Annotated in this window: 104 protein-coding genes (1 of these 104 running past the window's edge); 63 read left to right on the top strand and 41 right to left on the bottom strand. The window is 65.0% G+C overall.

Going from position 1 to position 115343, the window contains the following annotated elements; all coding sequences use genetic code 11:
• Positions 1-885 precede the first annotated feature (885 nt).
• The 3 genes from groES to ACUCV3_RS09195 all read left to right on the top strand — a co-directional run bounded on the left by groES (position 886) and on the right by ACUCV3_RS09195 (position 5106).
• Complete coding sequence (gene groES, locus ACUCV3_RS09185) at positions 886-1173, top strand: co-chaperone GroES (RefSeq protein WP_004211301.1); 288 nt, start codon at positions 886-888, stop codon at positions 1171-1173.
• 56 nt (positions 1174-1229) lie between these two features.
• Positions 1230-2873 carry a chaperonin GroEL gene (gene groL, locus ACUCV3_RS09190; RefSeq protein WP_004211302.1) on the top strand — a complete coding sequence of 548 codons (1644 nt, stop codon included), beginning with the start codon at positions 1230-1232 and terminating at the stop codon, positions 2871-2873.
• A 241-nt stretch (positions 2874-3114) separates the two neighbouring features.
• A complete protein-coding gene (locus ACUCV3_RS09195) occupies positions 3115-5106 on the top strand; it encodes a putative bifunctional diguanylate cyclase/phosphodiesterase (protein ID WP_037517799.1) in 1992 nt (663 codons plus the stop codon).
• Positions 5107-5109: 3 nt separating this feature from the next.
• On the opposite strand, the gene ACUCV3_RS09200 is transcribed toward ACUCV3_RS09195, so the two are convergent.
• A complete protein-coding gene (locus ACUCV3_RS09200) occupies positions 5110-6045 on the bottom strand; it encodes a crotonase/enoyl-CoA hydratase family protein (protein ID WP_048939437.1) in 936 nt (311 codons plus the stop codon).
• A gap of 235 nt (positions 6046-6280) precedes the next feature.
• On the opposite strand from ACUCV3_RS09200, the gene ACUCV3_RS09205 reads away from it, so the two are divergent.
• A complete protein-coding gene (locus ACUCV3_RS09205) occupies positions 6281-6463 on the top strand; it encodes a hypothetical protein (protein ID WP_004211308.1) in 183 nt (60 codons plus the stop codon).
• 59 nt (positions 6464-6522) lie between these two features.
• On the top strand, positions 6523-7653 hold the full coding sequence (gene tgt / locus ACUCV3_RS09210; protein ID WP_048939436.1) for a tRNA guanosine(34) transglycosylase Tgt: 1131 nt from the start codon (positions 6523-6525) through the stop codon (positions 7651-7653).
• 7 nt (positions 7654-7660) lie between these two features.
• Here the strand turns inward: tgt and ACUCV3_RS09215 are convergent, their stop codons facing one another.
• On the bottom strand, positions 7661-9214 hold the full coding sequence (locus ACUCV3_RS09215; RefSeq protein ID WP_037517808.1) for a sensor histidine kinase: 1554 nt from the start codon (positions 9212-9214) through the stop codon (positions 7661-7663).
• Positions 9215-9273: 59 nt separating this feature from the next.
• Positions 9274-9468, bottom strand: a complete 195-nt coding sequence (locus tag ACUCV3_RS09220; RefSeq protein WP_037511289.1) for a NepR family anti-sigma factor — start codon at positions 9466-9468, stop codon at positions 9274-9276.
• A gap of 332 nt (positions 9469-9800) precedes the next feature.
• On the opposite strand from ACUCV3_RS09220, the gene ACUCV3_RS09225 reads away from it, so the two are divergent.
• The 8 genes from ACUCV3_RS09225 (at position 9801) to ACUCV3_RS09260 (ending at position 19057) form a co-directional block, all read left to right on the top strand.
• Positions 9801-10595: a response regulator gene (locus tag ACUCV3_RS09225; protein WP_004211315.1), complete on the top strand. Its 795-nt coding sequence runs from the start codon at positions 9801-9803 to the stop codon at positions 10593-10595.
• Between the two features lie 92 nt (positions 10596-10687).
• Complete coding sequence (locus ACUCV3_RS09230) at positions 10688-10819, top strand: hypothetical protein (RefSeq protein ID WP_004211316.1); 132 nt, start codon at positions 10688-10690, stop codon at positions 10817-10819.
• Between the two features lie 82 nt (positions 10820-10901).
• Positions 10902-11648 carry a sigma-70 family RNA polymerase sigma factor gene (locus ACUCV3_RS09235; protein WP_251007695.1) on the top strand — a complete coding sequence of 249 codons (747 nt, stop codon included), beginning with the start codon at positions 10902-10904 and terminating at the stop codon, positions 11646-11648.
• Between the two features lie 82 nt (positions 11649-11730).
• Complete coding sequence (locus ACUCV3_RS09240) at positions 11731-11988, top strand: hypothetical protein (RefSeq protein ID WP_004211319.1); 258 nt, start codon at positions 11731-11733, stop codon at positions 11986-11988.
• 205 nt (positions 11989-12193) lie between these two features.
• Positions 12194-13582: a TIGR03013 family XrtA/PEP-CTERM system glycosyltransferase gene (locus tag ACUCV3_RS09245; protein WP_004211321.1), complete on the top strand. Its 1389-nt coding sequence runs from the start codon at positions 12194-12196 to the stop codon at positions 13580-13582.
• Between the two features lie 10 nt (positions 13583-13592).
• Positions 13593-15674, top strand: a complete 2082-nt coding sequence (gene prsK, locus ACUCV3_RS09250; protein WP_122928208.1) for an XrtA/PEP-CTERM system histidine kinase PrsK — start codon at positions 13593-13595, stop codon at positions 15672-15674.
• Positions 15674-17038, top strand: a complete 1365-nt coding sequence (gene prsR, locus ACUCV3_RS09255; RefSeq protein WP_004211323.1) for a PEP-CTERM-box response regulator transcription factor — start codon at positions 15674-15676, stop codon at positions 17036-17038. Before prsK ends, prsR begins: the two co-directional genes overlap by 1 nt.
• Before the next feature lie 3 nt (positions 17039-17041).
• Complete coding sequence (locus ACUCV3_RS09260) at positions 17042-19057, top strand: tetratricopeptide repeat protein (protein WP_122928207.1); 2016 nt, start codon at positions 17042-17044, stop codon at positions 19055-19057.
• Positions 19058-19087: 30 nt separating this feature from the next.
• Here ACUCV3_RS09260 and ACUCV3_RS09265 read toward each other — a convergent pair whose 3' ends face one another.
• Both ACUCV3_RS09265 and ACUCV3_RS09270 read right to left on the bottom strand, forming a co-directional pair.
• Positions 19088-19432: a GntR family transcriptional regulator gene (locus ACUCV3_RS09265; protein ID WP_004211328.1), complete on the bottom strand. Its 345-nt coding sequence runs from the start codon at positions 19430-19432 to the stop codon at positions 19088-19090.
• 73 nt (positions 19433-19505) lie between these two features.
• Positions 19506-20084: a nitroreductase family protein gene (locus tag ACUCV3_RS09270; protein WP_048939433.1), complete on the bottom strand. Its 579-nt coding sequence runs from the start codon at positions 20082-20084 to the stop codon at positions 19506-19508.
• Positions 20085-20260: 176 nt separating this feature from the next.
• Here ACUCV3_RS09270 and ACUCV3_RS09275 point away from each other — a divergent pair, with 176 nt between their 5' ends.
• The 4 genes from ACUCV3_RS09275 to ACUCV3_RS09290 all read left to right on the top strand — a co-directional run bounded on the left by ACUCV3_RS09275 (position 20261) and on the right by ACUCV3_RS09290 (position 24825).
• Positions 20261-21790 (top strand): peptide MFS transporter, encoded by a 1530-nt coding sequence (locus tag ACUCV3_RS09275; RefSeq protein ID WP_048939432.1) that lies wholly within the window; start codon positions 20261-20263, stop codon positions 21788-21790.
• Positions 21787-23190: an amidohydrolase gene (locus ACUCV3_RS09280; RefSeq protein WP_048939431.1), complete on the top strand. Its 1404-nt coding sequence runs from the start codon at positions 21787-21789 to the stop codon at positions 23188-23190. The genes ACUCV3_RS09275 and ACUCV3_RS09280 overlap by 4 nt, the downstream gene beginning before the upstream one ends.
• A complete protein-coding gene (locus ACUCV3_RS09285; RefSeq protein ID WP_048939430.1) occupies positions 23187-24500 on the top strand; it encodes an amidohydrolase family protein in 1314 nt (437 codons plus the stop codon). The genes ACUCV3_RS09280 and ACUCV3_RS09285 overlap by 4 nt, the downstream gene beginning before the upstream one ends.
• Before the next feature lie 127 nt (positions 24501-24627).
• Positions 24628-24825, top strand: coding sequence for a hypothetical protein (locus ACUCV3_RS09290; protein WP_004211334.1), 198 nt, complete (start codon positions 24628-24630; stop codon positions 24823-24825).
• A 250-nt stretch (positions 24826-25075) separates the two neighbouring features.
• On the opposite strand, the gene ACUCV3_RS09295 is transcribed toward ACUCV3_RS09290, so the two are convergent.
• Both ACUCV3_RS09295 and ACUCV3_RS09300 read right to left on the bottom strand, forming a co-directional pair.
• A complete protein-coding gene (locus tag ACUCV3_RS09295) occupies positions 25076-25612 on the bottom strand; it encodes a CAP domain-containing protein (protein WP_234415741.1) in 537 nt (178 codons plus the stop codon).
• A 38-nt stretch (positions 25613-25650) separates the two neighbouring features.
• Positions 25651-26655 carry a hypothetical protein gene (locus tag ACUCV3_RS09300; RefSeq protein WP_159078586.1) on the bottom strand — a complete coding sequence of 335 codons (1005 nt, stop codon included), beginning with the start codon at positions 26653-26655 and terminating at the stop codon, positions 25651-25653.
• A gap of 97 nt (positions 26656-26752) precedes the next feature.
• On the opposite strand from ACUCV3_RS09300, the gene ACUCV3_RS09305 reads away from it, so the two are divergent.
• Positions 26753-27091, top strand: coding sequence for a hypothetical protein (locus ACUCV3_RS09305; protein WP_137405288.1), 339 nt, complete (start codon positions 26753-26755; stop codon positions 27089-27091).
• A gap of 31 nt (positions 27092-27122) precedes the next feature.
• Here ACUCV3_RS09305 and ACUCV3_RS09310 read toward each other — a convergent pair whose 3' ends face one another.
• Positions 27123-27620, bottom strand: coding sequence for an SH3 domain-containing protein (locus ACUCV3_RS09310; protein WP_004211336.1), 498 nt, complete (start codon positions 27618-27620; stop codon positions 27123-27125).
• Between the two features lie 102 nt (positions 27621-27722).
• On the opposite strand from ACUCV3_RS09310, the gene ACUCV3_RS09315 reads away from it, so the two are divergent.
• From ACUCV3_RS09315 to ACUCV3_RS09350, 8 genes are all read left to right on the top strand, one after another.
• Positions 27723-28721 (top strand): 2-hydroxyacid dehydrogenase, encoded by a 999-nt coding sequence (locus tag ACUCV3_RS09315; protein WP_010337376.1) that lies wholly within the window; start codon positions 27723-27725, stop codon positions 28719-28721.
• A 71-nt stretch (positions 28722-28792) separates the two neighbouring features.
• Positions 28793-28978: a DUF1328 domain-containing protein gene (locus ACUCV3_RS09320; RefSeq protein WP_004211340.1), complete on the top strand. Its 186-nt coding sequence runs from the start codon at positions 28793-28795 to the stop codon at positions 28976-28978.
• 5 nt (positions 28979-28983) lie between these two features.
• Positions 28984-29187 carry a DUF5818 domain-containing protein gene (locus tag ACUCV3_RS09325; RefSeq protein WP_482240584.1) on the top strand — a complete coding sequence of 68 codons (204 nt, stop codon included), beginning with the start codon at positions 28984-28986 and terminating at the stop codon, positions 29185-29187.
• Positions 29188-29241: 54 nt separating this feature from the next.
• Positions 29242-30996 carry a DUF885 domain-containing protein gene (locus ACUCV3_RS09330; protein WP_482240585.1) on the top strand — a complete coding sequence of 585 codons (1755 nt, stop codon included), beginning with the start codon at positions 29242-29244 and terminating at the stop codon, positions 30994-30996.
• 306 nt (positions 30997-31302) lie between these two features.
• Positions 31303-33972: an aconitate hydratase AcnA gene (gene acnA / locus ACUCV3_RS09335; RefSeq protein WP_048939073.1), complete on the top strand. Its 2670-nt coding sequence runs from the start codon at positions 31303-31305 to the stop codon at positions 33970-33972.
• 79 nt (positions 33973-34051) lie between these two features.
• Entirely contained in the window at positions 34052-34309 is a 258-nt protein-coding gene (locus tag ACUCV3_RS09340; RefSeq protein WP_037515777.1) for a CBU_0592 family membrane protein, read from the top strand.
• Positions 34306-34977, top strand: a complete 672-nt coding sequence (locus ACUCV3_RS09345; RefSeq protein WP_048939074.1) for a cyclase family protein — start codon at positions 34306-34308, stop codon at positions 34975-34977. Before ACUCV3_RS09340 ends, ACUCV3_RS09345 begins: the two co-directional genes overlap by 4 nt.
• A gap of 123 nt (positions 34978-35100) precedes the next feature.
• On the top strand, positions 35101-35835 hold the full coding sequence (locus tag ACUCV3_RS09350; RefSeq protein WP_048939075.1) for a Bax inhibitor-1/YccA family protein: 735 nt from the start codon (positions 35101-35103) through the stop codon (positions 35833-35835).
• Positions 35836-35914: 79 nt separating this feature from the next.
• Here ACUCV3_RS09350 and ACUCV3_RS09355 read toward each other — a convergent pair whose 3' ends face one another.
• The 4 genes from ACUCV3_RS09355 to ACUCV3_RS09370 all read right to left on the bottom strand — a co-directional run bounded on the left by ACUCV3_RS09355 (position 35915) and on the right by ACUCV3_RS09370 (position 40766).
• On the bottom strand, positions 35915-36544 hold the full coding sequence (locus ACUCV3_RS09355) for a glutathione S-transferase family protein (RefSeq protein ID WP_048939096.1): 630 nt from the start codon (positions 36542-36544) through the stop codon (positions 35915-35917).
• A 62-nt stretch (positions 36545-36606) separates the two neighbouring features.
• A complete protein-coding gene (locus tag ACUCV3_RS09360) occupies positions 36607-38670 on the bottom strand; it encodes a prolyl oligopeptidase family serine peptidase (RefSeq protein ID WP_482240586.1) in 2064 nt (687 codons plus the stop codon).
• Positions 38671-38779: 109 nt separating this feature from the next.
• Positions 38780-40018, bottom strand: a complete 1239-nt coding sequence (locus ACUCV3_RS09365; RefSeq protein WP_122928203.1) for a hypothetical protein — start codon at positions 40016-40018, stop codon at positions 38780-38782.
• A gap of 88 nt (positions 40019-40106) precedes the next feature.
• Positions 40107-40766, bottom strand: coding sequence for an esterase/lipase family protein (locus ACUCV3_RS09370; protein ID WP_170978360.1), 660 nt, complete (start codon positions 40764-40766; stop codon positions 40107-40109).
• Between the two features lie 445 nt (positions 40767-41211).
• On the opposite strand from ACUCV3_RS09370, the gene ACUCV3_RS09375 reads away from it, so the two are divergent.
• Entirely contained in the window at positions 41212-41640 is a 429-nt protein-coding gene (locus ACUCV3_RS09375) for a DUF4279 domain-containing protein (RefSeq protein ID WP_199909698.1), read from the top strand.
• Between the two features lie 359 nt (positions 41641-41999).
• Here ACUCV3_RS09375 and clpA read toward each other — a convergent pair whose 3' ends face one another.
• Together clpA and ACUCV3_RS09385 are read right to left on the bottom strand one after the other, a co-directional pair.
• The gene (gene clpA, locus ACUCV3_RS09380; protein WP_048939078.1) at positions 42000-44321 is read right to left on the bottom strand and encodes an ATP-dependent Clp protease ATP-binding subunit ClpA; all 2322 of its coding nucleotides are present in this window, start codon (positions 44319-44321) and stop codon (positions 42000-42002) included.
• Between the two features lie 156 nt (positions 44322-44477).
• Entirely contained in the window at positions 44478-44675 is a 198-nt protein-coding gene (locus ACUCV3_RS09385; RefSeq protein ID WP_004211362.1) for a DUF1192 domain-containing protein, read from the bottom strand.
• Between the two features lie 102 nt (positions 44676-44777).
• On the opposite strand from ACUCV3_RS09385, the gene ACUCV3_RS09390 reads away from it, so the two are divergent.
• From ACUCV3_RS09390 to ACUCV3_RS09425, 8 genes are all read left to right on the top strand, one after another.
• Complete coding sequence (locus ACUCV3_RS09390; protein ID WP_048939079.1) at positions 44778-45785, top strand: NAD(P)H-quinone oxidoreductase; 1008 nt, start codon at positions 44778-44780, stop codon at positions 45783-45785.
• 10 nt (positions 45786-45795) lie between these two features.
• The gene (locus ACUCV3_RS09395) at positions 45796-46527 is read left to right on the top strand and encodes a hypothetical protein (protein WP_137405287.1); all 732 of its coding nucleotides are present in this window, start codon (positions 45796-45798) and stop codon (positions 46525-46527) included.
• Between the two features lie 85 nt (positions 46528-46612).
• Positions 46613-47476: a UDP-2,3-diacylglucosamine diphosphatase gene (locus ACUCV3_RS09400; protein ID WP_048939081.1), complete on the top strand. Its 864-nt coding sequence runs from the start codon at positions 46613-46615 to the stop codon at positions 47474-47476.
• 14 nt (positions 47477-47490) lie between these two features.
• Positions 47491-48519, top strand: coding sequence for a glycosyltransferase family 4 protein (locus ACUCV3_RS09405; protein ID WP_278377140.1), 1029 nt, complete (start codon positions 47491-47493; stop codon positions 48517-48519).
• 115 nt (positions 48520-48634) lie between these two features.
• Positions 48635-49318 carry a DUF1013 domain-containing protein gene (locus ACUCV3_RS09410; RefSeq protein ID WP_010337928.1) on the top strand — a complete coding sequence of 228 codons (684 nt, stop codon included), beginning with the start codon at positions 48635-48637 and terminating at the stop codon, positions 49316-49318.
• A 148-nt stretch (positions 49319-49466) separates the two neighbouring features.
• Positions 49467-51188: a long-chain-fatty-acid--CoA ligase gene (locus ACUCV3_RS09415; protein WP_048939083.1), complete on the top strand. Its 1722-nt coding sequence runs from the start codon at positions 49467-49469 to the stop codon at positions 51186-51188.
• Positions 51189-51233: 45 nt separating this feature from the next.
• Positions 51234-51767, top strand: a complete 534-nt coding sequence (gene msrA, locus ACUCV3_RS09420; RefSeq protein ID WP_004211369.1) for a peptide-methionine (S)-S-oxide reductase MsrA — start codon at positions 51234-51236, stop codon at positions 51765-51767.
• Between the two features lie 114 nt (positions 51768-51881).
• Entirely contained in the window at positions 51882-52148 is a 267-nt protein-coding gene (locus tag ACUCV3_RS09425) for a hypothetical protein (RefSeq protein ID WP_004211370.1), read from the top strand.
• Between the two features lie 14 nt (positions 52149-52162).
• Here ACUCV3_RS09425 and ACUCV3_RS09430 read toward each other — a convergent pair whose 3' ends face one another.
• The gene (locus ACUCV3_RS09430; RefSeq protein ID WP_029547760.1) at positions 52163-53119 is read right to left on the bottom strand and encodes an L-threonylcarbamoyladenylate synthase; all 957 of its coding nucleotides are present in this window, start codon (positions 53117-53119) and stop codon (positions 52163-52165) included.
• Between the two features lie 110 nt (positions 53120-53229).
• Between ACUCV3_RS09430 and ACUCV3_RS09435 the strand changes: the two genes are divergently transcribed.
• Positions 53230-54045 carry an ATP-binding protein gene (locus tag ACUCV3_RS09435; RefSeq protein WP_048939084.1) on the top strand — a complete coding sequence of 272 codons (816 nt, stop codon included), beginning with the start codon at positions 53230-53232 and terminating at the stop codon, positions 54043-54045.
• A gap of 3 nt (positions 54046-54048) precedes the next feature.
• On the opposite strand, the gene ACUCV3_RS09440 is transcribed toward ACUCV3_RS09435, so the two are convergent.
• The 3 genes from ACUCV3_RS09440 to ACUCV3_RS09450 form a co-directional block, all read right to left on the bottom strand.
• Positions 54049-54387: a hypothetical protein gene (locus tag ACUCV3_RS09440; protein ID WP_230588606.1), complete on the bottom strand. Its 339-nt coding sequence runs from the start codon at positions 54385-54387 to the stop codon at positions 54049-54051.
• Between the two features lie 128 nt (positions 54388-54515).
• Positions 54516-55844, bottom strand: a complete 1329-nt coding sequence (locus ACUCV3_RS09445; protein ID WP_122928201.1) for a PQQ-dependent sugar dehydrogenase — start codon at positions 55842-55844, stop codon at positions 54516-54518.
• A gap of 61 nt (positions 55845-55905) precedes the next feature.
• On the bottom strand, positions 55906-56076 hold the full coding sequence (locus tag ACUCV3_RS09450) for a hypothetical protein (RefSeq protein WP_010337933.1): 171 nt from the start codon (positions 56074-56076) through the stop codon (positions 55906-55908).
• A gap of 231 nt (positions 56077-56307) precedes the next feature.
• On the opposite strand from ACUCV3_RS09450, the gene ACUCV3_RS09455 reads away from it, so the two are divergent.
• Positions 56308-56511 (top strand): hypothetical protein, encoded by a 204-nt coding sequence (locus ACUCV3_RS09455; RefSeq protein ID WP_004211380.1) that lies wholly within the window; start codon positions 56308-56310, stop codon positions 56509-56511.
• Positions 56512-56583: 72 nt separating this feature from the next.
• Here the strand turns inward: ACUCV3_RS09455 and argC are convergent, their stop codons facing one another.
• The 4 genes from argC to ACUCV3_RS09475 form a co-directional block, all read right to left on the bottom strand.
• On the bottom strand, positions 56584-57528 hold the full coding sequence (gene argC / locus ACUCV3_RS09460) for an N-acetyl-gamma-glutamyl-phosphate reductase (RefSeq protein ID WP_048939086.1): 945 nt from the start codon (positions 57526-57528) through the stop codon (positions 56584-56586).
• Positions 57525-58433 (bottom strand): C40 family peptidase, encoded by a 909-nt coding sequence (locus ACUCV3_RS09465; protein ID WP_048939087.1) that lies wholly within the window; start codon positions 58431-58433, stop codon positions 57525-57527. The genes argC and ACUCV3_RS09465 overlap by 4 nt, the downstream gene beginning before the upstream one ends.
• The gene (locus ACUCV3_RS09470; RefSeq protein ID WP_004211384.1) at positions 58393-58800 is read right to left on the bottom strand and encodes a MarR family transcriptional regulator; all 408 of its coding nucleotides are present in this window, start codon (positions 58798-58800) and stop codon (positions 58393-58395) included. Before ACUCV3_RS09470 ends, ACUCV3_RS09465 begins: the two co-directional genes overlap by 41 nt.
• Positions 58801-58862: 62 nt before the next feature.
• Positions 58863-60260 (bottom strand): leucyl aminopeptidase family protein, encoded by a 1398-nt coding sequence (locus ACUCV3_RS09475; RefSeq protein ID WP_048939088.1) that lies wholly within the window; start codon positions 60258-60260, stop codon positions 58863-58865.
• Positions 60261-60415: 155 nt separating this feature from the next.
• Here ACUCV3_RS09475 and ACUCV3_RS09480 point away from each other — a divergent pair, with 155 nt between their 5' ends.
• Positions 60416-60616, top strand: a complete 201-nt coding sequence (locus tag ACUCV3_RS09480) for a hypothetical protein (RefSeq protein WP_004211387.1) — start codon at positions 60416-60418, stop codon at positions 60614-60616.
• A complete protein-coding gene (locus ACUCV3_RS09485; RefSeq protein ID WP_048939089.1) occupies positions 60616-61458 on the top strand; it encodes a DUF4163 domain-containing protein in 843 nt (280 codons plus the stop codon). The genes ACUCV3_RS09480 and ACUCV3_RS09485 overlap by 1 nt, the downstream gene beginning before the upstream one ends.
• Before the next feature lie 18 nt (positions 61459-61476).
• Here the strand turns inward: ACUCV3_RS09485 and rimO are convergent, their stop codons facing one another.
• The 6 genes from rimO to serS all read right to left on the bottom strand — a co-directional run bounded on the left by rimO (position 61477) and on the right by serS (position 70199).
• Positions 61477-62859 carry a 30S ribosomal protein S12 methylthiotransferase RimO gene (gene rimO, locus ACUCV3_RS09490; protein ID WP_170978359.1) on the bottom strand — a complete coding sequence of 461 codons (1383 nt, stop codon included), beginning with the start codon at positions 62857-62859 and terminating at the stop codon, positions 61477-61479.
• 94 nt (positions 62860-62953) lie between these two features.
• A complete protein-coding gene (locus tag ACUCV3_RS09495; RefSeq protein ID WP_048939090.1) occupies positions 62954-65779 on the bottom strand; it encodes a TonB-dependent receptor domain-containing protein in 2826 nt (941 codons plus the stop codon).
• 155 nt (positions 65780-65934) lie between these two features.
• Complete coding sequence (locus ACUCV3_RS09500) at positions 65935-66993, bottom strand: potassium channel family protein (protein ID WP_048939091.1); 1059 nt, start codon at positions 66991-66993, stop codon at positions 65935-65937.
• Positions 66990-68120: a peptidoglycan DD-metalloendopeptidase family protein gene (locus ACUCV3_RS09505; RefSeq protein ID WP_375282813.1), complete on the bottom strand. Its 1131-nt coding sequence runs from the start codon at positions 68118-68120 to the stop codon at positions 66990-66992. The genes ACUCV3_RS09500 and ACUCV3_RS09505 overlap by 4 nt, the downstream gene beginning before the upstream one ends.
• Before the next feature lie 23 nt (positions 68121-68143).
• Positions 68144-68908: a 5'/3'-nucleotidase SurE gene (surE, locus tag ACUCV3_RS09510; protein WP_004211396.1), complete on the bottom strand. Its 765-nt coding sequence runs from the start codon at positions 68906-68908 to the stop codon at positions 68144-68146.
• Between the two features lie 13 nt (positions 68909-68921).
• Positions 68922-70199 (bottom strand): serine--tRNA ligase, encoded by a 1278-nt coding sequence (serS, locus tag ACUCV3_RS09515; protein WP_048939092.1) that lies wholly within the window; start codon positions 70197-70199, stop codon positions 68922-68924.
• Between the two features lie 88 nt (positions 70200-70287).
• Between serS and ACUCV3_RS09520 the strand changes: the two genes are divergently transcribed.
• Entirely contained in the window at positions 70288-70728 is a 441-nt protein-coding gene (locus ACUCV3_RS09520; protein WP_164488888.1) for a host attachment family protein, read from the top strand.
• Positions 70729-70924: 196 nt separating this feature from the next.
• Here the strand turns inward: ACUCV3_RS09520 and ACUCV3_RS09525 are convergent, their stop codons facing one another.
• Positions 70925-71059, bottom strand: coding sequence for a hypothetical protein (locus ACUCV3_RS09525; RefSeq protein ID WP_017501572.1), 135 nt, complete (start codon positions 71057-71059; stop codon positions 70925-70927).
• Positions 71060-71108: 49 nt separating this feature from the next.
• On the opposite strand from ACUCV3_RS09525, the gene ACUCV3_RS09530 reads away from it, so the two are divergent.
• The 3 genes from ACUCV3_RS09530 to ACUCV3_RS09540 all read left to right on the top strand — a co-directional run bounded on the left by ACUCV3_RS09530 (position 71109) and on the right by ACUCV3_RS09540 (position 73138).
• Positions 71109-71708, top strand: a complete 600-nt coding sequence (locus tag ACUCV3_RS09530; RefSeq protein ID WP_234415744.1) for a hypothetical protein — start codon at positions 71109-71111, stop codon at positions 71706-71708.
• 520 nt (positions 71709-72228) lie between these two features.
• Positions 72229-72693, top strand: coding sequence for an RNA polymerase-binding protein DksA (dksA, locus tag ACUCV3_RS09535; protein ID WP_004211401.1), 465 nt, complete (start codon positions 72229-72231; stop codon positions 72691-72693).
• A gap of 76 nt (positions 72694-72769) precedes the next feature.
• Complete coding sequence (locus ACUCV3_RS09540) at positions 72770-73138, top strand: PilZ domain-containing protein (protein WP_048939094.1); 369 nt, start codon at positions 72770-72772, stop codon at positions 73136-73138.
• Positions 73139-73431: 293 nt separating this feature from the next.
• Here the strand turns inward: ACUCV3_RS09540 and ACUCV3_RS09545 are convergent, their stop codons facing one another.
• Positions 73432-73590, bottom strand: a complete 159-nt coding sequence (locus tag ACUCV3_RS09545; RefSeq protein WP_010337949.1) for a YdcH family protein — start codon at positions 73588-73590, stop codon at positions 73432-73434.
• Positions 73591-73776: 186 nt separating this feature from the next.
• Here ACUCV3_RS09545 and ACUCV3_RS09550 point away from each other — a divergent pair, with 186 nt between their 5' ends.
• The 8 genes from ACUCV3_RS09550 to ACUCV3_RS09585 all read left to right on the top strand — a co-directional run bounded on the left by ACUCV3_RS09550 (position 73777) and on the right by ACUCV3_RS09585 (position 84957).
• Positions 73777-73956, top strand: a complete 180-nt coding sequence (locus ACUCV3_RS09550; protein ID WP_037492086.1) for a YdcH family protein — start codon at positions 73777-73779, stop codon at positions 73954-73956.
• Positions 73957-74076: 120 nt separating this feature from the next.
• Complete coding sequence (locus ACUCV3_RS09555; RefSeq protein WP_010337951.1) at positions 74077-74547, top strand: DUF1465 family protein; 471 nt, start codon at positions 74077-74079, stop codon at positions 74545-74547.
• 128 nt (positions 74548-74675) lie between these two features.
• Positions 74676-76694, top strand: coding sequence for an autotransporter assembly complex protein TamA (locus ACUCV3_RS09560; RefSeq protein ID WP_048939095.1), 2019 nt, complete (start codon positions 74676-74678; stop codon positions 76692-76694).
• Complete coding sequence (locus ACUCV3_RS09565; protein ID WP_482240587.1) at positions 76694-80899, top strand: translocation/assembly module TamB domain-containing protein; 4206 nt, start codon at positions 76694-76696, stop codon at positions 80897-80899. Before ACUCV3_RS09560 ends, ACUCV3_RS09565 begins: the two co-directional genes overlap by 1 nt.
• Position 80900: 1 nt before the next feature.
• On the top strand, positions 80901-82295 hold the full coding sequence (locus ACUCV3_RS09570; protein ID WP_048937372.1) for an L-serine ammonia-lyase: 1395 nt from the start codon (positions 80901-80903) through the stop codon (positions 82293-82295).
• A 177-nt stretch (positions 82296-82472) separates the two neighbouring features.
• A complete protein-coding gene (locus tag ACUCV3_RS09575) occupies positions 82473-83126 on the top strand; it encodes an outer membrane protein (RefSeq protein ID WP_004211411.1) in 654 nt (217 codons plus the stop codon).
• A gap of 95 nt (positions 83127-83221) precedes the next feature.
• Positions 83222-83650 carry an acyl-CoA thioesterase gene (locus ACUCV3_RS09580; RefSeq protein ID WP_048937371.1) on the top strand — a complete coding sequence of 143 codons (429 nt, stop codon included), beginning with the start codon at positions 83222-83224 and terminating at the stop codon, positions 83648-83650.
• Positions 83651-83856: 206 nt separating this feature from the next.
• The gene (locus tag ACUCV3_RS09585) at positions 83857-84957 is read left to right on the top strand and encodes a glycoside hydrolase family 43 protein (RefSeq protein WP_234415745.1); all 1101 of its coding nucleotides are present in this window, start codon (positions 83857-83859) and stop codon (positions 84955-84957) included.
• Between the two features lie 57 nt (positions 84958-85014).
• Here the strand turns inward: ACUCV3_RS09585 and pyrF are convergent, their stop codons facing one another.
• The 7 genes from pyrF to ACUCV3_RS09620 all read right to left on the bottom strand — a co-directional run bounded on the left by pyrF (position 85015) and on the right by ACUCV3_RS09620 (position 91169).
• The gene (gene pyrF, locus ACUCV3_RS09590; protein WP_010337957.1) at positions 85015-85689 is read right to left on the bottom strand and encodes an orotidine-5'-phosphate decarboxylase; all 675 of its coding nucleotides are present in this window, start codon (positions 85687-85689) and stop codon (positions 85015-85017) included.
• A complete protein-coding gene (locus tag ACUCV3_RS09595) occupies positions 85686-86024 on the bottom strand; it encodes a lipopolysaccharide assembly protein LapA domain-containing protein (protein WP_048937369.1) in 339 nt (112 codons plus the stop codon). The genes pyrF and ACUCV3_RS09595 overlap by 4 nt, the downstream gene beginning before the upstream one ends.
• Positions 86025-86092: 68 nt before the next feature.
• Positions 86093-86950, bottom strand: a complete 858-nt coding sequence (locus ACUCV3_RS09600) for an aldose 1-epimerase (RefSeq protein WP_337442143.1) — start codon at positions 86948-86950, stop codon at positions 86093-86095.
• On the bottom strand, positions 86947-88359 hold the full coding sequence (locus tag ACUCV3_RS09605) for a sugar porter family MFS transporter (protein ID WP_017501562.1): 1413 nt from the start codon (positions 88357-88359) through the stop codon (positions 86947-86949). The genes ACUCV3_RS09600 and ACUCV3_RS09605 overlap by 4 nt, the downstream gene beginning before the upstream one ends.
• A 29-nt stretch (positions 88360-88388) precedes the next feature.
• Positions 88389-89264, bottom strand: coding sequence for an SMP-30/gluconolactonase/LRE family protein (locus ACUCV3_RS09610; protein ID WP_048937367.1), 876 nt, complete (start codon positions 89262-89264; stop codon positions 88389-88391).
• A 1-nt stretch (position 89265) separates the two neighbouring features.
• A complete protein-coding gene (xylB, locus tag ACUCV3_RS09615) occupies positions 89266-90024 on the bottom strand; it encodes a D-xylose 1-dehydrogenase (protein ID WP_048937366.1) in 759 nt (252 codons plus the stop codon).
• Complete coding sequence (locus ACUCV3_RS09620) at positions 90021-91169, bottom strand: fumarylacetoacetate hydrolase family protein (protein ID WP_010337963.1); 1149 nt, start codon at positions 91167-91169, stop codon at positions 90021-90023. Before ACUCV3_RS09620 ends, xylB begins: the two co-directional genes overlap by 4 nt.
• Positions 91170-91392: 223 nt before the next feature.
• On the opposite strand from ACUCV3_RS09620, the gene ACUCV3_RS09625 reads away from it, so the two are divergent.
• The gene (locus ACUCV3_RS09625; protein WP_004211421.1) at positions 91393-91578 is read left to right on the top strand and encodes a hypothetical protein; all 186 of its coding nucleotides are present in this window, start codon (positions 91393-91395) and stop codon (positions 91576-91578) included.
• Positions 91579-91715: 137 nt separating this feature from the next.
• On the opposite strand, the gene ACUCV3_RS09630 is transcribed toward ACUCV3_RS09625, so the two are convergent.
• Complete coding sequence (locus ACUCV3_RS09630) at positions 91716-92129, bottom strand: EF-hand domain-containing protein (protein ID WP_278377148.1); 414 nt, start codon at positions 92127-92129, stop codon at positions 91716-91718.
• 287 nt (positions 92130-92416) lie between these two features.
• Between ACUCV3_RS09630 and purB the strand changes: the two genes are divergently transcribed.
• Positions 92417-93733, top strand: a complete 1317-nt coding sequence (purB, locus tag ACUCV3_RS09635) for an adenylosuccinate lyase (protein WP_048937364.1) — start codon at positions 92417-92419, stop codon at positions 93731-93733.
• Positions 93734-94356: 623 nt separating this feature from the next.
• Positions 94357-94680, top strand: a complete 324-nt coding sequence (locus ACUCV3_RS09640; RefSeq protein WP_137405452.1) for a hypothetical protein — start codon at positions 94357-94359, stop codon at positions 94678-94680.
• Positions 94681-94901: 221 nt separating this feature from the next.
• Here the strand turns inward: ACUCV3_RS09640 and ACUCV3_RS09645 are convergent, their stop codons facing one another.
• The gene (locus ACUCV3_RS09645; RefSeq protein ID WP_048937363.1) at positions 94902-95975 is read right to left on the bottom strand and encodes a LacI family DNA-binding transcriptional regulator; all 1074 of its coding nucleotides are present in this window, start codon (positions 95973-95975) and stop codon (positions 94902-94904) included.
• A 74-nt stretch (positions 95976-96049) separates the two neighbouring features.
• Positions 96050-98194: an alpha-glucuronidase family glycosyl hydrolase gene (locus ACUCV3_RS09650; protein ID WP_048937362.1), complete on the bottom strand. Its 2145-nt coding sequence runs from the start codon at positions 98192-98194 to the stop codon at positions 96050-96052.
• Positions 98195-98395: 201 nt separating this feature from the next.
• On the opposite strand from ACUCV3_RS09650, the gene ACUCV3_RS09655 reads away from it, so the two are divergent.
• From ACUCV3_RS09655 to ACUCV3_RS09695, 9 genes are all read left to right on the top strand, one after another.
• Positions 98396-100720, top strand: a complete 2325-nt coding sequence (locus ACUCV3_RS09655) for a glycoside hydrolase family 3 N-terminal domain-containing protein (protein WP_234415756.1) — start codon at positions 98396-98398, stop codon at positions 100718-100720.
• Positions 100721-100723: 3 nt separating this feature from the next.
• The gene (locus ACUCV3_RS09660; RefSeq protein ID WP_048937360.1) at positions 100724-103102 is read left to right on the top strand and encodes a glycoside hydrolase family 3 N-terminal domain-containing protein; all 2379 of its coding nucleotides are present in this window, start codon (positions 100724-100726) and stop codon (positions 103100-103102) included.
• An 86-nt stretch (positions 103103-103188) separates the two neighbouring features.
• Positions 103189-104400, top strand: a complete 1212-nt coding sequence (gene manD / locus ACUCV3_RS09665; protein WP_004211435.1) for a D-mannonate dehydratase ManD — start codon at positions 103189-103191, stop codon at positions 104398-104400.
• Positions 104401-104538: 138 nt separating this feature from the next.
• Positions 104539-105813 carry an MFS transporter gene (locus tag ACUCV3_RS09670; protein ID WP_048937359.1) on the top strand — a complete coding sequence of 425 codons (1275 nt, stop codon included), beginning with the start codon at positions 104539-104541 and terminating at the stop codon, positions 105811-105813.
• Positions 105814-105817: 4 nt separating this feature from the next.
• A complete protein-coding gene (locus ACUCV3_RS09675) occupies positions 105818-107278 on the top strand; it encodes a mannitol dehydrogenase family protein (protein WP_122928194.1) in 1461 nt (486 codons plus the stop codon).
• A gap of 11 nt (positions 107279-107289) precedes the next feature.
• Positions 107290-109971 (top strand): beta-galactosidase GalB, encoded by a 2682-nt coding sequence (gene galB, locus ACUCV3_RS09680; RefSeq protein WP_048937357.1) that lies wholly within the window; start codon positions 107290-107292, stop codon positions 109969-109971.
• A 133-nt stretch (positions 109972-110104) separates the two neighbouring features.
• A complete protein-coding gene (locus tag ACUCV3_RS09685; RefSeq protein ID WP_037507560.1) occupies positions 110105-112969 on the top strand; it encodes a TonB-dependent receptor in 2865 nt (954 codons plus the stop codon).
• A 394-nt stretch (positions 112970-113363) separates the two neighbouring features.
• Positions 113364-114596, top strand: coding sequence for an SGNH/GDSL hydrolase family protein (locus ACUCV3_RS09690; RefSeq protein ID WP_482240588.1), 1233 nt, complete (start codon positions 113364-113366; stop codon positions 114594-114596).
• A gap of 76 nt (positions 114597-114672) precedes the next feature.
• Positions 114673-114876 carry a hypothetical protein gene (locus ACUCV3_RS09695; RefSeq protein ID WP_048937356.1) on the top strand — a complete coding sequence of 68 codons (204 nt, stop codon included), beginning with the start codon at positions 114673-114675 and terminating at the stop codon, positions 114874-114876.
• Here the strand turns inward: ACUCV3_RS09695 and ACUCV3_RS09700 are convergent.
• Positions 114873-115343, bottom strand: partial view of an Lrp/AsnC family transcriptional regulator gene (locus ACUCV3_RS09700; RefSeq protein ID WP_004211443.1) — the 3' portion only. 15 nt of this gene lie beyond the right edge of the window; 471 of the gene's 486 nt are visible here — the last part of the coding sequence; the start codon falls outside the window, past its right edge; it ends in the stop codon at positions 114873-114875. The genes ACUCV3_RS09695 and ACUCV3_RS09700 overlap by 4 nt on opposite strands.

Consider the following 115343-nt stretch of genomic DNA (forward strand, 5'->3'; position numbering starts at 1 on the left):
GAGATTACAACAACCATAAAGGCAGTAAGGATATAAATAACGGTCGCGGCGAGCAGATTACGCTTTTTCATATCAGTAATATGCGCCCCACGATGGGGCGCCGCAATGTCAGCTCATGGGCAAGGCGATAGTTTCGATTAGCGGCAAAAACTGGTCGTTACTTAGCTGTCAAAGCCGGATATCGTCATTGCGAGCGGAGCGAAGCAATCCACTGGCGCGAGATGGATTGCTTCGCTCCGCTCGCAATGACGGAGATGCTCGCGTCGCCGATACTGTCCTACATGCCCGATTTCTGATCTACCCTGCGCGATGGACCAGCGCCTTTCTTCGCATCGCCGCCTCTGCCTCGCCTGTAGCCTCATCGATGCGCGGCAGGCGCCTATGTGCCGCGTCGCCGTCGCTTCGCCGCCGCATGACGGGCGCGCGCCACTGACCCGCACCCCCACACCCCCGACGCGCGGCAGGCGCGTAGTCGACGCGTTCCCGGCGCGTTGGCGGTGCAAAGACCCCGGAAACCCCGTTTACACTGTGAACTTCGACGGGCGCGTGGCCCTATGCTGTTACCCGTCCTGCCGCCTGTCGCGTCGCAATCGTCGTGCGGTCCGTCGCGCCCGGCATGACGGGGCGGGGTGATTGCGCTATGGCCTGCGTGCCGGTCCGATCGATCCCCGATCCATCGGGACGGCGAAAATTTTTATCCCGTCCCGCCCTTGACCGGCGAAACGACTTTTCCATATGCATGCCGCTAGCACTCTCCATCCGCGAGTGCTAACAAGTGAGAGAGTTCATCGGGAGAAGGACAAGGCGGGGCACAATATCGCACGGGGGCATTCCTCTTGCGGGCCACGCCGGACCCATCCCAGCACAAAGGGAAAGGCAATCATCATGGCATTCCGTCCGTTGCATGACCGCGTTCTCGTTCGCCGCATTGAAGCGGAAGCGAAGACGGCCGGTGGCATCATCATCCCCGACACCGCCAAGGAAAAGCCGCAGGAAGGCGAAATCGTCTCCGTCGGTTCGGGTTCGAAGGCCGAAGACGGCAAGGTCACGCCGCTGGACGTCAAGGCCGGCGATCGCGTGCTGTTCGGCAAGTGGTCGGGCACCGAAGTCAAGGTCGACGGTGAAGACCTGCTCATCATGAAGGAATCGGACATTCTGGGTATTGTCGCCTAAGCGATTTCCCGAATTTCGGTTTTCCATTTTTCCCCATTTTTCGAAGGAATTAGATCATGGCAGCGAAGGACGTAAAGTTTTCGCGTGACGCTCGTGAGCGCATCCTGCGCGGCGTCGACATCCTGGCCGACGCGGTCAAGGTGACCCTGGGCCCGAAGGGCCGCAACGTCGTCATCGACAAGAGCTTCGGCGCCCCCCGCATCACCAAGGACGGCGTCAGCGTCGCCAAGGAAATCGAACTGAAGGACAAGTTCGAGAATATGGGCGCCCAGATGGTCCGCGAAGTCGCTTCGAAGACCAACGACATCGCCGGTGACGGCACCACCACCGCGACCGTCCTGGCCCAGGCCATCGTGCGCGAAGGCATGAAGTCGGTTGCCGCCGGCATGAACCCGATGGACCTGAAGCGCGGCATCGATCTCGCCGTCGCCAAGGTTGTCGAGGACATCCAGTCGCGCTCGAAGCCGGTTGCCGGTTCGGCCGAAGTGGCCCAGGTCGGCATCATCTCGGCCAATGGCGACAAGGAAGTCGGCGAGAAGATCGCCGAAGCCATGGAAAAGGTCGGCAAGGAAGGCGTCATCACCGTGGAAGAGGCCAAGGGTCTCGACTTCGAGCTGGACGTTGTCGAAGGCATGCAGTTCGACCGCGGCTACCTGTCGCCCTACTTCATCACCAACCCGGAAAAGATGGCCGTCGAGCTGGCTGATCCCTACATCCTGATCCACGAGAAGAAGCTCTCGAATCTGCAGTCGATCCTGCCGATCCTGGAAGCCGTGGTTCAGTCGGGCCGTCCGCTCCTCATCATCGCCGAAGACATCGAAGGCGAAGCGCTGGCGACCCTGGTCGTCAACAAGCTGCGCGGCGGCCTGAAGGTTGCTGCGGTCAAGGCACCGGGCTTCGGCGACCGCCGCAAGGCCATGCTGGAAGACATCGCCGTCCTGACCAAGGGCGAAGTGATCTCGGAAGACCTGGGCATCAAGCTCGAAAACGTCACCCTGGGCATGCTGGGCACCGCCAAGCGCGTCACCATCGACAAGGACAACACCACCATCGTCGATGGCGCCGGTGATGCCGACTCGATCAAGGGCCGTACCGAGCAGATCCGTGCGCAGATCGAAGTCACCACTTCGGACTATGACCGTGAAAAGCTGCAGGAACGCCTGGCCAAGCTGGCTGGCGGCGTTGCCGTCATCAAGGTTGGCGGTGCGACCGAAGTCGAAGTGAAGGAGCGCAAGGATCGCGTCGACGACGCCCTGCACGCGACCCGCGCTGCCGTCGAAGAAGGCATCGTCCCCGGTGGTGGCACCGCGCTGCTCTACGCGACCAAGGTTCTCGAAGGCGTCGCTGGCGCCAATGACGACCAGACCCGCGGTATCGACATCGTTCGCAAGTCGCTGACGGCGCTGGTTCGCCAGATCGCCGCCAACGCCGGCCATGACGGTGCTGTCGTCTCGGGCAAGCTGCTCGACCAGACCGACACCTCGTTCGGCTTCAACGCGTCGACCGACACCTATGAAAACCTGGTTGCCGCCGGCGTCATCGACCCGACCAAGGTCGTGCGCACCGCGCTCCAGAACGCTGCCTCGGTTGCTGGTCTGCTGATCACCACCGAAGCCGCGGTTTCGGAACTGCCCGAAGACAAGCCCGCCATGCCCGCCATGCCGGGTGGCATGGGCGGCATGGGCGGCATGGACTTCTAATTCGGTCGCGACCGAAACGAAGTTCTCGCTCACGCGACAAGAAAGGGGCCGGTGGAGCGATCCACCGGCCTTTTTCATGCCCGTCGTTTCTGCTGTCCTACAGCCTGTTTCCGGCCCCATATGACGGTGCCTTGGCCGGGGAGGGGTAGGGGGATATTGTTGATCGGGCAGCGGAATTGATCTGCTTTGGTGGGCATCGGATTTACCAAATCTCAAGGCTGATCCGCCACTATGCTGGCACGTGTCACGCCTCGTCCGCCATCTGTGCGCAGTCCTGCGCGCGCGCTTTGCGCCCCGTACCCAGCAGAATGCTGAGGTGCAGGACAGCCTCGTCAAAGCGCTTTATGCCTCCCCGGCATCGCTGCTTTCCGGCGCGATTTCAGGTGGTTCGCTCAGTCTCGTGATCGCCTGGCAGGCCCATGTCCTGACCATGCACATCATTGCCGCGCTGGTCCTGATCGTGGGAATCAGTCGCTCCATTTCGGCCGTCTATTTCCAGCGTGCGCTGGCGCATCAGGATGGTCCGGCGCGTCCGATCTGGGGAATCGCCTATGAAATGGGCGCCTGGATCTATGCCGCGCTGCTCGGGCTTCAATCGCTCGCGACCCTGACGATCAGCCAGGATGCGACCCTGCATGTGCTGGCCGTCGGCATGGTCGCCTCCTATGCGGGCGGCATTTCCGGCCGCAATGCCGGCCGGGTCCATGTCGCGGTCGGCCAGACCTGCTTCACCATGCTGCCGACCTCCATCGGCCTGCTGATCGCTGGTGGCGTCGGCTATGTCGTCCTTGGCGTGCTCTGCTTCCTGATGATCTTCGCCATGGCGGAAATCACCAAGACCACGCACCGCATCGTGCTGGAAGCGATGCAGGGCAAGCAGGAGAAGAGCAACCTTGCGATCAAGTTCGAGCGGCTGGCCCGCTATGACAGCCTGACCGGGGTGGAAAACCGCATGGCGATGCAGATGCGGCTGCGCGACCTGTTCGACAATCGCATTTCCGATGCGGATCAGACCGCCGTCCTGTGGATGGACCTCGACCGGTTCAAGGAAATCAACGACACGCTGGGCCATATCGTCGGCGACCAGCTGCTGTGCCAGGTGGCCGAGCGGCTGACCCGCGCGCTCGACCGGCGCGGCCATGTCGCGCGTTTCGGCGGCGACGAGTTCGTGCTGATCTGCCCCGGCGTCAGCCGCATCCAGGCCGAAGTGATCGCCGGCGACATCACCCGCATTCTGGCCGGCGATTTCGAAGTTGGCGGCCATCACCTGACCATCTCCGCCTCGATGGGTATTGCCGTCGCGCCCGAAGATGGCGCCGATGGCGACGAACTGCTGCAGCATGCCGATCTGGCGCTCTACAAGGCCAAACATGCCGGGCGAAACCGCCATGCCCAGTTCGACTGGACCATGAAGGAGCGGCAGAACCGCACCTATGAGCTGGAGACCGGGCTGCGTAGCGCGCTCGCCAATGGCGAGCTGCAACTTCATTATCAGCCGATCTTCGATACCGAGACTGGCCGGATCACCATCTGCGAGGCGCTGATGCGCTGGCAGCATCCCGAACTGGGCTGGATTTCCCCCGCCGAGTTCATCCCGATCGCCGAAAGCTCGGCCCTGATCGAGCCAATGACCAACTGGGCACTGGCCCAGGCGTGCCGCGACGCGATGGGCTGGGACGAGGATATCCGGGTCGCGGTCAATATCTCGCCCGCGCTCATCAAGACCGACGGCCTGCCGCGCGCAGTCATCTCCGCTTTGCTCCAGTCGGGGCTCAAGGCGCGCCGGCTGGAGCTGGAAGTCACCGAATCCATCTTCCTGGAAGATGACCGCCGCACCCATCTGATCCTCAGCGAATTGCGCCGTATCGGCTTGCGCCTCGCGCTCGACGATTTCGGCACCGGCTATTCCTCGCTGGGCGCGCTGCGCACCCATGAGTTCGACACCATCAAGGTCGATCAGAGCTTCATGCGCGGCGTCGGCGAAAATCCCCGCGACCGCGCCATCGCCCAGTCCGTCGCCTATCTGGCGCGCGCGCTGGAGGTGGAGACGGTGGCCGAGGGGATCGAGACCGAGGAACAGTTGCGCTACGCCCGCGAAACCGGCTTCACCAACGTCCAGGGCTTCGTCCTCAGCCGGCCGGTCCCGATCGGCGAGTTGCAGGCCCTGCTCAACCGCAACAGGGCCGATGTCCATGACATGGCGGCGCTGATCCGCCAGCGCCGCCTGGCCTGATCCTTATTTGGTCAGCCGCGTCTGGGCCGACGCCAGCCGGCGCATCATGCGGATATCCTTGAGGTCGGTCTTGAGCGCCGAAGCGGCCCAATTCTCGACAATATCCTTCAGTTCGTCATGGTGCAGCGGATCGACCCGGCGCCCGGCTTCATAGACGCCGACATGGCCGGCATGGTGCGGGCGATTGCGGGCGACGAAATCACGCACAGCCGCTTCCCCCTCGCCATCCTCGACCAGCGTATGGACGATGCCCATGTCGAACATCTCCTCCGCGGTGAAGACCTTGCCCGACAGGATCATGCGCTCGGCCGCCAGCCGGCCCAGCTTGCGCGACAGGATCGAATAGGCACCCATGCCGGGGAACAGGCCGAACAGCATTTCGGGCAGGCCGAAACGGGCGCTGCGCTCGGCGATCACCACGTCGAAACAGAGCAGCGCCTCGAACCCGCCGCCCAGCGCATCGCCCTGCGCCAGCGCGATCGACACCACCGGCATGTCGCCATTGCGCCAGGTGCGATGGACGACGTCGATGCAGGCATGGCCATATTGGACCAGGCCGGGCAGGTCGCCGCGCTCGATGCAGCCGGCGAACAGTTCGAGGTCGCCGCCCAGGTTGAACACGCCGGGGAAGCGGGAACCCGCGACCATATATTTGACCGGCAACTGGCCGACATCGAACAGCCGCTTGGTCTCGGCATACCAGTAGCGGACGTCGCGCAGCATGGTCATGCTGAAATTGGGTCGATTGGCCGGCGTCATGAACGCCCAGAGCGTTTCGGATTCGGCCTCCCACTGCACGTCGATCTGGCCCAGGTCGAACAGTTGGGAAGGGGCGGGAGATGACGTTACGGCATCCTCGCCAAAGCTTTCGATCTCGAATGCCGCTTCGACCTCGGTCGCGCGCTCGTCAGCTGCACTAAAGCGTCCTGAATCAATCATGTGCGCCCCATTTTTCTCTTGAATCTGAACCTTCGACGGTCGGCGCTTATGATGCAGTGCGGGACAAATAGTTGACAGATCATTAACCATTTTTATCCGCAACTGTTGCCCGGAAAGCGCGGTAAATGCGCCGAAATGGAGATTGTTGTTGCGATATCGCAACAGAAATTTTCGTTTCCCCTTTTCAGCCCGTCTGCTCAGCCCTTTGTTAACCATTGTTAATTAGGGCGGTCGCATGGACATGCATCGCCTTCCGGCCCGCAAGAATGTGACACTCACGCTACAGGATGCGCAGGGCCAGCCCTGGACCTTGCGCCTGTCCACCGATTGTCTGCGCTTCATCGGCCGCTATCGCCGGGTCGAGGGGTTCGACATCGACGCGATGACCCTGTTCGACGGCGTCCGCCGGGCCGGCTGAAACGGCGCTCCGACCGCGCTGCTCTTGTGCGCGCGGGCGTTCGCTCCTAGAGCGCGGCGATGACCAAGCCCCGCTTTTCCTTCTCGATCGCCGCCACCGACGGCAAGGCCCGCACCGGCGCGATCCAGATGCGCCGCGGCGAGATCCGCACGCCGGCCTTCATGCCGGTCGGCACCGCCGCCACCGTCAAGGCGATGCGCCCGGCCGAAGTGCGCGCCACCGGCGCCGACATCATCCTGGGCAATACCTATCATCTGATGCTGCGCCCCGGCGCCGAACGCATGGCGCGACTGGGCGGACTGCACGGCTTCATGGGCTGGGACCGGCCGATCCTGACCGACAGCGGCGGCTATCAGGTGATGAGCCTCAGCGCCCTTACAAAGATGAGCGAGGAGGGGGTCGCCTTCTCCAGCCATCTCGATGGCTCCAAGCATATGCTCAGCCCCGAGCGCTCGATGGAGATCCAGCGGCTGCTCGACAGCGACATCGTCATGGCGTTTGACGAATGTACCAAGAATGGCTGCACCCATGATGAAGCTGCCAAGTCGATGGAGCGGTCGATGCGCTGGGCCAAGCGCTCGCGCGACGGCTTCGATGCGGGCGGCGACCATGCCGAGCGTGCGGCGCTGTTCGGTATCCAGCAGGGCTCGCTCAACGAAGGGCTGCGCAAGATTTCAGCGGAAAAGCTGATCGAGATCGGCTTTGACGGCTATGCCGTGGGTGGCCTTGCAGTGGGCGAGGGGCAGGAGGCGATGTTCGCCACGCTCGACTTCGCGCCCGACATGCTGCCGCAGGACAAGCCGCGCTACCTGATGGGCGTGGGCAAGCCCGACGACATCGTCGGTGCAGTGGAGCGCGGCATCGACATGTTCGACTGCGTGTTGCCGACCCGGTCGGGCCGCAATGGCCAGGCCTTTACCTGGGCCGGCCCGCTCAACATCCGCAACGCCAAGTTCAACGAGGATCTGGGCCCGCTCGATCCGCGCTGCGGCTGTCCGGTCTGCGCGACCTGGAGCCGCGCCTATCTCCATCATCTGGTGAAGTCGGGCGAGATGCTGGGCGCGATGCTGATGACCCAGCATAATATCCACTTCTATCAGGAACTGATGCAGGGCCTGCGCGACAATATTGCGGCGGGCACATTGTCGACCTTCACGGCCGATTTCCGCCGCGACTATCAGCGGGTCTGACGCTTTTTCAGGGAATGACGCTGATCGCGATGCTGTAGCGGCCCGCTTCGGCATCATGATCGAGCGGGGAGCGGAGCTGGCGCGACAGGCCGGTCAGCACCCGGCCATAGCGTTCGTTCAGCAATAAAGTCATTTCCGGCCCGGCGCACAGCGCGGGCGACGCCATCTGCAACAGGGCGCGGTCGTTGCGATCGGCCTCCAGATGCACCGAAATCCGCATCGTTGCGCGCGGATCGGACAGCATCGCCAGTTCGACCAGTTCGGTCACCAGGAAGGCGACCGGAACGGCGACATCCTGGCTGATGTGCAGATCATCGTCGCTGTCGATCTGGATACCGAAACGGCGCGCCTCATGCGGGGCAGTGCCGCGCAGGCTGGCGGACAATTCGCTGATCAGCGGACGCACGCCGACGCCGCGATTTTCCTCCAACTCGGCAAAATGGTTGCGATGGACGACCGACAGGGCGTCGACCCGGCGCTGGATCGACCCATAGGCCGACACCGCTTCGGGCTCATGCGCCGACCGGGCGTGCAGGCTGATCAGGCTGGCGATGATCTGCAGGTTGTTCTTGACCCGATGATGCACCTCGCGCGTCAGCTTGCGCTGGGTGTCGAGCGCGGCGGCCATTTCCGCCTCATGGGTGGCGACATCCTCACTGATCTCGCGGAATGTGTCGCCCAGGTCGCTGATCTCGTGCGCGGGGGTGCGGATGCGCCGCAGCGGCTCCAGCACTTCGCCGGGCTGATAGGCGGCAACCTGGCGCCGCAACAATACCAGCGGGCGGATCAGCAGCCGATTGACCACGAACCAGCCGATCGCCGCGGCCGCGAACCACATCACCAGCGGCAGGAACAGCGACAGCAGCCGGGCGATCGTCGCGGGCGGCTCGCGCACCGTCATGGTCAGCAATATGTCGGGCGGGTCGAGCCGGGCAGACAGGCTGCTGCTATGACCGTCGATCCGGCTGCCGGGGCGGCTGACGATCATCTGCCGCTCGCCCTGGCGCAGGCTCAGTTGCCGGTTCTGCAGCGCGGTGGCCGGATCGGCGACGCTTTCGAGGTGCGGCCGCGAATAATAGGCCAGCGCCGCGACGCGGTTGTCATGGCTGTGGGTGCGCGAGAGCAGAAAGTCGCCGGACGACAGCAGTTCGACGCGCGGGCCGATGAAGCGGCGCGCGGGCGGAATGCCGGCCGGTTCCGGCGTGGCCGATCCGCACAGCTTCTTGCCCGATCGGTCATAGATATAGAATCGGATGCCGTTCCGGTCCTGCGCGGTGAGGAAGAAGGAGAGGCGGTTGCAGATTTCGCCGTCCGCCTTGCCATCGGCCAGCGCGTTGACGGTCAGGCCCAGCGCGGTGCGATCAGCGTTCAGATCTGCGGTCAGCTTGCGCGCGCTCTGCGTCACGGCGACACGCAGCAGCGCCTCCTTCTCCAGGTCAGCGGTGCGGATCGCCTGCAGCGACGCCACCAGCGCGATCAGCCCCAGCGGCAGCAGCGCGAGCGTCAGGATGAGGAACATCTTGACGCCGGTGGACCGGAGATAGACGCCGAACATGGTCATGGGGGATCGAGAGGGTCCTTGTCTGGGCGGCAGAGAAATGCCGCCCCGACCAGCGTTGATCAGTCCAGTTTGCTGAGCAGGTCCAGCATTTCGGCGGGAATATCTTCGTCGACCGTGCGCTGATAGACGGACTTGAGCACCTGGGACACCTGGGCCTCGTCCTTTTTCGCGGCCGCGCGGCGCTTGCGTGGTTCGGGCGCAGTCTTCATGTCGCGGTCGCGGATGGTCGTGCCGACGTCAATATCCCCTCCCATCCTGTCCCGTTCCGTTGTTGAAGAAACCAAAATCAGCCCCTTTGAAGCTAAATCCGTGACGCCAGCCTGTCCGCTATTTCGCCGCAACGCATAGCGGCGTCAATTCACCAAGCTGGGCAAATTTCACCAAAAAGCCGTTACCGTCGAAAAAACCGAACGAGAGTGAAACAAATCTTGGTGTCGATGGTTCCGGCATTCGAAGCATTTTTTGCACCGTCGGTCATTCGGCGGCAGGGGGAGAGGGGCTTGCCAGCGCGGCATCGTCATCCCATCCTCCGGTGGAGCCGATGTTTCGGACAACAGGCCCGACAGGGCAGGGAGAAGACTTACCGATGTCGCTTGGACAGCAACTGCACCCCCATCTTCCTTTCTTGCGGCGCTATGCGCGCGCGCTGACGGGCAGCCAGACTCATGGCGATGCCTATGTCCGCGCCACGCTGGAAGCGATCGTCGCCGCGCCGGAGGAGTTTCCCAGCGGTGTCGATCCTCGCCTCGGCCTCTACAAGACCTTCCATGCGATCTGGTCGTCCTCGCATCTGGATGACGAGCCCGGCTTCTCGGGTTCGATCGGGCAGGAGGCGATCGCCCATGCCCGCCTGGCCCGGCTGACCCCGCTGCCGCGTCAGGCGCTGCTGTTGACCGCGCTCGAAGGCTTCACCACGGAAGATGCCGGCTATCTGATCGGTCTCGACACCGCCGATGTCGAGGCCCTGGTCGAGGAAGCGCTGGAGGAAATCGAAGCGCAGACCCGTGCCAAGGTTCTGATCATCGAGGATGAGCCGATCATCGCGATGGATATCGAGACGATCGTGCGCGACCTTGGTCATGACGTGACCGCCATCGCCGTCACCCGCGAGGATGCGGTGCGCGAGGCGCTGGCGGAGCGGCCCGGCCTGGTGCTGGCCGATATCCAGTTGGCCGATGATTCGAGCGGCATCGACGCGGTGAAGGACATTCTCGCCGAATTCTCGGTGCCGGTGATCTTCATCACTGCTTTCCCCGAACGGCTGCTGACCGGCGAACGGCCCGAGCCGACCTTCCTCATCACCAAGCCGTTCCAGCGCTCGACGGTCAAGGCCGCGATCTCGCAGGCGCTTTTCTTCGACGAAGCGACCGCTCCGGCCTGACCTGTCTTCCCGCCGGCCGATCCTTTGTGACGGTCGGCGGAACCCTCCCGGCTTTAACGCGTTAAATATGCGTAACGATTCGGAGAGGGCCGATGGCCGACGAGGAGCAGCATATCTCGACGCAGGACGCACGGGGCGGCGCCACGCCGCACGTCGTTCGCTATGTGCTGGGCATTTCGCTCGCACTGGCCGTGATCGTGATGCTGCTGGTTCTCTGGCGGTAAGGCAGTGGAAAAAATGGGCGTTTCTAGGGGTATCTTGGGAATTGGCCTTTGGCGGTAATCGAACTAGGGTGCGGATGCATATATGGCTTTGACGACTTCGGTTCATGCAGCGAGGGCGACAGTCGAAACGGGGGTTGCTGCCGTGGATGAAGGGCTGAACCAGGCGCCGCGCGAGGCACTGTCGGACGGCGAGTTCAAGCGGGAACTGGCCGCGGTCATTCCGCATCTGCGCGCCTTCGGGCGCTCCCTGTCGGGCAATCGCGACACCGCCGACGATCTTGTCCAGGAAACCCTGCTCAAGGCCTGGGCCGCCCGTGCCCGCTTCCAGGCCGGCACCAACATGCGCGCCTGGACCTTCATCATCCTGCGCAACCATTATCTCTCGCAGATGCGCCGCTCGCGTTTCCGCGGCGACTGGGACGACCTGACCGCCGACCGGCTGCTTGCCGCGCCTGCGGGGCAGGACAAGCATGTCGAACTCAGCGACATGCAGCGCGCCTTGCTGCAATTGCCCCAGCCCCAGCGCGAGGCACTGATCCTGGTTGGCGCGGGTGGCTTCGCCTATGAGGAAGCTGCGGAGATCTGCGGCGTTGCGGTCGGTACGATCAAGAGCCGCGTGGCCCGCGGTCGCGCCGCGCTCGAGCAGATATTGGAGGAGGGCGCGTTGCCCTCGCGCCGGACGCAGGAAACGACCGACACGGCGGTGCTGGACGAGATTATGGACGATGTCGATCGCCTGAGCCGGGGTCGCATCTCCGACAATCTGGTCGACCATGGTGCCGACGACGACGGCGATGACGACATGGGTGGCAAGACCGTCGAGGATTGAGGGCGGGATGCACTTGCCCCGGCGTGATCGGGAACGATCCGCCCGGCTTGTCGGTTGAAAGGCCATGGGAAGGACGGAAGCCATGGGCAGCGACCCGCAACATCGACAGGATCGGACCGGGCGACGCTCGGATCGTCCGCAAGGCAGCGGCGGTATCGTCTTCGCGCTGGTGGCGCTGGCCCTGATCCTGGCGATCGGCTTCTTCTACCTCACCAACGAAAGCCGCGAAGATCGGCGCGCCGACGCCATTACCCAGGCGGCGGATTCGGTCGATAATGGTGCCCGGATCGTGGGTGAAGCTGCGCGCAATGCGGCCGACAAACTGCGCAACAACAACTGACACGACACCGTTGTCTCGCGACGCTGACGCATCCTGGTGTCGCTTTCATTTACAGTCATTGGCGCCATCTTCAGATTTTCTTTGTCATTTTCAGGCAGGGTCTGAGCCCTGTCGGATTTCCTTACAGCTTGTTGTAAGGCTGGGCCGACTCCAGTTGGCGGCCCTTCCCGACCGGAGGGGCGGTGCTGCGGGAAGAAGCGATACGATGATCAGGCTGTTCAAACATTATGTCCCTCATGCGGTGCTGCTGCTCGGCCTGCTCGATTTCCTGCTGCTGATCGGCGCGGCGGAAGCGGGCTGGATCCTGCGCGCGCATCAGATCGGCATGGATGTCGAGCCGATCGCGACCCGCATCGGCCCGCTGCTGAGCTTCGCCTTCGCCATCCAGACCGGCATGATCGCGGTGGGCGTCTACAGCCCCGAAGCACTGCAATCGATCCGCTTCGCCTTCGCCCGCCTGCTCGTCGCCATCTCGCTCGGCGTCATCTTCCTCTCGGTCATGTATTTCCTGCTGCCCGGCATCACCCTGTGGCGCTCCAACTCGCTCTACGCGATGGGGCTGGCGATGGGGCTGCTGCTGCTGGCGCGGATGCTGCTGGGTTCGCTGCTCGGCGGCGAGGCGTTCAAGCGCCGCCTTGTCGTGCTGGGGGCCGGCCGGCGGGCCAACCGCATCCGCGACCTGGAACAGAAGCGCGGCGCCGGTTTCCTGGTGGTCGGCTATATCGCCATGAATGACGGCGACCAGGTGGTGGAGGAGGCGATCAACCGCACCGCCATCTACAACATGTCCGATTATGTGGTGCGTCTGAACGCCAGCGAAGTCGTGCTGGCGCTGGAGGAACGGCGCAACGCCATCCCCATGTCCGACCTGCTGCGGATCAAGACCACCGGCGTCCATGTCAACGATCTCTCGACCTTCCTGGAGCGCGAGACCGGGCGCGTCGATCTCGACAGCGTCAATCCCAGCTGGCTGATCTTTTCCGATGGCTTTTCCGCCGGTCGTCGCCTGTCCAGCATCGCCAAGCGCATCTTCGACATCATCGCCAGTTCGATCCTGCTGCTGCTGACCGGCCCGATCATCCTGTTCGCCGCCTTGCTGGTGAAGCTCGACAGCCGTGGCCCGGCTTTCTACCGGCAGCAGCGCGTTGGCCTCTATGGCCAGGAATTCTGGATCGTGAAGCTGCGCACCATGCGCCAGGATGCGGAGGTCAAGGGCCAGGCAGTCTGGGCGGAGAAGGATGATCCGCGGATCACGCGCCTGGGCTATTGGCTGCGCAAGCTGCGCATCGACGAACTGCCGCAGAGCTGGACCGTGCTGAAGGGCGAGATGAGTTTCGTCGGTCCGCGCCCGGAACGGCGCCAGTTCGTCGAGGATCTGGAACAGCATCTGCGCTATTATGCCGAACGGCATATGGTGAAGCCGGGCATCACCGGCTGGGCGCAGATCAACTATCCCTATGGCGCGTCGATCGAGGATGCCCGCCATAAGCTTGAATATGATCTTTATTATGCCAAGAATTACACGCCCTTCCTGGACCTGCTGATCCTGATCCAGACGGTGCGGGTGATCCTCTGGCCCGACGGCGCGCGCTGAGCGGCAGGCCATGAGCGCGCTGCTGCAATTCATCGGCGACTGGGGCCATGCACTGGCCGCGGTCCTGTTCGCCGCGCTTGGCATCTTCATCCTGCGGCGCCGGGACGATGCGGCCGAGCCGCGCATGCTCGCCAGCGCGCTGCTGCTGACCTCCTGCTGGGCGCTCTATGTCTCGTTCGGTGGCGTCGACAAGCCGCTGTCGGGCATCGGGGAAAGTGTCCGCAACGCCGCCTGGCTGATGCTGCTGTTCGTCATGCTGCGGCGCGGGCCGGCCTCGCGCGGCGGCGCGCTAGTCGCCGTCGGCCTCGTCTATCTCGCCGTCGCCGGCCTCATCTTCCTCCAGACCTCGACCGATCTCACCTGGCGGCAATTGCCGGTCCGCAGCGACCTGCATCAGATGCTGGTGGCGGTGTCGCTGGTGCTGCGGATGATGACCGCGATCGGCTGCCTGCTGCTGGTCCATCATCTCTATACCGCCTGGCCCTCGCGCGATCGCGGGCGGGTGTCGCTGTTGCTCGGCGCGCTGGCGGCGATGTGGACCTATGACCTCAATCTCTATGTCATCGGCTATTTCGCGATGGACCGGGTCAACGAACTCTATGCGCTGCGCGGGCCGCTGATGGCGCTGTTGGCGCCGGTGATCGCCATCGGCATGCGCAAGGAAATGGCCGGGCGGCTGCAATTGTCGCGCACCATCGCCTTCCAGTCGCTCTCGCTGGTCGCGGTCGGCCTCTATGTCGTGGTGCTGACCGCGGCGGCGGTGCTGATCGAGATGATCGCCGGCCCCTATGCGCGGGTGGTGGAGATTGGCGCGGTCTTCTTCGTCGCGGTGACCGCGCTCGTCCTGCTGCCCTCGCCACAGATGCGCGCGCTGTGGAAGGTGCAGGTCGCCAAGCATTTCTTCCAGCATCGCTACGACTATCGCACCGAATGGATGCGCTTTGGCGAAACCATCGGCCGGCCGGGCGAAAATGCCCCGCCGCTGGGCGAGCGGGTGGCCAAGGCGGTCGCCGACATCACCGATTCCCCCGCTGCCTTGCTGCTGCTGCGCACCGATGACGGTCGGCTGGCGTTCGAGGCGCAATGGAACTGGCCGCAGGAGCCGATTGCCGGCATGTCCCTGCCGCTCGACCAACTGGAAAGCTGGGAAGGGAGCGGCTGGATCGTCGATGTCGGTCGCATCCGCGATGGCGACGCCACCTTCGACCTGCCGCTTTGGCTGATCGAGGATGCCCATGTCTGGGCGCTGGTGCCGCTGCTCCATTATGGCCGGCTGATCGGCGCGATCCTGCTTGCGCCGCCGCCGATCGACCGCCGCCTCGACTGGGAGGATTTCGACATGCTGCGCGCCGCCGGGCGTCAGGCGGCGACCCATATCAGCGAGGCGCAGGGGCAGCAGGCGCTCGACGACGCCCAGCGCTTCGACGAGTTCAACCGCCGCTTCGCCTTCATCGCGCATGACATCAAGAATCTGGTCAGCCAATTGTCCCTGCTCTCGCGCAATGCGGAGCGGCACGCCGACAATCCCGATTTCCGCGCCGACATGCTGCTGACGCTCAAGGAGTCTGTGGGCAAGATGAACGACATGCTCGCCCGCCTGTCGCAGCATAACAAGGGCCGGCCCGAAGAGCCGCGCCCGGTGGCGCTGGGCCCGCTGGTCGAACAGGTCGTGCGCAGCCGCGCCCGCCAGCGCGCGATCACCGTCAGCGGCGACGTGCCGGTCGCGCTCGCCGATCCGGCGCGGGTCGAGCAGATATTGGTCCATCTGCTGCAAAATGCGATCGATGCCAGCGATGCCGATCGCCCGGTCGAACTGCATCTGGGCAGCGCGCATGGCCAGGCGACATTGGCTGTGGTCGATCAGGGCTGCGGCATGACCGCCGAATTTATCCGCCGCGATCTGTTCAAGCCCTTTTCGTCCAGCAAGGCCGGCGGCTTTGGCCTCGGCGCCTTCGAGGCGCGCAGCCTGGCCGAGGCGATGGGCGGGCGGATCGACGTGGAAAGCAAACCCGGCGTGGGGAGCCGTTTCACCCTGCGCCTGCCGCTGGCGCCCGCGCCGGCGTGCGATGATGTTCAAGGAAAGGCCGCCTGATGAGCGACACCCGCCCCAAATTGCTGATCGTCGAGGATGATCCCGGCCTGCAGCGGCAATTGCGCTGGGCCTATGAGGATTATCAGCTCTTCATCGCCGGCGACCGGCTGGAAGCGATCGAGATGCTGCGGATGGAGGCGCCCGATGTGGTGACGCTCGACCTGGGCCTTCCGCCGGACCCGGACGGAACCAGCGAGGGCTTTGCCACGCTGGAGGAGATATTGCGCATCAAGCCCGATACCAAGGTGATCGTGGCGTCGGGCCATGGCGCGCGGGAAAGCGCGCTCAATGCCATTTCCGGCGGTGCCTATGATTTCTACCAGAAGCCGGTCGACATTGACGAGCTGGGCCTGATCGTCCGGCGCGCCTTTCACGTCCATGCACTGGAACAGGAAAATGCCCGCCTCGCCGAAGCCGCGCCGGAGGGGGGCAGGGTGCTCGGCCGGATGATCACCGGCGCGCCGGAAATGATGCGGGTCGCCCGCACGATCGAGCGGGTCGCCAGCGCCGATGTCTCGGTCATGCTGCTGGGCGCCAGCGGCACCGGCAAGGAATTGCTGGCGCAGGGGCTGCATGATGCGAGCCCGCGTCGCGGCGGTGCCTTCGTCGCGATCAATTGCGCGGCCATCCCCGAAACCCTGCTGGAATCAGAACTGTTCGGGCATGAAAAGGGTGCCTTCACCGGCGCGGTCAAGACCACCCCCGGCAAGATCGAGCAGGCGCAGGGCGGCACCCTGTTCCTGGACGAGGTCGGCGACATTCCGCTGCCCTTGCAGGTGAAACTGCTGCGCTTCCTGCAGGAAAGGGTGATCGAACGGATCGGCGGGCGCCAGCCGATCGCGGTGGATACGCGCATCGTGTGCGCCACCCACCAGGATCTCGACGCGATGATTGCCGCCGCCAGCTTCCGCGAGGATCTCTATTATCGCCTGGCCGAGATCGTCATCCGCATCCCCGCGCTGCGCGACCGGCCGGGCGATCCCGCGCTGCTAGCGCGCCACTTCCTCACCCGCTTCGCGCAGGACATGAACCCGCAGGTCAAGGGCTTCGCCCCCGATGCACTCGCGGCACTCGACGCCTGGGGCTGGCCGGGCAATGTGCGCGAGCTGGAAAATCGCGTGAAGCGCGCGGTCATCATGGCTGATGGCAAGCATGTGACGGCGGCCGATCTCGACCTAGACGGCGATCGGGCCGAAGGCAGCGAGGTCGTCAATCTCAAGGCGGCGCGCGAAATGGCCGATCGTCGCGCCATTCGCCGGGCGATCGCGCGCACCGACGGCAATATTTCCAGCGCCGCCAAGATATTGGGGATCAGCCGGCCGACCCTCTACGACCTGCTCAAACAATATAAGATGCAGGGCTGATCGATGCGGCGCTCACGCCTGATCCTGCTGGCGGGCCTTGCCCTGCTGCTGCTGGCGCTGGCCGGCCTGTGGCAGTGGCGCGTGCATGAGGCGGACGGCAGTGCCGCGCTCGCGCGCGGGCTGGCCGCGCTGGATGCCGGTGATGCGCGCACCGCCCGGATCGAGATGATGAACGCCATTCGTGGCAATCCGGCGTCGCTGCCGGCGCGGCTGGGCCATGCCCGCGCGCTGGTGCAGTTGGGTGATGGCGCCGGGGCGCAGGCCGATCTGCTGCGCGCGCGCAAGCTGGGCGCCAGCGTCGGCGACACGAATGGACTGCTGGCGCAGGCGCTGCTGTTGCAGGGCGATGCCGATGGCGCCCTGCGCGCCGTGCAGGCGGGCGAAGGCAAGTCGGCCGAGGCGGCCCGTGTCGCCGCCCGCGCCTGGCAGGCCAAGGGCGACAATGACGCCGCGCAGCGCGCCTTTGACGATGCGCTGCATCTCGCCCCGCGCGCAGCCCGGACCTGGGTCGATCTTGGCCGGTTCCGCCTGACATTGGGCGATCAGGCCGGGGCGATTGCGGCCGCGGACAAGGCGCTGACGCTGGCACCGGGCGATCCGGATGCGCTGACCCTGCGCGGCATGCTGATCCGCGATCAATATGGGCTGGTGGCGGCGCTGCCCTGGTTCGAACGGGCACTCGACGATCATCCCAATGCGCTTGCCCCGCTCACCGAATATGCCGCGACACTGGCCGATGCCGGCCGCGCGAGCCGCGCGCTCAGCGTCAGCCGGCGCATCCTGGCGCTCGATCCCGGCAATCCGCGCGCCTGGTTCCTTCAGGCGGTGATCGCGGCCCGCGCCGGGCAGATCGATCTTGCCCGCACCCTGCTGGCGCGCACCGATGGCCGGCTGGATGGCGAGCCGGCGACCCGGCTGCTGCGCGGCGTGTTGCACCTGTCGGATGGCAATGCCGTGCTGGCGGCCGATGCGCTGGGGCCGCTGGTGGCGATGCAGCCCGACAATCGCGTGGCGCGCACGCTGCTCGCCCGCGCTTCCTATCTGACCGGCGACTATGCCGGCACGGCGGCGACGCTCGCCCCCCTTGTCGATCGCCATGATGCCGATCCCTATGTGCTGACGCTGGCCGCCCGCGCGCAGGAGCAACTGGGCGATCGCGCGCAGGCCGATGCGTTGCTGGCCCGCGCGTCCTGGCCGGTGCGTCCCTCGTCGGACCTGCTGGGGGGCACGAACGCCGTCATGACGCCGCCGGCCGATGTCGCCACCGCGGCCGACAATATCCCCTATATCCGCGCGTTGCTGATGCAGGGGCGCACGGGCGAGGCGGTCGACCGCGCCGGGCTGCTGGCGCGAGCCAATCCCGGCGCGCCGGCCGCTCATGTCGTGCTGGGCGATGCGCTGGTCGCTGCCGGCCGGCCGGCCGATGCCGCCCGCAGTTTCGAGGCGGCGGCCAATATCCGGTTCGATCGCAATGCCGCGCTGCGGCTGGTCGCGGCCTGGAGCGCGGCGGGCGATCCCGCCCGCGCGCTGCAACTCGTCCGCCTGTTCCTGGCGCAGAATCCGATGGATGTGGAGATGCAGCGACTGGCGGCCGGGGCGGCGATGCAGGCGCATGACTGGCGCGGCGCGCTGCGCCTGTTGCAGGCGGTACAGGCCCAGACGGGCGGCCATGATGCGCTGCTGATGGCCGATCTGGCCCGCGCGAGCCTGGAAACGGGATCGCCCGGCAAGGCGCGCCTCTATGCCGCCCAGGCCTATCGCCTGATGCCGGCCAATCCGGTCACCGCCGATATCTACGGCCTGGTGCTGCTGCGCACCGATGCGCAGGGGCCGGCGGCGATCGATCTGCTGGAAAAGGCGGTCGCCCTCGCGCCGCAAAACCCGCCTTTCCAGTTCCATCTGGGGCAGGCCTATGCCGCCGCCGGGCGCAAGGCGGAGGCGAAGCGCGCTTTGTCGCGCGCGGCCGCCGCCCATTTCCCCGATCGCCAGCAGGCGGTGAAGGCGCTCGCTTCATTGTAAAAAAAAAAGCGCCCCGCGGGGCGCTCTTCTTCAGACCTTCTGGCTGTCCAGTTCGTCGAGCCGGATGCCCAGCCGCCGGATCTGTGCCGCGACCGGCGGCCACACGCTTTCCAGGAAGCGGCTGCGTTCCGCCTCGCGCAGCTTGCGGGTCGCGCCATCGGCGACGAACATGCCCACGCCGCGTTTCACGACGACCAGCCCGTCATCCTGGAAGCTCTGATAGGCCTTGGCCACGGTCAGCGGATTGGCGCCCTGCTGCGCGGCAAAGGCGCGGACCGAGGGGAGGAGGTCGCCATCGCGATAGTCCCCATCCAGGATGGAGGCGGCAATGATCTCGCGGAGGCGGAGATAGACGGGTTTGGATTCGTCGCTCATAAGTGCATCAGTGCCATAATACAGCCGTGCAGGTCAATGGACCTTGTTACGTGAAAGCCCGTATTTTCGGCAATTATCTGTCCCATGTCGATACGATATCGTTATAATCTGGCCGGGGCCGTTCTTCCAGCGCGCGTGAGGGCGTGCCGATGAAGACGAATCCGGCCAGCCGCTCGTCCTCGCTGCCAAAGGCGTCGCGCACATCGTCATTGAAGCTCGGCCATCCGGTCAGCCAGCCGCCGGCAAAGCCCAGCGCATGGGTGGCGTGCAACAGGTTCATGATCGCGGCGCCGGCCGACAATTCCTGTTCCCAGACCGGGATCTTGCTGCTCGCGATCGGCTTGGACAGCGCCACCACCAGGGTCGGCGCCTGATGCGCGAACTGGTGCATCGCCTCGATCTCCAGCCGCCCGGCCTCCGGCTTCTCGGCGCGATAGGCGGCCTCCAGCAGCGCGGCCAGCTTTTCCCTTTTGTCCTGCGGCACGATCACGAAGCGCCAGGGCGCCAGCTTGCCATGATCGGGCGTGCGCAGCGCGACTTCGAGGATCTGGCGCAGCTGCGCATCGTCCGGGCCGGGCGCGATCAGGTCGCGCGGCTTGCCGGAACGGCGGGTCTGCAGCAGGGTGAGGGGGCTGGAAAGGTCGTTGAACATCGGTTGCCAAATGGGAGGCTTTGCCGCCGGACGCAAGGGTGAAGGGCGCACTTCCTATCGCTTCAATCCTGCCCCAAACCCCTCTTTGACTCTGCCCACCTTTCCCCTCTAGGGTCCGTGCCATAACGCCGCCGCTCTTGCCGGCCGGCACAAAAAGACAATTTCAAGGGGGTCCGATGGCGACCGCAATCACCGTACCGGCGGAGGCAGGCAAGACCTGGCTCGGCCATCCGCGCGGCCTGTTCCTGCTGTTTTTCGCGGAAATGTGGGAACGTTTTTCCTATTATGGCATGCGTGCCATCCTGATTTTCTACCTCACCAAACATTTCCTGTTCGGCGAGGACAAGGCCTATATCCTCTACGGCGCCTATACCTCGCTGGTCTATATCACCCCGGTGATAGGCGGCTATCTGGCCGACCGGTTCCTTGGCCCGCGCAAGGCGGTGCTGGTGGGCGGCGTGTTCATCGCCATCGGCCATTTCCTGATCGCCATCACCGAAGGGCCGGGGGGGCAGGATGCCTTCTATCTCAACGGCTTCTATCTGGCGCTGGCCAGCATCATCGTCGGCACCGGCTTCCTGAAGGCTAATATCTCGGTGCTGGTGGGCGAACTTTATGCCCGTGACGATCATCGTCGCGACCCGGCCTTCTCTATCTTCTACATGGGCATCAACCTGGGCGGCGCCAGCGGACCGATCGTCTGCGGCCTGCTGGGCGAGCTGTGGGGCTGGAGCTGGGGCTTCGGCGCGGCCGGCGTCGGCATGCTGCTCGGCCTCGTCATGTTCGTCTGGCTGCGGCCCTGGCTGCTGGGCAAGGGCGAGCCGCCCGCGCCGGAAAAGCTGCGCGCGCCGGCGATCGGCACGATCTCGCAGGAATGGACCATCTATGCCAGCGCCGCGCTGGGCGTGGCGGCGATCTGGATGGTCATCCGCTATGCCGAACTGCTGGGCTATACGCTGCTGATCTTCTCCGCCCTGACGGTCGCCTACATCCTTTGGCGCTCGGTCACGGTGCTGACCAAGGTGGAGCGCGACCGGATGTTCGCCGCGCTCTTCCTGATCGCGCTCAATCCGCTCTTCTGGGGCCTGTTCGAACAGACCGGCTCCTCGCTCAACATCTTCACCGACCGCAATGTCGATCGCGTCATCCTGGGCTGGGACGTGCCGGCCTCTTTGTTCCAGTCGGTCAATTCCATCTACATCATCCTGCTCGCGCCGCTGTTCGCGGTGCTGTGGACCTTCCTCGACGAGCGCCGGCTGGAGCCATCCTCGCCCGCCAAGTTCGGCATCGGGCTCATCCTGTGCGGTGCCGGCTTCCTGGTGCTGGTCGCGGGCGCGGCGATGGCCGGCCAGTCGCTGACGCCGGTGATCTTCGTCTTCCTCATCTATCTGCTCCACACCATGGCGGAACTCTGCTTCTCGCCGGTCGGCCTGTCGGCGATGACGCGCCTGTCGGTGTCGAACATGGTCGGGCTGGTGATGGGCACCTGGTTCCTGGCGATGGCCGCGGGCAATTTCATCGCCGGCCTGATCGCGCGCGCCACCGGCAGCGGGGAAGCGGGCGACGTGACCCAGGTGCTGGACGTCTACAGCCGCATCGGCTGGTTTTCCGTGGTGGTCGGCGGCCTGGTGCTGCTGGTCTCGCCCTATGTGAAACGCATGATGCATCTCGATCTCATTGCCGCTGAAAAGGGGAAACAGGCATGAACGCACGCAGCAAGCTGCTGCTGGGGCTGGCGCTGGTCGCGACCGGCATGACCGCGCCGGCGGTCGCCAAGAAGGAAAAGGATCAGCCCGCACCGGCGTCCCAGGGCAGTTCGGCCGAGCCGGACAATCCTTACCCTTCGACCTACAAGCCCTATCCGGGCGTCGCGACCGCGATCCGCGGCGCAACCATCTTTGACGGTGAGGGCGGGCGGATCGACAAGGGCGTCGTCTTCCTGTCGGGTGGCAAGATCACCTCGATCGGCGGCCCCGACACGCCGATCCCGGCCGACATCGCGGTGTTCGACGGCACCGGCAAGTTCGTGACGCCCGGCGTCATCGACATTCACAGCCATCTGGGCGTCTATCCCTCGCCTGCTGTGGACGCGCATTCGGACGGCAATGAAATGACCTCGCCGGTCACGCCCCATGTCTGGGCCGAACATTCGGTCTGGCCGCAGGACCCCGGCTTTGGCCGTGCGCTCGCCAATGGCGGCGTCACCACGCTTCAGATCCTGCCCGGTTCGGGCAATCTGTTCGGCGGTCGCAGCGTGATCCTGAAGAATGTCCAGGCCCGCACCATGCAGGGGATGAAGTTCCCCGGCGCGCCCTATGGCCTGAAGATGGCCTGCGGCGAAAATCCCAAGCGCGTCTACGGCGCCAAGGGGCGCGAGCCCAGCACCCGCATGGGCAATATGGCGGTCGATCGCCAGACCTGGATCAAGGCGCGCGAATATCAGAAGAAGCGCGCCGCCGGTAAGGACCAGACCCGTGACCTGGGCATGGAGACGCTGGCCGACGCGTTGGAAGGCAAGATCCTGGTCCAGAACCATTGCTACCGCGCCGACGAGATGGCCAATGTGATCGATATGTCGAAGGAGTTCGGCTACAAGGTCACCGCCTTCCACCACGCGGTCGAGGCCTACAAGATCGCCGACCTGCTGCGCGAGAACGGCATCTGCGCCGCCATGTGGGGCGACTGGTATGGCTTCAAGATGGAAGCCTATGACGGGATCAAGGAAAATGTCCCGCTCGTCCACCAGGCCGGCGCCTGCGCCATCGTCCATTCCGACGACGAGAATGGCATTCAGCGGCTGAACCAGGAAGCGGCCAAGGCATTGGGCGCGGGCCGTCGCATGGGGCTGAATATCCCTGACGAGATCGCCTGGACCTGGCTCGCCATCAACCCGGCCAAGGCGATGGGCATCGCCGACCAGACCGGCAGCCTGAAGGTCGGCAAGATGGCCGACGTCGTGCTGTGGAACGGCAATCCGTTCAGCACCTATACCCGGCCGGAAAAGGTCTGGGTCGACGGCGCCTTGCTCTATGACGCCAATGATCCCAAGCGGCGCCCGGTAACCGACTTCGAACTCGGCCAGATCGGCGCGGGAGACGTGAAATGACGATGAAGACCGCAATCCGCGCCGCCGCCGCGCTGCTGGCCGTTGCCGCCTCGCCCATGGCCCTGGCCCAGACCATCGCCATCACTGGCGCCACCCTAGCGATCGGTGACGGGTCGGAACCGATCCAGAATGGCACCGTGGTCATTTCCGCCGGCAAGGTGGTGGCCGCCGGGGCCGGCGTTGCCGTGCCGGCTGGCGCCAAGACCATCGACGCCAGCGGCAAATGGGTGACGCCCGGCATCGTCTCGGGCTTCTCGCGCGTGGGCCTGGCCGAAGTGCCCGGCGTCAAGGAAACCAACGACATCAACGCCCGCACGCCTTTCTCGGCCGCGATCGATGTTGCACCGGCAATCAACCCGCTGGCCAACCCGATCGCGATCAGCCGCACCGCCGGCGTGACCCGCGCGGTGGTGGTGCCCGCGACCGGCAACGGCATCTTTGCCGGGCAGGGCGCCGTGGTCGATCTGGGGGCCGACATGGACCCGATCACCAAGGCGCGCGCCTTCCAATATGTCGAGATGGGCGAAGAAGGGGCGGAGGATGCCGGCGGCAGCCGACCGGCCGCCTATCTCACCTTCAAGATGATGCTGCGCGAGGCGCAGGATTATGCCAAGGCCCCGGCCAGCTATGATGGCCGGTCGAAGGACGCTTTGCTCAACCGCGTCGATGCCGAGGCGCTGGTCCCGGTCGTCACCGGCGCCATGCCGCTGATGATCCATGTCGAAAGCGCGCGCGACATTCTCGGCGTGCTGGCGCTCAGGAAGGACTTCCCGGCGCTGAAGCTGATCCTCGCCGGCGCGACCGAAGGCTGGATGGTCGCCAGCCAGATCGCCGCCGCCAAGGTGCCGGTGATCGCCGGCGGGCTCGACGACCTGCCCTCCAGCTTCGAGAAGCTGGCGGCGACCCAGAGCAATGTCGGCCGCATGGTGAAGGCCGGCGTGCCCGTCGCCATGGGCCTGATGGACCGGGACGAAGCGCTGCAACTGCGCCTCGCCACCCAGCAGGCGGGCAATATGGTCGCGCTCAACAAGGTGCCGGGCGCCACTGGCCTCAGCTGGGGCCAGGCGCTGCGCAGCATCACCTCCGCCCCGGCCGAGGCGATGGGGCTGGGCGACCGGATCGGCTCGCTCAAGGCCGGCAAGGCGGGCGACGTGGTGATCTGGGACGGCGATCCGCTGGAAATGGAATCGGCGCCGGTCGCGGTGTGGATCGACGGCATCCAGCAGCCGATCGACAACCGCCAGACCAAGCTGCGCGACCGCTACGCCACCCCGACCGAGGGCAGCCTGCCCAAGGCCTATGAATGGTAAGATGGGGAAGGGGGCCACGGCCCCCTTTTTCATGCCGCGCACATCTGCCGGCAAAATGCGGGGGCCATGGCACCAAAGGCAACCCTGCCTCGTTGGGGCAGGACGCAACCGCGATAGGAGAGGCCCCATGCCCGATGAACTGAACGAAGCCCTCGAGCGGTTCCAGATGTTTGCCGCCCGCTTCAAACTGGATGATCTGATCGATGCCGAAAGCGGCTTCACCGGCAACGACGCCGCGCTGCTGGCGGGCGAAGTCGAAATGGCCATCCAGACCAGAGGCATGCAGGACAGCCCCGAGCCGGATATAGACGGCAGCCTGTTCTAGGGGCCGTGAATCCAGCTGGGCGACGATAGAAGCGCACTATCTGGGCAAACTGCCCCCGGACGTAGCGGCAAGAACAATCAGCTATTCATGGAAGTCGTGCTGTGGACTGTTCGAAAGGGCAGTCCATGGCGCGACCTGCCGACCCATTCGATTAACCGGGAAAGGCGCCGCCTCTGGCTCTCGGTCATGGTCGACTTCTGACAGGAATGCTGCCCTCCCTGCGCGACAGGCGCCGCATGATCTCGCGCGATCAGTAGGTCATCTGGCCGGTGACATTGCCGCCGTCGAGATAGCGGCAGACCAGTATCTCATCCTCGCCGCTGGCCACGGTGACGAGCGCACATCCCACCTGCGTCGTGTCGCGCCAGATCACCTGCGTGTAATGGCCGACATCTTCCCACTGGCCCGATGTGCTCACATCGGTGAACACGCCATTCTTGAACGCCGCCTTCTCGTCGATCCACATCGTCACCATGTCTTCGGGCGTATAGGCGCCCTTGCTGCCCCGCCACAGATTCTCGCCCTCGGCGACCAGCGAACCATCATGTTCGAGATCGCTTAGCGTCTGGAGATTGGCGCCCCATCGCGCCGCGTCGGCGGCGAGCGCCGGGCTCCAGCTAAGGTTGGGCACGCCAATCTGGCCACGCTCCGCATTATGGGCGGCCAGGACGCGCTGGTCGAAATTGTCGAGCCGGTTCTGCGCCTGTACCGGTGATGCGGCGATAAGGCCCAGCAGAATGGCGGCTGACCGTTGTATCGAGGGGCGCGTGAGAAGCTCCAGCATCATCAACCTCTCCTTGTTCTGATGGTAGATCGCGCGGGGCATCAGCCGAATTTTTCGAGCAGATATTGCGAGACCCAGATCTGGGTGCCAGCCAATTGGGGCAGCGCCAGCCTGATCCGCTGGTCAAAGCGCAGCTGCCGCGCCAGCCCATCGCCGATGGCCGCCCCGGCGGCCATCTCGTGCGGGTTGAAGCTGTTCCGCACCCGGTGCAGGGCGTCGCGCACGCGGTCGCCTTCCTCGCCGGTCAGGGTCGCGGGTAATGGCCCACCATAAGGGGTGCCGCTTGCGATCAGGCCGAGCAGGTTCGCAAAATCATCGGGTTGCATCTCTACCCAATGATGAGGCTGGAGAATGGCCTTCGGGCGGAAGATCACGGCGGTTGCCGTCACGATCCCTCCCGTCAGATAGACGGTCGGGCGTTGCTGGGGTGGGGGTTCCGTCGCAATCTGTGGCGCCAGCACCGGAGCCACGGTGTCGCCGTAAAATTCCGATGCCCTTTGGCCGACGGTGGCGGTGCGGACGTCCGGCCAGCGAAGCTTGACCGCGCCGGCCATCGTCTTGGCTCCATAGGGTGCCGAAAGGGCGACAAACTGGCCATGCTGGTCATAATAGCCGCCCTTGATAGTGCCGCTGGCGATGTTGACGTGCATCACATTGCGGCGATCAGCGGGGCGCACGATCCAGTCATAGCCCAGCCGCGCCTGATCCTTGATCGAGATGATTTCGGGGGTGATGCCCGTTCGTGCGGGAAGGGCGGCGATGAATTGCTCCACCCGGCCTGGCGCGAAGTCGATCAGGCCGCCCGAGACCAGCACGGCAATGTCGCTGGTCTGCAATCCATGCTGGGACTTCAGCCGATCGATATGGCCAGCCACGATGTCGACGCTCTGGGCGGCCATGGCGTCATCCGCTGCGGGGCCAAGTGGGCTGGCCAGTTCGGTTTCCACGAAGGCCTTGCCGGTGGGTTCCGGCGCCATGCGCTCGAAGCCTGAAAGCTTTCGTCGGCCCAGCTGGTCACGGTCAAACCGGTAGGCTGCGACGCTCATTCCGCCCCGCCGGATTTCGACGACGCCATAGGTTTTTTGCCGGTTCGCCTGCGCATTCGCCCTGGCTGGTATCAGGCCCGGTATCAGGGACAGGCCTGTGACCGATGCTGCCGTTGCGCCGATGAATGCGCGCCTGCTCCAAGCCATCGCTGTCCCCCATGTCCAGGCAGATGTCGGGGTCAATCCCGGCGCGCTGCGACAAACGGATTGCTATGACGATGTCGGGTGCGAAACAATCGGGCTATTCCGGATGGCCGATGGCGGAAAATCCTTAGGGGCGATGGCGCCGGGGCCGTGGCGTCTGTCCTACAGCGCCGGCTTTCCGCTATACCGTCGCCGGCTCTTTCCCATCGTCCGCGCGCATCCATGGTCTCGCACGATAATTTCCATCATCGGCACGAAAATGTCAGGATGTGCGGGAAATATGCGAAGTTAAGCGCGGCATTTCCTATTTTGCCGCGCCGGGTTCAGCCGCTGGTGGCGCCCCACACGTCGCTCGCCTTCACGAAGCCCTTCTGGCCCTTTACGTCGAATGCGCACCAGCCGCTCGAGCAGGAACCGATCCGGCCGACCACGCCCTTTTCGGCGCGGAACAGGGTGCGGCTGGTTTCGCTCGCGCCCTCGTGCATCGGTGCTTGCGCCGCGGTGACGATCGCCGTGGCGGTATCGCTCAGCAGGCGGACATGCATCCAGCCCTGGGCACCGTCAGGGTCTTCCACCTTGCGCCACAGGCCCAGCACCTGCACCACTTTCACCGGCAGGTCGCGGCGCTGATAGACCCAGTTGGACGGGTAATCGAGGCTGGGGCCGACGCGCATCCGCGCCTCGTCATGCGACAGCGACGCCCAATAGGGCACCGGCTTGGCCGGGGCCGCCGCCGCGCCGCTCATATTGGTCAGTGCCGCGATCATGCCCGCGCCCAGCAGCAGGCGCTTCATGCCCGACCCTTTGCCCATATCACCCATGGTCTTTCCATACGCTTGTCCGGCCGGTCGCGACAAGCTTTCAATCGCAGGCGGCAGCATATCCGCTTGACCGGCGGGGCAGGCGGGAATAGCGGCCATGCTATGGCCAGGAAACCGCGCCCCGCAACGCCGCGCGTCATCGTGACGCGTCGCCTGCCCCCCAATGTGGAGGCGCGCATGGCCGAACTGTTCGACGCCAGCTTCAACACCGGCGACATTCCCATGAACCGGGCCGAACTCGCCGCCGCCATGGCGCAGTGCGACGTGCTGGTGCCCTGCATCAGCGACCAGATCGATGCGGAACTGATCGCCGGCGCGCCCGACCGGCTGCAACTGATCGCCAGCTTCGGCAGCGGCGTCGACCATATCGACCTGGCCGCCGCGCGGACCAGGGGCGTGATCGTCACCAACACGCCCGGCGTGTTGACCGAAGACACGGCCGACATGACCATGGCGCTGATCCTCTCCGTGCCCCGCCGCCTGGCGGAGGGGGAGAAGCTGGTGCGCTCGGGCCAGTGGCATGGCTGGAGCCCGTCGGGCATGCTGGGGCACCGCATCGGCGGCAAGAAGCTGGGCATCATTGGCATGGGCCGCATCGGTCGCGCCGTCGCCCGCCGCGCCAAGGCGTTCGGCCTCTCCATCGCCTATCATAACCGCCATCGCCTGCCGTTCGAGGTGGAGCAGGAGTTGGAGGCCAGCTGGCATGACGATCTCGACGCGCTGCTGCGCGAATGCGACATCGTGTCGATTCATTGCCCGCTCAATGCCGACAGCCGCGGCCTGATCGATGCGCGGCGGATCGGCCTGATGCGGCCCGACGCCTATCTCATCAACACCTCCCGCGCGGAAATCACCGACGAGCCGGCGCTGATCGCCGCGCTTGCCGAAGCACGGATCGCCGGCGCCGGGCTTGACGTTTACACCCATGAGCCGGCGGTCGATCCGCGGCTGCTGGCGCTCGCCAATGTCACCCTGCTGCCCCATGTCGGCTCGGCGACCTTCGAGGGGCGCGACGCCACCGGCGCGCGCGTCATCGCCAATATCCGCACCTGGGCCGACGGCCACCGCCCGCCCAATCAGGTGCTTGAAGGCTGGGTCTGAACGCTGCGCGCGCGGAACAATGCGCGCCTTCCTCCGTTTGGAAACATCAGAGAAACGGAAGGAATCCCACCATGATTCGTCTTGCCATCATTGCCCTTGTGATCGCGGCCGTGCTCGCCGTCCTCGGCTTCGGCGGCGCCGCCGGCACCTTCGTCGGCATCGCCAAATTGCTGTTCGGCATCGCCATCGCCCTGTTCCTGATCTTCCTTGTTCTGGGCCTTCTGGCTGGCAAGGGCATCAAGGACGCGATAGACTGACACGCATGATCGAGATTGGCGCTGGAGTGGATGAAACCGGGCGGTTGCTGCGCGATGAGGCCGGCTTCCTGCTCCAGCGTGATCTTGGCGGCACCTGGCGATTGGTGCTGCTGCGGGTGCCGGTCGACCATGTGGAAAAGCGGTTCCGGGTGCGCGGCTATTATGCCGGCGACGACATTGTCGAAGCGGACGGCGTAGCCGCCGCCTGAACCGGCATCGGGCCATCTTGCCAGAATCGTTGCGCCGCGCGATCAGTTGCGCCCATGCGCAAGATCATTACCCTGATGCTCGCCGTTGCGGCGCCCGCTCTGGCTCACGCCCAGACTCCCCATGACCAGCTGACCAAGGTGATCGACGATCACTGGGCATGGTATCTGTCGGTCCATCCGGTGGAGGCGACGGCGCGCGGCGTGCGCGACTATGACGACCAGATTTCCGACCTGTCGCTTGGCGCCCGCGATGCCCAGATCAAGGCGGAACAGGGCTTCGTCACCCGGCTGGATGCGGTGCCGGAGACAGGGCTGGACGCCGCTGACAAGGTCAATCGCGCGGTGCTGCTATGGATGCTGCGCGACGATATCGCCAGCGACAAGCATCAGGCCGAACGGCTGATGCTCTTCACCACCTATTATAGCTGGCATCAGGGCTTTTCCGGCATGGCCGACGGCCTGCCTTTCTACACCCGCGCCGATTATGAGAGCTATCTGAAGCGCCTGGCCCTTTACCCGAAGCAGAATGGCGATGGCATGGTGATCACTCGCCAGGCGATCAAGGGCGGCTATGTGCTGCCCTGTTCGGTGCTGGGCGGCTTTGCCAAGGGGATCAGCGGCATCGTCGCCGGGGCGCCGGAAGGAACGCGCTTCTACGAGCCCTTCACCCGCACCAAGCCGCGCGACATCAGCGATGCCGACTGGGCGGCGCTACAGGCGCGCGCGGTGGCGGTGATCCGCGATGTCATCACGCCGGAATATGGCAAATGGCACGACCTGTTCGTGGCGGACTATCTGCCCAAATGCCGCAAGAGCGACAGCGCATCGACGCTGCCGGGTGGCGCGGCCTGGTATGCCAGCCGGGTGCGCACCCACACCACCACCGACCTGACCCCCGATCAAATCCACCAGATCGGGCTGGATGAGGTCGCCCGCATCGGCAAGCGGATGGACGCGATCGCGGCCAAGGCGGGCTATCCCAGCCGTGCCGCCTTCATCCAGCATCTGCGTACCGACCCCAGCTATTACGCGAAGACGCCCGAGGAATTGCTGCGCGTCGCCGCGCGCCAGGCCAAGATGATCGACGGCCTGCTGCCGCGCTATTTCGCCACGCTGCCGCGCCTGCCCTATGGCATCAAGCCGATCCCGGCGGCCGAGGCGGAAGGGACGACCACCGCCTATTATGGCCCCGGCGCGCCCGAAGCGGGGATATCGGGCACCTACTGGGTCAATACGTCGAAATTGGACCAGCGGCCCTTCTGGGAATTGCCGGCACTGACCGCGCATGAGGCGGTGCCGGGCCATCACAATCAGATCGCACTGCAGCAGGAATTGCCGCTGCCGCCCTTCCGCAAATATCTCGCCGGCTTCACCGCCTATGTCGAGGGTTGGGCGCTCTACACCGAATATCTGGGCGAGGAGATGGGCCTCTACGACACGCCCGAAAAGATGATGGGCCGCCTGTCCTATGAGATGTGGCGCGCCTGCCGGCTGGTGGTGGACACCGGCATCCATGCCAAGGGCTGGGACAAGGCGAAGGCCGTCGCCTTCATGAAGGCGAACAGCGCCCTGAGCGACGCCAATATCGATGCGGAGGTCAATCGCTACATCAGCTGGCCGGGGCAGGCGCTGGGCTACAAGCTGGGCGAGATCAAGATCCGCGAGCTGCGGGCGCGGGCGGAACAGCAGCTCGGGCCCAAGTTCGACCTGCGCCGTTTCCATGATGCGGTACTGTCGCAGGGGGCGGTGCCGCTTACCGTGCTGGAAAGCCAGATCGACGGCTGGATCGCAGCGGAAAAGGCGCGCTGATAAAGGCAAGATATGGGGCGGGGCGGGCGTGATTTCCACGCCCCGCGCACAATAAAAGTGCGGCCCTTGTGCGCGTCGCTGCGAATGATTTTCAGTAAGCAAAAATGGCGGAAATAAAGGCGGTTTCGACCATTTTGTCCCTTTTACTTGGCGGTGGCAATCTGTATGCCACCGCTCATCGGGACACACTTGCTTCGACCATAGGTTGGGGCGCCTCCCTCCACCTTGCCGCGTCTTCGTGGCTTCTGGTGGGAACGCGACGCTTCCTTCCGCATGGCCGGGCCTATGCGAGGAGACGCATATCTTATGACCGCCACCGGACAGGATACTCTCGGCACGCGCGACACGCTCAATGTCGGCGGCAAGGACATCGCCTATTATTCGTTGGAAAAGGCTGCTGCGAAGCTTGGAGACGTTTCGCGCCTGCCTTTCTCGATGAAGGTGCTGCTGGAAAATCTGCTGCGCTTCGAGGACGGCGTGACCGTCACCACCGACGATATCAAGGCGATCGTCGACTGGCAGAATGACAAGGGCAAGGCCGAGCGCGAGATCCAGTATCGCCCGGCGCGCGTGCTGCTGCAGGACTTTACCGGCGTGCCCTGCGTCGTCGACCTGGCCGCCATGCGCGACGCGATGAATGCGCTGGGCGCCGATGCCAGCAAGATCAACCCGCAGGTGCCCGTCCACCTCGTCATCGACCACAGTGTCATGGTCGACGAGTTCGGCACGCCCCGCGCGTTCCAGGACAATATGGAGATCGAATATCAGCGCAACATGGAGCGCTACGACTTCCTGAAATGGGGCAGCAAGAGCCTTGCCAACTTCTACGCCGTGCCGCCGGGCACCGGCATCTGCCATCAGGTGAACCTGGAAAATATCGCCCAGGGCGTCTGGTCGAGCGAAGGCTCCGACGGCGCCACCATCGCCTATCCCGACACCTGCGTCGGCACCGACAGCCACACCACCATGGTCAATGGCCTGGGCGTGCTGGGCTGGGGCGTGGGCGGGATCGAGGCGGAGGCCGCGATGCTGGGCCAGCCGGTGTCGATGCTGATCCCCGAAGTTGTCGGCTTCAAGTTCACCGGCAATTTGAAGGAAGGCGTCACCGCCACCGATCTGGTGCTGACCTGCACCCAGATGCTGCGCGCGCGTGGCGTGGTCGGCCGCTTCGTCGAATATTTCGGCCCCGGCCTTGCCACGCTCAGTCTAGCCGACCGCGCGACGCTGGCCAATATGGCGCCCGAATATGGCGCGACCTGCGGCTTCTTCGGCATCGACGACAAGACGCTGGACTATATGCGCCTGACCGGCCGCAGCGACGAGAATATCGCGCTGGTCGAGGCCTATGCCAAGCAGCAGGGTTTCTGGATCGATCCGTCGATAGAGCCGATCTTCACCGATACGCTGGAACTGGACCTCTCGACCGTGGTGCCGAGCCTCGCCGGCCCCAAGCGCCCGCAGGACCGCGTCGCGCTGCCCGAAGTGGACGATGTGTTCAACGCGGACATGGTGAATACCTACAAGAAGGCGCAGACCCGCGTTCCGGTCGAGGGCAAGGATTATGATATTGGCGATGGCGACGTCACCATTGCCGCGATCACCAGCTGCACCAACACCTCCAACCCCAATGTGCTGATCGCCGCCGGCCTCGTCGCCAAGAAGGCGAATGAGCTGGGCCTGAAGCCCAAGCCCTGGGTCAAGACGTCGCTGGCGCCCGGTAGCCAGGTCGTCACCGACTATCTGGAAAAGGCGGGCCTCCAGGCGCATCTCGACGCGATCGGCTTTAACCTCGTCGGCTATGGCTGTACCACCTGCATCGGCAATTCGGGCCCGCTCGCCGAGCCGATCAGCAAGGCGATCAACGAAAATGGCCTGGTTGCCGCCGCCGTCATTTCGGGCAACCGCAACTTCGAAGGTCGCGTCTCGCCCGACGTGCGCGCCAACTTCCTCGCTTCGCCGCCGCTGGTCGTCGCCTATGCGCTCAAGGGCACGGTGATCGAGGATTTCATCACCACCCCGATCGGCACGAGCAAGGATGGCGAAGCGGTCTATCTCAAGGACATCTGGCCGACCAATGACGAGGTCGCGACCACCCTGGCGGGGGCGGTCGACCGGGAGATGTTCCGCGCCCGCTACGCCAATGTCTACAAGGGCGACGCCCATTGGCAGGCGATCGAGGTGACCGGGTCGGACACCTACAAGTGGCGTGCCGGGTCGACCTATGTCGCCAACCCGCCCTATTTCGAGGGGCTGACCATGACCCCGGCGCCGGTCACGGACATCATCGGCGCCATGCCGCTGGCGATCTTCGGCGACTCGATCACCACCGACCACATCTCGCCGGCCGGTTCGATCAAGGCGACCTCGCCCGCAGGCAAGTGGCTGAGCGAGCATCAGGTCGCCCAGGCCGACTATAACAGCTATGGCTCGCGCCGTGGCCATCATGAAGTCATGATGCGCGGCACCTTCGCCAATATCCGCATCAAGAATCTGATGCTCGACGGCGTCGAAGGCGGCATGACCAGCTATCAGGGCGAAGTCATGCCAATTTATGACGCGGCGATGAAGCACAAGGCCGACGGCACGCCGCTGGTCGTGATCGGCGGCAAGGAATATGGCACCGGATCGTCGCGCGACTGGGCGGCCAAGGGCACCAACCTGCTCGGCGTGCGCGCCGTGATCGTCGAAAGCTTCGAGCGCATCCACCGCTCGAACCTGGTCGGCATGGGCGTGTTGCCCCTGGTGTTCAAGGACGGCCAGACCCGCGACACGCTGGGCCTCAAGGGCGATGACAGCTTCACCATCACCGGTGTCGCCGACCTCAAGCCCCGCCAGGATGTCGAAGTGCAGGTCACCCGCGCCGACGGTTCGACCTTCAGCTTCACCGCGCTCTGCCGCATCGATACCGTCAACGAGCTGGAATATTTCCTCAATGGCGGCATCCTGCAATATGTGCTGCGCAAGCTCGCCGCCTGAGCGCTTGATCGGTTGACGCGCTGAGCTAAGGAATGAGGGCTCTCTCCGTGAGGAGGGAGCCCTTTTCATTTGGGGGTGGATGGTGGCGCTGTTCGTGGAGATCGTCGGCTGGGCCGGCGCGATATTGGTGCTGATCGCCTATGTCGGCGTCTCGACCGGGCGGCTGTCGGGCGGGTCGGCGACCTTCCAGTGGCTCAACGCCGTCGGCGCCGCCTTCTTCATCCTCAACACCTGGTGGCATGGCGCCTTTCCCTCGATGGTGCTCAACATCATCTGGGCGGTCGTCGGCTTTTCCACCCTGTGGCGCATCTTCCGTAGGAGAATGTCCCCGTCATGACCCGCTTCATCGATCTCAGCCACGCCATCGAACATGGCATGACCACCTATAAGGGCGTCGCCGCGCCGCATATCTGCGATTACTGGACCCGCGAACAGTCGCGCGCCAACTATGCCGATGGCAGCGCGTTTCAGATGGGACGGATCGACATGGTGTCGAACACCGGCACCTATCTCGATGCGCCCTTCCACCGCTTCGAGGAGGGCGATGATCTCTCCATGCTCGACCTCGACCGGCTGGCCAGCCTGCCGGCGATCGTGGTGCGCAGGCCGTTCGAGGCCGTGGGCCTGGCGACCGACGCCGCCGATCTGGATGGGATCGATGTCGCCGGCCGCGCGGTGCTGGTCCACACCGGTTGGGACCGGCACTGGCGCACGCCCGCCTATTATGAGGATCACCCCTTCCTGACCGAAGCGGCGGCGCAGATGCTGGTGGCGCGCGGCGCCCGGCTGGTCGGCATCGACAGCCATAATATCGACGATACGCGGCCCGGCACCGGCCGCCCGGTCCATCGCGAGCTGTTGGGGGCGGGCGTGCTGATCTGCGAACATATGACCAATCTGGCCATGCTGCCGGATGCCGGCTTCGCCTTCACCGCGGTGCCGCCCAAGATCGTCGGCATGGGCACATTCCCGGTCCGAGCCTTCGCGCAAGTCAATTTGACATGATCTTTTAGCGTAGCCTTCAGGCATGACATCGCTGTTAGCCTTCGGCTTTCGCTTGAACTGAGAGGCGTTAGCGCCGATACTATGACGATCGGCCGAGAAAGGCCGTCCAAGGAGATTTTACCCATGGCCAATTGGTCCGACCCCCGTTCCGACATCGCAGGCTTTGGCAATGCCAGCGCCGCGCGCAGCGAGGCGTTCGATGCCGGGCTGCGCAAATATATGCTGTCGGTCTATAATTATATGGCGAGCGGCGTGCTGCTGACCGGTGTCGTCGCGATGCTGTTCGCGTCGAGCGGTCTGGCGCTCCAAATCCTCGCCGGCCCCGGCATCCTGAAATATGTCATCATGTTCGCGCCGCTGGCTTTCGTCATGGTGATGAGCTTTGGCATCAACAAGCTGTCGACCGTCGCGATGCAGAGCCTGTTCTGGGCCTATGCCGCCGTGATGGGCCTGTCGCTGTCGTCGATCTTCCTGGTCTATACCGGCACGTCGATCGCGCAGACCTTCTTCGCGACCGCTGCGGCCTTCGCCGGCCTCAGCCTGTTCGGCTACACCACCAAGAAGGATTTGTCGGGCTTCGGCACCTTCCTGATCATGGGCGTGGTCGGCCTGTTGGTCGCCAGCCTGATCAACATCTTCCTGCGCTCCAGCATGATGGATCTGGTCATCAGCGCCGTTGGCGTGCTGCTGTTTGCGGGCCTCACCGCCTATGACACGCAGAAGATCAAGAGCATCTATGCTTATGTCGCCGGCACGGAGATGATGGGCAAGTCGGTGGTGATGGGGGCGCTGAACCTCTATCTCGACTTCATCAACATGTTCCTGTTCCTGCTGCGCCTGTTCGGCGATCGTCGCTGATAGCGGTCGAACGGCAAGTCAAAAAAGGCCCGGCGGACATCTCCGCCGGGCCTTTTGCTTTGTGGGGAAGGGGGCAGGCTCAGCCTTGTTTCTGCATCTCGGCGATCAGGGCGTTGTCCATCTCCTTCTGCCTTTTATAGGCTGGGCGCTCGCGCAGCCGGGAGGCATAGGCCTCGAACGCCGGGCGGCTGGGGATGGTGCCGAAGGCGAGCCCCCAGTCGATCTGCGCGCCGACATAGACGTCCGCCGCGGTGAAGGTGCCGCCGCAGATCCAACTGCGGCCGGTGACCGCCGTTTCCAGCGTATCGAGCGTGTCGTCGAGCGAGCCATAGCCCGCGCTGCGCTCGCGTCCCTCGGGCAGGACGAAGCCCATCGCCTTGTTGGTGACGGCGGCCTCCACCGGTCCGGCAGCAAAGAAGAGCCAGCGATAATAATCGGCCCGGTCATCGGTCGCCGGCGCCAGGCCGGCGGCCGGGAAGGCGTCGGCCAGATAGGCGCAGATGGCGGCGCATTCGGTCACCACCTTGCCGCCATGGACGATCGCCGGCACCTTGCCCATCGGGTTGATGGCGCGATAGTCGGCGGTCTTCATCCCGCCGGCATAATCCAGGATCACCGCCTCATAGGGGGCGCCGACCTCCTCCAGCATCCAGCGGGCAATCTGCCCGCGGGACATGGGGTTGGTATAGAGAAGAACCGGGTCCGCCATCATGCATTCTCCTTGGAAAGTGGCCGGAACATATCATGAACAATATGCTCCGGCCAGCCGGATCATTGAGCCGGTGCGGTGGCCGCCGCCGCAGGCTTGTCGCGATAGCGATCGAACCAGGCGATGATAGCCGCCGCCTTGGCCGCCGATTGCGACGGGCGGGCGGCGATGCCGCCATGGCTGGCACCCGGCACCTTCACCAGCGCGGTCGGCACGCCCCGTATCTGCAGCGCGCCATAATATTGCTCCGCCTCGCTGACCGGGGTGCGATAATCCTCGCTGCCCACGACCACCAGGGTCGGCGTCTTGACGTTGCCAACCAGGCTGAGCGGCGAGCGGTTCCAATAGCCCATCGGATCTTCCCAGGGCTTGGCCGGGAACCAGTAGCGCGAGGTGAAGAGGGTATTGTCCATGGTCAGCGCCTCGCTGATCCAGTTGATCACCGGCTTCTGCGTCGCGGCGCCCTTGAACCGGTCGGTCTTGCCGATGATCCAGCTGGTGAGCACGCCGCCGCCCGAACCGCCGGTGACGAACAGATTGTCCGGATCGGCCACGCCCGCAGCGATCGCGGCATCGACCGCGGCCATCAGGTCGCCATAGTCGTCGCCGGGATATTTATGATGGATCAGCTGGGCGAATTCCTCGCCATAGGAGGTGGAGCCGCGGGGATTGGTGTAGAGCACGGCATAGCCGGCGGCGGCATAAAGCTGGTCGTCGGTCGAGAAATGCGGGCCATAGGCGGTGTGCGGGCCACCATGGATTTCCAGCAGCAACGGCACGCGGGTGCCGGCCTGATAGCTGGGCGGGGTGACGAGCCAGGCCGGCACGGTGCGGCCGTCGGGCGCGGTGACGGCCAGTTCCTTGACCTGGCCCAGCGCCTTGTGGCCCAGGAAATCCTCGTTGAGGCGGGTGAGTTGGCGGCTCTTGCCACCGCTGCTGACCGACAGGTCGGCCGGGCGCAACGCCGATCCGCTGGTGAAGGCCAAAGTGCCATTGGCCGCGACGCTGAAATCGCCGCCGCTATAGGGCCGGTCGAACGCCGTGCCGGTAAGGCCACTCGCCAGTTCGGTGACATGGCCGTCGAGGCTGATGCGGGCGAGGCGGTTGACGCCGCGCTCGTCATATTGGGCATAGAGCGACTTGCCGTCGGCCGCCCAATAGGCGCGGTCGATGCTGCGGTCGAAACTGGCGGTGATCGCATGGGCGCCGCTGCCGTCGCGGTTCATGACGTAGAGGTAAGTGTTCTGGTAGGAGAGGCGCTTGTCGTCATAGCCGAGATAGGCGACCTTGCTGCCGTCGGGCGATACGACCGGCGCCACATCCGGGCCTTCGCGGCTGGTGAGTGGGCTGATCGCGCCCGAGGCGATGTCGAGCGCATAGATTTCCGGGTCGAAAACCTTCTGCTGCCAGTCGGGCTTGCGCACCGCGCTGAACAGGATGGCGCGGCCATCGGGCGTCCAGCTCAACGGGCCGCCATCCTGATAGTCGCCAAAGCTCAGCTGCCGGGCCGGGCCGCCATCGGCCGACACCAGGAAGATATGGTCATAGCCGGCCTGGACATAACCGCCGCCATCATTGCGATAATCGACCCGGTCGATCACCTCCAGCGGCTTGGCCCATTCGGCGCCCTCCGGCTTGTCGGGCGCCTTGCCCAGCTTCATCGGGTCGGCGGGCACGCGCATGATATAGGCGAGGGACTTGCCGTCGGGCGACCAGGTGACTGACTGCGGGCCGTCGGGCAGGGTGGTGACGCGCACGGTCGCGCCGGTGTCGAGCCAGCGCACGAACAATTGCGGCTTGCCCGCATCGGCGGCGATATAGGCGATGCGCTTGCCATCGGGCGACCAGCGCGGCTGGCTGGCGTCGGTGACCAGCGGGCGCTGCGCGCCGGTGGCGGTGTCGACCAGCCAGATCGCGCCCTTCTGCCGGTCGGTCATGATGTCGCCCTGGCGGCGGACATAGGCGACGCTCTTGCCGTCGGGGCTGATCTGCGGATCGGTCGCGACCTGCAGCGCGAAGATGTCGCGGCCCTCGAACCTGGACGACGGGGCAGCCGACTGGGCGGCGAGCGGCAGGGGGGAGAGGGCGGCGCCGAGCAGCAGCGCGGCCAGTAGCTTGTGTCGCATGAAAACCTCGAAACGGAAGAATGGCGCGAGACTTGCCGGATTTTCCTTTCGTTTCAAGTGCAAGTCGTGGCCGGGGCGCGATAGCTGGTGCCGCGCCCCGACCAGAGCTTCAGCAGCCCGCGCCCATCGCGCCGGCCAGCATGCCGCCAAGGCCGCCCTTGCATTTCTTCTTCTTGGGTGGCGAATTGTCGCCGGAGGCGTCGGCGCTGTCGTCACTGCCCTGGCTCATCATCGATCCCATGTCCGGCCCGTTGAGCATCCACATGGTGTTGGAGCGATAGCGCACACGGGCGATCCATTCTGGTTTCCAGGCGATCTTGGGATCGGCCGGGCGCGGTGGATAGGCGAAATTGGCTTCCGGGCCATAGGCGTAGAGGCTGCCCATCAGCATCTCGCCGCCCGACTGCACCACCTGTGACGGCACGGTGCAACTGGTCTGGCTGGGCGGCATGACGATCTTGTCGACGATCAGCTTGCGCACGGCACCGGGGGATAGCCAGTCCCATACCGGCCCGCCGAACGCCTGGCTGGCCGATGACGCCCACCACACCATGTCGCCGCCCTGCTTGGCCGCGAACACCCAGGCATAATAGCCGGTCGCATTGGGCACCGCGTTCCAGCTCAACTGGGTGGCGCCGCCCGCCGCCGGGCTGGCGCGGCCCGTGATCGGCGGCATGAAGTCCTGGTTCAGCGCGAACTTGATCTCGGGCGAATAATTGCCGGCGATGCGATGGTCGCCGATCAGCGAGGAATTGCCCGACAGCGTCTTGCGCGTCTGACCATTGGGCCATTCGCCATAGGTCTTGCTGTTGGTAAAGCGGACCTGCCATTCCTGCGGGATCGCCGCGCCGGTCATGTAGAGGCCGGGCGGAAACTGGCCGCGCGCGACCTTGGCGAAATCGATCACCACCGGCTGGTTCGGCCCTGCGGTCGCGCCGCATCCCCAATAGATGAGCAGCCGCCCCTTGGGCTTCTCACCGGGCAGCGCCGGCTCGTCGCTCGGCGTGACCTTTGGCGTGACCAGCGGGACGGAGGCGCCCAGCCGGGCGCCGGCGGGCATATAATGTTCGGCCGCCGGCGAGCCGCTCGCGGTCTGGGTCGATCCCAGGCGCAGCACCAGTTCATGGATCGGCTGGTTGCCGCCGCCCATCATCATCGACATGGCCCCGCCCATGCCACCGCCGCCCGCCATTGCGGCCATGCCGGACATGGTGCCGGCATCCATCGCATAGCGGGCGATCGGTCCGCCGGCCTGCTGGCTGGCGCCGGGCGTGGCGAGAAGGACGAAGCTGATGCTGAGCAGCGCGGCGCGTGGCGCGGCGGACCGCAGATGAAGCGAAGTGGACATGCATTCCCCTATGAAAGCGTGGAAGACATGCGACCTTTCTGTTCTGGAGTCGGCTTAGCAGAATTTAAGGGGGGCGGGGAGAGGGCGGCTAAGTGCGCGCGAAATGCCCATGGCGCAGGAAATGCACGACCTGATCGGCGACGGGGCGGGTGTAGATCATCGCGGTGTGGGCGACGGGCAGGGTGATATGGTCGCCTTCGCCCGGACAATGGGTGGCGGCGACGCTGACCTTGCCGTCATTGGGCGCGCGGAAGATGCGGCTGGGGAGCAGGCCATTCATCGGCCGGTCGCCCGCGATGATGCCGAGCGGATAGTCGACCTCACCCAGCGCCGCCAGCGTGATCGCATCGCGGCGAGTGCGTAGCAGCGCGCCGGCCTGGTTCAGGATCAGCGGATGAAGGTGCAGGCGGTAGAGAAGGTCGGCAATCTCGCTGCCACCATTGGGCGTGCCTAGCATGACGACGCGGCCGAGATGATCGGGGCGATGGCGCGCGAGCCAGGCGCGGAGCATGAGGCCGCCCATCGAATGACCGACACAATGAACGGTCGTAGCATGATAGGCCGGGCTGGCGATGATGCGGGCGTGGAGATGATCGACGACGCGGGCCAGCGGCCAGCGCCAGCTGGGATAGCCGATATTGGCAACGTCGTAGCCCTCCCCGCGCAGCCGTCGGGCAAGCAGCGCGGTCTGCACCTGATGACCGCCAAAGCCGTGGAGGAGGATGACGGACTGGGTGTGGGGCTGCATGATGGCATGGGTGTCATGCAATGCTTACGCAGGCAAGGGCATGTGGGTTTAGGGGGAGGGTGCTAACGACCAGAAGCGGCTGTGAATTCCTCCCTGCAAGGTTCGGCAGAGGCACGCGACTCTGCCGAACCTTGCAGGGGAGGATGGTCTGGAAGCGACCACCCCCGTCATCGCGAGCGACGATGCCGGGCTTTGACGGCTGACGACCAGAAGCTACCTTCACCATCTTCGTCATCCCGGACTTGATCCGGGATCCATTCAGCGCTCCCCATCCGCCGTAGCGCAGAATGGATCCTGACTTCCGTCAGGATGACGGTGGCTGTGACTGGCAAGTAACGACCATTCTTCGTCACTCGCTTAGGCCATACGCATCGTTGAAACCGGCCACTCATTCAGATGGTACGTCAGATGCTGAACGACGAAATTTGGTAGGAAGCCGCCGCCTATGTTAGGCTCCGATATGGGCGTCTTACACCGATCGGCAGCATCAATAGGATTTTATGGAGATGATCTCGACCCGACAGAGATAACAGAACGACTTGGTGAGCCGACTATCGCCGTGAAGATGGGCGGAACATTTCAGACCCTCGGAGGCAGGGACAAGATCGCCCGCACGGGGTCATGGCAGGTGACTGCAAAAGATCAGCAGCCGGCTGATCTCGATCGACAAATCAACGATCTGTTAGATGGTTTGTCTGATGACATCGTATCGTGGCAGGCTTTCTCGCAGCGATTTAGAAGTCGCGTATTTTGCGGCCTCTTTCTTGAAGATAGCAACGAGGGCCTTGCACTCCGTTCTGAAACGCTCGCTCGTCTTGGAGATCGCGGTTTGTGCCTCCATCTCGATATTTATAGCGCACCAGAGCTAGGGTGAATGTCCGAAACTGCTGCAACTGTTGTAGAACGATTTGTCCGCACAACGTCAGCTTCCGCCGATTGTCTTCCCAACAGCCGACAGTCAGCAAACCACCCAAGTTGGCCTTCCCTTTTCTTCTCCGCGCCTCCGCGTGATTCATTTTCGCGCGGAGCCGCGGCGGCACGGAGATAGTGGATGAGGGCTAACCGCCTGTGCGGCAATGACGGAAAAAGAGGGGAGCAGCAGCTGCGCGGGGATGTGGCTCTTTGTGGCGCGTGCCCCTCCACCGTGCTGCGCACGGTCCCGCTCCTTGTGCCGGGGAGGAATAAAAAAGGCGGCCCTCTCGAGCCGCCTTTCCCGTGGGCCTGTGAAGCCGCTTATTTCGTGCCTTCCGGCGCCTTGGCCTTGCCGCCCTTCTTGCCGCCCTTCTTGGGCGCGGCGGGGGTGATCTGGAAGGCGAGGGCTTCGTCCTTCATGTGGACATGGACCTCGCCGCCATGGACCAGCTTGCCGAACAGCAATTCCTCGGCCAGCGGCTGCTTGATCTTCTCCTGCATCAGGCGGCCCATCGGGCGGGCACCATAGAGCTTGTCATAGCCCTTCTTGGTGAGCCAGGCCTTGGCCTCCTCGTCCAGCGTGATGTGGACGTCGCGATCGGCCAGTTGAAGTTCCAGTTGCAGCACGAACTTGTCGATGACGCGGGCGACGATTTCCGGCGGCAGATAGCCGAACGGCACGATCGCATCGAGGCGGTTGCGGAATTCGGGGGTGAAGAGCTTCTTCACCGCGTCTTCCTGCACATCCTCGCGGGTCAGCTCGCCAAAGCCGATCGATTCCTTCGCCATGTCCGACGCACCCGCATTGGTGGTCATGATGAGGATGGTGTTGCGGAAATCGACGGTCTTGCCGTGGTGATCGGTCAGGCGGCCATTGTCCATCACCTGCAACAGGATGTTGAACAGGTCGGGATGCGCCTTCTCGATCTCGTCGAGCAGCAGCACGCTGTGCGGCTGCTGGTCGACGGCATCGGTCAGCAGGCCACCCTGGTCATAGCCAACATAGCCCGGAGGGGCACCGATCAGGCGGCTGACCGAATGGCGTTCCATATATTCCGACATGTCGAACCGCTGCAGCGGGATGCCGAGCAGGGTCGCGAGCTGGCGTGCCACCTCCGTCTTGCCGACGCCGGTGGGGCCGGAGAAGAGATAGTTGCCGATCGGCTTGTCGGGATCGCGCAGACCGGCGCGCGACAGCTTGATCGCGGACGACAGCACCTCGATCGCCTGATCCTGGCCGAAGACGACGCGTTTCAGATCGGTGGTCAGCGATTCCAGCACGCTCTTGTCGTCCGACGACACGGTCTTGGGCGGGATGCGCGCCATGGTGGCGATGACCGCCTCGATCTCCTTGGGGGTGATCGTCTTCTTGCGCTTGGAGGGCACCACCAGCATCTGCATCGCGCCCACTTCGTCGATCACGTCGATCGCCTTGTCCGGCAGCTTGCGGTCGTTGATGTAGCGGGCCGACAACTCGACCGCCGCCTTGATCGCGTCCGGCGTATATTTGACGTGATGATGTTCCTCGAACGCGGTGCGCAGGCCGGTCAGGATCTTGATCGTATCCTCGACCGAAGGCTCGTTTACGTCGATCTTCTGGAAGCGCCGCAGCAGCGCGCGGTCCTTCTCGAAATGATTGCGGAATTCCTTGTAGGTGGTCGAACCGATGCAGCGGATCGTCCCGCCCGACAGGGCCGGCTTCAACAGGTTCGAGGCGTCCATCGCGCCGCCGCTGGTCGCGCCGGCACCGATCACGGTGTGGATCTCGTCGATGAAGAGGACCGCGTGCGGCATCTTCTCCAGTTCGGTGACGACCGCCTTCAGCCGCTCCTCGAAATCGCCGCGATAGCGGGTGCCGGCCAGCAGCGCGCCCATGTCGAGCGAATAGATGACCGCTTCCTTGAGCACGTCGGGCACTTCGCCCTCGACGATCTTGCGCGCCAGGCCTTCCGCGATCGCGGTCTTACCGACGCCCGGATCACCGACATAAAGTGGGTTGTTCTTCGAACGGCGGCACAGGATCTGGATGGTGCGGTCGACTTCCGACGACCGGCCGATCAGCGGATCGACCTTGCCGCGTTCCGCCTTCTCGTTGAGGTTGACGGTGAACTGCTCCAAGGCACTATCCTTCTTGCCCTTGCCGTCCTGCACCTTCTTTTCCTCCTCGGCTGCCCCCTTGGTCTCCTGACGCTCGGGCGTGGGCGTGCCCTTGCCGACGCCGTGGCTGATATAGCTGACGGCATCGAGGCGGCTCATGTCCTGCTGCTGCAGGAAATAGACGGCATAGGATTCGCGTTCGGAGAAGAGCGCGACGAGGACATTGGCGCCCGTCACCTCATCCTTGCCGGACGACTGGACATGGAGGATGGCGCGCTGGACGACGCGCTGGAAGCCGCTGGTGGGCGAGGGGTCGCTGGCGCCCTCCACCTTCAGGCTGTCAAGTTCGGTGTCGAGATACTGGGTGACGGCATCGGCCAGTTCGCCCAGTTCCACGCCGCACGCCTGCATCACCTTCGACGCATGTTCATCGTCGATCAGCGCGAGAAGCAGATGCTCCAGCGTCGCATATTCATGCTTGCGCTCCGACGCATGGGTCAGCGCATTGTGCAGGGTGGTTTCAAGGGCGGCTGCGAAAGATGGCATGTCTTTTCTACTCCTGGCCCCGGTTAGGGGCTGACTTGAACCTTATGTCGGCATTGCTCGACGACGGTTCAAGGGAGAGGTCCTGACCGCCGGAATTGCCAGACTGCCCATGCCCGGTGGAGCCCATGGTCGGGCCGTCAGGGGCGAGGCGCGGGTTCATCGCTTGAATAACGCCTCGGCAGTTGCCTTATGGTTAACGGCGCTTTCAATTTTTGTTCGAGTGCGGGTGATTTCGGTTTCCAGCGCCCTGATGCGCGCTTCCAGTTCCGCAACGGACAGGGGACCCAGATCCTGTCGGAGCAGTTGGGCCAGCGGATCATCGGCCTTTCTCGGCAGATCATTGTCCATGTCCATAAAGGGTAATGTTGACCCTGTAGGCTAGTCTGTCAATAAGAAGCGAAGCTCCGTCCGTCGATTTTGGGTGCGGCGCAATATCTCTGGCCCGGGGGGGCACATATGATCCTCGACAGTTTCACGATTCCATCGCAGATGACGGCCATCGGCATCCCGGTGCCGGGCGGTCCCGACGCTCTGGTGCCCGAACAGCGGCCGGTGCCGGTGCCCGGCGAGGATGAGGTGCTGATCCGCGTCGCCGCCGCCGGCGTCAACCGGCCCGACGTGCTGCAGCGGCAGGGCAAATATCCGCCGCCGCCCGGCGCGTCCGACATTCCCGGACTCGAAGTGGCGGGCACGATCGTCGCCGCCGGCCGGTCCGCCGACATGCTGGTGGGCCAGCGCGTCTGCGCGCTGCTGCCGGGCGGGGGCTATGCCGAATATGCGATTGCCCCGGCCGGCCAGTGCCTGCCGGTGCCGGCGGATTATGACCTGGTCGAGGCGGCGGCGCTGCCCGAAACCCTGTTCACCGTGTGGACCAATCTGTTCGAGCGCGCCTATGTGGTCGGCGGCGACCGGGTGCTGGTCCATGGCGGCACCAGCGGCATCGGCACGATGGCGATCTCGCTCTGCCGCCTGTTCGACATAGAGATCATCGTCACCTGCGGCAGCGACGACAAAAGCGCCCAGGCGCTCGAATGGGGTGCTTCCCATGCGATCAATTACAAGAGCCAGGACTATGTCGCCGAGGTGAAGCGCATTACCGGTGGGCAGGGGGTGCAGGCGGTGCTCGACATGGTCGGCGGCGACTATGTCCCGCGCAACATCGAATGCATGGCGGAAGATGGCCGCCATGTGTCGATCGCGGTGCTGGGTGGAGCCAAGACCAGCATCTTCCTGCCGACGGTGATGTCCAAGCGCCTGACCCTGACCGGATCAACCCTGCGGCCGCGCTCATCGGGCTTCAAGAGCCTGGTCGCGGACGAGATCATGCGCACCGTCTGGCCCTTCGTCGAACAGGGCAAGCTGCGCCCGGCGATGGACCAGCGCTTTGCCCTCGCCGACGCGGCCAAGGCCCATGCCCGCATGGATGCGGGCGAACATTTCGGGAAGATCGTGCTGACGGTGTGAGGATAGTTTAGTGCAGAACCGTTATGTCGCTGACGTCGGCGATTATGTGAAGCTGTCGATGTTGCGTCGATTGGCGCCAGGGTTGAAACTGGGTGTTCTGTGGTGGCTATACCCTGATGAAGCCCATAATGCGGATGGTAAGCACATAGCCTATTTGGATCGACCACAGATATGGCGCGCCATTGATCCGGTGTTGTTTGATAAGTTGAAGCTTATTGTTCAGCGCAACGATCGTAGTGTGGATGCTTTGGAGCGGGCCGGACTGATTGACGGTGCTGTCTATCACAACGCGATGCTTCCTGCTGGCGATGCAAAATCCAGACGCGCCTTGCGAGCATCTTGGTTCGCGCGAGCCGCCGAGTTTGTGGATGGTTGCGATCTTATATTTGTAGATCCCGACAACGGCCTTGAACCAGCGACCTATAGTGTCGGATCTGCCAAGGCCGGTAAAAGTGTGGCTTTGGCAGAATTAAAGGCGTTGCAACGAGATGGTCGGACCATTGTGGTCTATCACCATCATACAAGGATGGCAGGCGGCAACATCGTGGAGTTGATGCACTGGGGTGAGCGCCTCGCGGAATTGGGTTTTAAGGTTGATGCGCTCAGGTCGGCAGTGGGAACTGCGCGAGCATTTTTCCTTTTAGACGCCACTCCTGAATTGCGGCAGCGAGCTACTGAGTTCGCGCGGCATTGGGGAGGGAAAGTCACTTGGCACCCTGCATTGGATGGTCGAAGGTCGTAGCATTTCCGTCATATTCGGTGCGGAGTTGTAACAGAGCGGCGCTAAGGATTCGGCCTCAAGGACAACAGCCCTTGAGGACGTAGACATGAACGCCATCACGCGCTTGCCCTTCCTGAGCGAACTGGAAGAGGGGGCTGACGACCGCTTCCACATCCCTGAACGGGAAGGCGCGCGTCGCCGCTATCGCACCATCTGGATTTCCGACATCCATCTGGGCACGCGCGGCTGCAACGCCACGATGCTGATCGATTTCCTGGACAGCGTCGACAGCGACACCATCTATCTGGTCGGCGACATCATCGACGGCTGGCGGCTCAAGAAGCGCTTCTACTGGCCCGCCGCGCATAATGACGTGCTGTGGCGGATCATGAAGCGGGCCAAGCGCGGCACCCGTGTCGTCTATATCCCCGGCAATCATGACGAGATGTTCCGTCAGTTCACCGGCATGAATTTCGGCGGCGTCGAGATCCGGCGCAAGGCGATCCACGAGACCGCCGACGGGCGCAAGCTGCTGGTGCTGCATGGCGACGAGTTCGACACGATCATGCTGGCGCATCGCTGGCTCGCCTTTGTGGGTGACGCAGCCTACACGACGCTGATGCGCCTCAACGTGGTGGTCAACGCGGTGCGCCGGCGCATGGGCCTGCCTTATTGGTCACTGTCCAAGATGGCCAAGCACAAGGTCAAGAATGCCGTGTCCTTCATCTCCCGCTTCGAGGAAGTGGTGGCGCATGAAGCCGGCGCGCGCGGCGTCGACGGCGTGGTGTGCGGCCATATCCACAATGCCGAGATGCGCGAGATCGAGGGCATCGAATATTATAATGATGGCGACTGGGTGGAGGGCTGCACCGCGCTGGTCGAACATGCCAGCGGCGCGATGGAGGTGCTGCACTGGGCCGACGAGATCGCCAAGCGCGGCGAAAAGACGCCGGCGCTGATGGCGGCCTGACGCGGAGAGGGGCCATGCGGATCGCGATCGTCACCGACGCCTGGACGCCGCAGGTCAATGGCGTGGTGCGCACGCTGCAGACGATCCAGGCCGAACTGGAGCATATGGGCCATGAGGTGAAAGTGATCTCGCCCGATCTCTATGGCTCCATTCCCTGTCCGACCTATCCCGAAATCCGGCTGGCACTGGTGCGATCGGGCGTGGTGGGGCAGGCGATCGCCGCCTTCCGTCCCGACGCCGTCCATCTGGCGACCGAAGGGCCGCTCTGCTTTGCCGCCCGGCGCTGGTGCCTGCGCGGCAATGTGCCCTTCACCACCGCCTATCACACCCATTTCCCCGATTATGTGTCGCAGCGCACCGGGCTGCCGGCGGCCTGGTTCTGGCGCTATATTCGCTGGTTCCATGGCCCGGCGCAGGCGGTGCTGGTGTCGACCCGGTCGGTGCGGCAGCAATTGCGTGCCCATGGCGTCGCCAATGTCCGCAAATGGGGCAGGGGCGTGGACCTCAAGACCTTTGCCGGCGGTGTCGCCCCCTCGGCCCTGCTGGCGGACCTGCCGCGCCCGATCCAGCTCTATGTCGGCCGGGTCGCGGTCGAGAAGAATCTGGAAGCCTTTCTGGCCAGCGAGCATCCCGGAACCAGGGTGATCGTGGGCGACGGCCCGGCGCGCGGGGCGCTGGAACGGGCTTATCCCGACGCCCGTTTCCTGGGTGCGCAGTTCGGTGCCGATCTGGCGACGATCTATGCCGGCGCGGACGTGTTCGTCTTCCCCAGCCGCACCGACACGTTCGGGCTGGTGATGATCGAGGCGCTGGCCGCCGGCACGCCGGTCGCAGCCTATCCGGTCACCGGGCCGATCGATATCGTCACGCCGGAAACCGGCGCGCTGTCGGAGCGGCTGGAGGATGCCATCGCCGCCGCGCTGCTGTGCGATCGGGCAGCCTGTGCCGCCTATGGCCGCAGCTTCAGCTGGGAACGCAGCGCGCAGGAATTCCTGGCCGGATTGCATCCGATCGATCCGGTGGTGATGGACAGCGCCGCCTGACGCTTTTCCTTGCCGCAAGCCCCGCGATGCTCTATCCCTGACATGTCGTGGCCGCCCTGCTTGGGCGGCCCTTATCGTTTTTAGAGCCGGAGAAGACCCCGTGTCCCAGCCCCTCATGCCCCATGCGACCGCCAGCTGGCTGGTCGACAATAGCGCTCTGAGCTTTGACCAGATCGCGGAATTTTGCGGGCTCCACATCCTGGAAGTCCAGGCCATCGCCGATGACACTGCCGGCATCAAATATACCGGCCGCGATCCGGTGCGCGCCCATGAAATCACCATGGATGAAATCCACAAGGGCGAGAGCAATCCCGACTACAAGCTCAAGATGCTCAAGGGCCCCGAACCGGTCCGCCGCACCAAGGGGCCGCGCTACACCCCGGTAAGCAAGCGCCAGGACAAGCCCGATGGCATCGCCTGGATCCTGCGCAACCATCCGGAGATTTCGGACGGCGCGATCGGCAAGCTGATCGGCACCACCCGCACCACCATCGCCGCGATCCGCGATCGCAGCCACTGGAACATCAGCAACATCACGCCCAAGGATCCGGTGACGCTGGGCCTGTGCTCGCAGCGCGAACTGGATGCGCTGGTCAGCAAGGCGGCGAAGAAGGCCGGCATCGAGATGCCGACCGATTCGCGTCTGGATGGCGATCGTGAGGCGCTGATCGAGGAACTGCGCCGCGAGCGCGAGGATAATGCGCGCCGCATCGAGCAGGCGCTCAAGAGCGAGTCCGAGCTGATTTCGGGCGCCGCGACCATCCTTGATCCGTTCAGCAGCAACAAGGGCGAGGTCTGAAGACGTAGCGTCATCCGACGCTCTTTCCGACCCGCTGCGATGCAGCATTCTCAAGGGCCGCGCCGGCTTTCGGGCGCGGCCTTTTTGCTACAATCCAGACACAGGTTGACGCTTGCGTAAAGCGCTCGGGCCACTTACACTTCTGTAAATGGAGAGCAGAGAAAAGATCTGGCGCGAGCATTATCAGCACCCTACGCCGTGGGAGCAGACGTTCCCGCCGATGTCGATGGGGGACATGGTAACGCAGAGCGCCACCGCCCACCCGCAGGCCCACATGATCGACTTCATGGGGCGCAAGTTCAGCTATGGCGCGATGATGGACGACATCAGGCGCATCGCCTGTGGTTTGCAGGCCATGGGCGTGAAGAAGGGGGACCGGGTCGGTCTCTACCTGCCCAACACCCCCCATTATGTCGCGGCCTATTATGGCGCGCTGCTGGCCGGCGCGATCGTCGTCAACTTCTCCCCCCTCTACACCGCCGCCGAACTGGAGCATCAGGTCGAGGATAGCGGCACCAAGATCCTGTTCACCCTGTCGGCCAAGGCATTGCTGCCGACCGCGCTCAAGGTGCTGGACAATAGCAGCCTCGAAAAGCTGGTGGTCGGCTCGATCGCTGAGGTGCTGCCGACCGCCAAGAGTATCCTCTTCCGCCTGTTCAAGCGCGGCGAGACGACGCCGCTGCCGCATGATCCGCGCGTCATCCGCTATGACCGGTTGATCGCCAATGCAGGCGAATGCATCGTGGCCGACATCGATCCGGTCAACGACGTCGCGCTGCTGCAATATACCGGCGGCACCACCGGCACGCCCAAGGGCGCGATGCTGACCCACCAGAATCTGACCGCCAATGCGCGCCAGGCGCAGGCGATCGACCCGCATGCGGGCGAGGGCGACGACCGCATCATCGCGGTGCTGCCCTTCTTCCACGTCTTCGCCAACACCTGCACGCTGAACCGGACCGTCATGAATGGCGGCGAGATGGTGATGCTGCCCCGGTTCGAGGCGGTGCAGGTGCTTTCGGCCGTGCAGCGGACCAAGGCGACGTCTCTGCCCGGCGTGCCGACCATGTATCAGGCGCTGCTCGATCATCCGGCCCTGCCGAACATCGATTTCTCGTCGCTGCGCACCTGCATTTCGGGTGGCGCGCCGCTGCCGATGGAGGTGAAGCAGAAGTTCGAGGCGGTGACCGGCGCGCGGCTGATCGAGGGCTATGGCCTCACCGAAACCAGCCCGATCGTCTGCGCCAATCCCTATGAGGGGCTGAACAAGACCGGCACCGTCGGTCAGCCCGTGCCGGGCACCCGCGTCAAGATCGTCAGCCGCGAGGATCCGACCCAGCCGCCGCCCGCGGGCGAGCCGGGCGAACTGATGTTCGCCGGTCCGCAGATCATGAAGGGCTATTGGAACCGGCCGGACGCGGACGCGCAGGTGTTCGTGGGCGAGTTCCTGCGCACCGGCGACGTTGGCGAGGTTGATGACGATGGTTATGTGCGGATCGTCGATCGCCTCAAGGACATGATCGCCGTCGGTGGCTTCAAGGTCTTCCCGAGCCAGGTGGAATCGGTCCTCTATCATCATGAATCGGTGAAGGAAGCGCTGGTGATCGGCGTGCCCGACCGTTATCGCGGCGAGCAGCCCAAGGCGTTCGTGACCCTGAACGAAGGCGCGACCATCGACGGGCCGGGGCTCAAGGACTGGCTCAACCCGCAACTGGGCAAGCATGAGCGGGTCTGCGAGGTCGAGGTGCGGGCCAGCCTGCCCAAGACGCTGGTCGGCAAGCTGTCGCGCAAGGAACTGGTCGCCGAAGAACGCGCCAAGGCCGAACAGGCAATGGCGCAGAATGCGGCGCAGACTGGAACCGCGGCCTGATTGCTCCTATCTAGCGCGCCAAAGCTGGATAAGGATTATCGATATATGGCGCAGGAAATCGCAACGCTGGCTGGTGGCTGCTTCTGGTGTACGGAAGCAGTCTACCAGACGCTCAAGGGCGTGGAATCGGTCCAGAGCGGCTATATCGGCGGGACCAAGGTCGATCCGACCTATGAGGAGGTCTGCACCGGCAATACCGGCCATGCCGAAGCGATCCGCATCGCCTTCGACCCGGCCGTCATCAGCTATGCCGACCTGCTCGACATCTTCTTCGCCACCCACAATCCGACGACGCTGAACCGCCAGGGCAACGACATCGGGACGCAATATCGTTCGGCGATCTTCCCCCATTCGGCCGAGCAGCAGGCCGAGGCGCTGGCCGGCATCGCGCGGGCGCAGGTGGACCAGGTCGATCCGGTGGTGACCGCGATCGAGGCGGACGCCCCCTGGTATCCGGCCGAGGATTATCACCAGAAATATTGGGAGCGGGTCGGCGACCAGAATCCCTATTGCATGGCGGTGATTCCGCCCAAGCTGGCCAAGCTGCGCAAGGGTTTTGCCGCGCGCATCGAGGAATAATCCTCGGCCTGGCCGATTTCCCGACCGCTCGTCCCGTTTCGCCGCGTTCTTAGCTTATGGTTAATGTCGACCATGGCAGATGCAGCGCAACGGACGAGTCGGGGGACTTTGAGAATGACCAAGACGATCATGCTGCTGGCGCCGGCGATGCTGCTGATGCTGCCGGGCTGTATTGCCAGGACGGCGGTGGATATCGTGACCTTGCCGGTGCGCGCAGGTGCGCAGGCGGCCGACTGGGCGACGACCAGCCAGGACGAGGCCGACCGCAATTATGGCCGCAAGATGCGCAAGCAGGAGGCCGAGGAAGGCAAGGCGCGCAAGAAGGCCGACGAACAGCGCCGCCGCGAATGCCGCAAGGCCGGCTACGACAATTGCGGCTGAGCCGGATCGACCGGTCAGGCCGCGGCGCGGCGTAACCGGTCGTTGATGGCGGTGCCGATCCCCTCGTCAGGGATGGGCGCGACCGCGATCCGCTCCTGGGTGCTGGCGTCGGCGACGTGCAGCGCCGCGAACAGATTGGCTGCCGCCTCGCGCAGATCCGCGTCGACGCTCAGGTTCAGATGGCAGGGCATCAGCCCGAAGCCGATCAGATATTCATCCTTTTCCGCCCGCAGCGCGTTGAGCCGCACCGGCTTCGACGGCGCATAATGGCTTTCGAGCTGGCCGGGTGCTTCGATCTTCGCATTGTCCTTCCCCGTGATGACCGGCAGGCCGCTTGCCTCCTCCAGCATCGCGGCCGTGACCGGGCCGGGGCGCAGCAGGCGGATGCGGTCCGCTTCGGGGGCGGCGATGGTCGATTCCAGCCCTTCGCTGGTCGGGCCTTCGTCCAGGATCATGCGGATCTTGCCGTTGAGGCTGGCCAGCACATGCTCGGCCCGGCTGGGGCTGATCGATCCGCTGCGATTGGCCGAAGGCGCAGCCAGCGGCCGGCCACTCTCGCGGATCAGCGCGCGCATCGCGGGATGGGCCGGCAGGCGCAGCGCCACGGTCGGCAGGCCAGCCATCACCAGCGGCGACAGGCCGCTATCGGCCCGCACCGGCAGCACCATGGTCAGCGCGCCCGGCCAGAAGCGGGCGGCAAGCTGCTCGGCCTGGGGCGAAAAATCGGCCAGCCGCCGCGCCATCTCCATGTCGGCGACATGGACGATCAGCGGGTTGAAGCTGGGCCGCCCCTTGGCGCTGTAGATGCCCGCGACCGCCTGGGAATCGGTGGCATCGGCGGCCAGGCCATAGACGGTTTCGGTGGGAACGGCGACGGGCTCGCCGGCGCGGATCAGCAAGGCTGCCTCGCGAAGCGCTTCCGCGCCATAGCGGCAGACCCTGGTGGAAAAGGCTGGATTTGGGATAGTCACGACCCCCGCGATATAGACCCCGGAACGCTGCAGTAAAAGGCCATTGCGACAGTGACATGACATTGTTGGCAAAGCTTGCCGCAACGGCGCGGCCCGGCTAATCCCGCGCCATGAACGACGCCCTGCTGACCCGTATCGCCGAAGCGCTGGAACGGCTCGCGCCGCCGCCGGCTTCCTCTGCCGACCTTGCGGCTGCTCCCGCCTATGTGTGGGACGGGGTGGCGATCCGCGCGGTGGATGCGTTCGCCCCGGTGGATTATGATCTGCTGACCGGCATCGATGCGCAAAAGAGTGCGCTGCTCGACAATAGCCGCCGCCATGCCGCCGGCCATGCCGCGCATGACGTGCTGCTGTGGGGCGCGCGCGGCACCGGCAAGTCGGCGACCGTGGCTTCGGTGGTCGGCAAGCTGCAGGCGGAAGGGCAGGACATCGCCCTGCTGCAATGCGCGATCGATGAACTGGCCAGCCTGCCGGCGCTCTTCACCCTGCTGCGCAGCACGACCCGACCCTTCATCCTGTTCCTCGACGATCTGGGCTTTGACGAAGGCGTGGGCGATGCCCGTGCGCTGCGTTCGCTGCTCCAGGGCGGCACCGCCGCGCGTCCGGCCAATGTCCGCCTCTATGTGACGTCCAACCGCCGCCATATCGTGCCGCGCAACCTGTCGGAGCAGGATGATCCGATCAATCCGCGCGACGTGGTCGATGACAAGATGGCGCTGTCGGACCGGTTCGGCCTCAGCCTGGGCTTCCATGCGCTCGACCAGGATGCCTATGTCGCCATTGTCGAGGGCTATGCGCAGGCGCTGGGTCTCAGCGTCGAGCCGCTCGACGCGATCCAGTGGGCAACGCAGCGGGGCAGCCGCTCGGGCCGTGTGGCCTGGCAATATGTGGTCGAACTCGCCGGCCGTCACGGCCTCTCGGTCTGATTCTCAGTCGCCGTCCTTTTCGGCAAGGCTCAGAAATTCGTCGACCAGTCGGTCCAGTTCCTTGCGGCAACGCGGCGGATCGACGGCGGTGTCGCATAGCGGCGCGGCATCGGCCATCGTCTTGATGACGCGGGCCAGGCTCAGCGTGTCGCTGTGACGTTGTCGATGGGCGAGGGCGGCGAAGGTGTTGAAATACATTTCCGCCAGCCGCCGATCATGCTCCAGGTCATAGCCTTGTCGTCGGTCCGGCTGGCCCAGCGCTTCCATGCGCAAGTGATGAAGGGATCGCCGCGCGCTGTCCGCCCGCAGCTGATATAGCTCCGCCGGTTCGATCGGTTTCATCTTGGACGCCTGTCGCATCGCGTATCAGCGCGCGAACGGGGCAATATATCCCTACTGTTGCCCGGCCGAAATTAAGCGTCTGGTCTTGCGAACAAGTTTTTTCGACGCTTCGGCCGGGCGAGCCATGATTATTGTGCGCGGGTCACCCGCCAGACGACGCCGCCGACATCGTCCGCCACCAGCAGCGCACCCTTGGCGTCCACGGTCACGTCGACCGGCCGGCCTCGCGCCGCGCCCTGTGCGTCCAGGAATCCGGTCAGCACGTCGACCGGCTTGGCCTTGCCGACTTCGCCATTATCCTCGAACGGAATGAACACGACCTTGTAGCCCGCGGCCGGCTTGCGGTTCCAGCTGCCATGCAGGCCGACAAAGGCGCCATTGCCATAGGTGGCGCCAAGCTGCGCATCCTTGGAGAAGCTCAGGCCCAGCGGCGCGACATGGTTGCCCAGCGCATAGTCGGGGCGCTTGGTATATTCGCGGATTTCCGGCCGCTGCGGCTGGACCCGGCGATCCTCATAGCCGCCCCAGTAATTCCACGGCCAGCCATAGAAGGCACCGAATTCGACGCGGGTCAGATAGTCGGGGACCAGGTCGCCGCCCAGCATGTCGCGCTCATTGACCACGCCCCACAGCACGCCGCTCCTGGGTTCGAACGCCAGGCCGACCGGGTTGCGCAGGCCCGACGCATAGATGCGATAGTCGCCGGTCTTGGGATTGACCTCCAGCACGGCGGCGCGGTTGGCTTCGCTTTCCAGGCCATTTTCGCCGATATTGCTGTTCGATCCGACGCCGACATAGAGCAGCCCGTTGGGGCCGACGGTCAGGCTGCGGGTCCAGTGCATGTTCGGCGCCTGGGCCGGCAGGTTCAGAATCTTCCGCCCCTTGTCGCTGATCTTGGTCTCGCCTTCCTTATAGGGGAAGGCCATCAGCGCATTGGTGTTGGCGACATAGAGGGTGTCGCCGATCAGCGCCATGCCATAGGGCGAATAGAGGCCGCTCAGGAACACCGTCTTGGTGTCCGCCTTGCCATCGCCATCGGTGTCGCGCAGCAGGCTGATGCGGTCGGGCGAGGGGACGCCGGCGCCGGCCTTGTTCATCAGGAAATTCATCACCCGGCTGACGATGCCGGTCTGCGGGCGGGGCTGGCTGTTGGTCTCGGCCGTCAATATGTCGCCATTGGGCAGGCGCAGCAGCGATCGCGGATGGCTCAGCCCCTCGGCAAAGCGCTCGACCACCAGACCCTTGGCCGCGACCGGCTTCTCTCCAGCCTTCCACGGCTTGACCTCGGCGATGTTAACGGTCGGGAAAAACTCGTTGCGCGGCGTGGTGAAGCGCGGTTCCCGGCCGACATCGGCACCGGCCGGCAACTGGGCCGTGTCGCCCTGCGCGAAGTAGAGGAAGGCGCCGCCGGCAATGACCAGCGCGACGAGGGGGATGGCGATGAAATGCTTCTTCATGTCGCCACATCTATGCGGCGATGCGACGCCCGGCAAGGCGCTCCGTTGCGCGGGTGGTTAGTTAAGCCTTTCGTTCGCGCAGCCACAGCAGCAGGGCGATCAGGATGCCGGCTCCGGTGCCGACCAGCAGGCCGATGCTGGGCTGTCCCAGCAGGCCGCCGCCGATCGCCCCGGCCATGATCAGCAATGCGATGATGGCGCCCGCGCCGGTCGGATTCTTCGCCTTGTTCATGGCCCATCCTTGCCATGGCCCGCCGCCCATGGCCAGTCGCTTGTCGCCCGCGTCTCCCCTGTCCCGGATCGGAACGGCTCGCGTCCCGAAATGGCGCGCCTGTCCCGCTGCGGGACTTGGCTAACCGGCTGTTCACCCTCGTCATCGGCCTGCTGCGCCAAAGCGCCAAACTGGCATGGGGGTTGATAGGGGAGGGGAAAGGGCGCGCAAAAAATCGGGGGTCGCATGCACATGCCATATCTTTCGGATCGAAAGAGCTATGAGGATGCGACGGAACTGATCGCGACCTTTGGCGCCAATGCCGGCTATGAGGCGGCGGCGCGGGCCGATCGCAGCCGCGACCTCGGCAACCACATCCATTTCTGCCACTGGCGCCAGATCGAGCGGCTGATCGTGTTGCTCGCCCATCACCAGCCGCTCGGCACGATCCACTGATAGTCTGAACGCAAAAAGGGCCGGAGCGTCATGGAACGCTCCGGCCCTTTTTGCTGTCTGGCTGACGGCGCTTTAGAGCCGCAGGCCGGCGGTTTCCGGCAAGCCGGCCAGGATGTTGAGATTCTGCACGGCGGCGCCTGCCGCACCCTTGCCCAGATTATCGAGCGTGGCGACCAGACGGACCTGGCCGCTCTGCGCATTGCCGAACACCGACAGCGACAGGCGATCGGTCGCGCCGACATGCTCGACATCAATCTGTGCCATGGCGCTGCTGTCGGCCAAGGGCGTCACGCTGACGATCGGCGATCCTGCATAGGCGGCGGCCAGCGCGGCGTGGATGTCCGCCGGGGCGGGCGTGCCGGGCATGGCGCGCAGCTGCAGCGGCACTTCCACCAGCATGCCGCGATAGGCATTGGCGACGGCCGGCGCGAACAGCGGCGGATGGGCCAGACCCGAATAGCGGGTCATTTCCGGCACATGTTTGTGCGCCAGGCTCAGGCCATAGGCGCGGAAGGCGGTCGGCGCGCCCTCGGCGCCCTCATATTCGGCGATCATCGCCTTGCCGCCACCCGAATAGCCCGATGCGCCCGATACCGTCACCGGCCAGTCGGCCGGCAGCAGGCCGGCCAGCACCAGCGGACGGACCAGCCCCAGAAAACCGGTCGGCCAGCAGCCGGGATTGGCGACGAAGCGGCTGTTGGCCAGCCGCTCGCGATGGCCCGGTTCCAGTTCGGGGAAGCCATAGGTCCAGCCGTCGGCGACGCGGTGCGCGGTCGATGCGTCGATCACGCGGGTGCGGTCATTGTCGATCATCGACACGGATTCGCGTGCGGCATCGTCGGGCAGGCACAGGATCACGATGTCGGCCGCGTTCAGCGCGTCGCGCCGGGCCGCCATGTTGCGGCGATCCTTTTCATCGACCGTGATCAGCGACAGTTCGGGCCGGTCGGCCAGGCGATCGGCAATCTCGATGCCGGTGGTGCCATGGCCGCCGTCGATGAAGATCTTCGTGGTCATGGGGCAATCCTCCGCCGCGCGATGATCGGCTGTTCATGGTCGGGCGCCAGCCGGGCGACGACATCGGCCAGCGGCTCGACCACCACGGCCATCCAATGGGCGTTGGCGTGCAGCATATGGGTGGCGTCGGTCATGATCCCGACATGGCCGGGGAAGAAGATCAGGTCGCCGCGCTGCAACGGCACGCTCGCCTCGATCGGCGCGCCAATGCCCTCGCACTGCAGGTCGGTGTCGCGCGGCACGGCGATGCCGCATTCGCCCAGCGCAACCTGCACCAGCCCCGAACAGTCGATGCCGCGATGGCCACGGCCGCCCCAGACATAGGGCTGGCCCAGATAGCGCTGCGCCACCGCGACCCAGTCGCTTTCCCGCGAGTCGAGCGGTGCGGCATGGCGGCCATGGATGAAGCCGTCGCCGGTCGCGAGGAAGCTGTCCTCGGCCTCGCCGCCGAAGCGGGCGCCCAGCGGCCAGTGATCGGCGATCGGTGCCTTGATGTCGGCGCGGCTGAACAGCGGCGCGCTCTGGTTGACGATGCGGTGGCTCACCGCCTCCTTCACGTCCAGTGCGTCGCGGCGGATATAGCCGACATAGCCGTCATGCCCGCAGAAGCCCCAGGCCCAGTCGGTCGTGACGTCGAGCGCATGGAAGCTTTCGCCGCGCAGCAATTCGCTGACCGCCTCGGCATTGTGCGAGGGCTGGGACAGGATCGGCGCGCCGGGCGCCACGCAGGTCAGTTCGACCGCGCGGGCATAATGGGCGGAAAAGAGCACGCCGGCGAGCGAGATGTCCGCAAGGTCGCCACGCGCCGCATGGACGCGGTGGTCGAGCGCTACGGATCTGCCGTCCAGCTTGAACCGGGTTCTTTCAGGCGGTGCGTTCCGCGTGGTGTTGATCTGGCCTGTCATCGCGCGCGGTTCCTGCGATGAAATGGTGAAAGGCGTCAAGGAATTCCGCGCCCTTCGACGTGCGGGTGATGAAAATATTGCGCCGATCGGCCGCATCCCGCTCTCGTCGGAGATAGCCGAGCGCCGAAAGCTTGTTCAGCGCGCGGGTGATGACCGGCTTGGACACATGCAACTGTTCGGCCAGGCCGCGCACCGTATGCGGGCCATCGCCGATATAGACGGTCAGCATCAGGGCCATCTGGCGGTTGGTGAGGTCGGGTTTTCCCGACCGCACATAATCCACCAGGGTCCGCATCCACTGGCTGAGCGGCTGTATGCCGGGACGGTCGATCTGGGCGGCCTGTTGCGGGGAAGCGAGCGCGTTCATGCCCCCCTAACGCATGATAGCCAATCCGGTTGCGTAACGGATCGCAGGATATTGCAGTTTGACTATCGCGCGCCGTCATAGCGTTGCTGGAGCAGGCGGAAGACTGCGCGCAGGCCCAGGGCCTCGCCGCCCTTGGGCCGGCCCGGACGGGCCGCCGGTCGCCAGGCGAAGGTGTCGAGGTGGATCCAGGCCGTGCCCTCCGGCACGAAGCGCTGCAGGAACAAGGCGGCGGTCACCGCGCCGGCAAAGCCGCCTTCGCCGGCATTGTTCATGTCGGCAATGTCGGACTTCAGCATGTCATAATAACCGTCCCACAGCGGCAGGCGCCAGGTCGGGTCGTCGACCGCCGTGCCGGCCGCCGCGATGTCGCTCGCCAGTGCCTCGTCATTGGTGAACAGCGCGGGCAGGTCCGGGCCGACGGCGACGCGCGCCGCGCCGGTCAGGGTCGCGAAATCGACGATCAGCTCTGGCTTTTCCTCACCCGCGCGGGTCAGCGCGTCGCCCAGTACCAGCCGCCCTTCGGCGTCGGTATTGCCGATTTCCACCGTCAGCCCCTGCCGGCTGCGCAATATGTCGCCGGGGCGGAAGGCATTGCCGCTGATGGCATTTTCGGCGGTCGGCACCAGCAGGTGCAGCCGCACCGGCAGTCGTGCGCCGATGATCAGCCGGGCCAGCGCGATCGCATGGGCCGCGCCGCCCATATCCTTCTTCATCAGGCGCATGCCCGATGATGGCTTGATGTCGAGGCCGCCGCTGTCGAAGCAGATGCCCTTGCCGACCACGGCGATGCGCGGCGCGGCGGGGTCGCCCCAGGCCATTTCGATGAGGCGCGGGGCAAAGCTCTTGTCCGCCGCCTTGCCGACGGCGTGGATCATCGGGAAACCCTGCTCCAGCGCGTCGCCGCGCGTCACCTGCACGTCGCCGCCATGGGCCTGCGCTAGCTGGCGCACGGCATCTTCCAGATCCTGCGGCCCCATGTCGGCGGCCGGCGTGTTCACCAGGTCGCGGACCAGCGCTACCGCTTCAGCCTGTTGCACGATCGCCTCGATCCGGGCGACGTCGCTGGTCAGCAACACGCGCGGCCCGGCCGCGCCTTCATCCTTGCGATAGCGTTCGAACCGATATTGCGCCGTCAGCCAGCCCAGCGCCGCCGCGCCGGTGCTGCCTTCGGCCAGGCGATAGCTGCCCTCGGGCAGGCTCTCGGCCAGTCTGGCCAGGCACCAGCTGCCGAGGGCGTCGCGCTTGGCGACCCCGGCCACGACCGACCAGTCGCTCTGCCCCTCGCCGGGGACGATCGCATATTCGTTCGGCTTGGCGTGGAATTTCTGGGCGCTGATCAGGGCGCGGACCCGCTCGGGCTGGGCGGTGAACCAGGCGTCCAGTTCGGCCGCTTCGATCAGCTGGATGGAACGGGCGGGCTGGCCATTATCGGCTTTGAGCAGGTCGGCAAATTCGGTCATGCACAGGGATGTAGGAGAAAGCGCTCCACATGGGAACGGGCCATTTTTGCATCTTCTTTCGTCCCGGTGGAAACCCGGCCGGCCGTCAGGGCATTTGCCTATTGTGGCCCGAGTGCCTAGGTTCCAGTTCATAATAAACGGCAAGGAGAGTAGCCATGATCCGTTCCGACAATAGCGGCCTGCAGGCGCTGCGCGCCCGCGCCTATGCGCTGGCCGAAAGCGGCCAGTTCGCCAACGCCCATGCGGTCGAGCAGGCGCTGGTGGCCGAAGGCTGGCCCAATATCCATCGCGCGCTCGCCGGCGACTATGCGCGCAAGGCGATCAGCGAACGCTGCCTGACGGCCAAGCCGCACTGATGCGGGCAGGGTGGGGGAACGGGACGACGGGGCTGCTGCTCGCAGCCCTGTTGCTGTCCGGCTGCTCGAAATCGACTGAGGATGACACGCCCGGCGGCAACATGCCCGCCAATGCGACGATGCGCGCCTTTGTCGACCGCATGGCCGGCACCACGCGACCCGCTGCCCCACCCGCCGAACCATTCGAGCAGACGGACAAGACCGAGCTGCTGGAATTTCTCTACGCCTATCCGGCGCAGGCGGCGGCGATCCCGACGCTGGTCGATCGCTTCGCCCACGCCATGGCCGAGAACAAGGCCGATGCGCTCAAGATGGCGACGCAGGACCGGGATTCGGCCAGGAAAGCGGGCTTCCCCTTCCACGCCCACAGCCGCGAGACGCGCTGGAGCGTGATGGCCGATACGCCGCGCTTCCTGGCGCTCGAATCCGCCAATTACATGTATACTGGCGGCGCCCATGGCATGACCGGCTATGAAGCGCTGCTGTGGGACAGGGAGCGGCGGCGCGAAACCGATTTCGGCGCGCTGCTGACCTCCGAAGCGGCCTTTGCAGCGGCGATCCATGACAGTTTCTGCGAGGCGCTGGACCGGGCGCGGGCGGAAAAGCGCGGCGCGCCGGTGGTGCCGGGCGATGACGACTTCACCAAATGCATCGATCCGATGAAGCAGGTGCTGGCGCCGACATCGCGCGACGGCAAGTTGATCGACGGCATCCAGGTGACGATCGGCCCCTATGGCGCCGGCCCCTATGCCGAGGGCAGCTATGACATCAAGCTGCCGGTCGATGCGGCGACCTACAAGGCGATCAAGACCGAATATCAGGACGCGTTCGTCAGGCCCTGATATCCGGTTCCCGATCGGTCAGGCCGGCACGCCGTACAGGTCGTGATCGTCGGCATCCTCGATCAGCACGTCGAACATGTCGCCCGCCTTGCGGCCTTCGCCGACGTCGCGCAGGAAGACATTGCCGTCGATTTCCGGCGCGTCGGCCTGGCTGCGCGCGGTGGCGCCGATGCTGCCATCTTCCTCGTCGGGCTCGCCGACCTCGTCGATGATCACCGGCATGACCCGGCCGACCTTGGCCTGCAGCTTGGCGGCGCTGATCGCGGCGGTTTTTTCCATGATCCGCTGGTAGCGTTCTTCCTTGACCTCTTCGGGCACGGCGCCCGGCAGGTCATTGGCGGGGGCGCCCTCGACCGGCTCGAAGCGGAAGGCGCCGACGCGGTCGAGCTGGGCCTCGTCCAGCCAGTCGAGCAGATACTGGAAGTCCGCCTCGGTCTCGCCGGGGAAGCCGACGACGAAGCTGGAACGGATCGCGATGTCGGGGCAGATGTCGCGCCACTTGCGGATGCGATCGAGCACCTTGGCTTCGTTGGCCGGGCGCTTCATCGCCTTGAGCACGCTCGGCGAGGCATGCTGGAAGGGGATGTCGAGATAGGGCGTCAGCAGCCCCTCGGCCATCAGCGGGATGACATGGTCGACATGGGGATAGGGGTAGACATAATGGAGGCGGACCCAGGGGGCGACGCCGTCCGCCGTGCGCAACTGGCCCAGTTCGCGTGCCATATCGGTCATATGGGCGCGGACCTCGCGGCCCTTCCACATGCGCGGCTCGTGGCGGGTGTCGACGCCATAGGCCGAGGTGTCCTGGCTGATGACCAGCAATTCCTTGGTGCCGGCCGCGACCAGCTTTTCCGCCTCGCGCAGCACCGCGTCGATGCGCCGCGACACCAGGTCGCCGCGGATCGAGGGGATGATGCAGAAGGAGCAACGGTGGTTGCAGCCCTCTGAAATCTTCAGATAGCTGTAATGGCGCGGGGTGAGCTTCAGCCCGCCTTCGGGCACCAGGTCGACAAAGGCGTTGGGGATGGGCGGCGACGCGTCATGCACCGCATTGACCACCTGCTCATATTGATGCGCGCCGGTGACGGCCAGCACCTGCGGGAATTTCGCGCGGATCACGTCCGCTTCGTCGCCCATGCAACCGGTGACGATGACGCGGCCATTTTCGGCCATGGCCTCGCCGATCGCTTCGAGCGATTCTTCCTTGGCGGAATCGAGGAAGCCGCAGGTGTTGACCAGCACGACGTCGGCGCCGGCATAGTCGGCGGACATCTGATAGCCGTCGGAACGCAGCTTGGTCAGGATACGTTCGGAGTCGACCAGGTTCTTCGGACAGCCGAGCGAAACCATGCCGATCTTCGGCGCGTCTGGGATTTTGGTTGCCATGATCGGCGCGCACATAGGGATTTTTGCGCCAAATGTCACGGGGTAGCCGAAAAGACAAAGGGCGCGCCCGGATGGACGCGCCCTTCGCCATGGCTAAGCGACTAATCTATCACATCTTGTAGGACAGGCGGATGTAGCCGAACTGGCCCGGCACATCATAGGTGGTCGGGTCGAAATTGGCGCTGTCGCAGGTGAAGCAGGCCGGCGGATCCTTGTCGAACAGGTTGTTGACGCCGATCGTCAGCCGGGTGCGATGGTCGAGCCAGGCCGGCGAGAAATAGGCCTGCATGTCGCCATAGAAGGTCGATCCCATGACATGGCCGTCGCTCTCGGTCACCTTGCTGATATAGCGGCCGGTGAAGGAAACACCCCAGGCATCGGCCGAATAGTCGAGCGTGGTGGTCGCCTTGAAGCGCGGATAGGCCTGGTCGACCGAACCGCAGCGTTCGGTGCCGGCGCATTTGATGGTCGGTGCATTCAGCTCGGCCGGAGCCTTGATGTCATAGCTCAGCAGATAGGCGGCGTTGACCGTCAGCCCGACCGTGCCTTCGCCCACCGGCTTGGAGCGATAGATCAAAGATCCGTCGATGCCGTCGGTGTTGATGGCGTTGAGATTCTGCAGCGTGGCGTCGATGCCGGCGACCAGACCGCTGGGCGTGCGGCTGATCGATGCGCAGCTGACCGGATCGGCATCGAAGGCGCAGCGGCGCAGGGTCAGCGTCGCAGGCACCGAGTCGATCGCGTTCTTGAGGCGGATATTATAATAATTGACCTCAAGGCTGAGCGCGCTGGCAAAGCCGTTGCGTGCCCAGGCCGGGCTGTAGACCATGCCGGCGGTCCAGGTCTTGGCGGTTTCCGGCTTCAGGTTGGTCGAGCCACTGGAAAAGACGCCCAGCTGGCCACCGGTCGGCTCGTCATAGCTGCCATCGGCCGGCACGCCATTGGCGATGCAGTTGGCGCGCACGGTCGGATTGTCCCAGGATCCGCCCGCTGCGCTGGTGCAGGGGTCGTTGATCGTCTGATCGGTGCGCGACCGGCCGGCATGCATTTCGCCGATGCTGGGCGCACGCAGGCTCTCGGCATAGCCGCCGCGCAGCAGCAGGTCGCTGACCGGTTTCCACAGGCCCGACACGGTGAAGGTCGTGTTGCTGCCAAAGCTGCTATAGTTGGAATGACGCACCGCGCCGTCCAGTTCCAGCTTCTGGAAGAAGGGCACGTCGGCGAGGATCGGGATGCGGATTTCGCCATAGACTTCATCGACATTGAAGCTGCCGGCGGCCGGGCTGGTCGGCACGTCGGCGCCCAGGCCCGCGGTGATGATCGGGTCGGGGGTGTAGCTGGCGCGCTGGTTGCGATGCTCGTAGCCGACGGCGAAGCCGACCGCGCCGCCCGGCAGGTCGAACAATTCGCCCGACAGGTTGGCGGTGGCGTCCCACAATTCCTGCGTGCTGCGATCCTTCTGGTCGAAGGTCACATAGTCGAGCATGGCCTGGGTGATCGACCCGGCCCCGCCGAAGATGTTGAACGGTACGCAATCGCCGGTGCAGCCCGCGACTGGCCCCAGCGCCTGGGCCAGCTTGGCGGCGTTCAGGTTGCCGGTGAACACCTGATGCGCGTCATTGCTGCCATACATGCCGTTGACGTCCCAATACCATGTCTTGTCGCCGACCCCGAAGGAGCCTTCGAGCGTCGATTGCATGGTGAAGGTGTCGACATCCTGGCTGAAGATGCGCGGCCCGCCCTCGACGAAGCGGCGGGCGATCAGCGAATAGGTAGCCGGCTCGCCATTGGCACCCGACGACAAGGTGAAGCCGAACGGATTATAGGGATTGGTCGCATCGATGCTGATCGTGTCGAGCAGATTGCCGTTGCCCGCATCCGGGCCGACGAACAGCGGCAGCGGTGCGGCCTGGGTGGTCGAACTGCGATGCTGATAGACCAGCCGCGTGCGCAGGCTGACATTGTCGGAAAATTCGAACTTGGCGTTGAGGAAGCCGCCATAGCGTTCCGACGGCGTCAGCAGGTAATTTTCCGGCGCGAAATTATAGCGATCGGCCGAGGTGAAATTCTTGAAGTCGCCCGGATAGGTCGGGCGCCCGCTGACCGGCGCGATCAGCGTCAGATCATCGTCGCCGATCATGAAGCGGCCATTGGGCGTGGCACCGGAACAGCCGCCGATCGGGTCGGCGCAGCTCGTCTGGCCCGGATTGGGGAAGCGGGAGATGGAGCGATCGGCGGTGCGGACGCTCTGCTGCTTCACATAATTGCCGCCGAAGACGATCGACACCCGATCGGACTGCAGGCCATAGCTGGCGTTGAGGTCATAGGTTTCGCCATCGCCCTGTTCGTAGGTGCCGAACTGGGCGGACAGATCGAACCCCTTCTGCGACTGTTTGGTAATGATGTTGACGACGCCGGCAACCGCGTCGGAGCCATAGAGCGGGGAGGCGCCCGACTGCAGCACCTCGACCCGTTCGATCATGCTGGCGGGGATGGAGTTCAAGTCGACCGAGGCAGGGATGCCGCCGGCCGCCGAGCCGTTCACATAGCGCATGCCGTCGACGAGGATCAGCGTGCGCTTGGCGCCCAGGTAACGCAGGTCGATTTCGGCCGAGCCGGAGCTGACGCCGGTGCCGTCGGGCGGACCGCCGATATTGCCCGCATTGTTGACCTTGGTGTTGAGGCCGCCGCCAGCGCTCGGGATGCGCTGCAGAACGTCGGCGATCGAGGAAAGGCCGGTCCGCGCGATCGCTTCCTGATCGACCGTGACGATCGGCTTGTCCTGGTCCAGCGGATTCTGGCGGATGCGTGATCCGGTGACGATGATGGCCCCGGCATCATCGGCCTGCGGCGCGGTGGATTGGGCGAAAGACGGTGCGTTATAAAGGAAGGCGGACAGCAGGACGCCGGTTTTCAGGACATTTTTCAAGCGCATATTCTACCCCTCAAAAATCAGACCTGAGGGGGAGTGTTGCCATTCTATGACAGCAAGGCAATTGGCCTCATGCTGCGCTGCACCCTGGGTAGCACGAATTTTGCCATATGTTGCTGTGGCGCAACAAACATGTTCAGTCTGTCGCTGGTTTGAACCTATTGATCGTCGGCGCGGGGTGTGGCGCCGGTTTCTTCCACGATCTCGATGATGCAGTCGCCCGTCTGGAGCCGCTTTGCGCCTTCCTCCCAGAAGCCGATCGGATGGTCGCCGCGATAGATGCGCACGCCAAGCCCGGTACCGATCGCCGAGAGCGGCTGGCCGATTTCCTGCGGCAGGACAGGCCGTTCGTGCAGCTTTACCCGGCCGCCCGATGCGGCAAGATCGGCCATATAGTCGGCGATATGCTTGCCGCTGGTGCTGCCGGCCAGCAGCAGCCCGGCAAAGCTGACCGGGTTGATGACGGTGGTGGCGCCGGCCTGGCGGGCGGGCACTTCATTATCCTCGTTGCGCACGACGATGCTGATCGGCAGGCGCGGGGCCAGGTGACGCGCGGTCAAGGTGATCAGGATCGACGTGTCGTCGCGCCCGGCCGACACGATCATCGTGCGGGCACGGTGGATGGCCACGTCCTTCAGCGTCTTGTCGCGCGTGCTGTCGCCGCACAGCACGTTGCAGCCCAGCGCCTCGGCATGGTCCAGCGCTTTCTCGCTGCCGTCGATCACCACGATCTCGCGCGGGTCGGTGCCACGCGCCAGCAGCTCGTTCACCGCCTCCTGGCCGCTGGTGCCGAAACCGGTGACGACGATATGATTGTGCAGATCGGCCTGAATGCGTGCCATGCGCCACCTGTAGAGGATGTTGCGGAAGAAGAGATTATAGGCCGTGCCCAGAAAGATGATCCAGACGAACAGCCGGATCGGCGTGACGAAGATGGATTCGAACAGGCGCGCTTCGGGCGAGACCGGCACGATATCGCCATAGCCGACCGTGGTGACGGTGACCGTGGTGAAATAGAGCACGTCGATGAAGCTGATCTGGTCATCATAATTGTCCTTGAGACCGTCGCGCCCGAACCAGTGGAGCGCCAGCACGATCGCGATCAGGCCAAAGACCAGGACGACCCGCCAGGCGAGGTCCGCCCAGACCGGCAGCGCCGATCGCCGCCGCAGAAAGCCGGCCATGGGCGATGCCGAAGGCGGCGGCGCGATCTTCATGGGGTGGGCAATTGGGTCATGGGATTGATCGGCACCCGGTCCTTGCGCAGCTCGAAATGCAGCTTCGGCTTGCTGGCATAGCCTGTGTCACCGCTGAGGCCAATCACCTGGCCCTTCGTCACCTTCTGCCCGCGCACCACGTCGATCCGGTTAGCATGGCCATAGGCGCTGACCCAGCCGCTGCCATGGGTGATGAGGACCAGGCCGCCGAACACCGCGATGCTATCGCCGGCATAGGCGACGACGCCGTCCGCTGCGGCCCTGATTGGCGTGCCGATCGGCGCGGCAATGTCGATGCCGTTATTCTTGGCGCCGCTTTCGCCGGGGCCGAAGTGCGAGAGGATATTGCCCTTGAGCGGCCAGGCGAATGGACCGGAAAAACCGCCGGGCTGGGCGATCGGCACATTGGAGGGCAGGGGGCGGGGCTGGGCCTTGGCCACCGCGCGCGGTTTCTCCTCCGCGACGGCAGGCTGGCCGCCGGTCAGCACATCGTCAATGTCGATGCGGAAGGCGGCGGCGCGCTGCTCCAGGCTGGATGCGGGCGCCCGCACCGGCGCTGCGGCCACCGGGGCGGCCGGCATCTCGCCACCGGGCAGCAGCAGCCGCTGCCCGCGCCGCAGCACATAGGGTTCGGTCAGGCCATTGATGTCGACAATGTCGCTCCAGCGCACGCCATAGGCAACGGCGATGGCGATGCCGGTCTCGCCCTCCGCCACCGCATGATAGCGGCCGCCGGGGATCGACAGGCTCTGCCCCGGCCGCAGCGCATAGGGCGGGGCCAGCCCGTTGGCCCGCGCGATCGCGTCCGATCCCGCGCCGGTGCGGTTGCCAATGCCGCGCAGCGTGTCGCCCGGCTGCACGCTGTAGAGGCTGGCGGCCACCGTCCGCGCATTTGCCGTCACCTGCTGCGCCGTCCAGACCGGTTTGCGCTCGATCATCTGCGGCTCGGGCCTGACCGGTTGCGGCGGCATGCTGGGTGATGGCGGAATGGCCGGCGCCGGCTGGGCCGGGGGCAGGGGCGCGGCATAGGGCGCGCTGTCCTGCACGGGGGCAGGGATGCAACCCGCCAGCAGCAGCGGCAGCGGCGCCATGGGCAGCCAGAGCCGCCCCTTGTCATGTCCAGCCATATGGTCTCCCCCCGGAGCGTAAGTCAGTCCGAAAATGCCTGCGCCGTTGCCGCCAGCGCGCCATCCTGCGTCAGATCATAATGGAGCGGCGTCACCGCGATATAGTCTTCTGCAATGGCTGCCAGATCGGTCCCCTCGGGCGCGGAATCGCTGCGGCCCAGGCCAAACCAGTAATAGCGATAGCCGCGCGGGTCGGTGCCCTCGATGATCTTCGTCCGGTCGATGTCATGGAAGCCCTGCCGCACCACGCGCACGCCCTTCACCCTGTCCGGGTCGATCGCGGGGAAATTGACGTTGAACAGCAGGCGCGGGCTGGCCGGCATCGCGATCAGCGGGCGCAGCACCCGCTCGCCCCAGGCTTCGGCGGCGGCAAAGGGCACCGCGTCGCCCATCGCCTCGCGGGCATAGACCTGGCTCAGTGCGATCGACTTGATGCCGGAAATCGCGCCCTCCATCGCAGCCGCGACGGTGCCTGAATAGGTCACGTCCTCGGCCAGATTGGCGCCGCGATTGACGCCCGACAGGACCAGGTCGGGTTTTGCGTCCTTCATCAGATGGCCGACCGCCATCATCACCGCGTCGGTCGGCGTGCCGGTGACGCTATAATGCTTCTCGCCATGCTTGCGAATGCGCAGCGGGCGCGTCAGCGTCAGGCTGTGGCCCGCGCCCGACTGTTCCTCGCTGGGCGCGACGATCCAGATATCGTCGGACAGGGTGCGGGCGATCGCCTCCAGCACCTTCAGCCCCGGCGCATGGACGCCATCGTCATTGGTGAGGAGGATGCGCATCGCCCGTTCCCTTTTATCGTGGCTCCAGCTTGGTGATGCCGCCCATATAGGGCGCGAGCACCTCGGGCACGATCACGCTGCCATCGGCCTGCTGGTAATTTTCCAGCACCGCCACCAACGTGCGGCCCACGGCCAGGCCCGATCCGTTAAGGGTGTGGAGGAAGCGCGTCGCCTTCTCTCCCTCCGGCTTGTAGCGGGCGTTCATCCGCCGCGCCTGGAAATCGCCGCAGTTGGATACGGAGCTGATCTCGCGATAGGTCGCCTGGCTCGGCAGCCAGACTTCCAGATCATAGGTCTTGCGCGCACCAAAGCCCATGTCGCCGCTGCACAGCAGCATCTTGCGATAGGGCAGGTTCAGCGCCTGCAAAATGCCCTCGGCCGCCTGCACCATCCGCTCATGCTCCGCGTCCGATTCCTCGGGCGCGCAGATCGCGACCAGCTCGACCTTCTCGAACTGATGCTGGCGGATGAAGCCGCGCGTGTCGCGTCCGGCCGATCCGGCCTCGGACCGGAAACAGGGGGTCAGCGCGGTCAGCCGCACCGGCAGCGCGTCGGTCGGCACGATCTGCTCGGCGACCAGATTGGTCAGCGATACCTCGGCGGTCGGGATCAGCCAGCGACCATCGGTGGTGCGGAACAGATCCTCGGCGAACTTCGGCAGCTGGCCAGTGCCGAACAGCGCCTCGTCGCGCACCAGCAGCGGCGGGTTGGTTTCCTCATAGCCGTTGGTGCCGCTCTGGGTGTCGAGCATATATTGCGCCAGCGCCCGGTGAAGCCGCGCCATCTGGCCGCGAAGCGCGGTGAAGCGCGCGCCCGACAGCGCCGCGCCGCCCTCGAAATCCAGCCCCAGCGCCGGGCCGAAATCGGCATGGTCCTGCGGCGCGAAATCGAATTCGCGGATATTGCCCCAGCGGCTCAGCTCGACATTGCCGGCTTCATCCGCGCCCTGCGGCACGTCGTCGGCGGGCAAGTTGGGGATCGCGGCCAGCATGGCATTGAGCGCCGCGCCGATCTCGGCCTCTTCGGCTTCCAGCGCCGGCGTGCCTTCCTTGAGCGCCGCGACCTCGGCCTTCAGCGCCTCGGCCTTGGCCATGTCCTTGGCGGCCATCGCCTGGCCAATCGCCTTGCTCGCCTCGTTGCGGCGGGCCTGCCCCTGTTGCAGCTCCGTCTTGAGCGCGCGGCTCTTCTCGTCCAGCGCCAATATGTCGGCGGACAGCGGGGCCAGGCCACGGCGCGCCAGGGCTGCGTCGAAAGCGGCGGGATTTTCGCGGATGAAGCGGATGTCGTGCATGGCTGCCCTATGCCGTCGCGAACGGGGCCACGCAACCCTGTGCGCCTTCACCCGTTGGTGATGCGTCCACAAAATGAAGGAGAAGGCGATGCAGATCGATCATGATGCGATGGTGCTGGTGGCGGACGGGCGCAAATTGCTCTTCTTCCGCAACAAGGGCGACCGCGCCTTTCCCCAACTGGAGGCGGAAGAGGTGAAGGTGCAGGATAATCCGGCCGATCGCGATCAGGCGTCGGATGCGCCGGGCCGGGCCTTCAATTCGGTCGGCAGCCATCGCAGCAGCGTGGAACAGACCGATTTCCATGAACTGGAAGAGGCACGCTTCGCGGCGGAGGCGGCCGACCTGCTCAAGCGCCGCGCCTTTGCCCAGGATTATGAGAAGCTGATCATCGTCGCCCCGCCGACGGCATTGGGCGAGATGCGCAAACATTATCACAAGGAAGTGCAGGACCGGCTGGTCGGCGAGATCGCCAAGGATCTGGCCAATCATCCTGTGGCGGAGATCGAGAAGATCATCGCCCGCAGTTGAGCGGGAGATCGTGTCGGTAAAAGAAAAGGGCGGCTCCTAGACATTGATCGCTTCAGCCTGAATCGGCCTGAAGCGTGAATCAATGTCTAGAATCAAGGAATAGAGCCTGATTCACGCCATCGGTGAAAGCGCGAAGCGCTTCCACCTCAGACGATCAGGCTCTTGCCGCCCTTTTTGGTTCTCGGACAGTGCCGGCTCAGATATTGCCGGTGCGGATGATCGGGATCGGCTTGGCCGGGCCATGGCCCTCGATCGACAGCTCCGTGTTGCGATCGGCCAGGCGCTTGCGCATCAGCAGTGCGGCGGCACCGGCGCCGAACAGCAGTACCATCGGCGGCGCCGGCACATCGGTCGGCGGCGGCGGCGCGGGAGGCGGCGGCGTGCCCGAAGACGTGCCCGACGACGTCGAGGTCGACGTGGAACTGCTGGTCGAGCTGCTCGTCGACGTGCTGCCGAAGCTCGACGATCCGGTCGAGGTCGAACTGGACGTCGAGGTCGATGTCGCGCCCGACGAGGAAGATGTCGACGTCGATGTGGACGTCGAAGTCGATGTGGAGGTCGACGTCGAGGTCGTCGTGGTCGACGTCGTACCGCTGGAGGTCGACGTCGGCGGGGTCGGCGAATCCGAACCGCTGGTCGTCGATGTTGGCGGCGTGGGCGAGTTGGAGCCGCTCGAACCGGTCGAACCGGTGGTGGAGATCACCACCGTGCCGCCACCGCTGCTACCGCCACCAAAGAAGCCGCCGATGAAACCGCTGCTGCCGCCAAAGCCGCTGCTGCCGCCGATCGGCGCTGCGGTCGGAGTCGGTCCACCAGCCATCAGGGGCAGGGCTGCCTGCACCGGCGGCGGGGGCAGTGGGATGGGCGGCGACGGCGTGGTCACAGTCACGCGGATCGGGTCGGGCTTCTTGGCCGGCGGGCGCTTGGCCGTGGCCAGGACGCGCTGGCGCGGCTTGGCCTTCACACTCTTGGTGCTGTAGACCGTTGCCGGACGCGCATTTTCCGCCACATGGACGGCGCCCCCGCCAATGATGGCGCCGCCACAAGTGCAGGCGCACAATTTTGCCAAAGCCATCCGAACCGACATAGGATCTTCTCTAGTCCTGTTTACCCATTCGCGCCATCGGACCCTTCCGTAGCGTGAACCCTGCCATTCCCTACTGCATACCAACGCAAAATAAAGCGTTAACTGCAAGGGCATTAACCATCTTTGCGCCGTAAAAGGTCCGAAAAATCGGGCGTTTGAGTCAACTGCAATGGTTAACGTGTCATTGTGGAACGTTAAGGATGGGCTGCGTGGACATCCCGATGGCCGGATCGGGGAAAACCCGGATGGAGTCGCGCCGTCCGTTCCGGGCGGGTCAGCCGACCTAGGGGATGCGCCGGAGTGCGCATTGTCCGCTTGTATCGCCTCGTCGCGGTGGCTATGAGGCCCGCTCAAACAAAAGTCATGGGCGCCCGGAACTTACAGCGCCGGGGCCTCTCGAGTCGGAGAGCCAGATGGCATCGGTACTGAATTCCGATAAAGACGGTGTGAAGCCGCCAAAATCGACCGTAACACTCCCGGACGATTATCGTCCGTCGGCTGACGAAGAATTCATGAACCCCCTGCAGCAGGAATATTTCCGGCAGCGTCTCTGGGACTGGAAGAAACAGATCCTGTCCGAAGCTGAAGGCACGCTCGCTGTGCTGCAGAATGAACCGCTGCGCGAACCCGACCTCAACGACCGCGCATCGAGCGAGACCGACTGGTCGATCGAGCTGCGCACCCGCGACCGCCAGCGCAAGCTGATCTCCAAGATCGACGCGGCGCTCCGCCGTATCGATGAAGGCGAATATGGCTATTGCGAAGTCACCGGCGAGCCGATCTCGCTGGGCCGGCTGGAAGCCCGTCCGATCGCGACCATGACGGTCGAGGCGCAGGAGCGGCACGAGCGTCAGGAAAAAGTCTCCCGCGACGATTAACCCCCAGCGGCGGTTAACCCTTTCTCCACGTCGCATGACTATCCTGTTGGCCAAGTGTCATTTTGCGGGAATAGTCATGGACAAGGAAACGGGAAATTCTGATCGGGGACCGGCTCGTTCCGCGCCGCGCGACAGCCTGTTCCTGCTCACCAGCCTCAGCACGATCGATGGCGTCGATCTGGGCAAGGCGCGCGTGCGCAATCTGTCGGCCACCGGCCTGATGGCGGATTGCGAACGCGCCATTCCTGCCGGCACGCGTCTTCGTCTCGAACTGCGCGGTGTTGGTCTGGTCGAGGGTTCGGTCGCCTGGTCGCGCGATGACAAGATCGGTTTTGCCTTCGACGCGCCGATCGACCCGCAACTGGCGCGCAAGCCGGTCGCCAACGGTGTGTCGCGGCAGGCGTTGCCGGACTATCTGCGTTCGGCGACGATCACGCGCCGTTGATACCGATGATGTAAATGGGTTGGCAAAAGGCCCCGCCGGTTCGCCGCGTGGGGCTTTTTCATATGCGGCCTGTTCCATGCCGCCGCGACGCCTCCACTTGGGGCGAGCGTTAGTCGAAGACCGCCACGCTGAACGCCTGTCATCGCCAGGTCATCTTCCCCGGCTAGGCGTCATCCGTTGCACTATGTCGAAAATCTGGCCGGGGTTCTGGCCGGATCGATGCGCTGCGTCCCGCTGGCAGGAAAATGGCCGGTCCGGTGATCCGGCCCCGGCCTTTTCCGTGCGGAATGGGCTTAATGTCGGCCCTGCATCTCTTCCTTGACCCGCAATTTCTGCTTCTTCAGCGAGGCGACGAGAATGTCGTCGGGCATCGGCCGACTCGACTCGGCCTTGATCCGGGCTTCGAGCCCGGCATGCTTTGCGGAAAGAGCTGAAACGTGGGAATTTTCCATGACATTCTCCTTACGAGGGTGATGGATGACGAAGTAGATCATGATTCGGCGGACCTGTCTCGCGATGATTCGCGCTTTGCGATGGGCCGTCGGTAAAATTGCGATGGCCCGCGCGTCCGCGCCGGGCTATCAGGAGAGGCTATGTTGGGTTCAGAAGGCGGGGGCTTGGTGAGCCGCGAAGACATTATGCGCCGGTTGGAGCTGCTGCGGGTCGAGCATCGCGATCTCGACGCTGCGATCGCGGCGCTGGTCGATGGCGGGGTGGGCGACCAGATGCAGGTCGCGCGCCTCAAGAAGCGCAAGCTGCGGCTGCGCGATGAGATCGTTGCGCTCGAAGACGCGCTGGTCCCGGACATCATCGCCTGATGCGTCCGCCGCGTCGCAAAATTGCGGGACTGCGGCGTAAAGCGATCCCAAATGGGACAGGCGGGCTTCCGGCGCCATTCACGGCCCTGACAATCGCACCGCGATATGTCAGCTAGGCCTATGCGCAACGCAGCCGCCCTTGATCCCGGTCTTCATCGCCGCCTTGTCGATGGCCTCTATATGGAGGCTATGGTGATGGCGGATGAGGCGCGCTCCTATTTCGACGCGGATGAGGCTGGACAGTTTGCCGCCGACGATCCGCTGCGTCGCGTCTCCTTCGCCTGTGAATCGCTCAAGGTGACGACCCGGCTGATGCACATCATCGCCTGGCTGCTCAGCCAGCGCGCCTGGCAGCGCGGCGAGATTGGCGATGCGGATGTGGCCGATGAGAAATATCGGCTCGGCCGCGCCACCGCCACCGATCCGGGCATCGCCGGCGACTTCCCCTTCGCCGCCCGTTCGCTGATCGAGGCGAGCCAGGAGCTTTATGGCCGGGTCGCTCGGCTGGAGGAGCGGATGCTGTCGCCGGACGCGCCGCTGGCCGACAGTCCGGCCCGCGCACTCATGGATCGGCTCAACACCGCCTTCTGACCATTGCGCCATCGCCATCTCTTGGCTGGCATAATCGCCCCGACTTGGTCTAGACCGGTCGCATGACCCATGGCTTGCGGACAGGGCGCCGCTTTCCCGTTGATCCGCGCGCCGCAGGGCTATGTCTCTTGTCCCTGGCGCTTTGCACCGCCGGCACTGCGTTCGCGCAGGCGGCCCAGCCTGCGCCTGATCCCGCTGCCGATCCCGCCAGTCCGCCGGTCGATCCGGCCGCATCGCTCGATGCCATGCCCGACATCGGCATCGACTGGCCCGACATGGGCCAGCCCGATACGGTCGCCCCGTTGCCGGAGGATCCGGTTGCAGCCAGCGAACCCGATACCTCCGATCAGCCAGCGCAGCAGGCCGCGGACGCCGCCGATACCGGCCCGGCCGAGGAGGTCGTCACCTTCACCGACGCGGGGGAGGAGCGCAAATATGGCGTCACCCTGCGCGGTATCGAGGCGATCGGCGACAATCAGATCGCGCCACGCTTCGACAGCCTGTCGATATTGCACCAGGGGGAGGGGAAGGCCGCCAACCTTGCCCAGATCAACCGCCGGGTGAAGGAAGACAGCGACCTGCTCGACCGGTTATTGCGCGCCGACGGCTATTATGCCGCGCGGGTGCGCGGCAGCGTCGCGCCGCCGCCCGCCGGCAGCGACAAGCTGTCCGTCATCTTCGATGTCACGCCGGGCCCTCTCTATCTCCTCGACACGGTGGAGATTGCCGGCCTTGCCGAGACCGGCCCGCGGGAGGAGACGCTGCGCGGCGCCTTCACGATGAAGTCGGGCGATCCGATCAACGCCGACCGCATCCTTGCGGGCCAGACCGCGCTGGCGACGGCGCTGGGCGAAAATGGCTATCCCTTTGCCAGGGTGGACGAACCCGAAGTGCGGATCGACCATGAAGCGCGCAACGGCGATCTCGACATCATCGTCACGCCCGGCGGCTATCGCAGCTTCGGCCAGATTTTGCTCGACAATGATGATGTGTTCAGCGCCCGCCATCTCCAGCGCATGGCTCGGTTCGAGCCGGGCGAAACCTACCGCGCCACCGATGTGGAGGATTTGCGCCGGGCCATCGTCACCACCGGCCTCGTCTCGTCCGTTACCCTGACGCCGAAGGATGCGGGCGATGGCGAACATGTCGACCTGGATGTCGATCTGCGCCCGGCGCCGATGCGCACCATTGCGGGCGAGCTGGGCTATGGCACGGGTGAAGGTTATCGCGCGGAGGTCAGTTGGCAGCATCGCAATCTCTTCCCGCCCGAAGGATCGCTCACCCTGCGCGGCGTTCTCGGCACCCAGGAACAGACGGCGCAGGCGACCTATCGCCGCAATAATTTCCGCGAGCGCGACCATGTGCTGACCGGTCTCGTCTCCTACAGTAATATCCGCCGCGACGCTTATGACGCGCGCACCATCACCCTGTCGGGCGGGCTGGAGCGGCAGACCAACATCCTGTTCCAGAAACATTGGGTCTGGCGCGTCGGCGCCGAACTCATCGCCTCGGACGAAGCGGACGCCTTTTCCAGCGGCAGCCGCCGTACCTTCTTCATCGGCGCGGTGCCGCTCAGCCTGACCTATGATGGCAGCGACGACCTGCTCAACCCCAGCAAGGGCTTCCGCCTCGGCGGCCGCCTCAGCCCCGAACTCTCCTTTCAGGGGTCGACCTTCGGCTATGCCAAGGCGCAGGTCGACGCCAGCGCCTATCAGCCGATCAATGATCGTGTCGTGCTCGCCGGGCGGACCCGGCTCGGCACCATCCTCGGCTCCACCGTCGATCGCATCGCGCCCTCGCGGCGCTTCTATGCCGGCGGCGGCGCGTCGGTGCGCGGCTATGGCTATCAGGCGATCGGCCCGCGCTACGGCCCGGATGATGATCCGGTCGGCGGCAAGAGCCTGATCGAATTTTCCGCCGAGGCGCGCATCCGCTTCGGCAATTTCGGCGTCGTGCCCTTCCTCGACGCGGGCAATATCTCGACCACCTTCCTGCCGCGCTTCCGTGACCTGCGCGTCGGCACCGGGCTTGGCGTGCGCTATTATAGCAGCTTCGGCCCGATCCGCGTCGATGTCGGCACGCCGATCAATCCGCAGCCGGGCGATGCCAAGGTCGCCGTCTATGTCTCGCTGGGGCAGGCCTTCTGATGGCCACGCCGCCGCCCGACAGCCAGCCGCCCGTGCCGCCGCCGCCGCCGGCCGCGCCGCGCCGCCGCGCCTGGGACGGGCGCTGGCAGCGCTGGCTGGCGGGCGCACTGGCGCTCGCGCTACTGGTGGTGGTGGCGACGCTGGCCTGGCTCGACAGCGCGCCCGGCCATCGCTTCCTCGTCTCGCGCATCGCCGCCGTCAGCCCGCCCTCGGGCCTGCGCATCCATGTCGACCGGATCGAGGGCAGCATCTATCGCAAGGCGGTGCTGCGCGGTCTCGTCCTCTCCGATCCCAAGGACGGCTTCTTCGACGCGCCACGGGTGGAGCTGGACTGGTGGCCCTTCGCCTGGCTCTCCAACCGGCTCGACATCGACCGGCTGGTGATCCCGCAGGCGACCCTGCACAAACTGCCCAAACTCAATCCCAGCGAGCGGCAGGGGCCTATCCTGCCGGGCTTCGACATCCGTCTGATGCAATTCTCGGTCGATCGGCTGACCGTCGCGCCCGCCGTCACTGGCAAGGTCGAACTGGCGACCCTGTCGGGTGATGCCGACATTCGTGGCGGTCGCGCGATCATCGACCTGTCGGCCCGCGTCATCGGCGCGGAGGATGCGCTGAACCTCACGCTCGACAGCCGGCCCGACGATGACCGGTTCAACCTGGCGGTCACCGTCAACGCGCCCAAGGGCGGCGTGCTGGCGGCGATGGCTGGCCTCAATCAGGACGGGAATCTGCGCATCAGCGGCAAGGGGCGCTGGACCCGATGGGACGGGCGCCTCGCCGCCACCCTGGCCGGCAACCCCGTCGCCGACCTGAAACTCGGCGCGCGCAGCGGCGCCTACACCATCCAGGGCACGATCGAGGGCAGCGCCATTCCCGGCAAGGGCCTGCTGCCGCGCCTCGCTTCGCCGCGCCTCACCATCGGCGCCCAGGGCACGCTCGCCGACCGGGTGGTCGATGGCAGGCTCACGCTGCGCTCGGCGGCGATCGACATGGTCGCCGACGGCGCCATCGACCTGCGCAACAACGCCTTCGACAATCTGCGCGTCGACATGAACCTCGCCCGGCCTGAAGCGCTGCTCAAGGATATGCGCGGCCGCGACGTGGTGGCGAAGGTCCGGCTCGACGGTCCGTTCGCCGGCTTCGGCTATGAATATCTGCTCACCGCGCGCCAGCTTGCCTTCGGCAAGACCCAGATCAACGATGTCCGCATCGACGGCAAGGGGCGTCAGGCGAAAAGCGGGCCGGTGCTGCTGCCGGTCCGGTTGCGCGCCCGCAGCCTTGACGGGCAGGGCGATCTGGTCGCCGGCATCGTCCGCAATTTCGCGCTCGACGGCGTGCTGCAGCTCAAGGGGCAGCAGATCGTCAGCAACCCCATGCCTTTCCGGTCGGACCGCCTGAACGGCAAGCTGCTGGTCATCGCCGACCTCAAGAGCGGCCGCTATGATGTCGGCATCGACGGCCGGATCAGCGGTCTCTTCATCCGTGGCCTCGGCATCGTCGATCTGGAGTCGAAACTGCGTGCGGCCCCCGGCGCCAATGGCGCCTTCGGCCTGTCGGGCAATGCCGTGGCCAAGGTCCGCCGGCTCGACAACGCCTTTCTCAAGGGGCTGGGCGGCGGCCTGCCCACGGTCCGCAGCGCGCTGGCGCTGCTGCCGAGCGGCGAGATCGGCTTCTCCAACATGAAGCTCGACGCGCCGCTCATCAGCCTCAATGCCAAGGGCGTGCGCCACCGCGACGGCACCGTCCATCTCGAAGGCGATGGCAGCCACAAGCAATATGGCCCGGTCGATGTCGTGCTCGATGGCAAGATCGACCGGCCGATCGTCCATGTCCAGCTGGCGCGGCCGATGGATGCGCTCGGCCTGCGCGACGTGCGCGGCGAATTTCTGCCCGGCGTCGATGGCAATTACAGCTTCACCGCCAATGGCGGATCGACACTCGGCCCGTTCACCGGAGAAGGCCGCATCTTGCTGCCGCCCGGCGGCCAGGCGGTGGTCCGTGTCGCGCGCATCGCGGTCTCGGGCGTCACCGCCAGCGGCGACATCCGCCCCGTCACTGGCGGGCTCGACGGCCAGTTGCTGGTCGCCGGCCCGGTCAGCGGCACGATCGGCTTCCAGCCGGTCGGCGGCATCCAGCAGTTGAAGCTCGATCTCGACGCCAATGATGCCAGCTTCGACGGCCCCTCGACCATCGCCGTGCGGCGCGGCTCGCTCGACGCCACCATCCTGCTCGATCCTGACGGCACCTCGATCAACGCCACCGCCCAGGCACGCGGCCTGCGCGTCGGCGGCATGCTGCTCGGTCGGCTCGATGCCACCGCCGCGCTGGTCGACGGGCGCGGCAAGGTCTCGGGCAATCTCTCGGGCCAGCGCGGCCGCCTGTTCGACCTCAAGGGCGAGGCCCAGGTCGATCTCGACCGGGTCCGCCTGTCGGCCAGCGGCACGATCGACAAGCGGCCGATCCGCCTGACCCGCGCGGCGCTCTTCACCCGTGCCGAGGATGGCTGGCGCCTGTCGCCCGCGACCATCAGCTATGCCGGCGGCACGCTGCAACTGGCGGGCGAACTGGGCGGCGAAACCACCCGGATCGAGGCGCGCGCGCAGAAGATGCCGCTCGCTCTGCTCGACATCGCCTATGACAATCTGGGGCTGGGCGGCATGGCCACCGGCACCTTGAGCTACAGCCGTCCGCGCGGCGGCCTGCCGACCGGCAAGGCGGAACTGCGCATCCGTGGCCTGTCCCGCTCGGGCCTGTCCCTCAGCTCCCGCCCGGTCGATGTCGGCGTCAACGCCGTGCTGACCCTCGACCGGCTCGCCACCCGCATGGTCTTCGTCGCCGATGGCCAGACCATTGGCCGTGGCCAGGCGCTGCTCACCCCGCTCATCTCGACCGGCAGCCTGGTCGAACGGCTCAACGGTGCGCCGCTGATCGCGCAACTCCGCTTCAACGGCACCGCCGACACGCTCTGGCGCCTGACCGGCGTCGAGATCGTCGATATTGCCGGCCCGGTCAGCGTCACCGCCGACGCCCATGGGACACTCGCCGACCCGGTCATCACCGGCTCGCTCGCGACCGACAATGCTGCGCTCAACAGCCCGGTCACTGGCATGCGCCTGCGCAACGTCAAGGCGCGCGCCCGTTTCGCCGGGGCGCAACTGGTCTTCTCCAGCTTCACCGCCAATGCCCAGAATGGCGGCAGCGTGACCGGCACCGGCAATTTCACCTTCAACGGCATTGGCGGCGTCGGCATGGACCTCGCCTTCCAGGCGGACAATGCCGCGCTGCTGGAACGCGACGATATCGCCGCCACCGTCACCGGCCCGCTCACCATCCGCTCCGACGGCAAGGGCGGGGAGATTGGCGGCGACGTCACCCTCAACAAGAGCCGCTTCACCATGGGGCGCGCCGCCGCCGTCGCCCAAATCCCCGAACTCAAGGTGGTCGAGATCAACCGGCGCGGCGAGGAGATTGAACGTCCCCGCGCGACCGTCCCCTGGACCATGGCGGTCAAGGCGCGGGCGCGCAATCGCCTGACCGTGACCGGCCTGGGGCTCGACAGCGAATGGCGCGCCGATCTCAATATCGGCGGCACCGTCACCAATCCGGCGATCGCCGGTCGGGCCGAACTGGTGCGTGGCAATTATGAATTTGCCGGCCGCCGCTTCGAACTGCGCGAGGGGCGCATCCAGTTCGACGGCAAGACCCCGGTCAACCCGACGCTCGACATCGATGCGGAGGCGGACGTCAGCGACCTCACTGCCACCATCCATGTCGGCGGAACCGGCCTCAAGCCCGACATCAGCTTCAACTCCGTGCCCTCGCTGCCACAGGACGAACTGCTCTCGCGCATCCTGTTCGGCACCTCGATCACCAACCTGTCCGCGCCCGAAGCGCTCCAGCTTGCCTCGGCGGTCGGCTCGCTTCAGGGCGAGGGCGGGCTTGATCCGATCAATGCGGTGCGCAAGGCGGCGGGCCTGGATCGTCTGCGCATCATCGCGGCCGATCCGACCCAGGGGCAGGGCACTTCGCTTGCCGCCGGCAAATATCTGACCCGCAAGACCTATGTCGAACTGATCAGCGACGGGCAGGGCTATAGCGCCACCCGGATGGAATATCAGGTGACACGCTGGCTGTCCCTGCTAGGCGCCATTTCCACCCTCGGCCGCCAGAGCGCCAACCTGCGTATTTCCAAGGATTATTGACGTGACCAAATCGCGCATCGACAGCGCCGCCGCGATCAGCGTGATGGATCTGTTCACCATCGGCATCGGCCCGTCCAGCTCGCACACGGTCGGGCCGATGCGCGCCGCGCTGATGTTCATGGATACGCTGCCGACCTGTCCGGTGCGCGTGCAGTGCGAACTTTACGGGTCGCTGGCGCTGACCGGCCGGGGCCATGCCACCGACAGCGCGATCCTGCTGGGCCTGTCGGGCCACAGCCCCGAAAATGTCGATCCCGATGCCATCCCCGCCATCCTTCAGGCGATCCGTGACGATGGCCGCATCCGCGCCGGCAGCGCCCATCTCGACTGGGTGCCGTTCGAGGAAGCGCGCGACCTTGTCTTCCGCATGGGCGAATTTCTGGAGGCACACAGCAACGGCATGCGCTTCACCGCCTGGCTGCCGGGCCGGGACGAACAGCTGGTGCGCGACTATTATTCGATCGGCGGCGGCGCGGTGCTGCCTGGCGCCATTCCCGCCGACCCGGATATTCCGCTCGGCCATAATGTGGTTCAGCCCTTTCCCTTCTCGTCCGGCGCCGAACTGCTGGCGCAGGGGGAGGCGACCGGCCTCAGCATCGCCACGCTGGTTCTCCGCAACGAGGGCGCCTGGCGCGCCCAGGGAGAGACCGAGGCCTTCCTCGACAGCGTGATCGACGCCATGTCCGCCTCGATCGATCGCGGCCTGAAAGAAGAGGGCCTGCTGCCCGGCGGGCTCAAGGTGCGCCGCCGGGCCAAGGCGATCCATAACAAGCTGCGGTTGCAGGGCGCCAGCGTCGGCCCCGCCCAGATCTTCGAATGGGTCAGCCTGTTCGCGCTGGCGGTGAATGAGGAAAATGCCGCCGGCGGCCGGGTCGTCACCGCACCCACCAACGGCGCGGCCGGTGTGATCCCGGCGGTGCTTCATTATTATCGCCGCTTCGTCCCCGGCGCCGATCGGGAAGGGGAGCGCCGCTTCCTTCTCACCACCGCCGCCATGGGCTTCCTCTACAAGAAGCGCGCCTCCATCTCGGCCGCCGAAATGGGCTGTCAGGGCGAAGTCGGCGTTGCCTGCTCGATGGCGGCGGCGGGTCTCGCCGCCGTGCTGGGCGGCACCAACAGCCAGGTCGAAAATGCCGCCGAGATCGGCATGGAACATAATCTGGGCCTCACCTGCGATCCGATCGGTGGCCTCGTCCAGATCCCCTGCATCGAACGCAACACCATGGGCGCGGTGAAGGCGATCAACGCCGCCTATCTCGCCCTCCAGGGCGATGGCCGCCATATCGTCAGCCTCGACGCGGTGATCGAGACGATGCGCCAGACCGGCGAGGATATGGCCAGCCGTTACAAGGAGACATCGCTTGGCGGTCTGGCCGTCAATGTCGTGGAATGCTGAAGGAAGGCGGCCTCATTTCGTCGCTCCCGGCCCACGGGAACGCGCCGAACTGAGCGGCTTTCGTGGCATTAATGCCACATTATCAGCTGTTTATCTGAGGTTCATGAAACAAATATGACCGCTCCGGCTTGAGCGTCTCACCCCCAAGGGGAAGAGAAAGACAACGGAGTGATGTTTATGCGTAAGTTGATGGTCGCCACTTTGCTGGCCGGTGGTGCAGTCGCCGCGCCGGCGCTCGCACAGGATGCCACCCCGACCTTCACCGGCCCGCGTGTCGAAGCGATCCTGGGCTATGACCATACCGGGGCCGGCAGCTCGATCGACAATGACAATGGCAGCGACGATCAGAAGATCGACGGCCTGCTCTATGGTGTCGGCGCGGGCTATGACGTGAATGTCGGCGGCGCCGTCGTCGGCGTCGAGGGCGAGTTCACCGACTCGACCGCCAAGAGCAGCCGCAACGACTTCACCGACCAGTTCGGCTATGGCCGCGTCAAGCAGGGCCGCGATCTCTATATCGGCGCCCGCGCCGGTATCCTCGCCGATCCTTCGACCCTCATCTATGTGAAGGGTGGCTACACCAACACCAAGCTGGGCGTGCTGGCCGGTGACACCAACCAGGTCACCGACACCTCGTTCAAGCTGGACGGCTGGCGCGTCGGCGGCGGCGTGGAGCGCGCGCTCAACGCCAACACCTTCGCCAAGATCGAATATCGCTACTCCAAATATGACAGCGCCCATATCGACTTCATGGACGGCTCGACCAGCAGCGAATTCGATGTCGACACCGATCGCCATCAGGTCGTCGCCTCGGTTGGCTGGCGCTTCTAAAACGATACGGAAAGGGGGCCGGTCACCGATCGGCCCCCTTTTTTGCAGCATCCGCCCATAGCCTCTATCAGCCGCCCTGCGGGGATGTTACTTACATGGTTGTGAGTAACGCGATTCCCCATCTGTACCCGGTTGGCATCCAGCCCGACGACATCGACTTCATGGGTCATGTCAACAATGCCAGCTACCTCAAGTGGGTGCAGGATGCCGTGCTCGACCATTGGCGCGCGCTCGCCCCGGCCGAGGCGGTGGCCCAGCATCTCTGGGTCGCGCTCAAGCATGAGATCACCTATCGCAAGCCAACCTTCCTGGATGATGAAGTGATCGCCACCGTCCTCCTCGAAAAGGTGCAGGGCGCCCGTGCCTTCTACGAAACCGTGATCCGCCGTGGCGAAGAAGTGCTGGCCGAGGTCAAGTCGAGCTGGTGCTGCGTCGATGCCTCCACCCTGCGCCCGGCCCGCATTGCCCGCGAAGTGATGCAGCATTTCTTCGCGCCCGACGACAGCGGCACCAGCGCCGACTGATCCCAACCCATGAATGGCAGGGTTGCAGCGCGGGAACCCGCTTGACCCATGCGCGGATGTTTGCATTAGTCCGACAAATAAAGGGCCGGTGACGGGGCGGCGAAGAGCGCCGTCCGCTGCGGCCCTGTCGGCGAAGCGCGTCTGTCGATCATCATGCGCTCGCCCGATGGATGAGGGAGAGGGCGTTGATGCGGTGGCAGTCGGGAATGACATATCTGGGGTTTGGCCTGCTGCTGGGCAGCGCCACCATGGCGATCGCGGCCCCCGCCACGCCGCCGCGCCAGCTCGACATCGTCAAAAGCATCGCCAAGGGCAAGCCGGAAGCGAAGGACGAAGCCAGCGCCCGGACGTCCTACCTCCTCGTCTATTTCAAGGACGAGACCCACTCGCTGCATTTCGCGACCTCGGCGGACGGCTACAGCTTCACCGACGTCAATGACGGTGCGCCGGTCCTCAATGGCCGCGATGTCGCCGAACAGAAGGGCATCCGCGATCCCTATATCATGCGCGGCCCGGACAATGCCTTCTACCTCGCCATGACCGACCTGCATATTTTCGCCAGGCGCGAAGGGCTGCGCGATACCGACTGGCAGCGGCCGACCGACAGCTATGGCTGGGGCAATAACCGCTCGATGATCTTCATGAAATCCTATGATCTCACCCATTGGACGCTGGCGTCCGTGACCATCGATCAATTGTTCAAGTCGACCGCCAATGCCGGCACCGCCTGGGCGCCGGAAATGATCTATGATCCCGACAAGTGCAAGATCATGGTCTATTTCAGCACCCGCAACGGCAAGGAGACCGACCATATGGTCTATGCCTATGCGGATGACGCCTTCACCACGCTGACCAGCGAACCGCGCGACCTGTTCACCTATCCCAAGGCCGGCATCGGCACGATCGATGGCGATATCACCAGGGTCGGCGATCGCTACCGCCTCTTCTATGTCGCGCATGACAAGCCTGGCCATCTGCGTCAGGCGACCTCATCGCGCATGGATGGCGGCTATGTCTTCGATCCCGCCAAGATCGACCCGGAAACGGTCGGCACCGAAGCGCCCAATTTGTGGCGGCGCCACGGCACCGACACCTATGTGCTGATGTATGATGTGTTCGGCGCCAAGCCGGTCAACAATATGGGCTTTTCGGAGACGGAGGATTTCGTCCATTTCCGCGACATCGGCCATTTCAACGCGCCGGGATCGCCGATGAAGGCGACCAACTTCACCCAGCCCAAGCACGGCGCCGTCATCCCGATCACCCCGGCAGAAGCGGAGCGGCTGAAAACCTATTTCCAGAAATAGGGGGCAGGGGAGGATCGCACCGGATCGGCTCAGCGCCGCCGGTGCGATCCGCCATCCTTACAGCGTCGCTTCGATCGCGCGCGCCGCCTGGTCGGGATCTTCGGCCTGGCTGATCGGGCGACCGATCACCAGCATCGACGCGCCCCGGTCCAGCGCCTCGCGCGGGGTCACGGCGCGCTTCTGGTCGCCCATGGCGCCGCCCGCCGGACGCACGCCGGGCACGACGAAATAGCCGTCGGGCCAGATCTTCTTGACCAGTGCGACCTCCTCGCCGGAACAGACGATGCCATCGAGGCCGGCGTCCCGCGCCAGTTCGGCGAGGCGCGTCACCTGTTCCTCGGCCGCGCCATTGACGCCGATGTCGTTAAGGTCGCCATTGTCGAGGCTGGTGAGCACCGTCACCGCCACCACCTTGGTCTTGGTGCCGGCCGCCGCCTTCGCATCCTCCAGCATCGCCCGGCCGCCGGCCGCATGGACCGTCAGCACCGCCGGCTCCAGCCCGTGCAGCGCCTGCACCGCCTTGGCCACCGTATTGGGAATGTCGTGCAGCTTGAGGTCGAGGAAGATCGGCAGGCCGAACTTCATCATCTCATGCACGCCATGATGGCCATTGGCGCAGAAGAACTCCAGCCCCAGCTTCAGCCCGCCGACATGGTTGCGGACCTGCCCGGCCAGATGCTGGGCCTTGGCAAGGTCGGGCGTGTCGATGGCGACATAGATCGGGCTGCTCATGCTTGTCCTGTAGGGGTAAGGGGCGACGGCGTGGCGTCGGGCAAGATCGGGGTTGTCACCGTCACAGGCGTGGCCGGCGCGGCGGAAGCGGTTGCGGCGACCAGCGCACGCTCGGTGCTCTCCAGGCGGCGCTTCATGCGCCAGCGCGTCGCGCGGGCCATGATCCAGAAGGGCATGGCGCCCAGCAGGAATGCGCCGATCAGAAGCACCGGCAATTTGGTTTCCATCACCATGTCGCCCCACAGGCGCACGGTCACGGGGACATAGTTCGCCATGCAGAAGAAGGCGAGGGCGACGGCGATGACGACCCAGAAGGCAGTCCGCAGAAATTGCATCGGCGATCCTCTCGCTGCTGATAGGGCGGTCAGCCTAGGCGATTTTGGCGAAGGGCGAAAGCGCCTGTTCAGATTTCGCGGATGGCGACCATCATCGACAGGCTTTGCGTGGCGCCTGGCGCCAGCATCGCCATGCCCACGGGCCGGTTGATCGCGTCCGGCATATGGCTGACCGGCTCCAGGCAGAAGAAGTCACCGGCGGGCGGGCGGAAGACATGCAGCCAGTCCGCACCCTGCGCCGTCAAGGTCAGGCGGATGCCGTCGCCGCGATCGACCAGCGCCACATGGTCCCAGCCGCCATGGACATTGTCGATCAGGCTGTCGCCGGTCACGCGCGCGCCCTGCGACCAGTCGCCCAGCGCATCGGCCGACACTTCCCGTTCGGGCAGCATGTCGGGGGAGGAGAGCCAGAGCGTGTCGGCGTGGAAGCGCAGCATCGTGTCGCCGTCCAGCGCGAAATAGGGATGGAAGCCAAGGCCGCAGGGCATCGCGCTGTCGCCCAGATTCTGCACCAGCAGCGTGACATCCAGCGCATCCTCGCCCAGCCGCACATGCTGCTGTGCGCGCCAGGCCCAGGGCCAGCCCGCATCGCCGTCATGCGTCTGTTCCAGCCTGACGTTATGGCCCGACTGTTCCAGCACATGCCACGGCCGCTGCCAGCCAAAACCATGGATGCTGTGGGGATGGTCGCCGAAATTGAGCGGCAACTGATAGCTTTGCCCGTCCACGCTATAGCGCCCATGGGCGATGCGGTTGGCATAGGGCACCAGCGGGAAGCTGGCCATGTCCAGCGGATCATGGCTGTCCTGCGGCGCGCGGCGCAGCAGGGCCACGCCGTCGCGATCGAAGGACAGGATCGACCCGCCAATGTCAGGGGCGAGCGCGCAACTGAGCGCGCCCGCCTTCAGGGTGACGATCTTGCTCAGCCGACCATGTCCTCAAGCTCGCGGCCCTTGGTCTCATGGACCATAGCGCGCACGAAGAAGAAGGAAATGGCGGCAAACAGGGCATAGCCGGTATAGGTCACGACCAGGCCCGGCGACACGGCGAGCGAGGGGAAGCTGACCGAGATCGCCGCATTGGCGATCCACTGGGCAAAGCCGGCGACGGCCAGGCCCGAACCACGGATCTGGTTCGGGAACATCTCGCCCAGCATCACCCACATGATCGGACCCCAGCTCAGGTTGAAGAAGATCACATAGAGGTTCGCCGCGATCAGCGCCATCAGGCCATTATGGCCCGGCAGCACCACGCCGCCATCCGCGCCGGTGACGGCGGTGGAGAAGGCATAGGCGACGATCGCCAGCGTCACCGCCATGCCGGCGGAGCCGATCAGCAGCAGCGGCTTGCGGCCGATCTTGTCGACCAGCATGATCGTGCCCAGGCACGCGCCGATCGACAGCACGCCCGACAGGATGTTGATCTGCAGCGCATTATCCTCGGAAAAGCCGACGGCTTCCCACAGGGTGGCGCCATAATAGAAGACGACGTTGATGCCGACCAGCTGCTGGAACACGGCCAGGCCAATGCCGGCCCACACGATCGGGCGCACCTTGCCGCTGGCCTTGTCGATCAGGTCACTGAGCTTGGGGCGGTGATGATCGGCGGCCAGGCTGGCGCGGATCTCGGTAACCTTGCGATTGGCTTCCTCGGCACCGAACAGCTTGGTCAGGACCGCGCGGGCGCGTTCGTCCTGGCCGCGCGCGACCAGATAGCGGGGGCTTTCCGGGATCACCAGCAGCGCCAGGAAATAGATGGCGGCCGGGATCGCCTGCAGCCAGAACATCCAGCGCCAGGCCGGGAAGTCGAGCCACAAGGGCGCGGTCGAACCGCCGGCATAGCGGGCCAGCACGAAATTGGCGACGAACGCGCCAGTGAGGCCGGAAATGATCATCACCTGCTGCACGCTCGACAGCCGGCCGCGGATCGATGCGGGGGTGACTTCGGAGATATAGACCGGCGAGATGACGCTCGCCGCGCCCACGCCCAGGCCGCCGATGATGCGGGCGATGATGAAGATGGCGGAGGAACCGGCGGCACCGGCCAGCAGCGCGCTCACCAGGAACAGGATCGCCGCCAGCATCATCACGCCGCGACGGCCGATGATGTCGGCCATGCGGCCTGCGCCGAACGCGCCGATCGACGACCCGACCAGGATCGCGCCGACATTGACGCCGATGCCCAGCTTGCCCAGGTCGAAGGCGGCTTCCAGCCCCTTCTGGGTGCCGTTGATGACGCCCGAATCATAACCGAACATGAAACCGCCGATCGTGGCGACGGCCACGATCGCTGCGATGAAGGCCATATTGACCTTCCCGGCGCTCCCCTCACTCATCTGCTTGTCCTTCCAGCTCTCTATTTCTTCTATATCGTGGCGACATGGCCCGGCAGCCCCGCGACGCCGGCGTCGAAGGCGAACAGATCGCCTGCCAGGGGCTGTTCTGTCAACGCTGTCACATCCAGTCCCTTGCGCGCCGTCGTGGCATAGGTCGTCATCAGCTCCGGGCCGCCAAAGGCGATCTTGGTGATGTTGGCGACGGGGAAGCGGATTTCCCGCATCAGCCGCCCGGCCGGATCATAGCGGCGCACCGCCCATCCGCCGAACAGCCCGGTCCACAGACAGCCTTCGGCATCGACCGTGGGGCCATCGGGATAGCCCGCGCCATCCTCGATCCGGGTGAACAGGGTGGCGGCGCCGGCGACGCCATCGGCATCGACCGGGCATTGCCAGATGGCGCGACCCAGCGTGTCGGTATGATAGAGGATGCGCCCGTCGGGCGAGAGGGCAGGGCCGTTGGTGATCGACACGGCGGCCAGCCCGCTCTCGACCAGGTCGCCGCGATGCAGCCGATAGAAACGGCCGCTTTCCTCTTCCTCCGCATCGTCCATCGACCCGAACCACAGGGCCCCGCCGGGTGCCACCGTGGCGTCGTTCAGCCGGTTGCCCGGCCGATGCGCCTCGGGCGCGTGGAGCAGGGTGAAGGCGCCGCTCTTCGGATCGAAGCGATGCACGCCCGATTGCAGGCCGACCGCGAACAGCCCGTCGTCGGTCGGCACGATCCAGCCGACCTGGCCCGGCGTGGTCCAGCTCTTGGACACGTCCAGCGCCGGGTCGAAGCGGTGGATCGCATGGCCCTTGATATCGACGAACCACAAGGCCGCCTCGCGTTCGACCCAGATCGGCCCTTCGCCCAGTATCGCCCCGACCGACAGGACGCTGCGCGGTGCGGCGTCGCTCATATCAGCGCCAGCCGGCGTCGATGAAATAGTCATGGCCGGTGCAATAGCGCGCATCGTCCGACGACAGGAACATGGCCAGCGCGGCGACGTCGACCGGCAGGATGCGGCCGTCCAGGCACTGGGCCGCGACGATCTCGGCCTCGCCTTCGGGCGTGTACCATTTTTCCTGGCGCAGCGTCTTCACATTGCCCGGAATGATCGTGTTGACGCGGATATTGTCGCGGCCAAGGTCGCGGGCCAGGCTGCGCGTCAGCCCCTCGATCGCCGCCTTGGCGGTCTGGTAGAGGATGAGGTCGGGCAGGGCGAGGTGCCAGCTGATCGAACCGAAGTTCAGGATCACGCCGCCGCCCGCGCGCTTCATCGCCGGGATCGCCGCCTGCGCCGCGAAGAACTGGTGGCGCAGATTGACCGCCATCCGCTCGTCCCAATAGGCCTGGGTCACATCCTCGATCGTGTGGCGATCGTCATTGGCGGCGTTGTTGATCAATATGTCGATCCCGCCCAGTTCCGCCTCGACCCGCGCCATCATCGCCTGCAGCGCGTCGATGTCGCGCAGGTCGCAGGCGTGGAAGATCGGGGTGAAGGCGCAGCCGCTCAGCCGTGCGGCCAGCGCCTCGCTCTCGGGGATGGCGATGTCGCAGAAGGCGACATGCGCGCCCTGCATCGCATAGGCTTCGACCAGCCCTTCGCCGATGCCGCTGCCGCCGCCGCTGATGAAGACCCGCTTGCCCTTCAGGCTCGGGTAGATGGCGCGGCTCATGCAGTTTCTTTCTGGTCGACGGCCGAGAGCAGACCGCGCCCGGCAAGATTGGTCATCAGCGCGGTCAGGCCAAAGGTCCAGGGTGCGGCGTCCTTCGACGTCACCACCGGATTGATCAGCTTGCCCAGGCGCGGGGTGGAGATGGCAACGATGTCACCGACCTTGTGGGTAAAGCCGCGACCTTCCTCATCACGGTCCTGCACCGGCGCGAACAACGTGCCCAGGAAAAGGGCGAAGCCATCAGGATATTGATGTTCGGACAGGGTCTGGCGCACCAGTTCCAGCGGATCGCGGCTGATCTGGTCCATCCGGCTCGTGCCTTCGAGCATATAGCCTTCCGGCCCCTCGATGGTCAGGCCGACTTCGGCATTGCGCACATCGTCGATGGTGAAGTCGCCGTCGAACAGGCGGACGAGCGGGCCGAGCGAGCAGGACGCATTATTGTCCTTCGCCTTGCCCAGCAGCAGGGCGGAACGGCCCTCGAAATCGCGCAGGTTGACGTCATTGCCCAGCGTCGCACCCACGGCCTGGCCATCGGCATTGACCAGCAGCACGACCTCGGGTTCGGGATTGTTCCAGGTGGAATCGGACCGGATGCCGATTTCCGCCATCGGGCCGACCGTCGCCAGCACCGGTGCCTTGGTGAAGACTTCCGCATCCGGGCCGATCGCGACCTCCAGATATTGCGACCACAGGCCGTCCTCGATCAGCGCGGCCTTGAGCGCAGCGGCTTCCTCGGTGCCCGGCACCACGGCGCGGATCGATCCGCCCACCCGCTCTTCCAGGCGGCCACGGATTTCGGCGGCAGCGCCGGCATCGCCGCGCGCCCGTTCCTCGATCACGCGCTCCAGCGCCGACAGGGCAAAGGTTACGCCACAGGCCTTGACGCATTGCAGGTCGACCGGGCTCAGCAGGGCCGCCTCGATCGCGTCCAGATCGCCGATCTTCTCGCCATCGGTGGCGGCGACGAAGGGCAGCTTCTCGACCAGCTGGGCGCTGGTCGGCGCGATCGCGCTCATGTCGTACACGATGCCCTGCGACACCAGGATCGGGCTCGGGCCCGCGTTCGTCTGGATGCGGCCCAGGAAAAGCCCGGTCCGCCAGTCATGCGGCAGACAGTCAAGCAAGGCGGTATCCCCCGGCATCATCTTCTCCTATGCACCTGGTTGTTGATTGATAGCGCTACCAACATGGAAGGGCGGTGCAAGTCAAGACCCTCTGGTGAAAATCGCTCGCAGCGTCGGGGCGTCGGGGCTTTGCTGGCCGCGGGTCAGGCGTCATGGCGTGCGCGTGGCACGGCGAATTTCCGGCCTTGCCGCTACGTCAGCCCTTTTCAGTCCCGCCGGGCTGCGGCATAGAAGGGGGACTATGAAGAAGAACCAAGAGAGCGTGCCGGACGCCGGCGCAGAAGCCCTCCAGCCAGAGGATAATGCCCCCGATCTTGCCGATGCGGCGCGCAAGTCTGCCGGAAAGGCCGTGTGGATGGGCACTGCCGTGGGCATCGGTTCGGCCGCGATCGTCGCTGCCCTGCTCTATACCAAGAAGCGTCGCTGAACCGGTCGGGGTCTGTTTCCGGCCCCGCGACCATCCGCGATCAAAAAAAGGAGGCGGCATGTTCTGTGACATGCCGCCCCGGTGCGACCCGCTTGGGGTTCTGTATTTTCCCTGCCTTCGTGACGGGAAGGGAATATTTATGCGCCCGCGCTGCCGCTCAGATAGCTGATCAGTTCGGGCTTGCTGACCGATATGCTCTTGTCGGCATCGGCAGTGGTGAAGGCGCCGCTGGCCCAGGCAGTGACTTCGGCCGGCGGCAGCGTCTTGCCGGTGGCCTTCATCTCCTGATCCTTGAGGGCCACCATCCAGCGCGAAAACTCGCCCTGGTCCAGCTGTCCGTCCTTGTTCGTGTCATAGGCCGGGAATTCCGACTCGACGATCGCGGCGACCGAATTGGCCGGGTTTGCCGGCTGCGCGGCCTGCGGTTCTGCCGGGCTCGCGGGCGCGGCCGGTTGCGCGGCCTGTGCTGTCGGATCGGCCGGCGCAGCCTGCTGCGCCAAAGCGGGCGCTGCGACCAGCATGGCGCTCGTCAGAAGCAAGGTGCGGATCATGGCGACATCCTTTATATCATTGAAACGCGCAGGGCCTGCACTGGGCGCCTGCTTTGGCTTCATGCCTTAATTGCCATGACATAATACATGAAGACTAGGAAAAATTCCTGAATATCGGTTCATCTACGCATTTGGACTTATGAAATGCTTCGGTTCGACTGTCTTTGCTTGGATAATTGCGGCCGGATGAGGCGCGCGCGGGGCAGGGGAGCCTCCTCAATTGCCCCAAAGGGCGCAGGCTGCTAGGCGGCGCGGCAATATCCACCCTCCAGCCGCAGGATTCGCCCATGGTCCCCCGCTATTCCCGTCCCGCAATGACCGCCCTCTGGGAGCCGGAAGCCCGCTTCAAGATCTGGTTCGAGATCGAGGCGCACGCGACCGAGAAGCTGGGCGAACTGGGCGTCGTCCCGCCGTCGGCCGCCAAGGCGCTGTGGGACTGGTGGGCCACCAACCCCGCGATCGACGTGCCCGCGATCGACGCGATCGAAGCCGTCACCAAGCATGACGTCATCGCCTTCCTGACCTGGGTCGCCGAACAGGTGGGCGACGAAGCCCGCTTCATGCACCAGGGCATGACCAGCTCCGACGTGCTCGACACCTGCCTGGCCGTGCAGCTGACCCGCGCCGCCGACCTGCTGATCGAGGATCTCGACAAGCTGCTCGACGTCATCAAGCGCCGCGCCTTCGAGCATAAGCTGACCCCGACCATCGGCCGCAGCCACGGCATCCATGCCGAACCGGTCACCTTCGGCCTCAAGATGGCCGAAGCCTATGCCGAATTTTCGCGCTGCAAGACCCGCCTGGTCGCGGCGCGCGAGGAAGTCGCCACCTGCGCCATTTCGGGCGCGGTCGGCACCTTCGCCAATATCGATCCGCGCGTCGAGGAACATGTGGCGCAAAAGCTCGGCCTCGCGATCGAGCCGGTCTCGACCCAGGTGATCCCGCGCGATCGCCACGCCATGTTCTTCGCGACGCTCGGCGTCATCGCCTCCTCGATCGAACGCCTCGCCGTCGAGGTCCGCCACCTGCAGCGCACCGAAGTGCTGGAAGCAGAGGAATATTTCTCGCCCGGCCAGAAGGGCTCGTCGGCCATGCCGCACAAGCGCAACCCGGTCCTCACCGAAAACCTCACCGGCCTCGCCCGCATGGTGCGCAGCTATGCGCTGCCCGCCATGGAAAATGTGGCGCTCTGGCATGAGCGCGACATCTCGCACTCCTCGGTCGAGCGCTATATCGGCCCCGACGCCACCATCACCCTCGACTTCGCGCTCGGCCGCCTGACCGGCGTGATCGATAAGCTGCTCGTCTACCCCGAGCGGATGATGAAGAATCTCGACAAGATGGGCGGCCTCGTCCACTCGCAGCGCGTGCTGCTGGCCCTGACCCAGGCCGGCGTCAGCCGCGAAGACAGCTATCGCTACGTCCAGCGCAACGCGATGAAGGTCTGGGAATCCGACGGCCAGCTCTCGCTGCTCGAACTGCTCAAGGCCGACGAAGATGTCGCCAAGGCATTGAGCGCGCAGGAAATCGAGGACAAGTTCAACCTCGACTATCATTTCCGCCAGGTCGACACCATCTTCGCCCGCGTCTTCGGCGAAGCCTGACACCGCGCACGGCCAGCGCCGCGCGACAGTAAAGAAAAGGGCGCCCGACCACCCGGTCCGGCGCCCTTTTGCGTCCTTGCGAGCATGGCGAAGTCATGACGATAACGGGTTTTGACCGCTGACGACCAAGCGGTGCCCTCACCATCGTCGTCATCCCGGAGTTGATCCGGGATCCATTCAACGCTCCCCATCCGTCGTAGCGCAGAATGGATCCTGACTTTCGTCAGGATGACACCTGCTGTCACTGGCAAGAAACGACCAAGAGCGACGGTAAATTCCTACCCTTTCAGGGTAGGATGGTCTGGAAGCGATCAGAAGCGGCCCATCCCATCATCGTCACCCTGAACTTGTTTCAGGGGCCATTCCTCCCAATAGACCAATGGCTTGTTAGGCTTGATGGATGCTGAAACAAGTTCAGCATGACGTAGGTGGGATGGCCGCAACCCACCCTCGATTGCTGTCCACAGAGCCGATCGCTACAAAGCGCTCCCCGCAGCGACCTGTCCGCTTATGGCCGGAAAAGCTGCCCGGCGCGACACGACCAAAAATTGCCTTTTACGTTTCTGTATCGGGCGTCCAAAAGCGGACATCTTGCCGAGCATTGTCTGGCAACCGGCGGAACGATGAGTAAAGCCATGAATGAAAGCGTAATTATCCGCGCAAGCATCCGACTTTTATCGACGATAGAAGGAGGGCGAAGGCATGCGATCAGCGGAAGTTACCGTCCGAACCATAATTTCTTTGAGCCGTTGGACCTCGAAATGGCAAGGGGTTCGATTGATGTGCCAAATGGAAAGGAATTAAGACCGGGCGAGAGTGCTGAGTTTCTAATCGAGTTGTTTATTGGACCTCAGCATCAAGCGGAAATTTATCCCGGCCGAAAGTGGCGCATTCAAGAGGGCGCGACATTGGTAGGATGGGGAACCGTCAAAGAAGTCCTATCATGAGGAAGTTGAAGGGGGGCGATGGCAAAAATTGCCCCTCAACGCTCGAAACCCGCCATTCCGCTTCCCACCCAAACCTGTCCTACACCCAGCCAACCCTGCTACACCGGGCCCAGGCTCTTTCCCATCGTCCGCGCACCATCCATCCTCGCAAGAAGATTTCCAACGCGCGCATGAAAATGTCGCAATGTGCAGGAAATATGCGAAGTTAAGCGCTGCTGATCCTATTTTCGGCCCTTGTGCTTGGGGCGCAATCGCGGCGCCGCGTCGGACTGGCGGCGGACCAGTTCATAGTCCAGCAGCATGTGCGGCGGGCCATCCTCGCTCTGGGTGCGGCGGCCCTTGATGTGGCGGACCAGCAGGTCGACCGCCGCCCGCGACATGGCGCTGATCGGCTGGCGGATGGTGGTCAGTTCCGGCCAGATGGTGGTGGCGAGCGAGGTATCGTCGAAGCCGCAGACGGTGAGGTCGCCCGGCACGTCCAGCCCGTTGCGATGGGCGATCGCCACCGTCGCGGCGGCCATGTCGTCATTGCTGGCGAAGATGGCGGTCGGCGGATTGTCCCGCGCCAATATATGCTCGGCCGCGTCCAGGCCGGATCGGTAGGTGAAGAAGCCCTGTTCCACCAGCGCATCGTCCAGCGCGATGCCGGCTTCGCCCAGCGCGCGGATATAGCCCTGATACCGTTCCTCGCTGGCGCTCAGGTTCGGATGCCCCTTGATGAAGCCGATGCGGTTATGGCCAAGGCCAATCAGGTGCCGGGTCATTTCATAGGCCGCGCCCCGGTCGTCGATGCTGACCGCGGCCAGGCTGGCCGGCGCATGGCCGGTCGCCACCACGACGGCGGGGATGCCCGCCTCGCGCAGGGCATCGATCATCGCTTCATGGTCGCACAGCGGCGGCGGCAGCACGACGCCGTCGATCCGGCCGCGCACCAGATGGTCGACCACCGCCTTGATCGCGGTCTGCTCGTCCCATTTCTCGACGACCAGGTCGATGCCGGCACGGCTCGACTGGTCGAGGCTCCCGACCAGAAATTCCGACAGATAGGATGCCGACGGGTTGGAATAGAGCAGGCCGATCCGCGTCTCGTCGCCGCCCGCCAGGCTGCGCGCGGCGGCGCTGGGGGAGTAGTTGAGCGCGGCGATCGCCGCCTCCACCTTCTCCTTGGTCGCCGCCCGCACCACCTGTTCACCGTTGATCACCCGCGACACCGTCATCGGCGAAACGCCGGCATGTTTCGCCACATCGTTGATGGTGGGCGCGTTGCGCTGGCGGCGGGAACTTCTGGCTTCCATCAGTTTTTCGGGGCCTTCGACATGGGGCTAAACCTCTCTGCTAGCGGGATCATTGCGCAAGCTTAAGTAAAATCTCATTTCGGATGCCCCGGCGCATAGGGGAAGCTCAGCGCCTTGTACCAGTCGAGCGGATGGGCGGGCGCCGCGCTGCCGGCGGGCAGGGGGCGGCCGGACACCGACTGGAAATAGGCGATGCAGGCGTCGCGCCACCATTGCGCTTCGCGATGCTGGATCGCCAGGAAGGTCTCGACCTGCGCGAAACGCTCGGCATCGACCTGGGGCTTGAGCTTGGCCCAGTCCCGCTGCATCGCCGCGACCGTTTCGACGCCCCGGTCATAATGATGGATGAGGCCGTCCCACAGTGTCTCGCCCGATTGCAGGCGATAGTCCCAGGGCAGGTGATGGAACCACAGCAGTTCGCGCTCCGGCGTGGTCTTCGGATTATCCAGCAGCTTCGCCAGCGCCGGCGCATATTGGCCGGTGGCATTGCTGCCCGTCCTGGTCCGGTCAAAGCCGATGCCTTGCCTGTCGGCCTTGTGATAATAGACCGGGTTCCATTCGGGCCGCGCCAGTTCGGACACCCAGGGGGCGGGGCCATAATGATGGCCAGTGCCCATGATATGGGCTAGGCCCAGCGGCGTCATATAGTCGACCGCCGCCTCGCGCGATCCCATCATCATCGCGACGATCGGCGCAACCACCCTGGGATCGGGGGAGAAGGTCTGCGCCGCCCATTCGCGCGCGACAGCTTCGGCGGTCAGGTCCGTATCCCACGCCATGCGGCCGAACGCATACCAGTCTGCCTGGTTGAAGATCGACCCGCTCCAGTCGCGGTCGACGCCGATATTGGCGACCCCGGCGATGCCGGTCAGCTTGTGGCCTTCCAGCGATCCGTCGATCACCTTGGCGACGGTCGATCCCTTGCCCCTGGCCAGCGTATCGCTCTTCAGTGTCTCCTCGAACAGCGTGCCGAGATAGGTAAGGTGGGTCGACTGGCCCAGATATTCCTTGGTGATCTGGAATTCCATCATCAGCGGCGTCTTGGGCATCGCGCCGAACAGCGGGTGGAAGGGTTCGCGCGGCTGGAAGTCGATTGCGCCATTCTTCACCTGGACGATGACATTGTCGGCAAACTGGCCGTCGAGCGGCTTGAAGTCGCTATAGGCCTGCTTGGCGCGATCGTCGGGATTGTCATGGGCATAGACGAAGGCGCGCCACATCACGATGCCGCCATGCGGCTTGACCGCAGCCGCCAGCATGTTGGCGCCGTCGGCATGGGTGCGCTTGTAATCCTGCGGGCCGGGCTGGCCCTCGCTGTTCGCCTTCACCAGGAAACCGCCGAAATCGGGGATCGCCTTGTAGATTTCGTCGGCCTTGGCCTTCCACCAGGCGGCAACCGCCGGATCGAGCGGATCGGCGCTTTTGAGGCCATCCAGTTCCATCGGCGCGGTCCATTTGACCGACAGATAGACCTTGATGCCATAGGGGCGGAACAGGTCGGCCAGCGCCGCCGCCTTGGCGATATAGGCCGCCGTCAGGCTGTCCGACTTGGCGTTCACATTGTTGAGCACCGTGCCGTTGATGCCCAGCGAGGCATTGGCGCGGGCATAGTCGGTATAGCGTGGCCCCTTATAATCGGGCAGGCGCCACCAGTCCCAGATCGACTGGCCGGCATAGCCGCGCTCGACCGTGCCATCCAGATTGTCCCAATGGTTGAGCAGGCGCAGGCCGATGCGCGGCGCGCTGCGCATATCGATCCGGTCGAGCGCTGCGCCGGTGCGGGCAAGGCGCAGCCAGGCATAGGCGCCGTGCAGCACGCCGACATCGGTCGCGCCGGCAATCACCGTCACCGGCTTGCCCGCGACCGTCATGGTGCGAATCGCATAACCATCTGCGCCCAGCCCGTCGGTCGATATGGACGGCTTGTCCTGCTGCGCGGCCGATTGCAGCAGGATCGCACCTTGCTGCACTGTTGCTGTCAGGGGCACGGTGGCGCCGGTCAGCCCGGCAATGCCGCGCTGCAATTCCCGCCGGGCGATCATCAGGGTAGGGCTGGCCCCGCCGACAATGCTGCGCGCGTTGGCCCCAATCTGTTGGGCAGCGGCGGCATCGGCCGGCGCATTGCGCAACCACAGATCATAACCGTCTTCCGCCAGCGCACGGGGCGCGCTGATCAAAAGGGCGCTGGCCATGATCCAGCAAAACAGGCGCGCAAACATTCGGTCCTCTCCCCCTTGGCCCGCAGGCAATTTTTTGGTGCATTGCCAACGGTGGCATTGACAAGCAGCTCTTGGGTTGTGATGGTAACGCTATCAGTTGATCGGCGGCAAGCAAAAAGGAAAGCCGCGACAAAATTGGAGAGGGGCGTCGTGATCCGGTCAGTTCAGTTTTTGTGCGCAGCATCAGCGCTGTCGCTGGTGATGGCGGCGCCGCTCACGCCCGTTACGGCAGCACCAGCGACCGGTCAGTCGGCCCGCCCGCTCTACAAGGATGCGTCCGCCCCGATCGAGGCGCGCGTCGATGATCTGCTGGCGCGCATGACGCTGGATGAAAAGATCGCCCAGATCACCACCGTCTGGACCGACAAGGTGAAGCTGCTGGACGCGCAGGGCGAACTGGACCCCAGCAAGCTCAGCCCGACCTTCCCCAACGGCATTGGCCATTTCACCCGGCCTTCCGACGGGCGCGGCAGTTTCAGCCCGCGCGTCGTGCCCGGCCGCGATCCGCGCCGCACCGTGGCACTGGTCAACGGCTTGCAGAAATGGGCGATGACGCAGACCCGGCTCGGCATCCCGATCCTGTTCCATGAAGAAGGGCTGCACGGCTATGCCGCCGTTGGCGCCACCAGCTTCCCCCAGTCGATCGCCATGGCGTCGAGCTGGGATCCCGCCATGCTGCGCCAGGTCAATCAGGTGATCGCCCGTGAAATCCGCGCGCGCGGCGTGCCGATGGTGCTCTCGCCCGTGGTCGACATCGCCCGCGACCCGCGCTGGGGCCGGATCGAGGAAACCTATGGCGAGGATCCCTATCTGGTCGGCGAAATGGGCGTTGCTGCGGTCGAGGGGCTTCAGGGTGTTGGCCGTTCGCGCACGCTCCAGCCCAATCATGTCTTCGCCACGCTCAAGCATCTGACCGGCCATGGCCAGCCCGAAAGCGGCACCAATATCGGCCCGGCGCCGGTATCGGAACGGGAATTGCGCGAGAATTTCTTCCCGCCCTTCGAACAGGTGGTGAAACGCACCGGCATCGAGGCGGTGATGGCCAGCTATAACGAGATTGACGGCGTGCCCAGCCATGCCAATCGCTGGCTGCTGGAAAATATCCTGCGGGAAGAATGGGGCTTTCGCGGCGCCGTCGTCTCCGATTATTCGGCCGTCGATCAGTTGATGAGCATCCACCATATCGCCGCCAATCTGGAAGAGGCGGCGATGCGCGCGCTCGATGCCGGCGTCGATGCGGACCTGCCCGAGGGCCTGTCCTATGCCACGCTCGGCAAGCTGGTGCGCGAGGGCAAGGTCAGCGAGGCGAAGGTCGATCTCGCCGTGCGCCGCATGCTGGAGTTGAAGTTCCGCGCCGGCCTGTTTGAAAATCCCTATGCCGACGCCAATGCTGCGGCCGCGATCACCAATAATGAAGATGCCCGCGCGCTCGCCCGCACCGCCGCGCAGCGGTCGATCACCCTGCTCAAGAATGACGGCATGCTGCCGCTGAAGCCCGAAGGCACGATCGCGGTGATCGGCCCCAGCGCGGCGGTCGCGCGGCTGGGCGGCTATTATGGCCAGCCGCCGCACAGCGTCTCGATCCTCGAAGGGATCAAGGCGCGGGTCGGCACCAAGGCGAACATCGTCTTCGCTCAGGGCGTGAAGATCACCGAGGATGACGACTGGTGGGCCGACAGCGTCACCAAGTCGGACCCGGCCGAAAATCGCAAGCTGATCGCCCAGGCGGTCGAGGCGGCGCGCAATGTCGACCGCATCATCCTGACGCTCGGCGACACCGAACAGTCGAGCCGCGAGGGCTGGGCCGACAATCATCTGGGCGACCGCCCCAGCCTCGACCTGGTCGGCGAGCAGCAGGAGCTGTTCGATGCATTGAAAGCCCTGGGCAAGCCGATCACCGTCGTCCTCATCAACGGCCGTCCCGCTTCCACGGTCAAGGTCAGCGAACAGGCCAACGCCATCCTCGAAGGCTGGTATCTGGGCGAGCAGGGCGGCAATGCCGTGGCCGACATCCTGTTCGGTGACGTCAATCCGGGCGGCAAGCTTCCCGTTACCGTGCCGCGTTCGGCCGGCCAGTTGCCGCTTTTCTACAATATGAAGCCCTCGGCCCGGCGCGGCTATCTGTTCGACACCATAGACCCGCTCTATCCTTTCGGCTTCGGCCTTAGCTACACCAGCTTCAGCCTGTCGGCGCCGCGCCTGTCCGCCACCAGGATCGGCACCGGCGGCAAGACCAGCGTTTCGGTCGATGTCCGCAACACCGGCGCGCGGGAAGGGGACGAGGTCGTCCAGCTCTATATCCGCGACAAGGTCAGCTCGGTCACCCGCCCGGTCAAGGAGCTGAAGGGCTTCCAGCGCGTGACGCTGAAACCCGGCGAGAGCCGCACCGTGACCTTCACCGTCGGTCCCGAGGCGCTGCAGATGTGGAATGACCAGATGCACCGCGTCGTCGAACCCGGCGATTTCGAGATCATGACCGGCAACAGCTCGGTCGCGCTCCAGTCCACCACCCTGACGGTGCAATAAGCCATGATGACGACCCGTTTCGCCCGTCGCCAGGCGCTCGGCCTGCTCGCCTCCACCTCCGCGCTCGCCGCCGCCCCGCTGGCGGCGAAGGGGAAGGGCGGTCCGCTCTACAAGGACGCAACCGCCCCCATCGACCTGCGCGTGCGTGACCTGCTCGGCCGCATGACGCTGGAGGAAAAGGTCGGCCAGATCATCGCGCTCTGGGCGACCAAGGCCGACATCATGGACGATCTCACCTTCTCGCCGGCCAAGGCGAGCAAGGCCTATCCGGCGAGCTTCGGCCAGATCACCCGGCCGTCCGACCGGCGCGGCGCGCCCAATGGGTCGACCCAGGCCGGCGGCGTCGGTGCGCGCTGGCGCACCCCGGCCGATACTGTCGCCTTCATCAATGCCGTCCAGAAATGGGCGGTGGAGGACACCCGCCTCGGCATCCCTGTCCTCTTCCACGAGGAATCGCTCCACGGCTACATGGCGACCGACGCCACCATGTTCCCGATGGCGATCGGCCTTGCCGGCAGCTTCGACCGCCAGCTGATGACCGATGTCCAGTCGGTTATCGCGCGGGAAGTGCGCGCGCGCGGCGTCCATCTCGCCCTCTCGCCGGTGGTCGACATCGCCCGCGACCCGCGCTGGGGCCGGATTGAGGAGACTTTTGGCGAAGACCCCTATCTCTGCGGCGAGATGGGCGTTGCAGCCGTGCTGGGCCTGCAGGGGGAGGGCAAGCAGATCGGCCCGGACAAGGTCATGGCCACGCTCAAGCATATGACCGGCCATGGCCAGCCGCAGGCGGGCGAGAATATCGCGCCCGCGCCGATCAGCGAGCGCGAACTGCGCGAGAATTTCTTCCCGCCCTTCCGTCAGGTGGTCAAGCGCACCGGCATCGCCGCCGTCATGCCCAGCTATAACGAGATTGACGGCGTCCCCAGCCATCAGAACAAATGGCTGCTCGGCGACATTTTGCGCGGCGAATGGCATTTCGACGGCGCCGTGGTCAGCGACTATGGCGCCGTCCCCGAACTCGACACCATCCACCATGTCCAGCCCGACCTGGAGGCGACGGCCCGTGCCGCGCTCCGCGCCGGGGTCGATTGCGAGCTGCCCGATGGCCTGGCCTATCGCACGCTCGTGGAGCAGGTCCGCGCCGGAAAAGTGCCCCTTGAGGCCGTCAACCTCGCCTGCACGCGGATGTTGACGCTCAAGTTCCGCGCGGGCCTGTTCGAAAACCCCTGGCCACGCGCCGATTATGATGCGCTCACCGGCAATGCGGAGGCGCGCGCGCTGGCGCTCAAGGCGGCGCACAAGTCGATCGTCTTGCTCAAGAATGACGGCACCTTGCCGCTCAAGCCCGGCGCCCATCGCAAGGTGGCCGTGATCGGCCCCAATGCCGCGATCGCGCGGCTGGGCGGCTATTCCTCGATCCCGCGCCAGGCGGTTTCACTGCTCGATGGCATCAGGGCGAAGCTCGGCAACCGGGCGGACATCGTCCACGCCCAGGGCGTCTTCATCACCCAGAGCGAGGATCGCTCGGTGGACGAAGTGCTGCTGGCCGATCCGGCGAAGAACCGCCAGCTGATCGCCGAAGCGGTCGAGGTCGCGAAGACCGCCGACATCATCCTGCTGGCCATCGGCGACACCGAACAGACCAGCCGCGAAGGCTTTGCCAAAAACCATCTGGGCGATCGCACCAGCCTCGATCTGGTCGGCGAGCAGAATGACCTGTTCGCCGCGATGAAGGCGACCGGAAAGCCGGTGGTGGTGTGCGCCATCAACGGTCGCCCGCCCAGCTATCCCGCCGTGGTCGATGGCGCCAATGCGCTGATCGAATGCTGGTATCCGGGGCAGGAGGGCGGCACGGCCATGGCCGACATATTGTTCGGAGACGTCAATCCGGGGGCCAAGCTGCCCGTCACCGTCGCGCGCGACGCGGGCCAGATCCCGATCTTCTACAACCGCAAGCCATCCTCGCGGCGCGGCTATCTCTTCGCCGATGCCAGCCCGCTTTTCCCGTTCGGCTTCGGCCTCAGCTACACCAAATTCGCCTTCGGTCCGCCGCGCCTGTCGGCCAGCCGCATTGGCGTGGGCGGCGACGTGACGGTGGAGGTCGATGTCCGCAATGTCGGCACTGTCGCGGGCGAAGAGGTGGTGCAGCTCTATGTCCATGACCAGACCGCCTCGGTCACCCGCCCGCTCAAGGAACTGAAGGGCTTTGAGCGGATCGCGCTGGCGCCGGGCGAAAGCCGCACCGTGCGCCTGACCATCGGTCCCGAAGCCTTCGCGCTGTGGAATCTCGACATGCGCGAAGTGGTCGAACCCGGCCTGTTCGACATCATGGTCGGGCCGGACAGCGCCACGCTTCAGACGATTACATTGGAGATCGCCTGACGGTATTGGCCTGACCAATATCGTTGAAGGCAAATTGATTATCGCCTATGGCCATTATTGGTCATACCAGTTTTAGGGGAGCATCCATGCCCAAGATTACCGGCGCCAAGGTCATCGTCACCTGCCCTGGCCGCAATTTCGTCACCCTCAAGATCGAGACCGAAGAGGGCGTCTATGGTCTGGGCGATGCGACCCTCAATGGCCGCGAACTGTCCGTCGCCTCCTATCTGCAGGACCATGTCATTCCCTGCCTGATCGGCCGGGACGCGCACCAGATCGAGGATATCTGGCAATATCTCTACAAGGGCGCCTATTGGCGCCGTGGCCCGGTGACGATGTCGGCCATCGCCGCCGTCGACACCGCGCTCTGGGACATCAAGGGCAAGATTGCCGGCCTGCCGGTCTATCAGCTGCTCGGCGGTGCCAGCCGCGAAAGCGTCATGGTCTATGGCCATGCCAATGGCACGACGATCGAGGATACGGTCAAGGTCGCGCTGGAATATCAGGCGCAGGGCTACAAGGCGATCCGCATCCAGTGCGGCGTCCCTGGCATGGCATCGACCTATGGCGTGTCGAAGGACAAATATTTCTACGAACCCGCCGACGCCGACCTGCCGACCGAAAATGTCTGGAATACCAGCAAATATCTCCGCATCGTCCCCGAACTGTTCAAGGCGGCCCGCGAAGCGCTGGGCTGGGACGTGCATCTGCTGCACGACATCCATCATCGCCTGACCCCGATCGAGGCCGGGCGTCTGGGCAAGGATCTGGAACAATATCGCCCCTTCTGGCTGGAAGATGCGACGCCGGCTGAAAATCAGGATGCGTTCAAGCTGATCCGCCAGCACACCACCACGCCGCTGGCCGTGGGCGAGATTTTCAACTCGATCCATGATTGCCGCGAACTGATCCAGAACCAGCTGATCGACTATATCCGCGCCACCGTGGTCCATGCCGGCGGCATCAGCCACCTGCGCAAGATCGCGAACCTCGCCGATCTCTATCAGGTCCGCACCGGCTGCCACGGCGCGACCGACCTGTCGCCGGTCTGCATGGCCGCTGCGCTCCATTTCGATCTGTCGGTGCCCAATTTCGGGGTGCAGGAATATATGCGCCACACGCCCGAGACCGACGCGGTCTTCCCCCATGCTTACACGTTCGAAAACGGCGCGATGCATCCGGGCGACAAGCCGGGCCTGGGCGTCGACATCGACGAGGAACTGGCCGCCAAATATGAATATAATCGCGCCTTCCTGCCGGTGAACCGGCTCGAAGACGGCACCATGTTCAACTGGTGATCGCTTGACCTGCTTTGGCCACTCCACGCCGTCATCCCCGCGAAAGCGGGGATCCATCTCCTGCCATAGCCCCAATCGCGAGGTCCGGAGGTGGATTCCCGCGTTCGCGGGAATGACGAAACATTGTCGGAGTGGCCAATGACCACCATCCCCAAACCGTCCGGAAAGGTCCGCTGGATCGTCTGCGGCTTGCTCTTTGCGGCGGTGGTGCTGAGCTATATCGACCGGCTCGTCCTGCCGACGCTCAAGCCCGATCTGCAGGCCCGCTATGGCTGGAGCGAGAGCGGCTATGCCGATCTCGCCATCTGGTTCCAGGCCGGCTACGGCATCGCCTATGTCGCCTTCGGCCGGCTCATCGACCGGATCGGCGCGCGGGCCGGCTATGCGCTGGCGGTCGGCCTGTGGACCGTCGGCCATGTCATGCACATCTTCTTCACCTCGACCGCCGGCATGCTGTTTGCCCGCATTCCGCTGGCGATCGGCGAGGCGGGCACCTTCCCGGCGGCGATCGCCGCCACCAATGAATGGTTCCCCAAGAAGGAACGCGCCTTCGCCATCGGCATCTTCAATGCCGGCTCCAATGTCGGTGCGATCCTGACGCCGCTGATCGTCCCGGTCATTGCGGTCACGCTGGGCTGGCGTTGGGCCTTCATCCTCACCGGCCTGCTGACGGTCTTCTGGCTCGCCGCCTGGCTGACCTTCTACCGCCGCCCGCGCGAAAAGAAGGGGCTGAGCGCGCAGGAACTGGCCTGGATCGAGGCGGACCCGCAGGAACCGGCCCGCCCGGTCAAGTGGCGCACCCTGTTCCGCTATCGCCAGGCCTGGGCCTATATGACCTCGCGCTTCCTGATCGATCCGGTCTGGTGGACCTTCCTCTTCTGGCTGCCCGATTTCTTCAACAAGCAATATGGCGTGAAGATGCTGGATTTCGGCCCGCCGCTGATCGCCGTCTATCTGCTCGCCGATGTCGGCTCTGTCGCGGGCGGCTGGCTGTCGTCGCGCCTGATGGGCCGGGGCATGGCCATCAACCGCGCCCGCAAGACGGCGATGTTCTGTGCCGGGCTTTGTGCCCTGCCGATCGCCTTCGCCGCACAGGCGCCCAATATGTGGATCGCGGTCGGCCTGATCGGCCTCGCCTGCGCCGGGCACCAGGGCTTTTCGGCCAATGTCTATGCGCTGCCGGGCGATCTCTTCCCGCGCTGGATGGCGGGGTCGGTGGTCGGCCTTGGCGGGCTGGCCGGCGCGATCGGCGGCATGCTGATGGCCAAGTTCGCCGGCATCATCCTGGAAACCGTCGGCAGCTTCCAGCCGATCTTCATCGTCGCATCCTGTGCCTATCTGCTGGCGCTGCTGGTGCTGCACCTTATCGTCCCGCGCTATGCGCCCGTGACTCTCTCGCAAGAGGCTGCCTGATCCTGTGACCCGTCTATCGTCCGCCACGCTCGCCGGCCTGCCCGCCGATATCGTCCGTCCCGGCTATGATCGCGCGGCGGTCCGTCCCGGCGTCGTCCATCTCGGCATCGGCGCCTTCAACCGCGCGCACCAGGCGGTCATCTTCGATGATGCCCTGACCGCCGGTGACCTGCGCTGGGGCGTGATCGCCGCGTCGCTGCGGTCGCCCGGCGTGCGCGACCAGATGATGCCGCAGGACTGCCTCTACACCATGCTGGTGCGCGATGGTTCGGCCGAGCAGGCGCGCATCATCGGCGTGGTCAGCCAGGTATTGGTCGCCCCGGAAGACCCGGCCGCATTGGTCGCCTCGCTCGCCGCGCCCGATACCCATATCGTTACCCTGACCGTGACCGAGAAGGGCTATAAGCTCGATCCGGCGACCGGCGCCCTGATCGAGGGCGATCCCCAACTCGCCGCCGACCTTGCCTCGCTCGCCGCGCCGCAGACTGCGCCCGGCTTCCTCGTCGCCGCGCTCGCCGCGCGACGGGCCGCGGGCCTGCCGCCCTTCACCGCGATCAGCTGCGACAATCTGCCGCACAACGGCACCCGGTTGCGCAACGCCGTGCTGGCGCTCGCTGCCCGGCACGACCCGGCGCTGGCCGACTGGATCGCGGCGGAAGGGGCCTTTCCCGAAACCATGGTCGACCGCATCGTCCCCGCCACCACCGACGCCGACATCGCCGCGCTCGCCGACCGGCTGGGGGTGGAAGACCAGGCCATGGTCAAGACCGAACCCTTCCTGCAATGGGTGATTGAGGATAAATTCTGCGGCCCGCGCCCGGATTTCGGCGCCGGGGTTCAGGTCACCGCCGCCGTCGCCCCCTGGGAGGAGGCGAAGCTGCGCCTGCTCAACGGCGCGCATAGCGGCATCGCCTATCTCGGCGGCCTTGCCGGCATCGACCATGTCCATGAAGTGCTGGCGCTGTCCGAAGCCCGGCATTTCGTCGAAACCCTGTGGGACGAGGCGCAGACCACCCTGTCGCCCCCGCCCGAGCTGGACGTCGCCGCCTATCGTCGCGAGCTGATGGCGCGTTTCGACAATCCGACCCTGCAGCATCGCACCCGCCAGATCGCGATGGACGGCTCGCAAAAGCTGCCCCAGCGCCTGCTCGCCACCATCGCCGCGCGGCTGTCGGCAGGGCAGGGGATCGATGCCCTGTCGCTCGCCGTCGCCGCCTGGGTCCGCTGGCAGGCCGGCGTCGATGATCGGGGCGAAGCGCATGTCGTCGACGATCCGCTCGCCGCTGCCATCGCGGCCCGCCTTGCCGACGCCCCTTCCACCAAGGCTCGGGTCGACGCGATCCTCGCCTTCGATGCCGTGGTGCCCGCCGACCTTGCCGGCAACGCCGCCTTCCGCGCCGCGCTGATCCGCTGGCTCGCCATTCTCGAAGCCGACGGTGCCCGCGCCGCGCTCGCCCAGCTCTGACGGAGCCCCTGATGAAGACCCTGCGCACCATCCTGCTCGCCTCCTGCCTGCTCAGCCCCGCGACGCTGCTGGCCGCGCCGCGCGACAGCGTCTCGATCAGCCGCGACTGGCGCTTCACCAAGGGCGATCCCGCCGGCCTGACCGAGGATTTGCGCTATGATGTGCGCCCTCGAATAGAGGATGCCGGCGACGGCAAGGTGGCCGACGCCCGTCCCGACGCGGCGGTGCAGGTGGACGATAGCGGCGCCCGCGTGCTCAAGCCCTGGATATTGCCCAGCGCCAATCCTTTCATCGCCGATCCCGCCAGGCATCACACCCGTCCCGCCGGCAATCCGGGCGGCACCGTCTCCTATGTCCAGCCCGGCTTCGACGACAGCGGCTGGACCCATGTCGACCTGCCGCACGACTGGGCGATCGCCGGTCCCTTCATCAAGGATGGCCCCTATGGCGGCATGGGCCGCCTGCCCAGCTGGGGCATTGGCTGGTATCGCAAGGCGCTGACCATCCCCGCCAGTGACAAGGGCAAGTCGATCTTCCTCGATGTCGAAGGGGCGATGTCCTACGCCACCGTCTGGTTGAATGGAAAGCTCGTCGGCGGCTGGCCCTATGGCTATAACAGCTTCCGCCTCGACCTTACCCCCTATGCGGTGCCGGGCGGGCAGAACCAGCTGGTGATCCGGCTCGACAATCCCCAAGCCTCGGCGCGCTGGTATCCGGGCGGCGGCCTCTATCGCGACATCTATCTCACCACCACCAACAAGGTCCATGTCGGCCAGTGGGGCAGTATCGTCCGCACGCCGCAGGTCAGCAAGGCGCAGGCCAGCGTGGACCTGAGCCTCACCCTCGACAATGACGGCGACACCCCGGCGCAGGTCGAGGTTGCGACCGCCCTCTACGCCATCGACGCCAGCGGCAAGCGGCTCGGCCGCCCCGTCGCCAGCATCGCCCGCCAATCGACCAGCATCGCCCCCCATGGCAAGGCGGAGCTGAAGGGCAACACGATCCTCAGCAACCCGCGCCTCTGGGGCCCGCCGCCGACGCAGCAACCCAACCGCTATGTCGCCGTCTCGACCGTGACCCAGGGTGGCAAGCTGATCGACAGCTACGAGACCCGCTTCGGCGTGCGCGACATCAAGTTCGATCCCGACAAGGGCGTGATCGTCAATGGCGAGCAGATCCCGCTGCGCGGCGTCAACAATCATCATGACCTTGGCGCACTCGGCGCCGCCTTCAACGCCCGCGCGGCCGAGCGCCAGCTCGAAATCCTGCGCGACATGGGCACCAACGCCGTGCGCATGAGCCATAATCCGCCCGCGCCCGAACTGCTCGAACTCACCGACCGCATGGGCTTCCTGGTGATGGACGAGGTGTTCGACAGCTGGGAGAAGAAGAAGACCCCGCACGATTTCCATCTGATCTTCCCGGATTGGCATGAGGCCGACGCCCGCGCCATGCTGCGCCGCGACCGCAACCATCCCTCGATCATCATCTGGAGCATCGGCAACGAGGTCGGCGAACAATATGATGGTGAGGCGGGGGCGAAGATCGGCCGCGAACTGGTCGCCATCGCGCATCAGGAAGACCCGACCCGGCCCGCCACCAGCGCGATGAACTATGCCAAGGCGGACATGCTGCTGCCCACCACCGTGGACGTCATCAGCCTCAATTATCAGGGCGCCGGCATTCGCGGCATCGTCGGCCAATATCCCGCCTTCCGCGCGAAATTCCCGGACAAGCTGATCCTGTCCACCGAAAGCGCCTCGGCCCTGTCCAGCCGCGGCGAATATATGTTCCCGGTCGCCGGCGCGATCAGCGGCCCGGTCCGCCCCTGGTCGGGCGGCAATCCCGACACGCATCAGGTGTCCGCCTATGAGATGCACGCCGCCGATTTCGGGTCCTCGCCCGATCGGGTCTGGGCCGCCGATGACCAGAACCCCTATGTTGCGGGCGAGTTCGTCTGGACCGGCTTCGATTATCTGGGCGAACCGACTCCCTATTACACGTCGCGCAGCAGCTATTCCGGCATCCTCGATCTCGCCGGCTTCCCCAAGGACCGCTTCTGGCTCTACCAGGCGCGCTGGCGGCCCGACCTCAAATTCGCGCATATCCTGCCGCACTGGACCTGGCCCGACCGTGTCGGTCAGATCACGCCGGTCCATGTCTTCTCCTCGGCCGACGAGGCGGAGCTGTTCGTGAACGGCAAGTCGCAGGGCAAGGTCAAGAAGCGCGATTATGAATATCGCTTCCGCTGGGACTATGTCGTCTATGAACCGGGCGAGGTGAAGGTCGTCACCTGGAAGAAGGGCCAGCCCTGGGCGACGGAAACGATCCGCACCGTGGGCGACGCAGCGAAATTGTCGCTGACCACCGATCGCAGCGCCATTGCCGATGACGGCCGTGACCTCAGTTTCGTGACGCTCAAGGTCCTCGACAAGGACGGCAATGTCGTCCCGGCCGCCAAGCAGGACATCCGCTTCTCGATCGAGGGACCGGGCGAGATCATTGCCACCGACAATGGCGACCCGACCGATCTGACTGCCTTTCCGTCGAAAGATCGCAAGGCTTTCAATGGCCTGGCGCTAGTGATCGTGAAGGCCAAGCCGGGCGAGAAGGGGCGGGTGACCGTCCGCGCCAGCGCACCGGGCCTGACCGCGGCGCAGGCCGTCATCAGCACAAATGCCACAGTCCGCTGAAAATTAATAACGTTACCATTTTCGCCCGTCCCATATCTTGACAATTGGGACGGGCACTTTATTGGTCTGCATCTGATAGCGCTACCAGATACGCCCACCGGATAGTCGGGGGCAGCGCTCGGGGAGAGGTTGTATGAACGTTTCACGCCACCATAATATCCGTGCGGCCCTGTTCGCCGCATCCGCCTTCGGTGCGCTGGGCCTGGCCCAGGCTGCCGCCGCGCAGGATGCCGCCGCACCGGCCGAAACCGCCGCCGCGCCGCAGGACAGCGAAACCGCCGACATCGTCGTCACCGGTATCCGCGCCTCGCTGGAAAGCGCCACCAACGCCAAGAAGAATGCGGTTGCCTTCGGCGACTCGATCTTCGCGGAAGATATCGGCAAGCTGCCCGCCACCAACCTCGCTGAAACGCTGAACCGCATGCCCGGCGTGCGCCTCAACCGCGACATCAACGGTGAAGGCACCCAGGTCGCGATCCGCGGCCTTGGCCCCAGCTTCACCCGCGTGCTGCTCAACGGTTCGCAGCTTCAGGTTGCATCGGATGGCGGCACCAACGGCGGCAGCGCCAACCGCGAAGTCGATCTCGACTTCTTCCCGTCGGAACTCTTCACCCGCCTCGACCTCGCCAAGAGCCCGTCGCCCTCGACGCTCGAAGGTGGCATCGCCGGCACCGTCAACCTGCGCAATGCCCGTCCCTTCGACAAGGAAGGCACCCATGTCACCGTCGTGGCGCAGGGCCAATATACCGACAATAACGACAAGTTCAGCCCGCGCGGCGCGATCGTCGCCAGCCACACCACCGACACGTTCGGTATCCTTGTCGGCGTTGCCGGCGTGAAGACCAAGACCCGCGTCGATGGCTTTGAATCGGTCGGCTGGACCGACGGTAATCTCGGCACCGGCGACGCCGGCGGCAATAATTTCTCCTGGGCCTCGGTCGTTCCCAACAATACCGGCCATGGCCTGGTCGCCGGCCAGCCGGTCGATGTCGTCGCCACTTCGGGCCTCACCCGCGACCAGCTCAGCACCGCACTGATCCCGCGTCTCGGCCGCAAGAGCCTGACCGAAGGCGATCGCTCGCGCATCTCGGCGCTGGCCTCGCTCGAATGGCGCCCGTCGGACGAGCTGCATTTCGCCCTGGACGGCATCTGGGCCAAGTCCAAGCGCGACTACAGCAAGGTCAACATGAACTGGCAGGTCCGCAACTCGGGGCCGGGCACCAGCGCCCAGTCGACCGGTGGCATGGTGCCGATCGACCTGACCGTCGATGACAATGGCGTCGTCACCAGCGGCACCTTCGCCAACTCCTCCTATTTCCTCGAAGCCAGCCTGTTCAAGCAGACGACCAAATTCTGGAACGTCAACCCGAGCGTCAGCTGGCAGCCGACCGAGGATCTGAAGGTCGACCTCAGCGCCAACTGGTCGAAGAGCCGCTTCTTCCGCGAACAGCCGACCTGGGCCTTCCAGACCACGCCGCAGTCGGGCGTCGAAACCTATTATGACAATACCGGTGGCGACTATCCGTCGATCACCAGCAATCTCGACCTCAACGATCCGAACAATGGCAGCTGGCAATGGTATCGCCAGAATATCCAGCTGGTCCGTCGCAAGACCGAGACCAAGGGCGCGCATCTCGACGTGACCTATGGCGATGACATGTTCAACGTGAAGGTCGGCGGCGCCTATGATCAGGCGACCCGTTCGATCCGCGCCTATGACAACAGCACCGCCTATCAGCTGTCGGTCTGCGGCACTGGCTGCACCGGCGCCACCGGCACCGTGCCGACCAGCGCCATCGCTCAGTATCTGCGCAGCTCCTCGACCGCCGGCTTCATCGTGCCGGACTTCGATGCGCTCAAGCAGGCCACCAACTATGCCAGCTATCGCGACAGCGCGCCCGAAGCACGCGGTGCCGTCACTGGCGGTGCGACCGGCGACATGGATGAAAAGGTCTGGGGTGCCTATTTCGAACTGAACGGCGTCACGACCATTGCCGGCCGCGACCTGCACATCAACACCGGCATGCGCTACGCCCACACCGACCAGCTGGTCGTCGGGCCGAGCCAGGTCGGCACGGCGATCGTCGACATCACCTCGTCCTCGACCTACGAAAATTTCCTGCCGTCGATCAACCTGACCTATGATGTCGCCGACAATGTGAAGCTGCGTGCCTCGGCCTCGCGGACGATGACCCGCCCGGATGCCGGCGCGATCCTGCCGGGCATCACCTTCTCCGATCCTTCGGCGCTGACCGCCACGGCGGGCAACCCGAACCTCAAGCCCTACACCTCGGACAATTATGACCTGGGCGGCGAAATCTACACCGGCGGCATCGGTTATGTCGGCGTGTCGCTGTTCATGAAGAACATCCAGGGCTTCACCGTCACCACCTCCGAACAGGTTGCCTTCGGGTCGCTCAACATTCCGTTCGACAGCCTGATCTCGACGCAGCAGAACGCCCTCAACGACCGGTCGCTCCAGACCGGCATCCCGGTCGCTCAGCTGCCGATCACCGTGAACCGCCCGGTCAACCTGCGCGATCTCAAGATCAAGGGTATCGAAGCGACCTGGGTGCAGCCGCTCGACTTCCTGGTGAAGGGCCTCGGCTTCTCGGCCAACGGCACTTACCTGAAGCAGTCCTCCTCCTCGGGTCTGGTTGCGACTGGCGTGTCGCCCTGGAGCTACAACCTGCAGGGCTTCTATGAAAATGGCGGTCTGTCGGTCAGCGTGAACTATGTCTGGAATGACGAGGCGATCGCCGTGAACGGTCCGCAGAACGGCATCAACGGCGCCGACCTCAAGTCCGACGCCCGTGGCCAGCTCGACATGTCGGCCGGCTATCAGCTGCCCTTCTTCAACAAGGCGCTGCGCCTGACGCTCGATGTGCTGAACATCACGGACGAGCCGATCCGCACCACCTTCGAATATTCGAACGCGGCCTATTCGGTCTATTATCCCGGTCGCACCGTGCTGGCCGGTATCCGGGCCAACTTCTGATCCTCCCCCAGGGATGCACTGACAGGGCCGGAGGCAACGCCGGCCCTTTTTCTTGGGAGCATGGGGCGGTCCTCGGCCTGTGGACCGGAGTGCTTCCCAAATTGGATTTTCTTTGATCTACCCTGTGGGATGAAACCGCCCGTCTCCGCCTCCATCGATCGCATCCGCTGTCGCTTGGGTGTCGTCTTGTTGTCGCTTCGGTGTCGCTTCATCGTCGCGTCGGTGTTGCATGGCTGTCGCTTCACGGGCGCCTCACTGTCGCGCCATCCTCGCGATTTCGGCGGAAATGGCCGAAATTCTATCGTGCAACGGTGTGAACTTCGAACTGTGACATTCTCATATCCCTGCAATGGCGTCGCGTGCCGGTCGGGCCGCCGCTGAAAGGAACCTGCCGATGATGCGTTCTCCGCTTCTGATCTGCCTCTCGCTCCTGGCCCTCACGACCAGCCCGGCGGCGGCAAAGACCTGCACGCCGACCTGGGTGTCGGGCTGGGTCTCCTCGCAATTCCGCCCGACCGACGACGCGGCACTGCCCGCCGGCACGCTCAAGGACCAGTCGCTGCGCCAGATCGTCCGTCCCTCGATCGCCGGCGACCGGCTGCGCGTGCGCATCTCCAACCTCGCCGGCACCGCGCCGCTCCATATCGCTGGCGTCAGCATCGCCCGCGCGCGCGCCAGCACATCGCCGGCGATCGATCCCGGCACGCTCATTTCGCTGCGCTTCGATGGCAACCCGGACCTGATCGTGCCCGCTGGTGCCGATTATCTCTCCGACCCGGTATCGCTGCCGGTCGCCGCGCTCGACAATATCGCCATCACCATCCGCTATCAGGGCGAACCGGAACAGACTTCGCATCCCGGCTCGCGCGCCACCTCCTGGCATCTGCCCGGCGATCATCTGACCGACACGGTGATGGCGGGCGCCGCCTCGTTCGACCATTGGTTTAATCTCGCCGCGCTGGAGGTCGAACGCTGCGCGCCCGCACGGCTGGTCGTGGCGCTGGGCGACTCCATCACCGATGGCAAGGGATCGACCACCAACGGCAATGATCGCTGGACCGACCGGCTCGCCCAGCGTTTGCAGGCCGATCCCAAGCGCCGCGACATCGCCGTCGTCAATCAGGGGATCGGCGGCAACCGGCTGCTGAACGACGGGCTTGGCCCCAATGCGCTGGTCCGGCTCGACCGCGATGTGCTGGCCCAGCCCGGCGTCACCCACCTGGTCCTGCTGGAAGGCGTCAATGATCTTGGCACGCTGACCCGCGACGCGCCCGTCAGTGGCGAGGATCACAAGGCCCATGTCGCCCGCATCATCGGCGCCTATCGCCAGATCATCGCCCGCGCCCATGCGCGCGGGATCAAGGTGATCGGCGCCACCATCATGCCCTTTGTCGGCAATGATTATTATCATGCCGATGCCCAGAATGAGGCGGACCGGCAGGCGGTTAATGCCTGGATACGGGCGCCGGGCCATTTTGACGGGCTGGTCGATTTCGACCGCGCCACCCGCGATCCTGCGCGCCCCGACCGGCTGCTGCCCGCTTATGATGGCGGCGATGCGCTCCATCCCAATCCGGCCGGCTATCGCGCCATGGGCGACGCCGTGCCGCTGGCCCTGTTTGATTAACATGCCTTAACCGCGTGATCCCGATCACGCGGCTTTTACGTAAAATCCGCTACGTCTCCCGCGAAAGGGATGACGGGTGATCGAAAAAGCGCCGAGGAAATATCGTCTGCAGGACTATGCCAATGCAGAGGCGGACGTCGCGTTTCGCAGCGATCAGGATGTGCTCGAAATCTGGCGTTCGACCACCGACTATCATCGCCTGACCCCGCATCAGAAGGCGGCGCGGGCCGAGCTTCAGCGGCGCGGCATCCGGGTGGAAGGGGCTTCGGTCCCGCGTTAACGGCGCGGCCGCTTGCTGCCCGATTCCAGCACCGTCTCCATCGCCACGAAGGTCGATGTGCTGGCGACATGGGGCAGGGCGGAAATCTTCTCGCCCAGCACCATGCGATAGCGGCGAATATCGGACGTGCGGACCTTGAGCAGATAGTCGAAATTGCTCGCCAGCATATGGCATTCCTCGACCTCCGGGATGCGCCTTACCGCCGCATTGAACTCGCGCAGCGCGCTCTCTCGCGTGTCGCTCAGCTTCACCTCGGTAAAGGCGACATGGTCCATGCCCAGCTTCGCCGGATCGACGATCGCGCGAAAGCCGCGAATGACGCCACTCTCCTGCAACCGCTTCAACCGCACCTGGCAGGGCGTCTTGGACAGGCCGACGCTGGCGGCCAGATCGGTCACGGTCATGCGGCCATCCTCGACCAGCGCGGCGATGATACGGCGGTCGAACTCATCCATTTCGACCATGGC

This window comes from Sphingobium sp. VMM (assembly GCF_056790315.1).

Coding starts and splice junctions, on each gene's coding strand:
- groES (WP_004211301.1), top strand. CDS start 886: ATGGCATTCCGTCCGTTGCATGACCGCGTTCTCGTTCGCCGCATTGAA.
- groL (WP_004211302.1), top strand. CDS start 1,230: ATGGCAGCGAAGGACGTAAAGTTTTCGCGTGACGCTCGTGAGCGCATC.
- ACUCV3_RS09200 (WP_048939437.1), bottom strand. CDS start 6,045: ATGATTGATTCAGGACGCTTTAGTGCAGCTGACGAGCGCGCGACCGAG.
- ACUCV3_RS09205 (WP_004211308.1), top strand. CDS start 6,281: ATGGACATGCATCGCCTTCCGGCCCGCAAGAATGTGACACTCACGCTA.
- tgt (WP_048939436.1), top strand. CDS start 6,523: ATGACCAAGCCCCGCTTTTCCTTCTCGATCGCCGCCACCGACGGCAAG.
- ACUCV3_RS09215 (WP_037517808.1), bottom strand. CDS start 9,214: ATGACCATGTTCGGCGTCTATCTCCGGTCCACCGGCGTCAAGATGTTC.
- ACUCV3_RS09220 (WP_037511289.1), bottom strand. CDS start 9,468: ATGGGAGGGGATATTGACGTCGGCACGACCATCCGCGACCGCGACATG.
- ACUCV3_RS09225 (WP_004211315.1), top strand. CDS start 9,801: ATGTCGCTTGGACAGCAACTGCACCCCCATCTTCCTTTCTTGCGGCGC.
- ACUCV3_RS09230 (WP_004211316.1), top strand. CDS start 10,688: ATGGCCGACGAGGAGCAGCATATCTCGACGCAGGACGCACGGGGCGGC.
- ACUCV3_RS09235 (WP_251007695.1), top strand. CDS start 10,902: ATGGCTTTGACGACTTCGGTTCATGCAGCGAGGGCGACAGTCGAAACG.
- ACUCV3_RS09240 (WP_004211319.1), top strand. CDS start 11,731: ATGGGCAGCGACCCGCAACATCGACAGGATCGGACCGGGCGACGCTCG.
- ACUCV3_RS09245 (WP_004211321.1), top strand. CDS start 12,194: ATGATCAGGCTGTTCAAACATTATGTCCCTCATGCGGTGCTGCTGCTC.
- prsK (WP_122928208.1), top strand. CDS start 13,593: ATGAGCGCGCTGCTGCAATTCATCGGCGACTGGGGCCATGCACTGGCC.
- prsR (WP_004211323.1), top strand. CDS start 15,674: ATGAGCGACACCCGCCCCAAATTGCTGATCGTCGAGGATGATCCCGGC.
- ACUCV3_RS09260 (WP_122928207.1), top strand. CDS start 17,042: ATGCGGCGCTCACGCCTGATCCTGCTGGCGGGCCTTGCCCTGCTGCTG.
- ACUCV3_RS09265 (WP_004211328.1), bottom strand. CDS start 19,432: ATGAGCGACGAATCCAAACCCGTCTATCTCCGCCTCCGCGAGATCATT.
- ACUCV3_RS09270 (WP_048939433.1), bottom strand. CDS start 20,084: ATGTTCAACGACCTTTCCAGCCCCCTCACCCTGCTGCAGACCCGCCGT.
- ACUCV3_RS09275 (WP_048939432.1), top strand. CDS start 20,261: ATGGCGACCGCAATCACCGTACCGGCGGAGGCAGGCAAGACCTGGCTC.
- ACUCV3_RS09280 (WP_048939431.1), top strand. CDS start 21,787: ATGAACGCACGCAGCAAGCTGCTGCTGGGGCTGGCGCTGGTCGCGACC.
- ACUCV3_RS09285 (WP_048939430.1), top strand. CDS start 23,187: ATGACGATGAAGACCGCAATCCGCGCCGCCGCCGCGCTGCTGGCCGTT.
- ACUCV3_RS09290 (WP_004211334.1), top strand. CDS start 24,628: ATGCCCGATGAACTGAACGAAGCCCTCGAGCGGTTCCAGATGTTTGCC.
- ACUCV3_RS09295 (WP_234415741.1), bottom strand. CDS start 25,612: ATGATGCTGGAGCTTCTCACGCGCCCCTCGATACAACGGTCAGCCGCC.
- ACUCV3_RS09300 (WP_159078586.1), bottom strand. CDS start 26,655: ATGAGCGTCGCAGCCTACCGGTTTGACCGTGACCAGCTGGGCCGACGA.
- ACUCV3_RS09310 (WP_004211336.1), bottom strand. CDS start 27,620: ATGGGTGATATGGGCAAAGGGTCGGGCATGAAGCGCCTGCTGCTGGGC.
- ACUCV3_RS09315 (WP_010337376.1), top strand. CDS start 27,723: ATGGCCAGGAAACCGCGCCCCGCAACGCCGCGCGTCATCGTGACGCGT.
- ACUCV3_RS09320 (WP_004211340.1), top strand. CDS start 28,793: ATGATTCGTCTTGCCATCATTGCCCTTGTGATCGCGGCCGTGCTCGCC.
- ACUCV3_RS09325 (WP_482240584.1), top strand. CDS start 28,984: ATGATCGAGATTGGCGCTGGAGTGGATGAAACCGGGCGGTTGCTGCGC.
- ACUCV3_RS09330 (WP_482240585.1), top strand. CDS start 29,242: ATGCGCAAGATCATTACCCTGATGCTCGCCGTTGCGGCGCCCGCTCTG.
- acnA (WP_048939073.1), top strand. CDS start 31,303: ATGACCGCCACCGGACAGGATACTCTCGGCACGCGCGACACGCTCAAT.
- ACUCV3_RS09340 (WP_037515777.1), top strand. CDS start 34,052: ATGGTGGCGCTGTTCGTGGAGATCGTCGGCTGGGCCGGCGCGATATTG.
- ACUCV3_RS09345 (WP_048939074.1), top strand. CDS start 34,306: ATGACCCGCTTCATCGATCTCAGCCACGCCATCGAACATGGCATGACC.
- ACUCV3_RS09350 (WP_048939075.1), top strand. CDS start 35,101: ATGGCCAATTGGTCCGACCCCCGTTCCGACATCGCAGGCTTTGGCAAT.
- ACUCV3_RS09355 (WP_048939096.1), bottom strand. CDS start 36,544: ATGGCGGACCCGGTTCTTCTCTATACCAACCCCATGTCCCGCGGGCAG.
- ACUCV3_RS09360 (WP_482240586.1), bottom strand. CDS start 38,670: ATGCGACACAAGCTACTGGCCGCGCTGCTGCTCGGCGCCGCCCTCTCC.
- ACUCV3_RS09365 (WP_122928203.1), bottom strand. CDS start 40,018: ATGTCCACTTCGCTTCATCTGCGGTCCGCCGCGCCACGCGCCGCGCTG.
- ACUCV3_RS09370 (WP_170978360.1), bottom strand. CDS start 40,766: ATGCAGCCCCACACCCAGTCCGTCATCCTCCTCCACGGCTTTGGCGGT.
- ACUCV3_RS09375 (WP_199909698.1), top strand. CDS start 41,212: ATGTTAGGCTCCGATATGGGCGTCTTACACCGATCGGCAGCATCAATA.
- clpA (WP_048939078.1), bottom strand. CDS start 44,321: ATGCCATCTTTCGCAGCCGCCCTTGAAACCACCCTGCACAATGCGCTG.
- ACUCV3_RS09385 (WP_004211362.1), bottom strand. CDS start 44,675: ATGGACATGGACAATGATCTGCCGAGAAAGGCCGATGATCCGCTGGCC.
- ACUCV3_RS09390 (WP_048939079.1), top strand. CDS start 44,778: ATGATCCTCGACAGTTTCACGATTCCATCGCAGATGACGGCCATCGGC.
- ACUCV3_RS09400 (WP_048939081.1), top strand. CDS start 46,613: ATGAACGCCATCACGCGCTTGCCCTTCCTGAGCGAACTGGAAGAGGGG.
- ACUCV3_RS09405 (WP_278377140.1), top strand. CDS start 47,491: ATGCGGATCGCGATCGTCACCGACGCCTGGACGCCGCAGGTCAATGGC.
- ACUCV3_RS09410 (WP_010337928.1), top strand. CDS start 48,635: ATGCCCCATGCGACCGCCAGCTGGCTGGTCGACAATAGCGCTCTGAGC.
- ACUCV3_RS09415 (WP_048939083.1), top strand. CDS start 49,467: ATGGAGAGCAGAGAAAAGATCTGGCGCGAGCATTATCAGCACCCTACG.
- msrA (WP_004211369.1), top strand. CDS start 51,234: ATGGCGCAGGAAATCGCAACGCTGGCTGGTGGCTGCTTCTGGTGTACG.
- ACUCV3_RS09425 (WP_004211370.1), top strand. CDS start 51,882: ATGACCAAGACGATCATGCTGCTGGCGCCGGCGATGCTGCTGATGCTG.
- ACUCV3_RS09435 (WP_048939084.1), top strand. CDS start 53,230: ATGAACGACGCCCTGCTGACCCGTATCGCCGAAGCGCTGGAACGGCTC.
- ACUCV3_RS09440 (WP_230588606.1), bottom strand. CDS start 54,387: ATGAAACCGATCGAACCGGCGGAGCTATATCAGCTGCGGGCGGACAGC.
- ACUCV3_RS09445 (WP_122928201.1), bottom strand. CDS start 55,844: ATGAAGAAGCATTTCATCGCCATCCCCCTCGTCGCGCTGGTCATTGCC.
- ACUCV3_RS09450 (WP_010337933.1), bottom strand. CDS start 56,076: ATGAACAAGGCGAAGAATCCGACCGGCGCGGGCGCCATCATCGCATTG.
- ACUCV3_RS09455 (WP_004211380.1), top strand. CDS start 56,308: ATGCCATATCTTTCGGATCGAAAGAGCTATGAGGATGCGACGGAACTG.
- argC (WP_048939086.1), bottom strand. CDS start 57,528: ATGACCACGAAGATCTTCATCGACGGCGGCCATGGCACCACCGGCATC.
- ACUCV3_RS09465 (WP_048939087.1), bottom strand. CDS start 58,433: ATGACAGGCCAGATCAACACCACGCGGAACGCACCGCCTGAAAGAACC.
- ACUCV3_RS09470 (WP_004211384.1), bottom strand. CDS start 58,800: ATGAACGCGCTCGCTTCCCCGCAACAGGCCGCCCAGATCGACCGTCCC.
- ACUCV3_RS09475 (WP_048939088.1), bottom strand. CDS start 60,260: ATGACCGAATTTGCCGACCTGCTCAAAGCCGATAATGGCCAGCCCGCC.
- ACUCV3_RS09480 (WP_004211387.1), top strand. CDS start 60,416: ATGATCCGTTCCGACAATAGCGGCCTGCAGGCGCTGCGCGCCCGCGCC.
- ACUCV3_RS09485 (WP_048939089.1), top strand. CDS start 60,616: ATGCGGGCAGGGTGGGGGAACGGGACGACGGGGCTGCTGCTCGCAGCC.
- rimO (WP_170978359.1), bottom strand. CDS start 62,859: ATGTGCGCGCCGATCATGGCAACCAAAATCCCAGACGCGCCGAAGATC.
- ACUCV3_RS09495 (WP_048939090.1), bottom strand. CDS start 65,779: ATGCGCTTGAAAAATGTCCTGAAAACCGGCGTCCTGCTGTCCGCCTTC.
- ACUCV3_RS09500 (WP_048939091.1), bottom strand. CDS start 66,993: ATGAAGATCGCGCCGCCGCCTTCGGCATCGCCCATGGCCGGCTTTCTG.
- ACUCV3_RS09505 (WP_375282813.1), bottom strand. CDS start 68,120: ATGGCTGGACATGACAAGGGGCGGCTCTGGCTGCCCATGGCGCCGCTG.
- surE (WP_004211396.1), bottom strand. CDS start 68,908: ATGCGCATCCTCCTCACCAATGACGATGGCGTCCATGCGCCGGGGCTG.
- serS (WP_048939092.1), bottom strand. CDS start 70,199: ATGCACGACATCCGCTTCATCCGCGAAAATCCCGCCGCTTTCGACGCA.
- ACUCV3_RS09520 (WP_164488888.1), top strand. CDS start 70,288: ATGCAGATCGATCATGATGCGATGGTGCTGGTGGCGGACGGGCGCAAA.
- ACUCV3_RS09525 (WP_017501572.1), bottom strand. CDS start 71,059: ATGGTACTGCTGTTCGGCGCCGGTGCCGCCGCACTGCTGATGCGCAAG.
- dksA (WP_004211401.1), top strand. CDS start 72,229: ATGGCATCGGTACTGAATTCCGATAAAGACGGTGTGAAGCCGCCAAAA.
- ACUCV3_RS09540 (WP_048939094.1), top strand. CDS start 72,770: ATGGACAAGGAAACGGGAAATTCTGATCGGGGACCGGCTCGTTCCGCG.
- ACUCV3_RS09545 (WP_010337949.1), bottom strand. CDS start 73,590: ATGGAAAATTCCCACGTTTCAGCTCTTTCCGCAAAGCATGCCGGGCTC.
- ACUCV3_RS09550 (WP_037492086.1), top strand. CDS start 73,777: ATGCGCCGGTTGGAGCTGCTGCGGGTCGAGCATCGCGATCTCGACGCT.
- ACUCV3_RS09555 (WP_010337951.1), top strand. CDS start 74,077: ATGCGCAACGCAGCCGCCCTTGATCCCGGTCTTCATCGCCGCCTTGTC.
- ACUCV3_RS09565 (WP_482240587.1), top strand. CDS start 76,694: ATGGCCACGCCGCCGCCCGACAGCCAGCCGCCCGTGCCGCCGCCGCCG.
- ACUCV3_RS09575 (WP_004211411.1), top strand. CDS start 82,473: ATGCGTAAGTTGATGGTCGCCACTTTGCTGGCCGGTGGTGCAGTCGCC.
- ACUCV3_RS09580 (WP_048937371.1), top strand. CDS start 83,222: ATGGTTGTGAGTAACGCGATTCCCCATCTGTACCCGGTTGGCATCCAG.
- ACUCV3_RS09585 (WP_234415745.1), top strand. CDS start 83,857: ATGACATATCTGGGGTTTGGCCTGCTGCTGGGCAGCGCCACCATGGCG.
- pyrF (WP_010337957.1), bottom strand. CDS start 85,689: ATGAGCAGCCCGATCTATGTCGCCATCGACACGCCCGACCTTGCCAAG.
- ACUCV3_RS09595 (WP_048937369.1), bottom strand. CDS start 86,024: ATGCAATTTCTGCGGACTGCCTTCTGGGTCGTCATCGCCGTCGCCCTC.
- ACUCV3_RS09605 (WP_017501562.1), bottom strand. CDS start 88,359: ATGAGTGAGGGGAGCGCCGGGAAGGTCAATATGGCCTTCATCGCAGCG.
- ACUCV3_RS09610 (WP_048937367.1), bottom strand. CDS start 89,264: ATGAGCGACGCCGCACCGCGCAGCGTCCTGTCGGTCGGGGCGATACTG.
- xylB (WP_048937366.1), bottom strand. CDS start 90,024: ATGAGCCGCGCCATCTACCCGAGCCTGAAGGGCAAGCGGGTCTTCATC.
- ACUCV3_RS09620 (WP_010337963.1), bottom strand. CDS start 91,169: ATGCCGGGGGATACCGCCTTGCTTGACTGTCTGCCGCATGACTGGCGG.
- ACUCV3_RS09625 (WP_004211421.1), top strand. CDS start 91,393: ATGAAGAAGAACCAAGAGAGCGTGCCGGACGCCGGCGCAGAAGCCCTC.
- ACUCV3_RS09630 (WP_278377148.1), bottom strand. CDS start 92,129: ATGATCCGCACCTTGCTTCTGACGAGCGCCATGCTGGTCGCAGCGCCC.
- purB (WP_048937364.1), top strand. CDS start 92,417: ATGGTCCCCCGCTATTCCCGTCCCGCAATGACCGCCCTCTGGGAGCCG.
- ACUCV3_RS09640 (WP_137405452.1), top strand. CDS start 94,357: ATGAGTAAAGCCATGAATGAAAGCGTAATTATCCGCGCAAGCATCCGA.
- ACUCV3_RS09645 (WP_048937363.1), bottom strand. CDS start 95,975: ATGGAAGCCAGAAGTTCCCGCCGCCAGCGCAACGCGCCCACCATCAAC.
- ACUCV3_RS09650 (WP_048937362.1), bottom strand. CDS start 98,194: ATGTTTGCGCGCCTGTTTTGCTGGATCATGGCCAGCGCCCTTTTGATC.
- ACUCV3_RS09655 (WP_234415756.1), top strand. CDS start 98,396: ATGGCGGCGCCGCTCACGCCCGTTACGGCAGCACCAGCGACCGGTCAG.
- ACUCV3_RS09660 (WP_048937360.1), top strand. CDS start 100,724: ATGATGACGACCCGTTTCGCCCGTCGCCAGGCGCTCGGCCTGCTCGCC.
- manD (WP_004211435.1), top strand. CDS start 103,189: ATGCCCAAGATTACCGGCGCCAAGGTCATCGTCACCTGCCCTGGCCGC.
- ACUCV3_RS09670 (WP_048937359.1), top strand. CDS start 104,539: ATGACCACCATCCCCAAACCGTCCGGAAAGGTCCGCTGGATCGTCTGC.
- galB (WP_048937357.1), top strand. CDS start 107,290: ATGAAGACCCTGCGCACCATCCTGCTCGCCTCCTGCCTGCTCAGCCCC.
- ACUCV3_RS09685 (WP_037507560.1), top strand. CDS start 110,105: ATGAACGTTTCACGCCACCATAATATCCGTGCGGCCCTGTTCGCCGCA.
- ACUCV3_RS09690 (WP_482240588.1), top strand. CDS start 113,364: ATGATGCGTTCTCCGCTTCTGATCTGCCTCTCGCTCCTGGCCCTCACG.